Consider the following 113401-nt stretch of genomic DNA (forward strand, 5'->3'; position numbering starts at 1 on the left):
GTGGGCAGACCAGAAACCCATGTCCCTCCGTTTTGGCTAGCTGCTGTCAGCAATTCTCGAGAGCTCGACGAGCTGCAAGTTTATCAACGATTGGCTCAATCCAGTCTTAGAGTTTCGTAACAGCCTCGGAACGTCTTCTGCCGCGCAGCCGGAGAGCGGGCCGGAGTGCAGGGAATGAGGGTGCAGGGGGAAAACGGCACGTGTTCCCCTTGCCGCCGTCTGGGGGCGGAAAGAAGGGCGGCTGGTTCGCCGCGCTCCCAGAGATGGAAGTGCTCAGGCCGCTTTCTTCGCGGTTTTCTTGTTGACTGGCAGCGGTGTTTTCTTCGCCTTCTCCTTTGCGGCGAACTCTTGCTTGACCTTGACAGCGATGGCCTCGGCGTCCACTTTGTAGGTCGTCGCGGCCTCCTTGAGGACAGCGGACGGATTGCCACGGGTCGCGGCTAGCAGGATGCCAGACTCGACAAGAGCGCGGGACAACGTGCCTTCATCCGCCCGGTGCAGATAGGCAGCGAACGCCTTCTTGATACCACCATCGTCGCGCTTCTGGCGGATGCCGTGCTGCCGTGCCAGCGTCTCGATGCGGTTCTCTTCCATGACGGTAACCAGCCTTTCAAGAATGAACAGCAGGTCACGCTTGAGAAGACGCACCGGCACCGCAGAGCCGATGGCAGCGAGAACGTGCAGACCCGTTGTGTTCGCAATGGCCTGTTCCTTGCGCTGCTTCTCCTGGTCGGCCTTCCAACGTTGTTCGTCACGGCCGGGCTTCTGCTGCGGATGATGAACCGGGCAGGTGAGATTGGCGCACACCTTATGAATGGTGCCAACATCGCTGCCCTCAGTGATGATGGCCTCGGTGGTGAACTTGCACACCTTGAACTCGGGCCGTTTGGCCTCATCGGTGGACTTCGGCTTGTCGTCCCGAATCGCGGTGTACTTGTTGCGCGGCAATACCGGACTACCTTCTTTCTGCCCACCATAGGCGGTGCTGATCTGTACCAGTTCCGGCTTGGCAGCGATGGCCGTCGCTACATGCGCGGAGACTTTGGCCTGATAGCAGTTGGGGTCGGTGCAGCGGTCGCCATGCCTGCCGAGGTCATCCCCGAACAGCAGCTTGTTATGGCCCGTCCGCTTGGGGCAGTCGGCACAACTGCCAGCAGCAGGAACCAGCTGCGCGTCCCGCTTGTTGAACGGCGCATCCTTCAGGACTAACAGGATGTTCGAGTCAATCCAGAATTGTAGGTTGCGTACGGGTAGCAGAATGCGGGCTGGTTTCGAGGCTCCGTTGTAGACCTCTTTGAAGCACGCCTTGAGTGCGTCTTCCTGCTGGTCGGCTGGCAGCTTCGCCAGCAGCAGCGCATGGCCAACGCCGATGTCGTCGGCATAGAAGGCATCGACGGAAGACGGGACAAGGTCGGTCAATTTCAATCGAGCGGCGACGAATGCCTGGCTTTTGCCGACACGCGCTCCAATCTGTTCGATGCTGTACTTGGGCTCTTCCAAGTCCAGCAAAGCACGGAATCCCTGCGCTTCCTCCATTGGGTGAATCTCCGATCTGACAAGGTTCTCCACCAGTTGAGCCTCTAACGCCTCGGCGTCGGAGAGGTTGACGATGCGAACGGGCACAGTAGGAGTTTCGGCCATCTGCGCGGCGCGGTAACGCCGTGCCCCGGCGATGATCTCGAAGCCCTTCTCGGTGAGAGGCCGCACCAGCAGCGGCGACAGTACGCCCTGGGTGCGGATGGAGTCGGCCAGTTCCTTCAAAGCGGTTTCCTCGAAGGTGCGGCGCGGGTTGGTCTTGGATTCATTCAGGAGAGCAAGTGAAACGTTGCGATACTCGGTGGCTTGGATGACTTGGGTTTCCATGATGGGTGTGCTCCTTTCGAGCGGTTGAAGGGTGAAGGTTACGGAGCGGCACACGTCGGGCATGGCTCCGCTCCAAGGCGAGCGGACTAGCCGAGGATGCACTTGTCCGTGAAAACTTCAGTGAAGCCCTGCGAACGCAGGTTGCTGTTCCACAACTTGGCGAACGTCTCGTGTTGCTGGTGTAGTTGGGTGTGATAGCAGTAATTGCCGTCCTGAATGAAGCGGCTCCACTGCTCTATGCCTGCGTAATCGTTCCGCCAATAAAACGCGTTTAGGTGTGGGCCACCGGCGAAGCCAAGCTCAAAGCACATCTCCGGGTCACGCATGGGATCACCATTCTGGATGCCGTAGTGAGCCACAGACAGCGACGGCAGACCACACGGCCCGGACTCGTCCACGGCCTCGATGACAAGTTCCATGTACGGCGGGTTTTCGATCTTGAGATAAAGGCTGGCCCTCCAGCCTCCGGCTTTCTGCAAGATGGCGAGGATGGTTTTCATGCCGCCACCTCTGCAAGTCCATCCGTGGCGGCTTCGTCTACGATGGGCGGCTCCAGTGCAGCAAGAATGACGCTGGCGGTTTGCTGGATGACTTCCAAGCTTTCGGCCAACAGCGAGGCATTACCGTGGTACAGGCTGATGTAATCGGCGGATGCGCTGCCCGTAATAAGTCCAACGGCTTTGCCTACAACGAAAGCCACGGCTTCCGCCTCCGTCTCGCGTACGGTTTTCGTGGTTGCGGTGCGGCGTTCGGCCTTGTGTAAGAGTTCGTGTGCCGTCTCATGCACTAGCGTCGAAAACTCTTCTGCCTTCGACTGTCCCGGCAGGATGGCAATGCGTCCGCCATAGCTCATGCCGAGAGCGGGCGCGATGTTGGAGTTATAGACAAGCTGAATGCCCTTGTCCTTGAGAAACGCGGTCAAACGCTCGATGTTCTCGCCGGGGTCTCCGCTCACTTCGTGCATGGTGGGCAGGTCTACGCCATCGGTCTGCGAAACGTCGAACACATAGGCATTGCGGAAGCCAAGCAACACGCGTTCATTCTGTTTGGTGATGTCCTTGTTGGCTTCTTCGTCTTTCTTGCGGCGAACGCCAACAATGGGAGCGAGGATGCGGATGCCCTTCTGTCCGGCCTTCACAGAGCGACCTAAGTTCTTCCACGTCCAGAACCCCGCAACTCTTGTCGCGGAAGGCATCTGTCGCGCGATCTCCAAGACGTTTCCGAAGGAATACGAATGAAAACGGCTCATGGCTGTGAGGTAGTTGGTGAGGGCTTCGGAGTGTCCCGCCTCCAACTGCTCAATCAAGAGCTTGATGTTGGCGGCGATGAGTTCCTGCTTCGTGGAGGGTTTCTTGCTGTCGATGGTGGCGAGGATGTTGTTTGTAGTGGCTGCGCTGCTCATGGTGTCTCTCTCCTTTGCGGTTGCTTTTGCTTTTCATGCCATGCGTGGCATGTACCTACATGCCGAACGCCTCCTGGCGAAGGCGGGGCGGCAAGGCGCAAGGGGAGGGGTATCTCCCATCCGGAGCAAAGCGGAGGACGAGCGAAGCGAAGGTCTGCACAAGCGCAGCGCGGAAGACTGTTGGGAAACCCCTTGCGCCGCGCCAGGGCAGCGCCCTCAGCGAGGTTTGGTTTCCTTATGCGTGCGCGTGAGCGCACATGGACTTCAAGGGTCGCGTTGCGGCAGGAACAGGCCGCTGTGGAGGGTGGCGGAAGACGCGTCAGCGGCTGGAGACAGGGTGAGGAGTGCAACTCCTCCCTCTGATTGCAAGAAGAGAACTTATTCGTGAAATGATGTTAATGAGGATGTCAATGACACCGGACGAATACTTGGCAGGTATTCTTCATCGCGAAACGGTTGTTCCTGGCTTGTTGTCACCGCTCTGGAGCGTGCAGCGCGAGCTATCTCCACTGGTAACTGAGTGGGCAAATGGTCGCCTCCTGAATATGACCCCGAGTGGCTCGTATGCGAAGGGGACGTGCAACTTGAACGGGACGGATATCGACCTCTTCATCTCTCTGGAGCCGCAAACCATCGAGACCTTGGAAGAGATTCACAACAAACTCTTCAACCGGCTTACGGAACGTGTCAATCAACGTACGGGTGCAAGGGCAATCGGTTGATCTGGTGCCCGGAAAACTGCAGAACTATTTGTGCGAGGATCACGCGCTCTATCGGCGACGGGCAAAGACCTGGACAAAGACAAACGTTCAGACACATATTGACCATGTTCGCAATTCCGGTCTGGTCTCCGAGATGCGGATTTTGAAGCTGTGGCGGAACCAAAAGAGACTTGATTTCCCGTCGTTCTACCTTGAGCTGACGGTCATGAGGGCTCTAGCGGGCAAGATCCGGTTGTCCCTCTCCGACAATGTCTGGACGATACTTGAATATCTTGCGGAGTCCTTCTCCGCGGCACGCATCGTCGATCCCGCCAACACGAACAATGTGATTTCCGATGACCTCACAGCAACGGAAAAGCAGTCGATCGCCGCGGCTGCGCGCACCGCGCGGAATGCGCCCACATGGGAGGAGATTGTGCGATGAAGTGGAATCTGGCAGACCTGATGGCGGGCCTCCATGCGGAGGTCGAACACCGGCTTGGCACTTCGCGCCGTACGCTTGGTCACCCAGGCGCACTGGGCGATGCCAGCGAGGGCGTTTGGCGAGAGATGCTTGCGGACTATTTGCCGAAGCGGTACAGCATTGCGAAGGCGACGGTTATTGACAGTCTTGGGGCGGCCAGCGATCAGATTGACATCGTGATCTTTGACAGGCAGTACACACCATTCATATACAACTTCCAAGGCGGGTTCGTCGTGCCCGCCGAAAGTGTCTACGCAGTCTTTGAATCAAAACAAGCGGTGAACGCTCAACATGTCGACTACGCCCAAAAGAAAGTAGAGGGAGTCCGTGCTCTCCACCGCACCAGCCTCCCCGTTCCGCACGTGGGCGGGATGGCCGATCCAAAGCCACTCCACCATATTCTGGGCGGTCTGCTGACGTTCGAGAGTGACTGGAATCCTCCTCTTGGAGATGCACTCTCGCGAGCGCTTGAAGCGGACGCCAAAGACGGCCGGCTCGACATGGGTTGTGTGGCGGCACATGGCTTGTTCGGCTGCGACGCAAGCGGATGTTTTATTACGCAACCTCATGGCAAGCCGGCTACGGCCTTTCTTTTGGAACTCATCTCTCGGCTCCAGAGCTGCGCCACTGTGCCGATGATTGATATCAGCGCCTACGCGAGATGGCTCACATAATTAACGACGTACACGCAGAAATCCTTTTTCACAGGTGGTTTCCGCTCCCCCCACCGGATATGGCCAGTGCGCTTCGTCACACGGCGTCGCGGCACTACAGCTGCAACTCCTCAGCCCTGAGACGAATCGTGTACCGTGGATGAAGGTGCTCCGATGGAACACACTCAACTCCGTCTCGGTTATCATCTCGTCGCGTTCCTTGACGTGCTTGGACAGCGCGAGAGGTTCAAGCAACTGCACCTGCCGAAGACCCCCCAGCAACATGAGGAAGTGGCAGAGGTGCTCCGACAGACCGCTGGGTTTGTCTTAGAGCTGCGAAAGACGTTTGCGAACCAATTTGCCACGTTCGAAATGGGGCTGGTTGGGTTGAAAACCCACGCGCCTGCGCCAGTCTGCCCGAAATTCGTTGGCTTTTCGGATTCCTTTGTCACCTCCGTCCCACTGCACAATGAATCGAGTCACCTCACATCTATGGCTACGGTTTTTTCCGCGCTGACTGCGGCAGCTGTAGTGATGATGACTGCCTTGGCGAGCAAACATGCGCTTCGAGGCGGTATCGATGTGGGTCTCGCGACGGAGATTGTTCCCGGAGAAATCTACGGCACCGCGTTAGAGCGAGCCTACGTGCTTGAATCCAAGGAAGCGGGTTATCCCCGCATTGTGATCGGCGACGAGCTTTGGAATTACCTCAACGTAGCTAAGGCGAATTTTCAGATCCATGTCACTCCGGAATCGAAAGCCATCGTTGCCATGATTGACCGCCTCTTGTTGCTGATCGCGGTGGATGCAGACGGAAGACGAGTCCTCGACTATCTAGGGCCGGTTCTCAGTGAACTGCAGGGGACCGATGACAACTTCAAGGTTGGCATGGTCCAGCCGCTGTATGCATTTGTGCTCGCTGAGCGAGAGCGGGTTATCTCGAACGGAGACGCAAAGCTTATTACCCGTTATGACTCCTTTCGCCAATATGTGGAGTCTCGCCTGCATCTCTGGAATCTGCAGAAGATGTGAAGGCTTTATCGGATTAGGGGATCTGCCTTAGACTCATCGATAGGAATGCCACGAATGAAGAAATCACACAAGCGGCAACGGATGACTGAAATAACACGGCAGGCTATCGTAGATCGATTGTTTTTGGATTCCAGCGAGCCTTTTTACGGAAAGTCAGACCTGATCTCCTTCTTGAAGCGGACATGGCCACTTTCGCAAATGCCTTCCACCGATTACCGATTCAAGGATGCGGAAGGCGATATCTGGCAGCACTCAGTCAACAACGACGATTGGACGGATTCTGAGTTGCTATGGAACCGACTGAAGATTGGTGAGATCCCGGACGAGCAATTTTCGCGATTCCTGGAAGCGCGCGTGCATCCGCTCATCTGCCCTGACCGAGATCGTATGGAGTCTTTGGTGGCCGCCTTCAACGAAGAGCTCAAAAACGATCGATTCGTGATGAGAAAGGCCTCCGAAATATCGGGCCGACCAATTTACAAGGTTTCGTCACTGGATGATGTCGGCGGCTTAGGAAATGCATATGAAGTGGTCCTTTCGTTTGCAGGCGAGGACCGGGCGTATGTGGATCAAGTCGCGCAAATTCTCAGAGACAGCGATATTTCTTTGTTTTACGACAACTACGAGGAAGTCACCCTCTGGGGCAAGAACCTCACCGAGCACTTGCATATGGTGTACAGCAGTTCGGCCAGATACTGCGTGATGTTTATTTCGGAGAACTATGCCGAGAAAGTCTGGCCTACGCACGAACGTCGCAGTGCATTCGAGAAGGCGATCTCTTCGAAAGAGGAGTACATTCTTCCGGCAAGATTCGATGACACCGATATTCCTGGACTCAGCAAGCACATTAGCTATATCGATCTACGAAAGAAAAGCCCCGATCAGTTCGCAGCCCTCATCATTCAGAAGTTAGGGCACACAATTGCGGATGACGTTGAAGAATCTACTGACTCTACACTCAGTGACGACGATATCCCGTTTTAACGGGTTGGATATCGTACGTCGTCGGCGTAGATCGAATCAACGTGCAGCGTCCAACCGCCTGTGAATCAAAGAGGCCAAGGAAAGAAGATCTTCCGCGTCTTCTTTACTCATAGACCACAAGATGCGAGCCTCATGCGCGGTTGGGTTTCTGAACATGCCAAACGTGCCTTTGATGAGATTGGCAAAGCCGGATTGCTCGCTTCGTTGGCTCTCTGTGATGCCATCATTGATGGCCAGTCGAGGGGCAGAGCCGCACAAGGTAGCATCCACGAGCTTCGCCCCGTCGTCGGTGAGGCCGGACTTTCCACGGAGCTTATCCGCAATGCTCTTAGTCGCCTCCAATACTGCGTGATAGTAGTTATCCGCCACGAGCTCAGCATTGCAGAAACGCAGCACATCTGCGTGCACGCCTCGCCGTGTCAAATCAGCCCGCAATTCGTCGGCCCGGCATTGAGCTTCAGTCAGAGTCTCAGCTCGCGCGACAGCGATTACTTTGCCAGTTACATCTACGGCCAGTCCAGAAAACGCGATGGCGCGATTGAGATTCGTCCTTATGCGCTCAAAGCGCTCGGGCGCTTTGACATAACGTTCGGGTTTCATCGACTGCCGGATGAATTCGAGTATGGCGCGCCGATTTTGACTGAAATTCTGACGTTCGACGAACGCATTGTGCAAGCGTTTCCATTTGGTCATGTTTGGGCTAGGGTCCGCCATTTTGAGAGTTGCCAAGATGTGGCCGATCTCTGTGTTCGTCAGCCCCTCGGTGGTGTCGCCCAATGCTGACGCAATGGCCTCAAGTTCGCTTTGTGAGAAGGTATGTTCCATGCTTCGATGCAAGCGTCTCCTTGGCGCACGGTTCTCTCGCTAATTGCAGGACAAAACGGTCCATGCATGCCGCGACTGCTGCGCAGTTTCGAGGTGCAGTAAAACAGCAAGAATAGCAGGCGGCCGAGTGGGATTCTATTGGTCTCGCCAAGCAGCGAACAGGAATCTTGGGTCGCGTTGCGACCGGAAGAGCCGCCCAGCGGTTGAAGACAGGCGAGGAGGAACTCATCCCTACGGGTGGAACTTTGTTATTTGCCTAAGGAGAGCGGTTCGCGTGAAGATAGAAGCGGGACGGGCACGCACCGTCCTGGGGTTTCGAAACCCCATAACACATAGGCACGCTGTTGGCGCGCTGAAGGATTCCCTACGACTTTTGCGGTCGGGGAGCTGTGGACGAATGTCCAGGCCCCTAAAGCTAAAGGTCCATGGAGCCGTGTGTTATCGGCTTTCGAACTCCCCGATCATGGGTTTATAGGGCGGTTTGCGGGGGCGTACCGCAGACGTTTCCGCCCCCCTGGGGGGAGGAGTATGCTGTTCCCGCTTGAAATTTCCCCTAAACGGTACTTGCTAATGTTCGCCGGGTGCGGGTTTCCTTTGCCTTCCGACAAGCGATGGAGGCGCGGACTTATCTGCCTGGAATTCTCCTGCGGGAAAGTGAGGGAGTGTCCACGATGAGCACCATTCGCGAATTGACCTTCCGTCCGCTGGGTGAAGTCTGCCTTCCGCTGCCTGAGCGGTGCAGCCTCGATGTCTCCTGCTTTCAAGAACCCGAGGTACAGGAGGCACTCGCCATAGCGATCGAAGAGATGCTCTATCTCGTCGCATCAGCCGGAATTGAACTGCAGGCGTTGGACGGGGTGACGGTGGCGCCAGACTGCCGGGCAGCCGCATGCGCGTTACAAAACATGCCGGAAGGACAGATTCCGCTGGAGATGAATCCGCAACCCGAGGCGATGGAAATGGCACGAACCGCCGCCGTGCGCCGGGAGGGCGATTTGCGTTTCCATATTGTGTTGCGACCCGGACTCGGCCTGATGACTATCTCGCCGGAGCCGGAGATGCAGCGCGTGGCACGAGCATGCATCGCTCACGAAGCGGCACATGTGCAACACGAGAGTCATCTTTTTCGGATGTTTCCCGACAGCTACGGCAAGCCTCTGGAATGCGGAAATCGGTCGCGACAAACATTTTTGAAGGCGATGGATGTCTGGAGCGAATATGCCGCCAGCCGGTCCTCGGCGATCTTTCGCCCTGAGGCGGTCGAGGAATTTGAAGGCATTCTCTGCCGTGCAATAGAAGATAGCTTCGCCGCAGCGATGGACCAAATCAGCGCGCACCGCGAGGGGCGCGGCGCAGCGGAGGTGTTTCGCGAGGTTCAGCAGATCTTCGGGGATGTCTTTATCTGTGCCGGCTACTTGCTCGGCCATGTCCACGGGCTGGAACTGAACCTAAAGGATCACGCACCACGTCTTCACGAGGCGTTTCAGAAGCGTCCGCCCGTCAAGGGCCTCATGATGCGGCTCGAACGCATCCTGCGTGAAATGTGGTTGCAGGAATTTGTGTGGGCATCGATCGAAGTCTTTGCACCTATCTACGACCTGATCTGCGACATGATGGCCCAGTGTGGCTTGGTCTTTGTCAGGCACGAAGAGGAATGGCGGGTGGTGATGTATGAAGAGCCCGAAGAAGGCCTGGAAGGATGGATCAAGCCGTCTAATTTAGGAGAAAACTGGTATTAATAGCGGCTCGGGCCAGTATTGCTGTGAAAATATCCCACTGCGCGGTTGTCCGCGGTACCGTTACTAGTCTCGCGAAGAACTGGGCAACGCTAAGTCTGTGCCTAAATTGATCTCTGGATCCGTCTTGATGGATCGCAGATAAACCTGAAGCTTCCAAAGATGGCGAGAGTCGGCATTGGGCAGAGCCTCTATGAGGCGATCAGCCATACCTCTACACAGTTCTGCGCATCTTGGCGACGCCTGCACCAGCTCTAGCCAGAGCTCTCCGATCGAACGGAAGGGACTTTCACCAAGATCGGCTCCCCGATAAAGATAGAGAGCGGCAGAGAGCACCATGTCGTCCACTTTCATCGCACGAGCGAGGTCTGCGTCACGTTTCGAGTCCTCGATCACTTGAAGAAGTTCTCGTCTGACCTTTTCAACCACATCTTGCCCTAGCTCTCTGGCATGGGTCGCGGCAAACGCTAAGGCTAACGGAGCCACATTCGGATTGGTTGCGTACAGGGCTGCCAGGTCAACCGTCTGCAGGAGGATGCGGATATCCGTTCGAGCATCATCCGGGATGATGCCAGATTTGACTACTGATTGAAGATGTACCCAGAGGAGCGGGTCTCCACCATTCAATAGGTTCTCCGCGATCTGCCTTGGAGTATCAGGGTGCCGCGCGGCCAGACAAAGAGAACGAGTGTCCTCATCAAGCCCTTCTAGCCATCCCATTGACTCAGAGAGAATCGATCCTATGGCGTCAGGCTCATGGGTGGCGTCGAAAAGCAGATCGATGAAGTTTCCCGATTGCGTTCCGATCGATGTCTTTAGGCTTTCCTGAACTTCTGATCGCAATCTCGCCCCGTTTTGTGTGGCGTAGTACACCAAGGCGGCGAGCAGTCGGGTTGGTTCAAGCCTCGAGGGATGCGATACATCTCTCCAGTATTCAGATTGATCTCCATAGAGTTCGGCGGGCAGTCGATTCCAACCCTTTCCGAAATTTGTCTGGATCCAATTCATATCAACTTTGCGGCCAACGAAGATCCGTTGCAGTTGGGATACATGTGACCAAATCATCAGGAGTCGGATTCGGCTGGATTGACCCGGAAACGATGGGTGTTGCGAAAGTTCGCGTTCAACAATTGTCAGCATCTGAAGCATCGCGCCAAGCTCAGGACTACCGTTGACTGAGAGCAGTTTGCGAACTAGACGATCTGCCCATCGTACGTAGGCTCGATTCTCCAAGCCGAAGTGATATAGCAGGCGAATGAAGTGGGCGAGAGATACAGGATTTCCGTGGGAGCGTTTCGCCAACCGTCTGAAGATCGAACGCCGCTCACTCTGCGGTTGCTCCTCAAGTCTTTCAAGGGCTGCAGCTTCGAGGTTCTTTGGAAGCATGATCAGGCGCTCCAATGCCGACTGCAGAGTAAGACTCGCCAGCATTACCGAACCACCCTCAATACGTTCGGAAGTCGCGCTCGCATCTGCATCCTCGTCGAGACGAAGGTACCGAGTCAGGAGGCGCTCATCCTTTGGGATCAAGTCGTCTCCAGTGACAGAAGCATGGTTTCCTAACTTCCAGTCGAGGGCTTGATAGAAGTGGTTTGCACTCAGATTTCGGAGCGTCGCCACGTATTGCAGGATCTCTTCTCCGTCACCCTTGCGAATTTTTTGCTTCAACGTGTCAAACTCTGAGTCTGATAGATCAAAAGAGCTTCTGATGGCTGCCATCGCACCGCTCTGCTGCGCTTGCACCGAAGACAGGAGTTCTAGAGGAGCTTCGTCCCAGACGATCACCTCGCCTGTTGCAAGATTTTCAACTGCTAGAACGGAAAAGCCATCTCTCACCTGAGTGAAAATCCTTGCTGCGTCTAGCCCAATTGCCTTCTTCGTCCGAACTACGTCACGAACGGCACGCCAGAACTGGTCCGATTTGAAGCGCAATTTCCCGACCGACACCATGCCGATCACTGACACCCCAAATCGATTCATCAGGCCGTTATCCATGATGAATCGCGTGCCGATTTCTTCCGGGAGATCGTCGATCCAGGTATGGACGACAAGCGATAGCGCCGCGAGCACCTTCTTGGCCTTGGGTTCTTTCGGTCGCATCGAGAGAAGCATTTGGGTCATTTGTTCCAAAGTGGCCTCTCTCAATTGTTCGTCTGCCTCAAACCTCGGATGCAGCACGCGGTAGTAGACCCATGACAGATATTCACGTCTCGCCTCTCTCCCTTTATCGGAATAGTCGAATGTCCCGCATGCTGTCACCGTTAGCTCCGCAAGGGTGATCGCTTCAATTGAGAGATCTGCCTCGGGGCTCAGCTGAATTCCGGTGTTGGTACGACCGCGATCCATGAGTAAGAGATTGTCTGTGAGCCACGCGCATTGTTGTTCCCGTATCCGTTTCGATCCATCGGTCTTCCAGATGTCGCGCATTGCGTCAGCGACCGCGGTCGCTGAATTCAAGAGGAATGGCCATTCGAGGCTTTGGTTTTCCATCGAGGGAGATGTTCGCAACGCAGAAGCGTCGTGGAGAGCTCTTGCATGGTTCAATCGCACGACGCGAAGTTCATAGGATTCGGTGAATTCGTCAGTAGCAGATGAGGCTTGGTGTAGCCAGAAGACGAGTTCATCGGATCTGAGGGACAGGAAGCGGAGCCCCGATGCGCGATATTGATTCAGGTATCTGAAGAATGCTTCATCCTTCAATGAGCCGGAGGAATGTAGGCCGGAGAGGATATCGACGGAATCGACAATCCTGACGCCGTCGTGATGGGCGGTCGCGTTCAGTGCTCGGTCATCGATCCATAACAGATGGCTTTTATCCCCGCTGTAGCGAAGGAGATCAATGACGCACCGCCTGACGAGTGACCTCCGGTCGTCAGCCGATCCGTTCTGATCCTGCAAGGAATCATCCAGAACCGGAAGCAGTTGAAAGTCCTTGACCTCCAGGCCCTTGTTGATTCTCTCGATCAACTGCGCAAGAGAGGCTGCATCCTCTGCCGCTCGTTGATACCCCGCCAGTTCATTGCTCAGAAGGATTGCATCCTCCTCAGTAATCTGAACGCGGAATGTCTTACAAACCTCGGTCAAGACATTCGCTTCCGAGAACGACTCTAATAGCGTGAGACCGATGACCAGAGCCGCCCCGACTCCGAGTGTCACAGGTACGCCGCCGTCCTGAGGAGTGGTCCCAAGAGCAGTGATTACCGCCGCCGCTCTCCCTGCGGGAAGCCTGCCGAGCCCGAGGAGGTTGTCGATCACTACCTTGGGCGAGATGACTGGTGTCGGCAACGGTCGTATCGTATCGGACTCAATTCCAAGGTCGGCTGGCGGATAGTCGATAACAATCCCTGATACCGGACCGACAGCGCAGACTGTGATCGTACGGTTGCCAATTGCATCCTGAACACCGCGAAGCGCCGCGACGCGCACAGGCTGGTGACTGCCAACGGCTTCTCGCATCGAGGCAAGGGCCAGAACGCTTCCATGAGGAATGCGAATAGGACGAAACGACTCGACTATAAGGGGCAGGATGCCTAGATGGTGTGCCAGCAGAAGAGACGTCAAGTCGGCACACAGTCTTCCAGGGGACGGGGTGACCGACTCTCGTCTCGAACGCCAACCATGTCTGGCGTATGTAGGGTGCTGACTTGAGAGGTCGGATCGGTTGTCTTCCAGGCGTCGCCCATACCAGGTTGAAAGCTGGTTTCCAAAAGCATCGACTGCGACATAGAGGCAGGCTGACGCTAATCGGTACTGTTGGTAGGTCCTATTCGCAATCTGATTTCGCGATTCAGCGTGAGCGAGGAGCTGCTGAAAGTCGACCCGCCGAAATCCTCGTTCTTCCGGAAGAGTTGTCATGCGTTGCATGAATTCTCCGAGCTCGGAATCTAGGCCGAGGTTAAATCCGATATTGACGACGACTCCTAGAAGGTCGTCGCTCACACCTGACTTCACGGCACGCTTCCAGAGCGAAGTCCCAACCATTGGGCTAACGGTCGCTAGTCTTGCGCTCAGCCTGAGGGTGTCTTCATTCGATAGATCTGGGAATCGTTCATGCCTGGATGCAAGCTGTGTAAGCGCGGTGAAGTCGCCCGACTCCAGATAGAGATTGGCGAGGTTGAGATAGTTGATGCGATTGCCGTCGACAGAGAGGGCATCTTCGGCCGAGCGAATCGCTGAAATTACTTCCCCCGAGCGCTCTTGAGCCCCAATCTTCATCTGGATGAACGACACGGGAAGTCGTGATGACGGAAAGCGTGATCGGTTCTCCTCTATGGCCTTAGCACACTTCGAATATTGACCGTTCTGGAACAAGACGGTGCAACAAATTCGCAGGGCTTCCGTCGTCTCCATGGCCGCTAGCAATGTGTCCGTTAGAGGCAGAGCCTCCGACCATCTTCCTAGCTCAGCGTACGTGGCACACAATTCGAATGTTGCATCCGTCTCGCCTTTCGCATGTTCGGTTTCGAGATGCCTCAGGAGCGGCTCTGCATCCCCGGTTGTGCGCAAGTGGGCCCGGAGTGAAGTTTTTGTGAACAGGTTATCCAGAGTGAAATCCTCTTGGACTTCAACTTCCGCATTCATTGCTGCGACTTGATCGTGCCAGAACCTCCAGAGGCTTTCGTGCCCGATTTGAGTGAATTGATCTCTCTTCTCTTCAAGCAATGCTTTAGCAGCTGGAAGGTCGCGCTCTTCGATGAGGCAAATGAGGAGAACGATCGTTGCTTCTCCTCCGCCATCTTGGGCATGCGCATTCTGCTCCAATATCGATCTGGCCCGTGTGGTATCGACATCTAGCCTTCTTGATTTGGCCCACACGACGCAGGGGGCATTGGCTGGGTCTTGGCTTAGAATCTCCTCGCAGCGCTGATTTGCATCATCGCGTCGGGCGGGATCGGAAGCGATGCAAGCGAGCTCCCATGTCCTGAGGAGGCGAGCGTAGGCGAGACTGGTGTTCGGTTCATCTTGAAGCGTCCGGAAAGTAACTGCGGACTTGGCGAGACGCGCGCGGCTCTCGTCATCTGTCTTGATATGACCCCAGTCGGACGGTTCTGGCCAAGGAGGCAGTTCCGCCAGAGGGCGTTGGGGAGAAAGGCATCTGTAGTAGTCGACGATTGCTGCCGCATGCCGATTGACAGTCCAGGAAGGTGAGATCTCGATCGCCTTCTCAATCTCGTCAGAGGCGGAGCCGCGTTCCCCCTTGAGCAAGTAGGCCAACGCGCGGAGTCTGTGGGTGTCACTTGTTTCAGCGAGCCCGACCAGTTTTGCGAGCGTCTCATCTACTTCGCCCAGTTCTAGTGAAAGTGCTGCGTAGAGCGAGATATTCTCAACGTCCAAAGAGGCTTGAAGTAGAAGCTGAGCTTCTTTGCGGCGGTTTTCGGCACGCAGCACCAATGCCTCAAGGCGAGGTGTGAGATCTGGATTGTGAGATCTAGCTTCGTCCAGAAGCCTTCTTGCCTGTACAACTTCGCCGTCTTCAAGGGCGATCTGGGCCTCTGTGCGGCAGACGGATGCCTTGGCTAAACCAGCCAACAAATCCCACGCTTGCGGCTGCCTGTACCGTTCGACAGCCTCTTGCGCTTCCCGCCGATTTCCAGCCCGCCAACTCTCTCTTGCGACTTCTAGGTCTCGCTCGACCGCGTCAGCGTAATGCGTCGAGATTCTATCGAACTGCGCTACAAACACCTGCGTGAAATGGGATGAAACGGGTGGCTGGAATGGCAGGCTGCCGCCGCAAAGAATGGTCGGCCAGTCGTGGCCAAGATAGTCACTAACAATGCCTCGATGAGACCTGAGTTTCCCCGTAATGGTCGTATCTGACCAAAGCTCAAATGAAATCCCTAAGTTCCGAAGCCTTTTCCTTTGACGTAGAAATTCGGCCTGTACTTTCGTATTTCTGGCATCGCAGGACACGAAGAGGATGAAGGTATCGACCCCTTCTTTCTTCCAATACGTTTTGTGTTTCAGGAATTCCTTGATTGCGCCAGAGACTTGTCCATCCGTTAGCGTCTGGTAGCGTTTGCACTGGCCAACCGTAAGGCCGGATGAAGCCAGACGTTCAGCAAGGATGTCGATACCTTTCTGAGCCTGCCCGGAGACGCCGTACTCTTGTACATTGCGGTACTGAGGGTCCGCTTGCAGAATCTCTTTGCAGAGACTCTGAAATATCAATGGTTGTAACTCCGAATAACGGGGTTGTTCACCAGTCGCGGTTTGCCGTGGCACATCCATACAATCTATTGTGGCAGTTGCTTTAGGTTTTCTTACGCATCGAACGCGATCCGTCGGGCTAGTGGAAAATCTGGTTTCTGATCCATCCAAATGCCACTTTCGATTACCTCAATCCGTCTGACGAGACAGCGTGAGATAACCCTTGAACGTTGCCGACAGCAAACGAGGGATCCTCGTCAGATTTCCTAGCCCGTTTGCGTCCATCCTCGGACCACGGGCAGCTGCTGGCCCAGCCAACCTTTTAATGATGTTGCGTCGTAATGCGGGAACCGATAGGGGCCGATTCGACACATCTGCGGATCCGAACGATCAAATCGTCAAGTCAAAGGAAAATACGGCCCAAGAATCTCTCTCCAAATCTTCAGTGCCTCACCCTGGCGGCCAGTCCGCTCGGCCCTGCAAGCCAAGGCCGCTTTACGCTGCGCCTCCTGCAGCGCGGTCTTTGCAGCCGTAATCATCTTCGGCGTCATCTGGTCCGAAACAAGCGGACCAAGACCAGCCGGGTCCGGCCATTCGCGGCCGATGTTCGCTTCCATCGCCGCGAAGAAGTTCCGCACCTCGTTGGCATAGGTAGAAAACGGCGACTCGACCAGCTCCTCTGCAATGACCTCGATGAGGAACGAAGGCTTGATTGGCTTGCCGTTGGCGCGGTTCCAGCCTTTAATCATCTTAACGAGCGGCACCCAGTAGCCATCGATTTCCTTGTTCTTCGCCGTTGCCTGTGCCTGGTGTTTCTTGGGATTCGTTTTGATCCAGGTACCTGTGACCTTATCGGGGATTTCAAAAACGTCGGTCTCGATCTCGAAGGCTGGCACCGCGTCAATGCTCAGCACTTTCCCGTGGTGGTCGTCGGGATAGTAGTTCTTCTCGAAAACGACCGTGACCGCCCGTCGGCCGATCTCTGTCTGTCCTTCGTCCGTGAACTCTTTCTTTAGGCATTCGTCGAAGGCCGTCAGCATGTCGATGGGAGGCTTGCTACGCCGCCATCTCTCTTTCTGCCCGAGGATGAAGAAGACATCGACGTCCTTGAGGGGCTTGGTTTTTGTATGGCGGCGGTAAGAACCCGAGAGAACGTCGTTGGCGACATCAAAGCCCTTGCGGATGCATTCGCGCACATCCTTGTGCCGCTTCTGCGCGTCTGCGCTTTCCGTTGGGCCGAGTTCCAGATTCTGCCGAAACTTATCGAATGCCTGATCCGTTGTGCGCATGGACTATCTCCAGTAAGTTGCGCCGGCAGTCAAGTGACCGGTCGCAATGACCGTGCCGGAGTGACGGGCAGCGAGCTGTCCGGTTGAAAGGAAATCCGTATCCACAAAACCGTTCACGGTAGCAGCGCCGGGATGGTTCGAAAGAACGATGCGGTAAGTGCAATCCAAAGAGGGCCGCGCTGCCTTGGCGATCAGCTGGCGCAGATAATTCTTGTCTAGCCACATGTCATCGTCGACGCCTGAGCCGGTGTAGACGACCGGAAACTCCCACTTTGCCGACGCGATCGAGTAACCGGGTTTGAAGAACTCAACGGTGACTGTCTTCAGGTGCTGGGAGCTGAGCCAGGTCTTGATGCCGCGCTCAATCGTGTCCCAGTCCTGCATCAACTTGTCAGGGCTGAGGCCGTATTCGCGAATCACCTCGCGGAGCGTGTTGCGCAGGTTATCGCTCAAAAACACGATGCTGTGCGTCTGGCTGAAAACCTGAGAGTAAGTGCTGGTTCCCATTAGAGTGAGCCTCCAATATTCCAATCAATGACAAGTGCGTTGCTGCCTTTTGCAACCTCGACCGAGTCTTCTTCCTCAGCCCGGTCAGCTTCGTCGACATCGAACACCTTGATTCGGGGAGACGTCTTCGCCAGCGATTCCTTGACCCATTTCATGTTGTCGGCGTCGCACGGCACATGCATGGTCCAGTCGCCGGCGGTCGGATTCCAGGTCAGGGCGTCGACTTTCGCGCCTTCTTCGACCGCCTTCATGCCGAAGCGGCAATAGATGCGCAGTTGTGCTCCAACGCCTTCCAGCATGATGGCCCGCTTCGATGGAGATTCATCGGTAATGAGGGAACCCATGACGCCGGTGGCATTCTTCAGCTGAAGGGCATCCTTTGAATCTGGCCCCGTGACCAGGTCAATGATGCGCTGCCAGGTCTCGCTGGCGGACCGGAACGGGATGGAACTTATGTCCCTGCGTATTCTCATGCCGCCATCTCCTTCTGCAGTTTCAGCGAGTGCTTGAAAGCAGCCTCGATCTGCGTCACCGTCAGCCGGTTGGGATCTTTTGCGGTCTCGATGTCCGAGCCGATCGCCGAGAAAATCTCCTTACGAATACGGCGACCATCAAGGCCATCAGCGACTTTCGCGAGGCGATCTGCCTGCGCTTCGAGATCCGATACTTTCGTCCACACCTTGCCAATTGCCTTGAGAGTATCGGCGATGATCTCGCGCCGCGCCAACAAGTTTGGCAGCCCGATCTCCTCGATATGGTCGGCTCGCGAAAGAACCGCGCTGTCGAGCGCCTTCGGGAAATTCGTGGTGGCGATGAGCAGAACATTGCGGTGCTCCCTCGTCAGCCTGTCCAGGCCCGCAAGCGCCGCATCGGTTGCCCGGTGGACATCTATGGGGTTTGCATCGAGGCTGAGCTGATGCCGGGAGACGGCAAGCGTCTCCACCTCATCGAGCAGTACAATTGCTGCGCCGTCCATCGCCATCTCGGGGATCGTATGCTCGAACAGTTTCGCTACCGCCTGTTGGCTGCGCCCGTGCGCCGAACTCATCAGGGCGTGGGGGTCGACCTCGACATACTTGCACTTCGTGCCTTTAAGGTGCTTGGCAACCTGATTGGCAAGGCCCCGCGCCAACGTCGTCTTGCCAGTGCCGGGCGCGCCGGTGAGCAGGATCAGCCCATGCATCGGTGCCGCCTCGAAGGGCAGCTTCTGCCGAACGGTGAAGGAAAGCAACGATTGCGCAAGCAAGCGTTCCCGCGTACCTTTGGCCAGCATGATCGAGTCCCAGGCCGGATCGAATTCGGCGTGAGGGAGGTTGAAATGACGCGCTATGCCTTCGAGGTTGCTCATCGTTGTATCCCTTCGTATCTACTCAGGTTCCGGCCACCAAACTGCTTGACCCTCGACCTAGTTTACAGTACATATGGAATATGTCAATTTGTAAACCAGTGGAGATTTGTTCATGATTGCTGATCGCGTCAGACTTGCCCGAGCAAAGGCGGGCTTATCTTTACGGGATCTCGCCTCGGAAATGAACGATAAGGTAACCGCCCAGGCCATCGGAAAATATGAGCGCGGAGAGGATATTCCCAGCTCCGGCGTGCTCATGGCGCTCTCCAAGGCGCTTGGTGTGTCGCTCAGCTACCTGCTTGATACGCAGGGCATCGAACTCTCCGGCGTTGAATTCAGAACGAAGGCGAACACCACCTCCAAAGACCGCGCGCATGTGGAAACGGCGGTCTTGGAATGGATAGAACGCTATCTGCAGGTTGAGATGATCCTCGACCTAGACAGCGCCGAATGGCACTGCCCCGTGCCTTGTCCCGTGAAGCTGACCGACATCGACGAAGCGGAGAAGCTTGCCAAGGATGCCCGCGACAAGTGGCAGCTCGGCAGTGATCCCATCCCCAACATGACGGAGTTGCTGGAAGAGAAGGGGCTCAAAGTGCTCACGGCAGAGCTACCTGACCGCGTATCCGGCTTCACCTGCATGGTCGGTCGCGGCGAGGGGAAACAGGGCCTGCCGGTCATTGTCGTTAACAATGCGTTCTCACTTGAACGTCGAAGGCTGACTCTTGCGCACGAACTCGCACATCGTCTGATTGACACCAACAGCCTGAACGACAAAGACGAAGAGAAGGCAGCGACGCTTTTTGCGGGAGCCTTCCTCATGCCGCGCGAACATCTCCTCAGGGAAGTAGGCAAGCACCGTAACGCCCTTGGCTATAAGGAGATCATTGACCTCAAACGCATCTACCGGGTCAGCGGAATGGCCCTCCTCATGCGCCTGAAGCAAATCGACGTCATCAGTGAGTCGACGCTTGTCTATGCATTTCAGTCCATCGCCCGAGGCTGGCGCACCCAGGAACCAGAGGAGCTTGAAAAAACTGGTGAGCGTGGTCAGCGGGAACGAGCACGGCGCTTTGAACGCCTTTGCTACCGCGCTCTCGCGGAGAAACTCATTTCGTTGCCGAAAGCTGCCGAACTCCTCCGGTTGCCTGCCTCGGAAGTTGAGGTAGGGCTGAAGGGACCGCAGAACGCCGATGCGCATAGTAATTAGTGACAGTAGCTGCCTGATCGATCTGCGTAAGGCGTCCCTCCTGGACGCCCTACTGTCATTGCCTTACGAATTCCTCATCCCGAACACCTTGTTTGAAGAGGAACTCATCAAGTTCACCGCCGCGCAGAAGAAAGACCTGATTAAGCGCGGCCTCAAAGTGATTGATCTTCCAGGAGAAGCTGTCCTGCGCGCGCAGGCGCATGTGGGCCGCCTGCCTAAGCTCTCAGTGCATGACGGATTCGCATTCGCGCTCGCCGAGAATCACCCCGGCTGCATCCTGCTCACCGGTGACAATGAGCTGCGAACCGCTGCCAGCGAGGCCAAGATGGAAGTGCACGGCATCTTGTGGGTGATCGATGAACTGCACCGCAACAAGATCAAGCCCGCCGCTGCATTGCTGGCCGTGCTGCAGGCCCTCTCAACCGACCCCACTGTCAGGCTGCCAAGGAAGGAACTCGCGGCAAACATCAAGGTTTATGCGGCGCTGAAATAGCCGCAGAGAATGGACATTATGGCACCCAAGAAAAAGACAGAACCGGAGAAGGTCTCTGAGACGAGCAGCAATCCCAGAGAGAAGAAGGCCGCCTATCCGGGTTCCTTTCTTGCGCCTGAGGCCATGGGGGGGATTAACGCCGGCGACGGGTTCGACTTCCAGACACGCTTTGCCGCCTGCAACGTGCCGATCTGGCTCGTCGAAGGGGCGTTTCAGCAGCTCCTGCACGAGGGTGCCGGCGATATCGACCTGCGATACAGCAAGGACGGAAAAACCTCACGCACCTTCATGCAGGTTAAGGACCACGACGTGCAGCCAGCGGAGCTGAAGGACGTCATCGAACAGTTCCTCTCGCGCGATGCTGCATCGCCGGAGGCTTATCAATGCTTCACGGTTGTCTGTCAGTCGCTATCGCCAACGCTTAGGCCCATCGAGAACGGCCTCGCCCGCCTACGCGGCATTGCAGCGTTCTACAACGATATGCCCGAGGTCCTCGACTCGACAAAACAGGAACTAGACGATCGCCTGAAGACCGTCGGCCTAGGCGACTACATCGATTTCATCCATGAGAAAGTTCATATCGATACGGGTCACGCGGACATGCATCACGATGATCGCGCCATCGCCCATTTCATCGATCGTCTGCTTCGTCATCCCGATTACGCAGAGAAAGTTCGGTCGATGGTAGCTCCCGCCTTCGCCGAGACAATGCGCAAGATCGGCGCAAGCAAAGGGAAGGTTCTTGAGCGCACCGATATCGAGAAGATCCTCTTTGAGGCAGTGACGAGCAGCATTGCCTCGGAGGAGAAGATCACGCTTTGGCTTCAGAACTGGACCAGCGAGAACTTCGAGGTTCCAGCTGACTACTCGATTGACTGGTCGGAATATTTTGACCGATCCAAGCGGCAGGTGCCGACGTCCGAGCGCTGGAATGATGAATTGATTCCGCAGCTCGATGCCCTCAAAAAGCAGATTCTAAAAGAGCGAAAGGAGCGGCTTATTCGCTTTCGCGGGAAGTGTGCTTTGTCCTCGGGCGTCGCTCTGGGCGCGATCTTTGCGACGGTCGGAGGCTGGGCATTCGAGATCCCGCAGCCGCCCGCTAAGGAGGCTTGGCGTTCCGACGCGATTGCGGCAGATGCCTATGAAATGACGGTGGAAGAGCTGGAAGGCTCTGCGGATGGAACCGACATTGTTCTTGGCCTCAATATCAGAGGTGACGGCCGGCAGGACATGGTGAAGTATGTCGAGAGCACCGGCTATATTCCACGCAGATATCTCTTCGTCTCGCCGGCGACACAGGGCGCGCAATCCATCCGTGGTGCCAGTGATGCCGTGGCCTTTGCGCGGTCCGTGAGGGAGACGCTGGGACGGAGCCTTAAAACTTATGATGTGCGCAGGACCCGTCTGTTTTTCTATGGCCCATTCGCGCTCTCAGTGTTCCTCGGCCAGCATCTGACATCGGTTGGCGAGATCCAGCTGTTTGAATATCAAGATCCAAGCTACGTCCCCAGCTGCACGCTGCGAACATAAGCCATAACGGAGGAACTGTCATAGAAATGGCCGCAAGCTTCCCTGAAGATCTTGCCACTCATGTACGCGCGCAGCTCGTGGACCGGAAGGAGCGGCCGCCAGCGCTCAAAGTTCTGACCCAGTTGTTTGAGACGATGTATTTCGCGAGTCTCAAACAGGAAGAAGCGCAGCCTATCTCCTGCCGAATCGCTTTTGTTCGACGGAAGAACCCCGATCCGAAGCCTCCCAAGCGTATCGTTGCCGATCGCTGGCAGGTCTCTCCTCTTGCTGAAGACCTTCCGCTGACCGTCAGAAACCTGGTGAAGTTATCAACCGCCGTGGACCCATGGGGATCGACCCTGGCCGTCGATGTCGACGATGACTCGCGCTTACGTATCTGGGGTCTTATCGATCAAAGCGTTCACTACAGCACCTACGTTGCGAAGGAAGCGTCCAGCGCGCCGGAAATGCCGGGGATGTTTCAGGCGGTTATCCAGGCAACAGGAGAGATCGCCGCATATAGATCAACGCTTCTTCTAGGCAGTCTCAAGCAAGACACTTTAGTGAAAAGCCAGCTGCGCGCGCTTCAAGCGGGGCCAGTCCACACGAAGCTAATGAAATCGGTCAGGCTGTTTCAGCGGCGCGTGCAGAAGGAAGTTGGCAACGAGCTTTACCGCGAGAGAGATCATTGGCCGGGCTCATTGGAACAGAACTGGATATCGACCCTTTGCAGAATCCTGATCGGTATTCATAAATACCAGCATGGCGGGGCGATTCTCATCTCCGACAGCGCCACGGGCCTGAATCCTAAATATTCCCTCTCTTACAGCCGACTCGCCGAAGCGTTATTTCGCTCCAGCGTGCTTAGCATCCGGCACACGGCATACTCCGACACCATCCATAGGAAATACCTGGACAAAGGCCTAGAGGAGATTCCGACCGATCTTTACCTCAGTGAATCAGTCGATGGTACAGAGCTGAACGATACAAACGATGAGCTAACAGGCTGTGTACGCTTCCTCGCGTCCCTTTCACGTGTTGACGGCTTGATATGGCTCAATTCCAATCTTCACCTCAAGGCCTTCGGCGTCGAGATCACGATTCGGGACGAGCCGAGCAAGGCTGTTGTTGCACGGAATCCTCAGGGCACGGAGGTCAAGAAGCTAAATATGAATCATTACGGAACACGGCACCGATCAATGCTTCGCTATTGCGCCGCGAATCCTGATAGCGTCGGATTCGTCGTCTCGCAAGATGGCGACGTTCGCGCCATTACGCATGCAAACGGCCGCGTCGTGCTTTGGGACAATATCCGCATTCAATCGCTCGTCAACGCTCGCGCAAGAAGGTCCGAATAATTCGCTGCTCAATGCTGGCCGAACAGTCAGACTAGCTGAGCGCCAGTGAGGGACGCTCTGCGAGCAGTCGCGCACGCTCGTTCATCTGTTCTCTGGTCGGCATGTAGACAGAGAGATCATGCTGCCATCGCCCATGGCCTAGCACCTCGAAGTCAACGCGCACGGGAAGCCTTTGGTCGACAGGCGTTTCCGACAGAAGTTCAAAACCGCGAACACGAGTCACACACCGCAGTGGGGTATCTTCGCTGTCCCTGAAGCTCGATTTGTCGGGAATGGCCGCCTGCCGAATGACATCGAGCTTCATCAGCAACGGCAGCCATGGCGTACCTTTGAATGCTTCCAGATATTCGAAGAAGCGAACGCCTGCCTTTGGGGCGAACACGTTCTCCCCTCGCTGCATCGATAACAGCGACCGGACCTTCTGCGGCAGATAATCGAGACCTGAAACCCGGGCAATGTTGCCTTTGCTGTCGAGATAAATGTCGTTGGTATCCGGTTGCATAGCCATATCGCTGCCCAAATTCTTCACGTCGACGCGGCGCGCGCTTATAGCGAGCGGACAGGACAACAGATAACCATTGCGGTCTTTTGATAAGGTCGGGGCCTGAGATAGCAAACGTCCGTCTCCCAACTCATCGGAGAGTATGTATTTATGCTCCAGCAGAGCCCCCGAGAAAGTGCTAATGAAACCTGCCAGCTCATGAATATCTCCCGTCACGAAATGCTTCAGATGGAGCACCCACTTCGTTTCTCCGATCGTCGGAATGTCGCCGGTACAAATGATGTCTGGGCCGATAGCCAGGAGCCCAGCCCCTATACCTTGTACTTTTCCGAGACGAAGGTCTCGACCAGAAGATTCTTCATGCTGGCGTTTCATCGCCCGCAATTCATCGGCGGAGTAGGTCACCTCGTCCCGATCGATCATGCGAGCATGATCTGCGCAGAGCCAGATCGCGTTATCTATACTCTTGCGCTCTGCCGACGTCATAGACGAGTCATAACGCCGGCTTCCCGGACCAGACGCAGCGCCACAGATATGCGCCGCCTCACCAATCACGGTGAACGAATCAGAAGATTCTTCACTCGGTCCAGCGGTGCTTTTACCGCAGCCTATAAGAGAGCAATGCCAACCCGCGCGCATCGCCACGTTTCTCTTCGTCTTCTGCGGAAAGTCATCGCGGGTTTTCATAACACTATTTTACGTAGTTCTCCTACACCTGAAAGCCCGCTCCCTGGTCGGTTGCGACCTGCTGTCCAACTTGTAGCGCCGAGGACTTCACAACATCGTGCGACAGCTTGCCGATAAGGGACGCTGCGCTATCAGTAAAGATCTGGGCATCATGCGCCCCCCGGGACACGGCCACGTATGCAAATCGTCGGTTTATTAAGTCGGCGTGAATGCTGCTATCGAGGTTCACCATGACACGCTCTGCCGTGAGTCCCTGGGAGCTATGACTCGTGACAGCGTAGCCGTGGTCGTAGTGACGCATCTGATTTGAGTCGAAGCTTACTGATTTGCCGGTATCCATCTTCACGGTGAGCGTTCCGTCTTGACCGATCTGTTGCACGGTGCCTAGGTCACGGTTTGCGACGCCGAGTTCTTTAGACGGAGCCGTGAAGCTGAGCCTGTCGCCCACAGCGAATTCCCGTTCCAACTCTCGGTAAACATTCACACCATAGAGTCGGGCTGGATTGTAAGTGACTTCAGCGCCGTCAGCCTTTTGCACGATCAAGAAGTTATCTTGAGGCTGAGTAGCGATCACCTTTGTATAACTCTGCTTATCGATGCCGATGTCGTGGCTGCCGCGCGGGTAATAGAGTACGTCTCCAACCGTATAGCGAGCGGCCCATGTTCGGTCGGCGCCGGTCATGTCGGAACGAGGTGCAAGCACGCGCATCGCGTGGCTTTCTGAGTCAACGATGCCGCGAGCCTGTAGCTCAGAACGTACCGCCTGATTGATCTGACGGCGGGATGCGTTATCGGGGGACACAACGATGGTATTTTCCGGACTGGCTGAGTAGCTTTTCGCAATCACCGCGATGCGCTGCTGAGCATCGGCAATCTCGGTGACGCGCCCTTGCTGTTCCAAAAGAGCGACACCTTCGGCGATCTCGCCGCGCGAAAGATGCTCGACTGCTTTCAGCAGTTCGGGGGCATTCCGTTGGCGCACGATCTGGTCAACCTGAGCGGTTCTCATTCCTGCGTTGACTAGCTGCTCGAAAGGCTTGCCGGCCTCCACGCCCTGATGCTGTCGCGTGTCTCCGATAAGAAGAACGCGGTCGCCATGCTCCAGCTTGTCGAGGAAGCCACGCACCTGCTTGGTACTGGCGAGGCTGGATTCATCGACCATGTACAGGTGCCGCTCGGGAACGGGCTGGCGGGCTCGCGCAAGGAACCCTTGCAGTGTGTCAGCAGAGATTCCGGCGTCGCGAAGCTGGTTCGCGGCACGGGAGGTTGGGGCAAAACCCTCGACGACATAGCCGCGTTTTTCAGCCGCTTCACGCACCGATTTTAGTAAGGTCGTCTTACCCACACCGGCCTTCCCCTCAAGCCCTTGAACCACGTCGCGAGAGGTCAAAATCTCTTCTGCGGCGGCCTTCTGTCCGGCATTGAGTTGCTGTTGCTTTTGGGTGTGTGCAACGGCTGCCTGGATGGGCATTATCTGTTCGGCGCGCCCATGTCCCTGCTGCATCTGGCGGAGGACGTCCCGCTCGGCGCGGATGGTTTCGGCGGTCGTGAACTGCCGCCCAGAGTCATGCTTCTGTCCCGGTACAAGCCGGAACTCCCCGCTAGCGATGCGTGCCTCGAACCCGGCCCGAACCTCCGCGTAGGTGGTCTCACTCATGCCGCGTCGCAACGCATCGCGGTACAGGTCACGCTCGTCCGTGACGGCCTCGCGCTCGAAGCTACGATCACGCGCATAGGTTACGGCCTGCCGTGCCGCCTGTCGGGAATCGTCCTGACCGCGTTCATGCGACTGTAGCTGGGCGCGTTCGCGCGCTTCCCGCACAACCATGTCGGCTTGGTTTCCGAACTCCGCGGCGATCTGCCGGTGTGCCACCAATACCTCTGCTGGCGAGTGGATCTGTTTGCGATCACGAGTGGAATGCGCCGCGATCTGGGCGGCCTCCGGCCCCTGATAACCGCTCTTTTCGAGATGTTCGCGTATCTGCTGGCTGCGGGGACTTGAGGCATCAAGATATTCCTGTGAATAGCCTTTCACCTCTGGTGCGCCGCTGCGGCCCGCCTCGATCGCATAGCCTAGATTGCGTAGGCGATACGTCAATTCTGACTGATAGACGGCGGTCGCAAACTGCTGGGATGCGAACAGGCCGCGCTCCTGTAAGGCGCGCGTCTGTCCATTTTCGCGCTCGGTGACATTGAAGATGACGGTATGAGTATGGAGTTGGGGAGCAGCGTAGCCGTCCACCGGACGGGCGGTGTCATGCTCGAACTTGGCGGCGATGAATTTGCCAGTGGTCTCGGCGGGACTGTTGCCGCCGATCCGGGCCTGGGTGTATCGCTCCAACTCGTTCAAGGCGATATTTACGGCTTGCCGGTGCGCGTCCCGCACTCGGTCATCGCCACCCACCAGTGCGGTAAGGGATACAGACTTGGGCGCTGAGAAGGTAGCATCCCAACCGGCGCGATGCTCTACGGGTGCGACCGATTTCCCGTCCGTGGTCTCGTATTCCTGAACGACGCGGTGACGCACAAGCTGCTCACCGGTGATCGGATGCTGGCCGTCCGCGAGACGTGCGAAGTGTTCCTCGTCAACGCCTCCGGACAGGCCGAACTTTTCGGCTAGCGCGCCGTGCCACTCGCCCAAAATGCGGTCGTCCTGCTTCCAGTAATTCTGCTCGGCCGACGTAAACTCTTTCGCGTGATACGTGTGAGCCTGCGATGCCGACAGCGGTTTTGAGATAGTCAGCATGGTCAGTCACCCAGGGAGAACCCAGTTTCGATTGGTTCATCTTCGCCTTCGAGGAGTCCGGCATCCATCGTCTTCACAGACTTCGGTGGCTTCTTGTTGAGCGTGACGGGCTCGAATGTGAGGTCGTCATCCTCCAGGGGACGCGGCACGAAAGCTGGCTGAGTGGCAGGAATATTCCAGTAGTCGAAGGCGAACCGGGAGACATGATTGCCGAGTTTCAAGAATGCGTGCCGGTCGGGTAGACCGGAGATTTCCGAGTCCAACACAAGCGGTTCAACCTGGCGCTCGACACTGAAGTTGCTGCCCGCACGCAGGCCGGTGGAGTGAGTCTCGCGAAGCCGCTCGATTTCGATTTTGCCGATGGCATTTGATACCCACTCGGCAGCCTTGGGCTCGGTGGTGCGTAGGAAAATCTTGGTCGTTGGCTGTGACAACATGACCTCGGCCAGATGTCCGTAGATCATTTCAAGTTGAGCCTTGCCCTGGAATCCGAGCACCAGAGGGTTCTTCGATTTCCGGTTTTCAGTGATGGCGGTATGAAGCTGCGGCAACCGCTGCAGGCTTGCAAGTTCGTCCAGCACAAACCACACCGGATGCTGACCGTCCTTGGGCTCGTTTAGGAGCCGCAGCACGAGCAAGTCGATCCATAAGCTATGCAGCGGCCTCAGAGCTTCACGCTCGCTCGGTTTCGAGGTAATGAAGATCCAACCTTGGCGATCTTCCGCCCATTCTGTTGCACTCCACCGGGTATGCGCCGTCTCCTTCCGGGGCAGCATTCGCAGGCTGTCCGCAATCAACCCAAGCGATGCCAGAACGCCATTGCGCTGCTGTTGCGCACCCTTCGCAATCATCATGGCCATCTCTGTGTTCTGAACCCGGCGGTCGATCTCGTCGGGGTTCGCCATCCACTCCACCAACTCCTGTGGACTCGGGCCAAAGGTCAGAAGATGGGCGAAGATTTTCTGCGGTGTCTCGGTGAAGAATTCACCCTTTTTGTCTGTAGTCGGCTGATAAAGCGAAGCAGCAATGGCCTTTGCTTCGGCACGTCGGCGCAGCTCCTCGGACGGTCCCCAATAAGGACAGCGGGCGTCCAAGGGATTCAAGATCGTGTCGTTTTTGGGATCGTAGAATCGCTGAACGAACTCGCAGGCTGGGTCGTACACGATAGCTGAGTGACCGCGTTCCCTGATCTGCAAGAGGAGCTGCATGATGAGCCTCGTTTTACCCGTGCCTGTGTCGCCCATCAGCTCGATATGCTGACCTTCGGCGCGTTGCGGAATCCGCATGAGGTCTTTGGATTCGGTCGTTCGGAAGCCAACGCCATCGCCTTTGACGGCCCGGTTGAATGCCTTCGGCGAGACCAGGACGGGGCCTTTCAGCAATCGTCCATACTTCATTTCCTTGAGCCGTCGAATGTCTTTGAGAACGGCGAACGGTAGCTGGAGAAGGAAGACTGCAAGCCCAGACCAGAGCGGGACGCGGAAGATAGCGACGAAGCTTTCGCCGTCGTAAACAAAGCGGCGCAGGTAGTCATGGAGAGGGCGGTTCATGTAGGAAACCTTGGCTCCCCGATACAGGAAGACGATGCCGGAGGCATGGGCTGCTGGGGAAAGCGCCAAGGGTATCGGCTTGCCGATGACCTGCGGCGTAGAACCTGGTTGCACATCGGCTTCGGTGACAGGCCGGGCTTGACGCTGGCGGTCGGCTACCGTAACAAGCTGATAGTCGCTGCTCTGTCGTATGGTGCCGAGGAAACCCGTTTCCGCATAGCAGGACAGGTAGTAGCGTTGTAGGGGCGTCATGACAAAAGCGAGGTGGAGGTAGACACAGAGGACGGTCATCAGGAGTGCAACGAAGACGGATCCGAAGCTGTAGACGGGATAGTGAGGCGGGCGGACGATGGTTTCTTTGCGTCCCCATTGTGAGTCGGTCATGGCTGTTCTGTTGTCCCTTCTGCATAGCTGGCGAGCATATCTGCGGCCGCTTTGCGCTTATTGGTTTTCACGTACCGGAGCATTTCTTTGAACTGCTCCGGTGTCATCTTTTCTCCGCGCAACAGCGGTTCCAACGTGTTAATGAGGAGCAAGCGAAGCGCCTGTAGCTCGACGAATAGCGGGGCGTCCTGGGAAGACTCACGATACCGGGCTGAACTTACGAGTACATCTCGTGCCCATTCGCTCGGCGCTTTACCTGCTTTTTCTGCGGCTGCAAGGCAGGCGGATTCTTCCTGTTCGGTGAGCTTCGTGCCGATGCTTTGACTTCGGCGTCCGCGTCCCCGTAGGCGTTGGGGCCTGCTTGTTTTAGCTTCGGTCTGAAGTAGCATGATGGCCTTCTCCCCGGTTACTAATGAGGAACCGAGGTCTCGGTAAGTCCACGCTTCTGAGTAAGTTCGCTATGAGGAACGAAAGTTCCTTAGCAGCTCCCTACTAGGGATGGAGTGTCAATCTTCTTCCGGTGCGCAGCACCGTTGTGGCTCTGCCACTGCTTTAGCGGCTGGATCATGCCTTCGATCCCGCCACGATTGCCGGTGCTTGTGCTGGCGAAGATGCTGCGGATGCCGGTTTCTTTACATGCGGCTCCGCAGCATCATTAGCTGGCGCTCTTCGGATGCGAAGCGCCGAAGCAGCCTGCTTCGCCTGTGGGGTCTTCAGGAAGTCTTGGAAGTCGCGATCTTTGGAGAAGACATAAGCGAGCGCCTGTTCCACGACATCGTCTGCGGACGCGTGGATGAAAGCGGCGTACTGATCGACCTGCGTAGCGATTGAGTCAGTCAACTTGATCGAGGCGCTGACCTGGCGGGTTTGGATAACTTCGAGTAGTGGCATTGCTGTTCTCCTTTGGGTAATAAATTCAGGCGACTTTGTTGCGAGCGATCATCCGCTGTGCCGTGGCAGCGATCTCCCGCGCACGAGCGGAGCAAAGTGCGGCGGGAAGCTCAGGCTGTCTGCGGCTCTCAAGCATCGCGATTACGTCCGCGATGGATGTGCCCTCCATCAGCCAGAGACGGGCCGAAGCGATGTCCACGGTGCGCTGGGCGTAGTAGGTGGGATTGGGCTTATCGGAGCGGTGCGAGGCCAGCTCCAGCGTGAGGTTCACGGCGTCTTTACCGTGGGCAAGCTCACGCGAAACCCAGGCCCAATCATGCTCGGAGTTGGTCTGCATATCCCGGCGTATCGGCTGCTGCGGGGTAGGTGGGATCATGCAGGCTTCGCGAAGGACATACAGATGAAAGTCGTCCGGCTGGTAGGTCGCATCGGAGAGGTACTCGACGGTGACGAGCTGTGCGGGATCGTACTTGCAATTCTTGAATCCGGGGATACGAAGAACGCGGTTACAGTCCGTGCAGGAGATGTCACCGTGGAAGGCCATCGCGAGGAGCTTGAGCGTCATCTCCTGGGTGTAGAAGTCGAAGTCCTCCACGCGCCACAACACCTGGTACTTGCCTGCCGATGTGGAGACAATTACATTCGGTTTCGGCACAAGCTCGGAAGCCCGGAGCGCAGCGAGCCGGGCTTCTCCGTTCACGTCAATGTCGATATAGAGATGGCGAATGGAAGCGATGCAATCCTTGGTGCGCTTCCGGCTGCCGGCGAGCAGCGGATTGGCAGACACATAGATATTCGCACCGTAGTGGTTTTCATGAGCGAGCCAGCCACGGTAACGGGGTGCGAGCGCACGTTCCAAAGGAACGATGCGTTGCTGTGTCTTTGCGGTGCTCTCGTTGCGAAGCAAGAGAGCGATAGTGTCTCCCGGAGCGAAGCAACGGGTAAGAAACTCTTGGGCTGTTTCGTTCATGTGGATACCTCTAATCCGTCCGTACTCCGAGCCCGATGCCACGGGGCTTAGCAGCCGAAGAGCCCGGCTCGATGCCGGACTCTCAGCTACTGAGGAAGGGCTTATGCGGCCTCTTCCTCGGTGGACTCATCCTCGTCCTCCGCTGCCGCTTTGGCGGCACGGTCCAGCTTGAGAATCGAGTTCACCCGGATCTCCCAGATGGTCACTTCGGTGTTGGTCTTCGTGCTGTCGTACTTCCGGCTGCGCAGTTCGCCTTCGACCTGGATATGAGCGCCCTTCTTGAGCGTGGCGGCGAACTCACCGAGCTTGCCGAAGATCACGCAACGGTGCCATTCGGTGTGCTCGATGTACTTGCCGTCCTTCTTATAGGAAGACTTGGTTGCCAGCGAGAGAGTGGTAAGGCTGCGGTCGTTGTTGGTGCGAACTTCTGCATCAGCGCCGGTGAATCCGATGAGGGTGACTTTGTTTGAGTACATGGTGGTGATCTCCGTTTCGTTGAATTTCCCGTATCCTGCTCGGGTCACACTTGGCAAAGCCAGCGAGTGGGCCCGGCTCCCAAGTGCCAAGGAGTGCTTTCTTGGCGGGGCCCCAAAGAAGTTTGCGCGGTGTTCTTTGCCGCGGCTCTCAAACTTCTTTTGGGAGGAACCGAGACCCCGTAGGGGCGACTTAGTCGAAGCAGAACGACGCCGAGCCGCAGGGCGCCGGTTTGGCCCCGAAGCGTGACCCCGAGCAGAGGACGGGATACGAGGCGGAAGGGTCCCCGATGCACCGAAGTCAAACTCTCGATCTCGGCGCTGAATGTTCGCCCAAACCGCAGCCCATCTCATCGCCACAAAGACTCCATAGAAGGACGGCTCAGAGCACTCGCCGTTGCGCTCTCGGCGATGCCGGAACGCCACGCTGGGCGCTTTTAGAGACGAGTTGGGCTGTGCAGCCGATTTGGCAGCATGACGGTACATCGGAGTGACCTCGATTCGGATTGGGTTCTCTAGCTGGAAGCCTGATGCTCAGGCGGCGGAAGCACGATAGATGTCCTCCGTCTGGAAGCTCTGGTCTGCGTGGGTGTATCCGTTCACGGTAATCAGCTCGCGCACCCGGCGGCGGCCCGTGGCGTCGCGCTCGCAGTACAGAACGAAGTCGATGGCCTCCGCTGTCTCGGAGCGTATGAATGCGTGATTCAAGTTGGCCCGCGCACTCAGGGCCAAATCAGAAAGCCTATTCAGGGCATCCCATGCGGACTTTGCGTGGATGGTGGAGAGCGTTCCGCCATGCCCGGTGTTCATCGCTTGCAGGAGGTCATAGCCGCACTCATCGCGTATCTCACCCATGATGATCCGGTCAGGACGATGCCGCAGAGCGGCGGCCAAGAGTTGGCTCGGAGTGATGGCAACCTGGCCCGGAATCGCCTCAACAGCCTCCCATCGGACTGCGTTGGCATGATTGACTTTCAACTCGGCGGGCTGCTCGATGACCACCAGACGTTCATGCTGTGGAACATGGTCAAGCAGCGCCTTCATTAAGGTCGTCTTCCCCGAGCTGGTTCCACCGCTGATAATGCCGTTCTTTCGTTCGTTGATGAAGCCAATGACTTTGTCGCGAACCGGCTCGGGCAAGCTGCCAGCAGCGATCAACTCATCGGAGGTGTACCAGCGGTTGAATTTGCGAATGGTAAGTGTCGGTCCATTGATCGAGGATGGAGCGCCGACTACGGCCACACGCGAGCCGTCCGGCAAGCGTGTATTCAGGATCGGATTCTGACTGGTCAGATCCTGTCCTAGCAGGCGAGCGACGCGCTCAATGGCCGCCCGCAAACGGTCGTTTGTGTAGGGCGTGGAGAGCGGGATGTGCTCGACCACGCCGCCACGATCCGCGAACACTCCCGTCGTCCCATTCACCATCAGATCGGAGATGGATGGGTCCAAGAGGAGCGCGCGCAGCTCCTCTGGGAAGAACGGGAGAATGAGGTGAAAGCTCATCGCACCGCTCCCGTGACAGGCTGGGCGACGGCATTGGGGTTTACTCCAACGCCACCGGACGTAATGGGGTCCACAGACACACGGTTCTCGTGGAACTCCGTGATGGTCAAGCCAAGTGGATTGATGAACTCATACTGCGGGTAAATTCTAGACTGATCGCTGACCTGCTTCGGGTTCAGGTAGTAGGTGATAGAAGCCAGCCAGTGCTCCGTGCGGGGATCATGCGAATGCTCTTCGGAGAAGAGCTTATCGAACGTCACCAGCGCCGTTCCCCGCGCGATGCGAACACCCTGCACGGTCTCTTCCGACATCGAGGTGATGGTCACATTGCGAACCTGCACGTCGCTGGATTCGACTTGCCCGCCGACTACCTGAGAGACAAGATGACTCTGGTTATCCGTGCCCATCAACTGCGAGGCAAGCGGCTGCGAAAGGAAGTAGTAGTTCAACGGATACTTCTTCGCAATCGTCTCCCGATTGATGGTGTAACGGTAGTTTGCCCAATCGGTGAGATACGTCCGCACCTCACCTTCGCGTGGACTGTAATTGAGGTCCGTGTATTGGATCGCCTGAGCGCGGCCCATTTCGTCGATGCGGATGTAGCGGTCGGCAATGGGACGGTGCGCCAGCGCGAAGTTTAGCCATATGGAACCGCAGAGTAGAACGGTTCCACAGCCAATGATGAGGCGATAGGCTTTGCGCTCGGCATAGTGTGAAGAATAAACCTCGTTGCCGATCTGATCGGCCATCATCGCTTGCGATGGCGTGAGGGCGTGGTCAATGGGTACTGTGCGCGTGGACATGATGCGGTTCACTCCTTCCCGAGACGGCTTTGAAAACGACGTAGGCGTAGATCAGCCCTGCAATCACTACTCCGATAAGGAAGAGTTTGAGTAGAGGCTTGACGACTCCCCGGCCTAACCCCAATGCTCCCAATGCATCACCGATTGAGCTTCCGTTCCCGTAATTCCACATAGCTACACGCCTCCAGTGATTGCGAGCGTCCTGACGATATTCCCGACCGCCTGTTGGCCTGATGATGCGAGTCCCGCCGCACCGCCAAAGATGGCCTGCGTCATGCTCGGAATGAACAGCATGTTAATGATGAACGCGACGAAAACCATCAAGCAAGGGATTAAATTGGCAATCCACATATCCATTGAATAATTGCCGTTAAAGGTCTGCTGGAGGAATCCGTTCATGAATCCTGCCCAGACATAGATGAACGCTGCAGCAACAGCCCGAATCATGGCGAAGCTGATAAGCACGTCGAGGAAATGAAAGAACTTCGCCTTGAAGGTCTGTGTCATGAGCAACGGCACAAAGACAGGGCCAAAGAGTGCGGTCACACCGTAGAGGATGAAGGCGCTGCAATTGATGACGAACAGAATGGCGGAGGCGAGTCCAAGCATGATCTGGACAAGTACATAGCAGAGGATCTGAACCGGCGCGGTAAAAGACGGCATTGACGTCCCATCGCCAGCGTTCTTGAGCAGTTGGAGTAACTGGTCAAGCGATTGCTGATCGAACGCTGCGACCATCGCTTGTGCGATGTAGCTGAAGAAGTGATTGATACCGAAGCTTGCGCCTGGGAACGGATTCACCCAATAGTTCAGCAGCAGACTGCACACGATAAGTTTGAGCAGGAAGTGGGTGAGGTCGCCGGCACGCACGGGATGGTGGTGCAGGCGGAATGTCATCGTACTGGTGTTCCAGTTGATGACCATGTTCACAAGGGTGAAGAGGGAGATGCAACTCAGCTCAGTCCAACCGAGCTGAGTCAGTGCGCCGCCGTTCTGTGTCGTGAGATTAGTCAGGTTGTTTGTGAACTGGTAGAGCCAGTCCATGCCCGACGATGCGGACGGCAGTGCTTGTGCGAGAACGGCGATGCTCATGATGGTCCTCCCGAGAGATTAGGGAATATAGCTTTTCCAGGTCTTGCCTTCGTTGCCAGCAGCCGAATTGTGCCGTTTCTTGTTTTCTTCAACCTTCTTGCGGAAGGCCTCGTCTTCCTGCCTGCGGCGCTCAGTATCACGCTGTTGTTGTTCGAGGAGTGCCGCAGCCTTGGCGGCCTCATGGTGTTGATAGATCGCGGCGCTGGCGATAGCGGCCAGCACCGCAAGGATGGCAATCAACAACTTCGTGTTGAGGATCTTCAGCATGGCTCTCCGCTAAGGCAAATACGTCTGCCAGGTGTTGCCTTCGCTCGCGGCGCTCATGTCGTGCGCTGCGTGCTGCGTCTGAACGAAGACGGCGGTGTTGAGGTCAGTAGCAGCGGCGTTCCGCTGCTGCATGTTGGCGACAGCCATCTGCGACGCGACGCACGCTTGCAATACGCCCTGTGACTGCATCTCGGAGATCTTCTGGGCTTCCGCCGCGTTGAGCAGATTCAGTTGCTGTACTTCGCTATTGGTCGAGCTACCGCCATCGAGCTGGTTGGCTGTGAGGCTGCTGTTCGCAGTTGCGTTCTGAGTCCGTGCGGCACGATACTGCCCTACGGCGGTAATGCAGTCCGGCGACACCGAATCGGACATCTCGATCATGGCAAGCTGCGAAAGCTGCGGGCTCCCCGGAGCCTGGCTACCGATGTAGGTCGGCAGGTCAGAACTGACCGGGACAGTCGCAGCCGTCCATCCAGCCGTCGAAGCCGACGGCGAGTTGCTGTTAAGCGCCGTCGTCATGCCGTTGGTCTCACCGAACATATTCTTGACGTTGGCATTTTTGAGGGCAGTCAGTGTGGTTTGCCACTGCTGCTTGATGGAGAAATGCTCGATATTGTTTTTGAGCATCGTGTATTGCGTCTGAAGCGTGGTGAGTTGCGATACCAGACTGGCATAGCTGGTCGGGTCGAAGACGATATCGCCGATCCCGAAGATCGCAAAACTCGGCGTGGCGGTCAGCAGTAACAGACCGCCTCCGAGAAGCCACTTGCGACGGTTCTTGAGTGAAAGCTGCATAAAAACCTCCGATTCAGAGAAGGGTTAGAAGCAACGGGGATACGTCGGATCGAGCCGGTCCAGAGAGAAGTCATGGAACCCGCTGATGAGGTGGCCGACGAACTCTAGGACGGCACCGCCACCACGCACAAGCAAGGAAAAACCTCCGTTCGCACCGGCGACTGAGAGTGCGAGGATCAGCAAAGCCGTGAGGAGAAAATGCTTGCGCGGACTGGCGATGGATGGATGCACAATGCCTCCTTTCGTTACAGGGTGGGATCAACGCGATGTTCTGCGTAAGACGGGACGAGGATGTCGCGCCCGATATAGACGCGGGCGCGGGAACCCTCTTTTAGGGTGATGATCGGAAGCCGATTGAGGAAGTGATTGAGCACCTGTTCGCCTTCCGCTGCGGTCTGTTCCGAAATGCCATTGCGAATCTGCGTGGAAGGATTAAGCACCGTGCCGCTGTTACCGATCTGCGCCAGGCCACCGAGTCCGCCGATGGCGGCAGCAGCGCCGAACGCCGTCAGGTATCCGTGGTCCACCTTCGTCGCAAGGCCAGCGGTGCCGATCTGGTCCAGACCAAGATATTTATCGAAGTCGAGCGAGAACCCATCGGGGCAGACGGCCCGATGGAAGGTAACGAACATCTTCCGCTGCTGGGCATTGCCCACGCTCTGCACGGTGCCGATAAGGCGCGTGCCTTGCGGCATTAGGAGTTGTTGATGGTCGTGAGAGTAATAATCCGTTGTGAGCATGACGAGGATAGGGCCGGAGAGTCCGCCGTCGATATGGTTCGTGACGACGCCCTCCAATACCGTGCCCTCAAAGATCCGATAGAGCTGCCCCTGGTACTGGTCGAAGGTGTAGGAGGACATCGCATCAGACTTGGCCGTCGAAGCGGACGCGGCATCCTTAGCCGATTGCCTACCGGATGTATCTTCAGCAGATCCCTTTTCGGGGCCGTCTGCTTTGGTGGACAGAACTGCGGTCGGCCCGGTCGATCCCGCATGTGAGAAATCAATCGCTAGCGTATCGCTGTTGAGTGCATCCTGCTGCTGCTTTTCGATGGCGAGTCTCTTCTGCTTCGCTTCGGCCTGGGCTTCTGAGACATTGGAAGTACGCTGCGGAGCATTGCTGCTTCCTCCGTAGATGGCCTCCCGCTGCGCGGGAGTCATCGATGCAGCAGTTGTGCTTTCAGGGCCGGGCACGCTCTGTTCCTGCTGAAGCTGCTGCATTGCTGCTGCGAGTGCCTGTTGTCTTTGCCGTTCCTCGGCATCATGCCTTGCCTGCATCTGCTGCTGCGTCTGAAAACTCGACACCTGCTGGGCATTGGGCGTCGTCGGGCTCATGGTCAACGAGCTCGCCGGGGCATTCTTCTTGGTTCCACTCAACAGACTGGAGAGATTGGCGATGCCGATCAAGCCGACGATCACCACCAGCGCAATGATGACGGGCATACTCTTCCGGAGCGGCGGCTTTGCCTCCGGCTGTTCGGGGACTGTGGCGGAGATGTTCTCATTTGGCTCTGGCATGGTTACCTCCCCTCTGTGCTGCGATGGAAGTCCACCCGCTGTTTGCCGATGGCGAGATAGCCTGAATCCACTTCCTTCGGCACGGTGTAGAGGCCATTCGAGAAATCGAAATTGATGAGCGACGGTTGTTTGTCTTTCACCTCGTATAGCGCGGGCGTTTCCTGAAACTGGCCGCGCAAATAGGTGAACTTGTCATCGCGCCATATCTGCTGCAGTCCAAGTTCTTTGCCTTTCTTCTCGTCCCATAGGTAATCGAAGTGGAGTGAGCCGGGATACTGGCTCCGGTAGGTCTCTTCCTTCGCCTGCTGCGACTTCAGCGTGGCTGCCTGGGCGGCCTGCGCGGCGGCGGCCTCTTGCTTTGCTTTGTCGAGTTCGGAAGCCGGCACGAACACAGGCAACTGCGCCAGACGGTCTTTTGCAGCCTTATCGCCGGGTTCGATCAGCACCTTGGAGTCGTAGTGCGCATCGGCATCATCCGAGATTTCACGCAACTGGAGCGTGTACTCGTTGCCGTGGTCGGAGACGATGTGGATGTCCGTCGATCCGTTCGCCGTCTTCGGCTTCACGCTGATGAAGCGCGAAGCCACATGACCGCCGTCGAAAACCCAATCGACCGTATCTCCAGCGAAGACGTTAGCGACTTTCTCCTCGGCGGGCAGGACGATCAGCGTGGACTGCAATAGACCCGCACGGATCACAGGCGGAGTCTGCGACTCCGAGACAGTCACCGTGCGCGGCACGCTGGGCTGAAGAGGATGCGCTGGCCCGGTCGCGTGCAAAGATACCGAGGCCAAAGTTAGATTGAGTGCGACGGCGATGGGAACGAGTGGCTTCATGGTTCCTGTCCTTTCTGCGGTTACTCGGTATCACCCTGGGCAAAACGATCTATGCCCTCGGTGAGTCCGTACTTGGCAATGAGCTTGGAGCGACGAACCCGGTCTTTCGGCTTGGTGGAGAAGGCTGCATAGCTACGGTTGTCCAGATTCAGCCGCACAACTTTGGTCAGGCCGTCGCGGCGGATGTACAGCGCTTCCCGGTCCTGCAAGCTCTCGAAGAGAGCGAGCTGCTGCTCGTTCATCTTGAACAGCTCGACGTACCGCTTTCGATTGAACGTGGCATCGCGCAGGAACAGGAACGAGGTGCAGGAATTCACGATGCTGTCAGCGTTCGCCCCGAGATCTTCGGCGGACTGGCCGATCATGGTTACTCCGCCAAGGTTCTTGCGGACGGTCTTGATCGAAGCCAAAGCAGCGTCCAAGAGCTGCTTGTTCTTCATCGAAGAGAAGACCTCCTCGATAAGGATGTGCTTGGGGACACCCAGATTGGCCGGGTTGTAGAGCACATCGTTGATGCGTCGCAGCAGCCACACCATTAGAGGCTCAATCAGGTCGGCATACTGAGCGTTGTTCACACCCTGGAAGTCGAAGCACTGCACACGAGACAACGAGAGGCTGTCCTCCACATTGTCGAAGATCGCGCTATAGACTCCTCGGCCAACCCACTTCGACAGATATCGGTCGAGCTTCTTGGGCAGGTAAAGATTGGAAAGGCGGCGGTTCGCGGGATCGAGCAGGTACATATCCTGAACCGCCTTGTGGATCACGTCATCATCTTCTGGCTCCAGCTCCGCGCCGCCGTTGGTGAGCAGCAGCTTGATGAAGCTATAGAGGAACTGGATGTTGCTCTCCGTTGGTTCGAGCGTGAACGGGTTCGCGCGCGGGCCGTCTTTGCCAATGCGGTCTACGCGGCCACCGTATAGTTCGACGACGCTTTCATAGCTGCCGCCGATGTCGAAGATATAGGTAAATCCGCCGTATTTCTGCTCATGCGCGATGGTGGCATTCCCGGTCATGGACTTACCGCTGGCCGTAGGCCCGAGGATGAGCTGCACCCGCACGCCATCCACATAGGCATCCTGAAAGAAAGGTGTTCCCGTCCGAGTCTCGAAGACGTTCAGATACTCCGCATCAAGGTCATCGGAATAGGGGTGACCGAGGTTCGGGGCGAAGATAGAGGACAGCCGCGCGTGGTGGTCTTCCGCCATCCACATCGGAAAGACATTGAACTTCCCATTGCCGGGGAACATCGCGTAGAACGCGGAGAGGTTTCCCAACGTCTCTTCCATGATCTGTGCGCGTGCTTCTACGAAGACGCGATGCACAGCGGGAGATAGCGAGTGCAACTCAGCGACGTTACGTGCGGCGACAAGCAAGCGGAGGGAGTATTCGCCCTGGGATTTCTTATCGAGCTCGCGAATCACGTCGCCGAGGTCATCGACGGCATTATTGGCGGCTTTCGCGCCAGCTCCGGTATCAAGCGATGCCGTATCCTTGCCCGCCATGACGCGGGAGAGCACACCAACTTTGAAGAACGAGATGAACTTCTCTTGCTGGTCGATCTCATGCCGTGCCGTCGCCGTTGACTTAGGCCGCCACGTCGAGCACAGGATGCTGTCACAGTCGAGCTTGAGCAGGTCCGCGAAGAGACAGGGACGCGATGCCTCCGGCGTCGTCTTCAGCGAATACATCTGCACGTATCGCCTGCCGATGCGCAGATGATCGCTCTCCCACGACACGGGGTTCTGCACGATCTGACGGTCCACGCCGGTGTCGCTGCGGAGTTGTCCCCATTCCGCCCAGTCCTGAAGGTTGAACAGATAGCTGAAGAACTGAAACGCAGCCTGCTTGTCCAACAGGCTAAGCCCTATGGTGCTGCCGAGATTTCCGGCAAGCAAGGTGGCTGTCTTCTCAAGCTCTGCCAGCATCCGCGACGTTGCGACGGCGTTCTCCGGCGGCCTGCGGTCGAAGGCTTCGACCTTGGATGGTTCCAACGTAAGGCACCAACGCAAGTCAATTCGGCGGAAGGCCGCGGTCTGCTGCAGAAACTCAAGTCGGTCACGTACAAACCCGTGCGTAACCGGATTGCTGTAACTCTGCTGACGGGGTAGATCGTACCCAGAGCGAACGCGCGCGTACTGGTAGAGACAGCCGCCTTCCGGCAGCCCACGCAGTGCGCCTTCGATCATGCGAAGTTGCGACTCAAGCTCTTGGTCGGTCAGGCCCTCTTCGTCCACACCGGAGAGCGCAAAGAGGCATCCATAGCCGCCGCCCTTCAGCGCAAAGATGTGGTCGCTGACAAAGCGCGCAATCGGGACGATGCTGCACGCCGCGCCCGCCTTGGCGAACCACGGAACGTATTTTGCTTGCTCAGTGCTTGCGCGGGTCATAGTAGCTCCGCTGGTTGAGGCTCAGGCCCCAGAGCTGAAACATCTTTGGGTGTTTACGGATGATGAGCCACGCGCCAAAGGCCAGCGTTGGGAACGCCATCATCGCCAGAAGTCGGAACCCAACGAGGAAAACCGCAACGCAGACGAATACGATCGCCATCCATGCCGTAAGATCGAGACCAAGCTTGGCTCTCGGTCGATTCAGCGCTTGATTGATTGCCTGCGGTTCTCCTCGCCGAGTCATATCCGATGTACCTCCTACATCGACTGCCCGGTCAGCGAGCCGATCCAACCGGCTCCCCAGCCGAGAACTCCAGCGCCAAACAGCGCACCGAAGAGTCCTGGAATGGCATCTTGAAATCGCCCACTCATCATGCGAATGCCCGCAAAAATGAGCCCGCCCAGACAGATAACGGCACCAGCGTACATGGCAAAAGTTTTGAAGGTTGTCATGAGCGTTGTTGCGCCAGAGAAGTCCATCGTTCCCTGGGCGTGGGCAACTCCGGCACAAGCGAGGGTGAAGAGCGCAGGCAGAAGCGTGCGCCCAACTTGGAGGAAACCCCGCGTAAGCGAGCTACGACGATACGAATTCAGTGACATAGGTAATCTCCTGATGGCGGTTCTGCTTCGCCATGTCACGAAAGGTAAGGTCAGGAGATTCGCGAAGTCCAAGACGTAATTTCTATAGTGCTCAAAGTTCGATTTATAGATCGCTCATCGACGGATGAGTTCTAGTTGATGAGGACTGCGGAGCGCCGCCGGTTGCGGCTGTTTACGCGTGCTCCCGAGATCGTGTTCATCCAGGTATTTCTCGATGAACATCAAAGCCATGTGGCTCGGGTTCTTCGTCGTAACGAACGCAGTGTCAGCCGTCCAGTTTAGGCCCGTTAAGGGCCTCGTAATCAGACCTGCGTCGAGAGGCCAGAGCTGGTCGATCAATGCGAGTCCGTAGCCCTGCTTCACCATCAGTTGAATGTCTGCCGGTGTCGCCGCAAAGCTGGCAAGATGCAGGGGCACGCCCAACTCAGAAAACATCTCCAAAAGCCGAGCATGCGCTGCGGGATGCAATTCTGGATCACGGAACACCTTGAGGCGTGGCGCAGCTTCGCGAATATCTACTAGGGCTTGATTGCTGAGGGGATCGTCTGCGCACATGCAGATGACGAGTGGTGAGCGTGCGACCTGACGGGCACGCCACACATCTTTGTCGATAGGCATTGGAAGGAGCGCACAATCGAGCGCGCCGCTTTCGAGTCGCTCCAAAATATGCTTTGTATTCCCGCTGAATAAATGGATCTCACATTCTGGAAACATCCCCTGATATGCAACACGAAAGTTGTCGAGAAGGAATCCATTCACAAAAGATGAGAAGCCCAGATGAAGCGGTGGAACCGTTCCGTCATGGATGGCTCTGGCCATGCGGAATGTTTCTTTCCTTCCGGCAAGGACGATCCTGGCCCACACAAGTATGAACTCTCCCGCAGGCGTGGGATAGACTCCATCGCGTCCTTTACGAACAAGAAGCGGATATCCAATGTCATCCTCAAGAGCTTTGATTTGGTGGCTGACGGCAGGTTGGGAGCGCAGTACATGCTCGGCTGCTCTGCTGAAGTTCTTGCGCTCGGCAATCGCAACCAGATATTCCAGATGGCGAAACTCGACAATGTCTGACATAGCCCAGGTACTCCGCTGGCAGTGACGTCAAGACTCCACATCTTCCTCGGGGGACGAGAGTCGATGTTGCACCTCTAATCGTTCAACTAGGAACCAGATACGTCAATTAGTTTCGTTTTGGTTACTGGAAACTCATTGAGGTTGCTAGGAACCACTAGGTTCCTACCTCTACGCGCCTGGTATGCATGGAACTTTGATTGGTATTGATGAGAAGTATTGGACTCCAGTGCCGCCTCGCCGCACTCTCGATGTGACGCACATGCGAGGTGTCGATGGAAAACCGTGATCTTCATTTGGCCAACTCTGTCTCAGACTCAACCGCGCCGCCGCGAAAGCCTCCTACCCGATGGATTCCAGTCGAACCACTCCTCACAGCAGAGGATGTGGCACGGCGATTGAACGTCAGCACCGATTGGGTATGGGATCACTCCTCCCGCAAAAAACCTCTTCTTCCCGTCATCCGGATGGGCGATGGAGCGTTGCGATACCGCGCCAGCGGTATTGAGCTATTCATCACCGAACACGAGCAAATCGGCAAACTGCGCAGGCGCACAGGCTGAGCACTCTCGGTAAAATAAGAGTGCCCACTGTCTCCCCGCGGAAACAGAGGAATCATGGGTAAATCGCACCAAACAGGCTGGGTCTCACTGCGCGGAAAGCAGTGGTTTGGTTACTTCCGCCAGATGGTCCTTGATCCTGATACAGGCGAGGAGCGAGTCAAGAAAGTCTGCGTCAAGCTCGCCCTCAAAACCAAAATGACAAAGCTCCAGGCGCGGGAAGCGTTACGAGCCGAAGTCACCAAACGTACTGGTCAGAACCTCGGAGGCCGGGTCCTCAAGGACAGTTCCGTCACCTTCGCATGGTTTGTGCTCAATCGCTACTTTCCGCTTCGAAAGGGAGATTGGCGACCTGAAACGGCGAAAGAGAAGATGTCGCAGATTCAGCTCGACCTCGTAAATCGATTCGGAGCGTATCCGCTCGACTCGTTCGACAAGTTCATGATGCAGACGCACCTGAACAGTCTTGCGGAGCGGTACTCGCAGGATCGTGTGAAGCAAGCGAGGTCGTACCTGAAGTCCATCTTCGATGAAGCCATCGAGCAGGAGTACCTGACAAAAGATCCAAGCCGGAAGCTTCGGATTCCGAAGAACCTCCGGCCCAAGGACAAGCAGGTACTGAACTGGGAGCAGCTTTGGCTGATCCTGGCCAATGCAGGCAGGCGAGATCGTCTGCTCCTCATGCTCGATATGACGGAGGCGCTTCGCCCGAGTGAGTTGTTTGCGCTCAGGTGGAGATCCTTCGATGACCAGAACACGCTAACCCTGACCGAGACTGTCTATCGCAGAACGCTCCGACCGTTCGGGAAGACACCAGGCAGCCTCACCAAAGTTCACCTACCGGATGGTCTGGCAGATGAGCTGTTGCGCTGGAAGATGGAGTGCAAGAAGGCCTCCTGCAAGAACGGGAATTGCACGAAGCCGGAACATCGCAAGGCGTCTCCGGAGGAATTCATCTTCCAGAATGCCGACGGTGGATTCATGGATGCGGACAACTACCGCTTCCGTGTTCTGAAGCCGCTGGCGGAGTCGCTGGGCATTCCGAAACTCAACTTTCAGGTCATGCGCCGGACGATGGCGACGCAGGCGCAGAAGATGGGATCGGTGAAAGACATCCAGGCGCATCTGCGGCATTCGAGGCCCGACACGACGGCTCACGAGTACATGCAGGAGCTTCCGGAGAGTGTGCAGGAGATGGTCGGATCGGTGTACGCAATGCTGATGAAGGGAGGAGAAAATCAGTCTACTGACGAAATGCCACAAAAAGCCGCAAATGCTTCGACCGTCATACCGCCTAAGTTGTTGAAAGGATTGGTGGGCACAGCAGGATTCGAACCTACGACTTCCACCGTGTGAAGGTGGCACTCTACCGCTGAGTTATGCGCCCGGACGATGACCGTCTCCGGCAGGTATTCTCGAAGGGCTACCCTGCTTTCAGCATACCATCGCCTCACTGCATCCGGCGGCGGAGGAAGCCTGTAGGCCATAAACTGCGTCCTACCCGAAGTACAATCGAACGCCAGTGCCTAAGAAACCCCTCCAACCCGGCCAAGAGACCGCGCCGCTTCCCGGCAAGGAAGGGGAAGAGGCCGTTCCGAACGCGGAATTAGCCGAAGAGGGTGAAATTTCGCAACAAAATGAGGACGACGGTGTTCCAGAGGATATGGCATCGCTGGCGCTCAATCCGGGCATTCTGGGACACGAGGAACTGGAAGCGAAAGCCGTCCCTGCGCACAATCCCATCGCGGAAACTGACGACGCGGCCATGATGCTCCGTCTCGCCGCGGGTGAGATGGAATGCTTCGATTTTCTGATCAATAAATACCGCCGCCAGATCGTCCATTTTATGTATCGCATGGTTCACAACCAGGCCGTTGCGGAAGAGATGGCGCAGGAGGTCTTTCTTCGGGTCTATCGGTCACGTGAAACGTATCGCGCTGAGGCTCGTTTCAGTACATGGCTTTACCGTATTGCCACCAATCTGGCCGTCAACCATGCGCGCGACACGAAGAACGAGCGCACGGCCCAGACGATTCACCTGGATGAGCCGGATTCCGAGACAGGCACGACACCCGATGTGGCCGACCAGCATATTTCGGCTGAAACCAATATGCTACGGCAGGAACGTATGAAGGCGATCCGCCAGCACGTTATGGCCCTTCCGGAGCGCCAGCGCATGGCGGTCTTAATGCACAAGTACGAAGAGATGGATTACAAACAAATTGGCGAAGTATTGAAACTAAGCGAATCTGCCACAAAGTCCCTCCTTTTCCGCGCCTACCAGACTCTGCGCGAGACGTTGAAAGACTTTGTCTAGAACTTCGGGTTTAAGTAGTTAGTAGAACGTAATTTTGAAAACTTTTGGATCATTGCTGCCGTCGCACTACGGGGAAACAGGTGCAGGAGCTGAACATGGACTGCAAGAAGTACGAAACCGAAATCCTGGATCTGATCGACGCCCCCTCGGGGCCGAACGGAGCCCCCTTGGCCGATCACGCAGCGGCACGTCATATCGCCGGTTGCCCGGAGTGTCTCACCGAGTTGAACGGAATGCGTGCCACCTTCGCTGCCATGAGCGACTGGACCGCACCTGAAATTTCGCCGTGGTTCGATGGAAAGCTGGCAGCACGTCTGCGCGAAGCCCAACAGGCACAGCCGGAGGGATTCTTCGCCCGGCTGCGCTCCCGTTTTCTCTTCACCTCCAATCTGCAGCTTCGCCCGATCATGGCAGGCGCCATGGCAATAATGCTTGCGGTCGGAGGTGGCGGGTACGCCAGCTTTGTCCATCTGCATCCATCCGTGCAGGCTTCAGCCACGGTTCAGGACCTTCAGCTGCTCGATACCGATGCAACCGCCCTGCAGCAGATCGACCAGCTTGTCGATGACAATTCCACGGATGACGGCAACGACTCCGCCAGCTAACCGAGCCATGCTTCAAAAAGGAAAATCTAACGGAATGAGCAGAGTTTTGCTTATTCTCGGGAAAGAAATCATGACCAGGCTGCAGACAATGCGTACGCCTCCCCCCTACCAGAAGAATTCTGGCAAGAGGCGCGCGCTTGTCTTCTTCCTGGCGATGGGGCTTTCTTCTTCCTTCCTGCTCGCCCAGAATCGGCCGCCGCAACCGCATGTTCAGGGGACTCCGCCCTCGCGACAGGTACCCCGCTCCGCCATAGGTCCGAGGCCGCAGCAACAGCATTTCACCGAATGGATGCAGCAGCGCAGCCAACTCAACCCCCAACAGCAACAGCAGGCCCTGCGGGCAGAACCCGGTTTCCGTCAGCTTCCTCTTGAGACACAACAGCGCTTGATGAACCGGCTGCAAACTCTGAATCAGATGCCTCCAGAGCAGCGGCAGCGCATGATCGACCGCAATGAGCAGATGGAACGCCTTTCGCCGCAGCAACGCCAGCAGGTACGGGGTGCCTTGCAGCAGCTCGGTGGACTTCCTCTCGACCGTCGTCGCGCCGTAGCCAGATCTTTTCGTGAATTGAAGGGGTTGCCGCCCGAGCAGCGCGGCGCAGTGCTGAACTCACCGGCTTACCGCTCGCAGTTCAACGAGGAGGAGCGCAGCACGCTCTCCAACCTGATGCAGGCTGAGCCGTATATTCCCGTGCAACGATAGGTTTTAGGTCAGCCTAATCGCGTACTGAGCTGTGCATATGAACCGGCGGAGTTACCATCTTCGACGTGTCCTTCATCGCGGCGATATCGCGATCGTAGCGACCCGCAACGGAGTTCGACCGGATGATGGCCATCTCCTCCAACATCTTCGCGCCGTCCTTGAGATAACTCATCTTGCTGCGCTCATCATGTCCCCAGGTAACCGGAACTTCCTTAACTCCGTAGCCCAGCTTGCGCGCGATGAACAGGATCTCCGGATCGAAGCCCCAGCGCTCGATCCTCTGCAGTCTGAAGATCACCTGCGCCGCAGACCGACGAAACGCTTTGAAGCCACATTGGGTGTCAGCGAAGGGTAGACCCATCACCATGCGGGTAAGTGCATTGAAGCAGCGGCCAAAAAAGCGACGGTAGAGCGGCTGATGCCGCGTCTGGCGGTCGCGATCTAGCCAGCGCGATCCAATCGCAACGTCCGCTCCCTGATCGATTGCTGCAAACAGGCGCGCAGCCTCTTCGATCGGTGCAGAAAGGTCCGCGTCGGTAAACATGACGATATCGCCCGTAGCTTGCAGAAGGCCATTGCGTACGGAGTACCCTTTGCCCTTGTTTCCCGGGTTCCGTAGAAGGCTCAGACAGTTCGAACGCTCCATCCAACGATGCACGATGGCGACAGTGTCATCGGTTGATCCGTCGTCGACCACGGTCACTTCGGCGTCCCAGCCACTCGTCTCGACGCACTCCAGAACGCGCTCAAGCGTCCGCTCGATGCGAGCGCTTTCGTTGAAGGCCGGAATAATAATGCTGATATGCGGATGTGACATGAGATCGACCTGAACGTCCCCTTTTCCTGAAGCACCACCACGCCAAGCTACTTCTGGAGGGGATAAGTTCAGTCAAAGACCATAATCATACGTCATCCATTGGACGACAGCCAAAAGGAATTAGACGCATTCGATTATTCCCTGAAAATCGGGTGTAAACTCCACCTAACATGCCGGAAGAAACCGTTCCCCCACCGCCTCCCATCCCCTCCACCGCATTCGCCTATGCCCCCGCGCCTCCACCCCGCAGGCGTTCGGCGGGCTTCTGGCTCCTGATCATCGGCGGGTCGCTGCTGATGCTCGCCCTGCTGATCGCGGGCACGGTATGGAGCACGATGCAATCGCTCAAGGCGGACGATTCTGAAGAAAACGGAATTGCGACCTCCTCGAAGAAAATCGGTGTCATCGAGGTTACAGGCGTCATCCTGACCGCGGACACCCTTTCGCAGCAAATGCGTAAGATGGCGGCGGACAGCGATGTAAAGGCGATCATCCTCCACATCAACTCGCCCGGCGGCGGCGCAGCGGCATCACAGGAACTCTTCAACGAAGTCGTACGCATTCGCAAGGAAAGCCACAAGAAAATCATCGCCTCCATTGAAAGCGTAGGCGCCTCCGGCGCGTATTACATCGCCTCGGGATGCGACAGGATCTATGCCAACGACGCCTCCGTCGTCGGTTCTATCGGAGTCATTATGGAGTGGACCAACTATGGCGAGCTTCTTCGCTGGGCCAAGCTGAAGAACGTGACCCTTAAAGCCGGAGAACTCAAGGACGCAGGCGACCCGACCCGTGACCTCACGCCCAAAGAACAGTCAGTATGGAGTGACCGGCGCCGATGCGCCGACCGTGGGTTAAGCTGTGAGCGTCGAAGGGCGCGCAGTTCAGAGCCACAAGCGGAAGGAAGCCGGTCATGAAGGAGAAGGTACGATTTCTAGGTTTGGATGTCCATGCTGAGACGATCGCCGTGGCGGTCGCGGAGCCGGAAGGTGAGGTTCGGAGCCTGGGAACGATTCCCAACCGTGCTGAGTCTATCCGCAGGTTGATCAAGAAGCTTGGTCCGGCCGCCAAGTTGAGAGCCTGTTATGAAGCCGGGCCGACGGGCTACGTCGTGTACTGGCAGCTCGCGGAACTGGGCGTCGAGTGCGAGGTTGTGGCACCTACGCTGGTACCAGTCAAGGCTGGCGATCGAGTGAAGACGGACCGGCGGGATGCTGAGAAGCTGGCACGGTGCTATCGGTCCGGGGATCTGACGGCGGTGTGGGTTCCGGATGAGGGGTCGGAAGCGTTACGCGATTTGGTGCGAGCCCGCGAGGCAGCCAAGCAGGATCAGACCCGAGCGCGGCATCGCTTGAGCAAGTTCCTTCTGCGCTCCGGTCAGCGTCCACCGACCGGAGTCAGGCCGTGGACACGACCCTATCTAATCTGGGTCGCGCAGCTGCGTTTCACCCAGATCGCGCAAGAGTCTACGCGCCAGGATTATCTGCACGAGGTCGAGCACATGCGGGAGCGGGTCGCACGACTGGAGCAAGCCATCATGGAAGCGGTGAAGCTGGCATCTCCGGCGCTGCAACAAGTCATCAACGATCTACAGGCACTGCGCGGTATTGCAGATATCTCGGCGGTCACCATTGCGAGCGAGTTGGGCCAGGTATCTCGCTTTGAGAGCGCTCGCCAGCTGATGGGTTACTGCGGCGTTGTACCGAGCGAGGATTCCAGCGGCAAGCGAACCAGACGCGGAGGCATCACGAAGACCGGCAACGCGCACCTCCGACGCATCGTTGTCGAAGCCGCATGGAGCTATCGTCGTCCACCAGGTATCTGGTACGGTCTGCGCAGACGACAGGAGACCATTTCACAAGAGACCAAGGAGATTGCGTGGAAGGCGCAACACCGGTTGCATAAGCGATATATGAAGCTGGGCGCGGCCGGCAAGGATCAGAGGAAGATCGTCACAGCTGTAGCTCGAGAGCTGCTGGGCTTTATCTGGGCTATTGGAACCAGAGCAGAGACTGTCTCCAGGCAGCAAGTTGCAGCCTGACAATAACGCAAAAGAAAAACCTCCTAAGAAGGAAAAAGACAAGAACACTTTCAATGAACGCTGACATCCATCTCGAACACAGAGCCAGCAGCAGCCAGGGCAAGCACGAAGGAGAACCCTCGCTCGGCCTATGCGACAGGCTCAACCGGACTCGCGATAACAGTCAGAGGCAGCTCCCGACGGATCATGATTATGCGGTTTCGACCCGCGAATATCAGACTGATCAATCGTCGCTCAAAACTGCCCCGACTGCTGCTCGCTCTGTCTTCGGGAAAGGACGAAAGCAACGACAACGACAAAAACAAACCCACAGATTTGGCGGTGTTGACACGGTCACTCCATATCAGGCCTATTTTCAAACCCTTGTCGACAATATGCACGGGCAGTTTATCCATGACGTTGCCACAGGCCGCGGTACTTCGGACGACAAGATCCTTCCGCTGGCGACCGGTCAGGTCTGGACCGGACAGCAGGCCATTGGCCTCCACCTGATCGACAAGCAGGGCGGTTTCCGCGTAGCCCTGATGGACACCGCACGCGATGCTGGCATCTCCGGTGAACCCGGCATTCAACGTCCGGTAAAGATTAAACACGGCCTTCTCTCGAACTTAATCAGTGGAGACGCGGACAATCTTTTCCCTAACCCTTCCAAGCTTCTCGACCAGGCTCCCGGCTTCTACTACATGTGGAAGTAACCAATCATTTTGTATAAGCCGGCCCCGGATTGGAACGTTCTTATGCGACACGAAAAACAGGGCGACCCACTTCAAGGGCCGTCCGTCTAAAATAAGTCTGTACGACGCGGCGCGAAAGGACATATTCCATGACCAAGGCTGATCTGGTAGACAAGGTGACGGATCTCGGCGACCTCACACGGCGTGACGGCGAAATCATCGTGGAAACCCTCTTCGAAGGTGTCGTCAGCGCGCTCAAGGCCGACGATAAGGTAGAGATTCGCGGCTTCGGCAGCTTCCGAACGAGGCAGCGCAACTCCCGCATCGGCCGTAATCCCAAAACCGGCGAGAGGGTCGACGTCCCCGCAAAGCGTGTCCCTTTCTTCAAGCCATCCAAGGAACTCCGCGACCTCGTCAACACGACGAAAGCCGCGACAGACGCGATCGATCCTCATCATCCGCCCGCAATGTAGGCTGGCTGATCCGCCGTAACCTTCAAGGGTTATTTGGTGGCGGTACCATCCATCAGGGCTTTAAATGCCAGTTGGTACTGTTCCGGCAACGTCGCTTTCGTCATCGCCTTATCCACCACAATATGTGTGGTTTCGCCCTCGCAAAGAAGAGTTTCATCTTCGACGCGCACGATGCGATAGGCAAACTTGATCAGCGATCCACGCAAGGCTGAAATCCGGGTCCGCACAGCAATTTCGTCATCGTAGCGGGCGGGCGACTTATACCGCGCGGTCGCTTCCACCACCGCGATCATGAAGCCCTCTGCTTCGAATTGCTTGTAGCTCAGCCCGAGGGAGCGCAGAATCTCCACGCGTCCCAATTCAAACCAGACCAGGTAATTTGCGTGATAAACCACGCCCATCTGATCTGTCTCCGCATAGCGCACACGCACACGGGCTTCCGCGTGCACTTCCACCGACTTTGCAGGGCTTACGGAACGGGTCTCTTCTGTCATCTCTTCAGTCTATGGTGCAGTTCGAGATCCTCGCGGTTCATTCTCCACCAGATGCTACCCTGAACGCCCATGGCAGACTTTACGATCCAATCGACAGACGTCCTTCTCGTCATCGATCTCCAGACAGACTTCACCCCCGGCGGTGCACTCGCCGTCCCCGGCGGAGACGAAATTATCCCCGCGATCAATGCCCTTTCACAAAAGTTCCAACATGTCATCGCCACCCGCGACTGGCATCCTCTCGGCCACATCTCCTTTGCCTCTACGCACGGCAAGCAGCCGTTTACGGATACTGTGGAAGCCGCCTATGGCACCCAATCTCTCTGGCCCGACCACTGCGTCCAGATGACTCTGGGAGCCGAACTGCACCGCGACCTGCATCTTGCCAACCTCGATCTCATCCTGAACAAAGGCACCCGCCCGCAGATCGACTCTTACTCCGCCTTCCTGGAAAACGATCACACCACCCCGACCGGTCTGGCGGGATATCTGCGCGAACGCGGTTTTCATCGTCTTTTTCTCTGCGGCCTGGCATCGGATTACTGCGTTGGCCACTCCGCTCTTGACGGCGTCCACATGGGTTTCGAGTGCATCGTTCTGGAAGACCTCACCCGCGGCATCTCCCAATCCACCATCGCAACCATGGAAGAAAAATGGCTAGCCGCTGGCGTCAGAGCCCTCCCCTCCGGCAGCTTGAAAGACCAATAAGCACTCAGCGCCCACACCCCAATCAAAAAACTCAAGACTAAAACTCGTTACTCTCTAGATTCCCCTCCGGTTATTTTCGGCAGTGTTGCCGATAACTACCCAGATTCCCCTTGACTCATAAGGAATCTGTTGTCATTCTAGGCACGTCGCCTGTTTCTTATCGGACATACGACACAGGAGCCTTGCTCTGGCATCCTGTCCGCACTACACAATATGGCAACCATGATGGCGCCCGTCGAACAGCGGGAAGTACTTCGTTGCGATCATTGCGCTTTGGTCCAGTTTCGTCGGATCGATAGCCTTTGCCGCCGCTGCCACAAATCACTTGACGTTGAAGAGCCGGCACCCGTGCCCGTCACCCTCGCTGTCGTCCCCACAGCCCTACCCCGCGAAGACTCTGGTCTCCAGGTAGCGTCCGCAGTCCGCGATCTGCGGCTCGTGCGCAATCTCTCCCAGCGTCAGCTCGCCGGCCGCATGGGCGTGCCACGCACCTATATCTCCAAGATTGAAAATGGAAAGGCCATGCCGACGATCGGTTCCCTCGAACGTCTCGCACGCGCTCTCCAGGTGGACATCTCCGACCTCCTCCGCGATGCCAAAAGCCGGCATCAGGGTGAGACGGCTGTGCTCACCGCCGATCCGTTTCTAGCTGAAATTGCACAGTTTGTCGGCCAGTTGGACCCGGTTCAGCGCTCCATCTTCCTGAACCAGGTGCGTGAGCTGGCCGCTGGCCGCCGACGCATGGCGTAAGGAAGCGAACCGCACGACCTCCCTCCTCCGCACTTCGTCCCTGCAGTGTGCAATTGCGCCTGCAGGGACGAAGTGATACGGTCGTTTCTGCGAGGTCGTTTTGCCGCTTACACAGCCTCTCCGCGTCCACGAGCTGTCCTCTGAAGAGGCCGCGCTCTACCGCACGTTGGATCCCACACGCATTCCCGAGCACGTCGCCATCATCATGGATGGCAATGGCCGCTGGGCCGGTAAACGCGCCATGAAGCGTTTCCGTGGCCACCAGCAAGGCGCAGAGTCCGTCCACTTCGTGGTCGAGACCGCCTCCCGCATCAATCTTCCATACCTCACGCTCTATGCTTTTTCGCTGGAAAATAACCTGCGTCGCCCAAAGTCCGAAGTCAGCTTCCTCATGAAGCTCCTTCGTTCCTACCTCGTCGGCAACGTCAAGCGCATGCAGGACAACAATGTCCGCATGGCCTATATCGGTCGTATCCATGAGCTTCCGGAAGAAGTCCAGGAAACCATGCAATGGGCCGAAGCCGAAACAGCCAAGAACACCGGTACGACCCTGACTCTGGCCCTCAACTACGGCTCCCGCTGCGAGATCGTGGATGCCGCCCGCCTCACTATGCAGAACACCCTGGCAGAGGCTAAGCGCCGCGGCATCTCCGTCGAAGATCTTCTCGCTGTGGACGAACATGCCGGCATCACGGAAGACTCTCTCTCCGCCGCCATGTATACGCACGCCCTGCCCGATCCGGATCTGCTCATCCGCACCTCGGGTGAGATGCGCATCTCCAACTTCCTTCTCTGGCAGATCGCCTACGCGGAACTTCACGTCACCGACCTTCTGTGGCCGGATTTCCGAGGCCTGCATCTCCTCGAAAGTATCGCTGAATTCCAGCGCCGCGACCGTCGCTACGGTGGCATCGGCCAGGTCGAGACCGACGAAGAACTACCTGACCCGGCTCCGGTTCTTCACGGCTAGAAGTCCTAACAGCCTGGCGCGCAGTCTTGAAGCTGTATCCTTGCCAGAGCATGAAGCGCATTCTTACCGCCATCGTTCTGATCGCCCTCGTCTTCGGTCTCATCTTCTGGAGTAATCCCCAGGCCCTCATCGCCTTCTGCGGGATCGTGGCCTGCCTGGCCGCCTACGAGTTCGCCGCCCTCACCAAGGCCGGTGGCGCACCGATCCCCGCTTGGTGGATGATCCCCGCCGTCATCATCTTCTTCGTAGTAACCGACTACCGACCGATGGAGGCCCCGCTCCCGGTACTAAGCTTTCTCGGTCTCTCTCTGCTCACCGTCTCCGCCTTTCGTGGACAACTGGAGCGCGCCCTTCCCACCGCCGCTTCAGGATTTTTTGCGCTCATTTACATCGCTTACCCGCTTTCGCTCCTCCCCCTCTTCGCGCAAAAAGAGAACGGCGTCGCGCTTCTCATCTTCCTTATGCTCGCTGTCTGGACAGGAGATATCGCCGCCCTCTACATCGGCAAAGCCTTCGGCCGACACAAGCTGGCACCCTCGCTCAGCCCAAACAAAACCTGGGAAGGCGCCTTCGCCTCCATCGCCGGGTCGGTGCTCATTACGGCCATTCTGATCGTGGTCTCGAACACGCTGACCAGCCGCGGCAACACCCTCCTCCACATCAGCGAACCCGTCTGGCAGACCCTCCTGCTCGCCGCCCTGGTCAACATCGCCGCCCAGGTGGGAGATCTTCTCGAATCCGCCATCAAGCGCGGTGTGGGCGTAAAGGACTCCGGCGCAATGCTTCCCGGCCACGGAGGCATCCTCGACCGTATCGATGCCCTCCTTACCGCCGCACCGGTGCTCTGGTATCTCCTGCTGCTGAAAGAGGCCTTCGGCCTCGGTCCCTTTTAGGCGATAATTATTGCAGCCATGAGCACAAAGAATGTCGTAGACGCATTCCGCGAAGCCATTCAGGACATCCTTGTCCCGGAGATTCGCTCGATGAAGGTCTCCATCGATTCTCTTCGGACTGAAATGCAGCTTCGCGACGAAAATCAGGCGCGGGCCGTACAGGGTATCGCTTCAGAGATGAAGCTACGAGATGAGAAGCAGACGACGGCGATTCATTCGTTGTCGGAGAAGCTGGACTTTGCCATCGACATCCGCGAGCGACTCGCTTCTCTCGAAGCACGCATGCCGCGACAGTAGTCTGCCCTTCCTATCAAAACCCTTGACCGACGATCTGCGAAAATAAACTACGTGAAGAACATCGCAATTCTCGGATCCACCGGTTCCATCGGCACCTCCACCCTCGATATCTGCGCCCGCTACCCGGAGCTCTACCGTCCCGTCGCACTCGCCGCCGGACGCAACGTTGAAGTCGCCCTCCAGCAGTGCCGGCAATGGCGTCCGAAATACATCTCGATGGCCGACGAAGAAACGGCCGCGACGCTTAAGGCGCTACTCGTGGACAACACCGACACCGAAGTCCTCCACGGTACCGCAGGCTCCGTGGCAGTTGCCACCCTCAGCGAAGTCGACTTCGTCGTCTCCGCCATCGTGGGCGTTGCGGGCCTCGAAGCCACCTACGAAGCCGTGCTCGCGGGCAAGACCATCGGTCTCGCCAACAAAGAAGCGCTCGTCGCCGCAGGCGAACTCATCATCGCCGCGGCCAAAAAGAACAACGTGGCGCTGCTCCCCATCGACTCCGAACACAACGCCATCCACCAGTGCATGCGTGGCGGCACCTCGGCAGAGGTTAAGCAGATATGGCTTACCGCCAGCGGCGGTCCATTTCGGAACACGCCGCTCGATGAGTTCGCGAAGATCACGCCCGCGCAGGCCCTCAAACATCCGACCTGGGTCATGGGCCAGCGCATCACCGTCGATTCGGCCACCATGCTCAACAAGGGCCTCGAAATCATCGAAGCCTGCCGCCTCTTCAACTTGCCCCCCGGCAAAGTCCGCGTGACCATCCACCCCCAGTCCACGGTTCACTCCCTCGTGGAGTACATCGATGGCAGTATCCTGGCGCAGATCTCGGTCACGGATATGCGCCTGCCGATCCTCTACGCGCTCGCCTACCCCGACCGGATCGCCTCCGACCTCACCTTCGACCTCTCCACGCTCTCGCAGCTCGACTTTCAACAGCCCAACCTCGACCGCTTCCCCTGCCTCCGTCTCTCCTATGAAGCAGCCGAAAAGAGCCAGGCCCACTGCATCGCGCTCAACGCCTCGGATGAGATCGCCGTTGCCGCCTTCCTTGCCGGAAACCTGCCATTTCTCGGTATCCCGCGTACAATCGAAGAGGTTCTGGCTCGGACAACCGCATCTTCGCCAGCCACGATCGCAGACGTTCTCGCTCTCGATCAACAGGCCCGCGCACTTGCTCGCGAAATCATCGCAGCCGAGTCATAAGTAAGAGAAACAATAGAGGAAACACCGATTTTGAGCCTTTTTTCGCATCTTCCTGGCCTGATCAACTTCGTTCTTATCCTTGGCGTAATGGTTCTGGTGCATGAGTTTGGCCATTTCCTCGTTGCGAAACTTTGCGGCGTCCGGGTAGAAGCCTTTGCCTTCGGCTTTGGTAAGCGTCTCTTTGGCTACCGTGGAAAGAGCGGCACAGACTACCGCATCAACCTCTTCCCCTTCGGCGGTTACGTCAAAATGACGGGCGAAATCGAGGTAGATGGCATCGCCCACACGGACGACACCGCACCTCGCGATGACGCGGGAAACTTCAACGTCAAGCCGCGCTGGCAGCGCATTCTCATCGCCCTCGCGGGCCCCGTCTTCAACTTCATCCTCGCCTTCTTCATCCTCTTCGCCGTCAACCTCTTCCACCACGAAGTAGCGGAAGGTCTGCAGGGCGCGGCTGTAATCGACTACGTAGCCAAAGGCTCCGCCGCCGACGCAGCCGGACTTCAGTTGGGTGACACCATCACCCGTTTTGATAAGGTCGAAAATCCCGCCTGGCTCGACATTTTCAACCGCTCCATGCTGCATCTGAACCAACCCGTTGCGATCTCCTATCTGCACAACGGCCAGTCTGTGGACAAGCAGATCATCATCACCTCCAACGGCAAGCTGGACGACTACGACCCCATCGCCACAGGCTGGATTCCCCGTGCGCAGAACACGCCGCTCATCGTCGCCTCCGTTCTTCCGGACAGTGCGATGTCTGAAGCAGGCGCGCAGGCTGGCGACAGAATCGCCACCATCGACGGTCTTCCTTTGCGTTCCACCGAAGCCACCAGCGCATACATGACCGACCAGAAGGGTCAGCCCATCACGCTGGGCATCCTACGCAACAACGCGTCCCTGACGCTGAAGGCGACCCCACGTCTCACCGAAGTCCCAAAACGGGGCAAGGTCTACCGCCTCGGGTTCAGCGTCAACCCACCGCCAGCCCGCGTCGAGCGCATGTCGTTTGCAGGCGCCGTAAAGCAATCCTGGGATGACAACAAGAAGACCTCCCTGCTGATCGTGGATATGCTCCACGGCATGTTCACACGGGAAGTCTCTGTCCGCAACGTCTCCGGCCCCGTCGGCATCTTCCAGCAGATCGACACCGCCTCCAGCATCAGCAAGTGGTACGTCCTCATGCTGGCCGCCGGAATCAGCGTGAACCTCGGCATCTTCAACCTGCTGCCCTTCCCGATCCTCGATGGAGGCATGATCCTCTTCCTCCTCGTCGAAAGCGTGATGCGCCGCGACCTGAACCCGGCATGGAAGGAACGCATCTACCAGGCCGCGTTCTTCGTCATCCTTCTCGTCTTCGGTCTCATCATCTTCAACGACGTCTCGAAGTTCGCGATCTTCCACCACACGAGATAAGAATCTCGCATCGTGAAATCTGCAGCGAAATCGAAAATCCTCTTCTCGGCACCGCAAAGCGAATGTTCAACAAAAAGACCTCGTCCCGCTTGAGCAGGACGAGGTTCTTTTTGTTCGTGTTCCAAACTACGCCTTAGGCGCAGCCTTGAAGATCTCCACCAGGCGATCAGCGATGAACTTGTCCTCGCCGTCTTTGATCTGCCAAACGGCAAACCCAAAAGTGGTGGGATCCGGAGCGGGACGGTTCCGTCGCGGACGTGGTGCTTCGCCCTCAGGATGCTGCGGAGCGTCCGGATTGCGTCCCCGCATGCCTGCCGCGCCTGCACCAAAGCTTCCAATGCCAAGCTTCGGTGTGTCTGCAAGCTGCTGCATGACTTCCTGCGCGGTGATCTTCAGCTTGGTCTGGTCGATCTGCCAGCTGTAATGGGGTGTTACGTTGCCGAGCGCCTGGGGATCGAACTTACGTGGAAGCGCCGTCACACCAAACTTCTTCACGGCGTCCGTAATCACCTGAGCACGCGCGTCGTACATCCGAAGCACGGCGTCGTAATCTTGGTTAACGAAGAGCTCCAACGCCTTCAGCAGGCCGAAGATCGTCTCCTTGCCCACCTTGCAGCAACGGCCGATACGATCTTCCTGCGGACTCATGTTCAGCAGAGACCAGCGGATCAACTCTTCCTTGCCGATCAGAATGCCGGAGGCCTGCGGTCCGCAGATGTCCTTGCCGCCCGAGAACGTCACCATGTCGAAGCCGACTGCGGGATACTCCCACAGACGCTCCTTGGGCGGAACGTCCGCCGACGCATCGTTGAAGGTGTAGATGTTGTGCGCCTTCGCGATCGCAACGGTCTCCGGTCCGCTGACCTTGCCCATGTTGGACTGGATGTTGGTGAAGTGAATGGCCAGCGTCTTCGGATTGATTGCGGCGATCATTTCCTCGCGCGTCTCCACCTCAATCAGCTTTGCGCCGGTCTGGCGGATCTGGTGATCGAAGTTGTAGCGATGGCTCTTCTGGATGATGACCTCTGTGCGCGGGAAGCCGGTCGTGTCCGGAACCTGCTTCATGCGGGGTTCGAGATCTTCGGTCATCATGGCGGCGTAACCCACGACCATGGCCGCAGCCGCTCCACCCGTAACCAGGCCGGTGTAGCCTTCGGGAGACTTACAAAGCTTCGCAATGAACTTGCCCGCTGCAATCTCCAGTTCGTCGATCAGGACAAAGTGCTCGTTGCCTCTGCGGATCAGCTCCATCACTTCGGGCTTCATCACCGATCCACCGATGACAGTCACCGTTCCAACAATATTGACCAGCGGCTTCACCCCAAGCTCGGCGTAGATGTCGCCCGTCGAACCGAGACCGGAGGTAATCGGCACAATGGGGCTGCCGTCTACACCGTGCGCGGATGCCTTGGACTTCGCAGCATGCAACTTGGGATTGGCAAACAGACTGCCCGTAGCAGCACCAAGGGTGGAGAGAAAAGATCGACGATTCCAACCGGACTTCAGATTCATGCGTAACTTCCTTTCAGATCTCTTTTTTAAACTATTCACCAGCAGGGGGTGCGGGTGGATTGACCACTATGGCGCTTCCAACAATCTCAATCAGCGAATCGCCAGGAATCCACTCCAACGCCATGCAGGCGCGTGAAGGAGCCTTGCCCGGGCTGAAGTACGTTCCATAGATCTTGTTCAACGCGTCGTACTGCGCTTTATGCGCTGCAAATCGCGCACTGCCGGTCGGCATGGGAATCGTGTCCGCGTGGGGGAGGCAGAGAAAAACTTCCAGATGAATGATGCTGTCCATCGTGCATCCCGCGCGTTCGACGGACTTCTTCAACGCATCCATCGTCCGCGTGACGTGCTTCTCAAATGGATCCGTGACCAGCACATGATCTTCGCGGGGATAGCCATCATTCGAGCCGGTTCCGGAGAAGTAATAGATGCCGTTGTGGATATGGTTTCCGCCACCACGACGCGGGCGATCTCCACCCGGTCCGCCCGCCGGTGCTGCGCCAGGAGCAGGAACGGGTGCAGCCTGCTGCGCGAAGAGTTTGGTACCGGTTACGACAGCCGCCATCGCAGCGATCTTGCCAAAGAAGCTACGTCGACTATTCATCTCCATAATTCTCCTTCATTACTTTTTCAGGATTTACTTCTTGATCAGCGACGCAGGCCGCACTTAGAAAGTTGCGGCCGGGGAGAGGGGGTTACGCAAAATCGTACAGCCTGGGAGAGGCTTCTGTAGAGCCTGTGAGTTAGAAACTTAACTTTCAAGCCAACGGACCGCGATGTCATGGGCCACTTGACCAAGATCGAAGTAGGTCAAATGTCGCTGCTCATTGAAGGGGAAATTAGCGCCCCTGTAACTCCGCCAGCACCTCTGCCGCCGCCACGCGCGCTTTGGCCAGACCATCCGCGTCTGGCGGAAAGCTGATCGCTCCCACACGGGCGTGTCCGCCGCCGCCATAGCGCTCGCAGATCGCAGCGATGTTGATCAGAGTGTTCTCCGGCACCGTGAACCAGGGGTTTGTTCCCACGGAGATCTTCGTTCGAAAGCTCGCCTTCGTCAGACCGACCGTGTACAGCGCCTCGGGATGGAGGTAGTAGGGGATGAACTTGTTGTAGCCGTCGATGGGTTCGTCAGCCAGGTCGAAGGAGATCACGCCGTCTTCCACGAGCCCTCGGTTGCGAATCATGCCGATCGCCCGCTTGTGCTCCGCCATCAGCGGCTCAAACTCTTGGGCGATAAAGTCCTGCTCCAGCAGCTCCGCAAAACTCATCTCCGTCAGCATGGGAATCAGACGCGGGATGAGCGTCTTGTCTTTCGCCGCTTCGATGATCATGCCCAACCGCATCGCAGGCGCGTCCATCTCCACAGCTGACCGTGCGCTCTCGTACTTGGCTCCGTCGATGAGGTTCGCCCAGTAGATCAGGTCCTTCAGACCGGAGGTGTCGAACCCGAACTTCTTCGAAGCAACGTGCGCGATAAATCCGGCGCAGGAGATGTAGTTGGGATCGAAGAACTGACGCATCGCATGCGGTCCGTCCGTTTGCTGTGCATCGAATTGCGCGCGGTCTTCTGGAGTCAGAAACGCACTTTGATGATGGTCGAACCACCAGGTCAGCTTCGGCGAATTCCAGTATTTGAAATCGACAATCGCATTCTGATTTCCCTTGTCGACCTCAAGGAAGTCCGCAGGGTCGAACTGCGCCCCGGCCTTATGCATCAGGCCCTTGTAGCTGTACTCGTCCACACCTCCAATGCACTCACGGTGGAAGCGTGTGAAGAGGGACGCAGAACATGCGCCATCGAAGCAGTTGTTGTGAAACAGAACGCGCAGATGCAAGACAGACTCCTAACGCTCAAGCATAAGCCTACGGACCGATCTTCAGCCAGCGTTTGTACTCGCGCTGATCGACCCGAGCCTGCTGTCCGCGAGATCGAGTTCCCTCTCCAGCATGCGCAGGGTGTCATCGGAGATGCGATCCTGGTCGCGCAGCTGAATCAGGGCCTGCCGCTCCACTTGCAGGGTCATCCTGGCCGCCTCGCGCATCGGTGGCGGATCGCTCACGACCGAAGGATCGCCGCACTCGGTCAGCCCCTCCAGGCGATGTTCGTACTGATGCAACAGGTCCTCATAGGCATGCCGTATCTGCTCGCTCTTCCCTTCGCGCGGCTGCTCCAGATAGGCAATCGCAGCCTCCAGAACGATGCGACGGGCATCGCCCTCCTCGCAATCCACGCCCTGATCACTCAAACCCAGCGCCTTGATGAGCGGAGGCAGCGTAAGGCCCTGCACCACCAACGTCACCAGGATGACGACAAACGTAAGGAATACGATAAGGTTCCGTGCGGCAAAGGGCTGCCCATTCCCCAGGACATAGGGCAGCGAACTGGCAGCGGCCAGGGCCACCACACCACGCATCCCGGTCCAACCCACCACAAAGACCTGCGCCGCAGGAGCCTTCGTATCCCCGGTGTGCAGAATTCTCGGGATAAGGGTCCTCGCTACCCATGCCCCAGGGAAGACCCAGATCATGCGCGCCGTGATCAGGATCGCAGAGAACGCCACACCGTATCCAATGAGCGCCAGATGGCTGTAGCCGCGAATGCCCGCAAGAACATAGGGAAGCTGCAGGCCGATCAGAAGGAAGACCAGACCATTCAGTAGAAATGTCAGTGCACTCCAAACCGAAACGACCTGCAATCGCGTGTCGGGGGAGAAGTATTCCGTGCTTTTGCGCGCCATGTAGAGACCGCAGGCGACGACGGCGATCACGCCCGAAGCCTTGACCGACTCCCCGGCAAGATACGCGCCGTACGGCACGATCACAGAGATCGCAATCTCCACGGGACCATCATCCACCCAGCGTTCGAACCACGACACCACCACCGCAATCAACAGCCCGACAAGCACGCCGCCGCCCAGCAGCCAGAGCAGCCGCAGAAGCCCTTGGGTCACAGTCGGCGGCTGTCCGCGCAACAGCATGTCGATGCCGAACTCCAGCGCCAGCAGGCCAGTCGCATCGTTGACGAGGCTTTCGCCCTCCAGCACATCCACGATCCGTCGTGGCAGGCCAAGCCGCCGCGCGATGGAGGTCGCCGCCACGGCGTCCGTGGGCGAGACGATCGCCCCCAGAAGAAACCCAGCCTTCCAGTCCAGCTCCGGAATAAAGCGGTCCGCCGTTTCAGCTACCACCCAGACGGTAAACGCAACCAATCCAATGGCCAGCATGGAAATCGAAGCAATGTTCTGGCGAAACTCTCGCAAGGAGGTCTGCCATGCCGCGGCAAACAGGAGCGGTGGGAGAAAGACGAGAAACACGACATCGGGAGCCAGGGGGAAACGCGGCACTCCGGGAATAAAGCTCACCACCAGGCCCGCGATCACCAGGACAATCGGATACGAGACGTTCAACCTGCGCGCAAAGCCGGCGATGATCACCATCATGGCCAGAAGCCCTAGCAGCAGGCCCTGCACCGACTCCACCTGAAACCCCTCCGCCATCGTAATCGCCTCCCCATTACCCCAGGTCTATCTCTTGAAGAATCTGTGTCTATAGGTCTATGTACACTGTTGCACAGTCCAAAGCCAAGCCGTCGCGCTCGTGCAAACCAGCCTGTCCGAAGTACTGGTAAAAAACAATTTTCGCCCTGCCAGTACGCTAGACTTGCTCAGCAATGAGTACCTCAAGACCATCCCCATCCGTTCCCTCCTGGCAGCCGCCTGCGCGTCCGTTCTCGCGCACGGCATCATGGCTGCGTCGCCTCGTTTTTGTCCTCCTGGGTTTTGTTCTTTTGGTCGCTGCCTGCGTCCTGGGCGCGCGCCTGTGGTTCTCCCATGCACTGCGCGCCTCGCTTCCGGTGGTCGAAGGTTCGCTGCCGGTCGGCGGCCTCAGCGCCTCCGTGCGCGTGGAGCGGAATGAGCACGGCATCCCGCACATCACGGCGTCCACGATGGACGACCTCATCTTTGCGCAGGGCTTTACCACCGCGCAGGACCGCCTCTGGCAGATGGACGTTCTGCGCCGCCACGGAGCAGGCGAACTCGCGGCGATCTTCGGCAGCGCCCTCATCCCGCACGACCGTCTGCAGCGCTACCTGCAGATCCGTGCTGCAGCCGATCGCGCCGTCGCCAACCTCGACCCCGCTGAACACCACTGGCTGGACACTTACGCGCGGGGCGTCAACGCGCTCATCGACTCCCAAACAGGGCAGCTTCCCGCAGAGTTCCGTGTCCTCGGCTACAAACCAGCCCCGTGGACAGCGCGAGACTCCCTGCTCATCGCCCTCGTCATGGCGCAGGACCTCAGCACAAAGTTTCCCGACAAGCTGAACCGCGAAGCCGTCATGGCCAGACTTTCGCCGGAGCTACAGGCCGATCTCTACCCCGTGGGCTCGTGGCGAGACCATCCCCCCTCCGAGGGGAAGCCTGACCTTACCGTTCCCAAGGAGTTCATCGAGATCCCCCTCGACGCCTCGCAGGCCTCGCTCCGCAGCCCGGAACACACGCGCGAGTTGGCGGAAGTGGAATCCATCCTCGCGCCCTTCGTCTCGCGCTACCGTTGCGAAGACTGCACCGCCGGTTCCAATAACTGGGTCGTCGCCGGTGCGCACACCGCCTCCGGTCATCCTTTGCTCGCGGATGACATGCACCTCGCCCTCGGCATCCCCGGTATCTGGTACGAGGCCGATCTAGAAGCCCCCAACTTCCATGCCACCGGTGTTTCTCTTCCTGGCGTCCCTTTCATCATCGTCGGCCACAACCAGCACATCGCCTGGGGCTTCACCAACAGCGGCGCGGACGTGCAGGACCTCTACGTCGAAACCGTGGACCACGACCGCTACAAGACGCCGGACGGTACATGGCTTCCACTGGAGCACGCGCACGAACTCATCCAGGTCGCCCACGGCCGGAACGTCGATCTCGACATCACGCTCACACGGCACGGCAATGTCTCGACACCGATCCTCTCCCCGCTTTATCCCAAAGAGACGCGCCAGATCGCTCTGCGTTGGAACGTCTACGATCCCGCTGTAATTCGTTCTCCCTTTGCGCTCGTGAACTCCGCGCAGAACTGGACTGAGTTCCTCGACGCCTTTCGCAACTTCGGCGCGCCGTCTCAGAGCGTCGTCTATGCGGACGACCAGGGCCACATCGGATACCACCTTCTCGGCAAGATCCCTCTGCGCGGCGAAGCCACACACGCCAGCGGTCTCACGCCCGTTCCCGTCACCTCCGGCACCTACGAATGGAGCGGATATATCCCCTTCGACATGCTTCCCCAGGTCTTCGATCCTCCGGGAGGCATCCTCGCCACCGCCAACTCGCGCATCACGGATGAAAACTATCCCTTCGCCATCTCTCTGGACTGGGGCATACCTTACCGCAACGAACGCATCTGGAAGGTTCTCGCCTCGAAACAGGACCTGACCCTCGACGACATGTCCGCGTTGCAGAACGACACCTTCTCTGCACTCGACCAGACCATCGCCCACCGTCTTGCCTACGCGATCGATCACGCAAAGGCACCCTCCAAGCGACTTCGTCAGGCGGCCGATCTTCTGCGCTCCTGGGACGGCAACGTCACCATCGAATCTCCCGCACCCGCCATCGTAGCCGCTACAAAAGATGCTCTCTGGCCCATGCTCCTGGAACCTCATCTCGGGGACGCCGCCAAGCTCTACACCTGGGGAGAGAAGAGCTTCGTTCTGGAAGAACTCATCGCACGAACACCCGCACAGTGGCTCCCCGCAGACAAGTCCGACTGGAACGAGCTTCTTACCTCCGCACTCGACAAGGGCCTGAATCAGGCCAGCGCTCCCTCGAACCTGGAGAAGTGGCATTGGGGCGATCAGAACCGTCTCGCAGAAAATCATCCCATCTTCGGCAAGGCGGTATGGATGCGGCCCATCGTCGGACGCAACACGGGAGCACCGTCACTCCCGCTCGCAGGAGACATCTCCGCAGTGCGTTCCGTCAGCCCCGACCATGGTCCCTCGCAGCGCTTCACGGTCGACCCCTACGATCCGGAACATGCCACGATGGTGATTCCCTACGGCCAGTCCGGCAACCTCGCAAGCCCCTGGTACATGGACCAATTTCCCTCCTGGTACAGCGGCCGGCCGTTGCCGCTACCCTTCAACTTCAATGGCGCGGGTTCCCACCTGCTCACACTCACTCCCAAATGAAGCGCCTCTCCGCCATGATGGGTGAGAACGGGCACCGCCTTCTTCTGCCGCTCGCGGCGTTGCTGGCGGTGCTCCCACTCATCCTCGGCGGGACCTCCTGCGGTCACGACTTTCCTTTCCACGTCGGCAACTGGATGGAGGCGCAGCACCAGTGGAGCCAGGGCGTTCTGCTGCCGCGATGGGACTTCGCCGCCGCATGGAACGCGGGCGAGCCACGCTTCCTCTTCTACCCGCCGCTCACGTGGATGCTCGGCGCGGCGCTCGGCACGATCCTTCCATGGAGCGCCGTTCCCATCGTCTTTACCTGGATTGCTTTGACCCTCAGCGGTCTCACGCTCTATCGCCTCGCCCGCGCGCACACAACCTCCAACGCCGCCCTCATCGCCGCCTGCGTCTATCTGGCGAATCCGTACATGCTTTTCGTCGCATATGAGCGCACGGCATTCGCCGAGCTCCTCGCCGCCGCATGGATGCCGCTACTCCTCTTTGAAGCACTGCGCCCTCGCATCCGAATCGCTCCCCTCGGCATCGCGGTTGCGCTGCTCTGGCTGACCAATGCTCCCGCTGCCGTCGTCGGCTGCTACACGCTGGCGTTGATCGTCTTCCTGCGCCTCTTCTTCGAAAGAAAAGCTGGCATTCGGCCTCTGTGGTCACTCGCACTGAGAAGCAGCGCTGGCACGGCCCTGGGGCTCGCCCTCGCGGCCTTCTACATTCTTCCCGCAGCGTACGAACGCCGTTACGTACAGATCCAGATGGCTGTCCTCGAAGGCATGCAGCCCTGGAACAACTTCCTCTTCGCCCACTCCGGCGAAGACTCGCACATTGCCGTACTTCGGCAAGCTTCTTTCGCCGCCTTGGCTATCTTCGCCGTCGCTCTGCTCTCTGCGGCATGGCTGTTGAGTACCTCTTTCTTTGCAAGCAGGAATGGGCTCAAGCGCAACGCCCGTCCATCGCACCAAAACGTGATGCTCCTCACCATCGTCACCGTAATCGTTCTCTTCCTGCTCACCCCGCCATCCGCTCCGATCTGGCGGCACGCCCCACAACTTCTCTTTCTGCAATTTCCCTGGCGCTTCACCGCCGTGGAAGAAGCCATCGCCGCTTTTCTCTTTGCCCTGGCTCTTTCGCATCTCGGGAAAAATAAACTCGCCTCTGTAGCAGCCCTTGCACTCTCCGTCATCCTCGCCTTCACCGGAGATCATCTCTACCACCAGCCTTTCCATGACGACGACACCGTCGCGGACATTCGCTCCACTCTTCAGAACCACCAAGGCATCGACCCCACGGACGAGTACACCCCCACCGACGCGGACAACGATTCACTGGCGCATGGTAATCCAGCGTTCTGGACGAACGACAACCCCGACGCTCCGCCTTCTCCGGGCCTTCCCCGCGTTACGACGATCTCCTCGGGCGATCCCTATCTCACCTTCTATCAGGTCAAGGCGGGTCCGAAGTTTCTCATCTTGAATCTCCGCCTCTTCCATGGATGGCACCTCCTCCGCGACGGCACGGAGATCTCATTGACTCGGCCAAGGACGGACGGACTAGCCGCCATTCCTCTCTTACCGGGCCATGACAACTCCATTGAGATCGTCTATCGCAGATCCTCCGATCAATCTTTGGGCATCGCGATTTCTATCGCCGCACTCCTGATCACAGTTCCTTTCGTTCGCCGCGAACGGGGAAGGGCATATACTTTTTAGGCAAGGTGGTTATGATCGAAGTCCTCTCCTCAGTTATTGAACTTTTGAAAAGCGGCGCTGCGGCAACTGACGCGGCGCTGGAACGTCTTCTGCCTGGTTCGGAGATTGCCCCCCACTCCATCCATCGCTCCATGCGTTACAGCGTCTTCGCGGGAGGGAAACGACTTCGTCCCATCCTCTGCATGGAAGCCGGGCGCATGGTTGCGGGCAAGCTTCCTGCCGGCATCGCGGACCTCGGCTCCGCGCTCGAGATGCTGCATACCTATTCCTTGATCCACGACGATCTGCCTTCGTTCGATGACGACGATCTCCGCCGCGGCAAGCCCACCTCGCATATCGTCTTCGGAGAAGCCATCGCCATCCTCACAGGCGACGCTCTGCAGACCTTCGCCTACGAGACACTGTCGCGACTCTCCTGCCCTGCGGAAGCGACCGTTCAAATCATCCGCGAGATCGCGATTGCTACCGGAACGGGAGTAGGTCCCACGGACGGGACAGGTCTCCCCTACGGCATGATCGGCGGCCAGGTCCTCGACATCGAAGGGGAAGGCACCAAACCCACCGCCGAACAGGTCGACAGAATCCATCGCGCCAAGACCGGCGCGCTTATTACTACTTCCATCGTCACTGGGGGCATCTTCGCCGGAGCCAGCGCAGAGACGGTCGAACATCTCCGTCTCTTTGGCCAGCGCGCAGGTCTAGCCTTCCAGATCGTGGACGACGTGCTCGACATGACGCAGAGCTCCGAAGATCTCGGCAAGACCGCAGGCAAGGACACCGCCAGCGACAAGGTCACATGGCCCGCCGTCTTCGGCATTGAAGCGTCGCTCGCCCAGGCTGACACGCTTATCGAAGAAGCCTTCGCTGAACTTGAGTCCTATGGCTCCGCCGCGGATTCTTTAAAATCCGTAGCTCGCTACCTCGTAGAACGCAAGAACTAAGCCAGCGTCGTCCTCCAATATGCCCTTCACCCAAGCCGACCTCCTCCGCGCCCTGCACGACTGCTTTGATCCGCAGCTCAAGTGCAACATCGTCGACCTCGGTCTGGTCGACAGTCTCTCTTTACAGGAAGATCTCGAAGCTCCGGGACGCAACATCCCCGGCGTCCCTCAGAAATACCGTGCCACCATTACACTCATCCCCACCAACACGGATGAGCTCTGGCAGTCCCAGATGGCTGCGCAAATAGAAAACCGCCTCGCCGGGCTCGAAAATATCAGCACCAGCAAAGCGGCTTTTATCACAACAAAAATCTGGACTCCAGACCGTATCAGCCCTGCGGGACGCCGCACCCTCGGCCTCGACCGCCCCAAACCCAATCAGCTAGTCGAGATCAAACTCCCGTAGCGGCTTGCCTGTATCGGGAGTCTCTTTCGCCTTTCGCAGCGCCTCGGCAAACTTCTTGTCGAAGATGTCCGCCTGGTTCTTCTGCGCGTCCAGCGACTGTTGAAAGATGGAGTCTCGCCGCGAATCCTGCTCGCGCATCGCACTCGCCGCCGTCTGCAGATCCTCGAACATGCGCTTGCGCGGCGCGGGCGTATGCGCAATCACCGACTGCGTCACAGGGTCGATGCGCAACATGCCCCCACACTCGGGGCAAGACACTTCGAACCCAATCTTGGTCTCTTGTTTCTTATGCTTACTCATCGCCAGAGTATTTTAGCGCGCCAGCCAGGCCGGTGACTTGCTAGAGGTCAATGACCCGGTGACCGGGGCACTCCTGTTCGGCGTTGTCCACCAGCAGCTGCGCCAGCCCCTCGCCGTAGCGGGCGACAAACCACACCCCACCCAGCAGACGCTCCTGCGGATGCTGATGTGGATAGAGCGAATTCACGACCGCGTTGGCATGCTTGCGGAGACTCGCTTCCTTTTGCAACTGGAAGGTTGCCGCCATGCGCCGCAGGCGATTCATCTGGTAACGCATCTTGGAAGCAGACACCTCAGCGGATCGCCCCAGACTCTCGTCCACCTGCTCCATCCAACCCACCAGCGACGTCAGCTCTTCGTTCAGAGCGTTCCCTGCGGCAGCGATCTTCTGCTTGCCTTCAATCGGCATCGCCCGTGCGCCCAGTTTCTGCGCCAGCTCTTCCACGGTCTGCATGGCATCGGGCAGGGCCAGTTCGTGCTGCAGCATCACGGTGCGAATCGCAGGTTCTACCAGCGTGGCGGAGAGCCGCGGAAGTACAGGCGTCATCACGCCCAGAATGTGTTGATACAAGACTTCGCACTGCGCGAAATAAGCGATCTCCGCAGGCCCGCCGATATAGGCCGAGGTCGGCAGAAGCACATCCTGAAACACCGGTCGCAGGAGCGCATTCGGGCTCAGCCGCTCTGGCATTTCTTCCAGAATCTGCAGCAACTGCTCGTTGGAATACGTCTGCAGCCCAGCCTTCCACTGACCATCCACACGACGTAAGGGCAAACGCTGCCCATCTTCGGAGACCAGGAACAACAGGCTCGCACCTGCGACGATCAGTACCTGCGAGTGATACCCTTCGCGTGCCAGATCTTCGCTGCGCTGCAACAACGCACTCTGCAGAACATCTGCATCCACAATCGCCGCGCGCAAAACGTCCGCGCCTAACGCATGAAACTCACGTGCGCTGGCGTCGATCACAATCAAACCCTGCTCACGGAACAAGGCCGCCAGCAGCTTGCCAAACGCACTGCCCAAAGTCTCTCCGGGGGCATAACACTCGCGCAGCAGCTCGCACACAGGAGCGAATCCCAGCAGCTCTTCCACCTGTGCCAGCACCGCTTCAAACTCATCCCCGACTGAGATTCCACCCACAGGCTCCAGCCTGTGTCCGGCGATCTCCGCTCGGAGCGTCTCAACGCTGGTCTTCGATAGCAGCGTGATCTGATTCACTTCATCCAGATCGTGGTCTTCGGTCGCCATCCAGAACACCGGGACATGCGGTACACCCGCTTCGGTTGCGACCTGCGCCTTGCGCACCGCCGTCGCAGCCTTCATCAACGTCAGCAGAGGTCCACCCAGAATCCCCACCTGCTGCCCTGTCACGATGGTCCGAGCGCCTTCACGAAGCCGTTCGATATTCTCCAGCGCGGCCTCACCTGCACCAAAACCGACATTCTGCGCCTTCAGCAGGTTTGCAACGCGCACGCGATCCGCAGACAGCTTGCGGTCTACGCCCAGCTTCCATCGGCCATCAAAGGGCGTACCGGCATAGTACTTTCGCACCGGGGCATCCGCAGGAGCGGAGCGCAACTCGACGTACTCGCGAAAGATACGCGACAGATTGGGTAACACAGTGATCGGGTAGCACTCGGCGGTCATGCGGTTCTCTCTGCTGCGATTGGCTGTTCAGGATACGTCTCGGGCGTCTCCAAGTCTCTCACGGCAACCCGCATGCTGACCTGCCCCGCGTTTTCAGATGAAGGGTGCTCCCGATTGGATGCACTTTTGATACGGTTGATCTCATGGCAAAGTCTTCATCTTCTGGAAAAATCTCTCGCACGAAACCCAAAACAGCCTCCAGCCGTAGCTCGCAAAAGGCGAAGCTGCTCTCCTCAAAGGTCGCTTATAAGGGGAGCTTCTTCTCGGTCTACACCGATCACGTTCTTGAACCCGGCGGCGTCAAAGGCTACCGCGACATCATCCGCCACAACGGCTCGGTCGTTGTCCTTGCGATTGACGACAGCAAAGATCCCAACGATCCACTCGTGGTGATCGAGCGCCAGTATCGCCACGCCGCCGGACAGTTTCTTCTCGAACTCCCCGCAGGCAAGATCGACAAAGGCGAAACGCCCCTTGCCGCCGCAAAGCGGGAGATGATTGAAGAAACCGGCTATCGCGCCAAAAAGTGGAAGAAGCTCGTCCGCTACTATCCAAGCCCCGGCTTTGTCGGCGAATGGATGGAAATTTATCTGGCTACAGGTCTTAGCCTTGGTGTCGCGGAGCCGGAAGAAGACGAGCGCATCGAAATTCGCCTCGTCCCTCTTTCGGAAGTCCTCAAAATGATTCTTGAGGGAAAAATTCACGATGGAAAGACGATCGTCGGCACGCTTCTCTATAGTGCGCGGAAAAGCTCCGTGTCTGCCTGATAGCGGTCAATTTAACTTATTTTTATGCCATCGCATCTCTAACAAACCATACGAGGTTACCTCGCGTCTTAATCAGCTAGATCGGTACGTACGAAAAGTTGCCGACTAGAGGTATGGACGAGGCAAGAGCATGGGGCAATACAAAGGCAGCGTTAAGTGGTTTAACAATGCAAAAGGATTTGGTTTTCTCGGTCGGGAAAATGGACCCGATGTTTTTGTTCACTACAGCTCAATTCAGCTGGACGGATATAAGAGCCTGAAGGAAGGCGACGAAGTGGAATTCGACGTCATCCAGGGCGAAAAGGGCCCACAGGCGGACCAGGTCACACGGATCAAAGAGGCATAGCAAGCGGCGAGAGCATCCGTCGCGCTATCCTGTCCTCCCCATGGACAATGTCACCATTGCACGCCTGCTCGACGAAACCGCGGCCCTTCTTGAGATCGACGCCGCCGATCCTTTTCGCATCCGCTCCTATCGCCGCGCTGCTGAAGCCGTCGAACAGCAGACGCAGCAGCTTGCCGAGATCGCGCAGGATCCGAAAGCTCTCCTCGCTATCCCCGGCATCGGCAAAGGTATGGCGGCCAACGTACGCGACCTCGTCGCTACCGGCTCCATGCCGCTTCGCGACGAGCTCCTCACAAAATATCGCCCCACCATGCTCGACCTCCTCCGCCTCCCTGGCATGGGCCCAAAAACCGTAGCTCTTCTCTGGAGTGCGCTCGAAATCTCCGACATCGACGCCCTGGAAGCAGCGGCCAAAGCAGGCCATCTCGCCAAGCTGCCACGCTTCGGACAGAAGCTCATCGACAAGATCGCCAAGGGCATCGAGGATTATCGCAAGAACTCCGGTCGTTTCCGCATCGATGACGCCGACGAGACCGCCGCGCGGATCGCCGCGTTGATCTTAGAGTTTCCCGGCATTGACACCGTTACCCCGGCAGGCTCGCTCCGTCGCGGTCGCGAAACCGTCGGCGACCTTGATCTGCTGGTCACTGGCCCTGCCTGCGAACCCGATATCGTCTCCGCCGCCGTGGAACACGTCGCTGGTCTTCCGCTTATCTCGCAGGTCATCGCCAAGGGACAGAACAAAGTCAGCTTCCTCATGCGTAACAACCTGCAGGTCGACGTCCGCCTGCTCCCGCGCGCAACCTACGGCGCAGCGCTGCAATACTTCACCGGTTCCAAGATGCACAATGTCTCGCTGCGCCAGCGCGCGATCAAGCAGGGCTTCACCTTGAGCGAATACGGGCTCGCACGCCTCGACGATAACGCCATCGTCGCCGGTGCAACAGAAGCCGATGTCTACGCCGCGCTCGGCCTTGATTACATTGCTCCTGAACTCCGCGAAAACTGCGGCGAAATCGAAGCCGCCGCAACGTATACCCTGCCCGCGCTCATCACCCGCGCAGACATTCGTGGCGACGTTCACATGCACACGACCGCCACCGATGGAGCCGACACCATCCTCGCCATGGCGGAGGCCGCGCTGGCTCGTGGCTATGGCTACATCGCCATCACCGACCACTCCAAGAATCTCGCCATGACCAACGGTCTGGACGATGCGCGTGCCCTCGAACACGTCCGCCAGATTCGCGCCGTCGATCAAGAGATGAACGGCCGCATCCGCGTCTTCCCCGGCATCGAAGTCGATATTCTTCTCGACGGCTCGCTCGACCTCGAAGACAGCACACTCGCGGAGATGGACGTGGTCGTCGCGTCGATCCACTCGCATTTTGGTCTCCCCGCAGAGCAGCAAACGGAACGCATCCTCCGCGCCCTTGGGAACCCGTATCTCCGCATCCTCGGCCATCCTACGGGGCGCATTCTCCTGCGCCGTGAGCCCTATGCCTTCGACCTCGACAAGGTTCTCCGCAAGGCTTCCGCACTGGGCGTGGCGGTAGAGCACAACGCTTCGCCTGCACGCGCCGATCTGAACGACCGCAACCTCCGTCTCGCGAAGGAACTCGGCTGTCGCATCTCCGTCAACACCGACGCACACTCCACCGACGAGCTCGATAAGATGCGCTTCGGCATCACCCAGCTCCGGCGCGCCTGGCTCTCGCCCTCGGACGTTCTTAACACCCTCGAAGCCGACGCCTTCCTCGCCGCCCTCCGTCCTCGGCCATAATCATCACCGACCGAGGACAAAACTCCCACCCCACTACAATCAACACATGGCAGACTTCTTCCAGCCCGAGCCCCGTTCCAGCAGCACCAAAACCATCCTCATCTCTGCCCTCGTTCTCGTCGCCCTCTTCGCCGCAGGTTTCTTCTACTTCTTCCATCACGAAAATCACCCCTTCGCCGAAGCCCGCATCACCAGCGTGCAGACGCTCCCCATCCACACCGTCTTCAAACACCAGATGGGCGAAGAAATTGAAGACCGCTCAGAAGATGTCATCTATCTCATCGCACAAGTAACCGTGGACAATCGTTTCCGCGCGCCACTCTTCCTCAAAGACCTTTACGCCGACCTCACCCCACCGGAAGGCGCGGAGCTACACAGCAGCGCCGCCGAGCCACGCGACATCGCCGTCATTCTCGCTTCCTATCCCAAGCTGAAGATCCTGCTCGACCAGGCAGGCAAGCCCCTGCGTCGCGAAACCACCATCGCCCCCGGCGCCTCAGCCAGCGGCTACATTCTGCTGCAGTATCCCGTCGACGAAAAGGCCTGGCAAACTCGCCAGGCCTCCACACTTCACATCGACTTCTATCACAACAGCACCATCACAACGCTGTTCCCCAAATAGCCGAATTTGTCATTCTGAGCAAAGCGGAGGAATCTGCTGTTTCCTCCGCTCACAAGAAAACGCTACTGGCCCTTCGGCGTAGACAAATATCCGGACACCGTATTCTTGTCCACGTTGTTCACCACGATCTCGTAAAGCACAGGATCCTTGCCCGTATAAAACTGCACCGGTTCCATCATGCTCTTGTCCTTCTTCTCGATCGTGCGGTCGTCGGACATCACATTCATCGTGTACTTGCCGTGTTTCTGGTCAGCCTTCTTCAACTGCAGCTTGACCGTCGCCAGCACCACGGGCTTGTCGCCTTTGTGCAGCGTGAACTCTGCGTAGTTGCGATCGCCGCGATGCTTCAGCACCTCAAGCTCATCGTGATTGCGTGCGATCAAACCGCTCATTACGCCCGCATCGCCCATCGTCCGCTGAAGCTGGGTCTTCGTCGCTTCCAGATCTGTCTTCGTCGTGGCAACGTCCGTCTTCACGCCACCCACGTCGGTCTTCACGGAAGAGACCTCGGTCGACACCTGCCCGATCTTCTCCTGCGTCGCCTGCTGCGTCTGCTCCAGACGCTTCGTGTCGGCCTGCTGCCGCGCCAGGATCGCTTCGCCTCGCAGCTCCAGTTGCTTCTGGGTCACGCCCAGGCTCTGGCCAAAGGTCTCCGTCGTCGCCCGCAACCGCGCATCTGTCGCATTCAGTTTCTGCTGCAGGGCCGTATTCTGCGCCTGTGCGGCGGCAAGCTGCTTGTCCGCTTCACTCAGGTGGTTCTGCAAGGTATACGACCAGACCAGACCGCCAATCGCAAGTACCAGAGCACCGATCGTCAAAGCCAGAAATGCATTCGACGCCGTTCTCTGCCCATTTTCCAAATCGCTCAAACCGCCTCCCGCTGATCTTTCGTTGAACCTACACGCAAATCATAAGCGCAGACGCCGCCCGGATGCCTGCTCCCCCACTCTCTTTACAATAAGCAAATGCACAAAGCCGATATCGCGATCTCAGGAGCAGGCATCATCGGTCTCTCCCTCGCGCTCGAACTTCATCGTCGCGGGGCCCCTGTCACCGTCATTGACGCACACAAGCCCGGCATCGCCAGTACCGCCGCCGCGGGAATGCTCGCAGCCAATGACCCGGAAAATCCAGCCACCCTCCGTGAGCTCTCCCAGTACAGCCTTTCCCTCTATCCGGACTTTCTCGAACGCACGGAAGAAGCGAGCGGCCTGACCGTACCGATCCAGACCCATTACACCCAGCAGTACGCCCACGACGGGTCCGCGAGTTTTCTCAAGGAAGACTCCCTCAATCCACGTCATCTCCATGCGGCCCTGCTCCAGGCGGTGCGAAATAAAAGTATCGCCATTGAAACCGAAGCGAACGATGCGAAGGTCGCAGCCGCGAAGATCACCGTCGACTGCACCGGCGCGTGGTCACGCCCCCTCATCCAGCCAGCCAAGGGCCAAATGCTCCGGGTCCTTCTCCAGCGCGGCGAGCTTCACCGCGAAGATCTCGGCAACTTCGTCCTCCGCACGCCGTTCCTTTATATCGTGCCGCGCCTCGACGGTACGGCCCTCATTGGGGCCACGGTAGAAGACGCGGGTTTCAACACCTCCACGGACGAAGAGGAGCTTTTGCGCCTCCGCAAACGCGCCGCGGAGATCCTTCCCTCCATCGCGTACGCTCCGCAGGTGGAGGCCTGGGCAGGCCTTCGCCCGCGCTCCGCAGACGGGCTTCCAGTCCTTGGCGAACTCTTGCCCGACCGCTTTATCGCCACCGGCCACTTCCGGAACGGCATCCTTCTGGCTCCCGCCACGGCGGAGATAATGGCCGAACTGATCCTCGGCGGAATACCGCCGATAGACCTTCAAGCCTTCTCTCCGGGGCGATTTACGCCGTAGGCCGCACCGATATTCGCGCAGCCGTCGTGACAACCGCACAAACGCTGAGCTATAACCGAATGTACTTCCAGCTTTACCGGATTTGGAGAAAGATCACCGAATGTCTACCGCAGTAGCAACCCGAGGTCTCGAAGGTATCGTCGCAACCACGTCTTCCATCTGCTGGATCGACGGTGATGCCGGCGTTCTTTCCTACCGGGGCATTGATATTCATGAGCTTGCGGCAAAGTCCACCTTCGAAGAGACCACCTACCTTCTCTGGTTCGGAATGCTTCCCACCGCGACCCAGCTCGCGGAGTTCTCCAAACAACTCGCGGAAGCCCGGCATCTCGACCCCAAGGTCATCGACTTCCTTCGCAGCCTGCCCACCACGGCAACGCCTATGGAGGTCCTGCGCACCTCGGTCAGCTTTCTTTCGATCTACGACGCGGATGACGCCGACAGCTCGCATGACGCGAACGTCCGCAAAGCCACACGCCTGACCTCGCAGGTTGCCATGCTGGTCGCGCTCTTCGACCGAATTCGCAAGGGTCTTCCTGTCGTCGAGGCAGACAAGACCCTTACCCACGCGGGCAACTTCCTCTGGATGCTCACCGGCACCAAGCCCATCGAAACCGCCGTCCAGGCCTTCGATACCGCGCTCATTCTCCACGCAGACCACGAACTGAACGCCTCTACCTTCGCAGCGCGCGTCATCGCCGCCACCCTCGCCGACATCCACTCCGCCGTCACCGGCGCCATCGGCGCTCTCAAAGGACCGCTCCATGGCGGTGCGAACGAAGCCGTCATGCGGCTTCTCTTCGCCATCGACAAGGCCGGTGCGGATCCCGTCGAATACGTGGCCGATCTCCTCGCAAAGAAGGTGAAGGTCTCCGGTTTCGGCCATCGCGTCTACAAGACCGAAGATCCCCGCGCCACCCATCTCCGCCGCATGTCGGAATCTCTCGGCAAGGCCGCGGGCAATCCGAAGTGGTTCGAGATGTCGCGCAAGATCGAGCTCTACGTCAAGGAACAGAAGAAGCTCAACGCCAACGTCGACTTCTACTCCGCCAGCACCTACACCACGCTCGGCATCGACATCGATCTCTTCACCCCGATCTTCGCTGTAAGCCGTATCTCAGGCTGGGCCGCGCACGTCATCGAACAACACGACGACAACCGCCTGATCCGCCCCCGCGCCGACTACACCGGCCCCGCCTACCCAGCACCCTACATTCCCGTAGAATCCCGCTAAATCCAACTGTCAGCAAGGCCACATTCTTGGCAGTTCGATCGGGAAAGAATGAGTACTTACATAGCGCGCACAATGGAAGCGTTGCTGGTAAGCGCAGAGCCACATCGAAATAATGCTTCTGCAAGCTCCTCGGCATCGGCTTCCAGCAGCTGTGGCCACGGCTGCCGAAGTTCCCACACTTTGGCGTGCTTTCGTTCAAATACCCGTCTGAAATAAATTGCGATCCTGGGTGTTGTTTCTATAAGCCACTCTTATCGGAGACGTATGAATAAATTAGAAGGTAAGATCGCGGTCATCACGGGTGGAAATAGCGGGATTGGACTCGCAACGGCGAAGCGCTATGTCGAAGAAGGTGCACACGTCTATATCACCGGACGGCGTCAGAAGCAGCTCGACCTCGCGATCGAGTCACTCGGGAAAAACGCTACCGCAGTACAAGGTGACGTCACCATCAACGCGGATCTGGATCGCCTGTATGAACAAATACGTCGCGAACAAGGACGCGTAGACATTGTCTTTGCAAACGCGGGCATCGGGGTTTTCATTCCGTTAGAGGAGGTCTCAGAAAGCTCCTTCGATTTGATGTTCAATGTGAACGTACGCGGTCTCTTCTTTACTGTTCAGAAAGCTATTCCCCTGATGCCTGACGGGAGTTCGATCATCCTCTGCGGGGCTTCCACAGCAACGATGGGTTTTGCAGGATTGAGCGTCTATATCGCCAGCAAGGCGGCACTTCGAGGTTTCGCGAGGTGCTGGTCCGTGGAACTTCAGCATCGAAGAATCCGGACAAATGTCCTGACGCCCGGACCCACCGAGACGCCACTCTACGGCAAAGGTTTGCGTGAAGACCAGGTTGAACCGTTCAAGACGTTAGCTGCTTTGCAGACGCTGACCGGCGTGCTCGCCGACCCGGATGAAATTGCAAAAGCTGCAGTATTTCTCGCTTCCTCAGACGGCGCATTCATCATCGGAGCCGATATTCCTGTGGATGGCGGACATGCCCAGGTCTAGCTGTAGAGGCGGCGAAATCATTCGGCAACCCAAGAGGAATATGCACACCTTAGTATCCCGTGTTCGAAACCATGTGCTCTGGCATTTAGAGATTCCTGGGCAATCGGTCGCACATCGCATCGATCATCTCGATCGAGTGCTTGCCAACGCTCGCAGAATCGCAGCGACACAAAGCGGAATCGATGAGGAGCTCCTTGAATTAGCCACCCTTCTGCACGATGTCAACCAGCCCGTGGGCAAAAAGACGGAACATGTCCGCTTGAGCATGGGTACGGCCATCGAAATTCTAAGAACCGAAGGGTGTCCTGAAGCGCGGATTGACCGCGTCGTGCAGATCATCTCGGAACATTCGACGGAGAACATGCAAAGCTCTCAGTTCACGTCGCAGGAAGCAAGAATCCTGTTCGACGCCGATAAGCTTGACGGACTTGGGGCCGTTGGGATCGCGCGCGTTTTCGCACTCTACGGCCAGATGGGTCTTCCTCTTCAAGAAGCAATCACATGGTATCGAGGGAAGATCGCTGTAGCCTCGGAACACCTGCAGACAGAAGAAGGAATCAGGTTGTGTCGCGCAAGATTCCCTTATGTGCAGGATTTCCTCACTCAGCTTGAAGCACAGCTTCGAGGAGAAGATCCTGCACGTTCATAGTGGTCAGGCAGGATCTACTCCTCCGTGTGTTGTACTTAACCAAACCATGACATCTCAGTGACATTCTGCTGACAAATCTCCCTCCTCCTCATATCAGACTTCACTAGTCGCAATTAATACAGACTACTTTAGTCGTATATCTGCGATATGAGGATAGAAATTCGTGTTTACATCATTCGTAAAAAAGATTGCCTTTCTTTTCCTGTTCGCTCTCTCATGTGGAGCGCATCAGGTTGTTGCCCAGGAGCCAGCCCTTACGGGCCAGATCATCGATCCTTCCGGAGCGGTCGTAGTCAACGCAAATGTCACGCTGAGCAATAGCCAGACCCAGGGGATACTTCGTACCTCTTCCGGCTCAACTGGCGTCTACAGCTTCACTACCGTGCCGCCTGCCACGTACACCGTGACCATTACCGCCACAGGTTTCGGTCTCCGGCAGATCCCGCTCACCGTCACGAACCAGCCGCGCACGCTCGATATCAAGCTGCAGTTGGAGTCCGCATCCCAGTCCGTTACCGTGCAGGGCGAGGGTGTGGCCCTCCAACAGACCGCCGCCGTCGGGAAGACCAACACACGGCTGGAGGAGATGCCCCTCAGCATTCAGATCATCGGCCGCGAACTGGCCAACGCACAGGGCGACCTCTCGCTCAAGGACACCATTCGCAACTCCAGCGGCGTCGTGCAGGGCGGGTCCGACGGCTTTGGCTTCGGTGACCGCTTCCAGATCCGCGGTCTGGAGGCGCGCATCTACAACGACGGATTCTCCGATGGAGACGAGCGCAACGGTATTCCGCATTCGCTCAACGGCGTCGAGCGCATTGAAGTCCTCGAAGGCCCTGGCTCCTCGCTCTTCGGCAGCGGACCTCCGGGCGGCACTATCAACATGGTGCACTTCATGCCGTCCCCTGCTCTTCACTACGGTGGAACGTTTCAGGCTGGTTCGTTCGATCTCTATTCCGGAAGCGCCTTCCTCACCGGAGCCACGCGCATTCACGGCCTCAACTACCGCATCGATGGCCTCGCGCAGCATGAGAACGGATTCCGCGCCCTTGAAAGCGCCGACTACGAGCTTCGTCCTGTCCTCAGTTGGAACGTTGGGCATCACTTCCTCACCTTCGTCGGCGATGGCCGCAGCCTGCAGGCCACGCCCGACCCCGCTGGCCTGATCTACCTCGGCGCAACCCCCATCGCCAGCGTCTCGCGCACTGCGAAATACTCGACACCCTTCAGCCTTGGCGACCAGAGCCTGGCCCGTTCCACGCTCTCCGATGTATGGCCTGTCAGTTCATCGCTCACTGTGACCAATCGTTTCTCGTACATGTATCGCAACCTCTCCATCCTGCGGAACGGAGACGGCGGTACCATCACCGGCACCGTCTTCAGCGGACGCCAGCTCCGCAAGCAGCACGATGTCTTGAATGACTTCGACTACGAGGCAGAGGCCGTCTGGATCTTCCACACCGGAAGAATTCGCCATACGCTGCTCACCGGCTTCGAGGCGCAGCACCAGAGCATCGATGATAACCGCGCGACCGCCGATCTTCCGAACATTACCGATATCTTCCATCCCGTCGTTCCCGAGACCTCAACCGCTGGCCTCGTCTTCCTGCAGGATGCGAAGCACTCCGGCTTCCACGACAATCTCTCTGCCAACTACTTTGGCCTTTACGCTACAGATCAGATCGACGTCACGCAGCGCCTGAAGGTCCGCGTCGGCGGACGTCAGGACTGGTGGGACACGACGTTGACGCCAAAGGTCTTCGTGCCGGGCCGTATCTTCACCGGAACCACACTCATCGAGCCGCCCGCGCAATTCAGCCGCGACGATTCTCCGTTCAGCTGGAACGCGGGCGCAACGTACAGGCTCTTCGGCAACGTCTCGCCCTTCTTTGGAGTTGCGCGCAGCAACCTCGTTAACTTCACCTCCGAGGCCACGCAGAATGGCGTGCAGGCACCGGAGAACGGTCTGCAGTACGAAGCCGGCCTCAAGCTCTCCGCGTTCAACAATCGCGTCGTCGTCACCGGGGCAGCCTTCGACGTCAAGCGCAACAATGTCTTCACCCTTGTCGGCGATGTCCCCGTCTTCAACGATCAGAAGACGAATGGCGGAGAAGCCAACGTGCAGCTCCTCATCACACGCCGCTGGAAGATCTCAGCCAACGGCACCGGCCAGCACACGTGGCTGACGGACAATCCTTCCAACACGGCGGCAACGGGCAAACGCCCCGTCGGTGTGCCGCAACATATCTTCAACCTGTGGACGACTTATGACGTGAAGCTCCCTCGCATTCATGGACTCAATCTTGGTGGTGGATTGACCAATCGAGACCGCATGTTCGGCGACATCCTCAACACGAAATTCGTCCCCGACTACACCACGCTCGACAGCGTGCTCTCGTACACAGCGCATCGGTGGAATGCTTCGCTGGGCTTCAGAAATCTTACGGACACGCGTTACTTCGTCGCCGCAAACGGTGCGGGTGGATTCGTCGGCGTGCCGCGATCGTTCTTCGTCACCGTACGCAAGTCGTTTGGTTCGGATCGATAAACCGCTTCTAAGGGTCACTACACCAAACGTCAAAAATCGTACGCTAAGGATCTGTTGCGCAAACCTGTCGCCAATGGAGCAGCAATAGCAATAGCTTTTTGCAACACGATATGCTGGGATTTAGTTCCAAGCACGTTGGCTTGCATAAACGTTTGTTTCCGCAACACTGCTAATCGCTTCGCTACGTCAGACCCATAGCTCCGTCCGAGACCACAATTTCACCAGTTAGGTAGTCGGAGGCTATCAACATCATGACGATTTGGGCGATATCCGCCGGGCTGGCTGGCCGCCGCATAGGCGAACGGTCTCGCCAAAGCTGCTGGGCAGCCGTCCAATCCTCTGTCAGAGGCGTGTCCACGAGGCCAGGAGCGACGGCATTCACCCTAATGTCCGGGGCGAGCGATAGGGCGAGCAGTCGGGTGACATGGTTTAGCGCTGCTTTGGACGCGGCGTAAGGAATTGATGCGCCCTTGGGCCGGACGCCAGCGTGTGAGCTGATATTGACAACGCACGCCGGTCGACCGCGCCTGACCGCATCTCTCAGAGCTGTTTCGGCCTCCGCCACAAGGCGAAACGGGGCCACCACGTTGACTTCGTAGAGCTCGTGCCACACGGCGGGCAAAGCCGCCATAAGATCGGTATGGGGAATAACGCTGCTAATTCCGGCATTGTTGACAAGGACATCGAGGCGGTTCCAGCGAGACACAGCCTCCCTCACGAGCCTGATTCTATCGGCATCGTCAGCCAAATCAGCTTGAATGTAAATAGCCTTTCCAAGTTCAATGGCTAGCGCGTGCCCCGTTTCAGCTGAACTGCGCGAGTGCAGGACTACGGCATATCCCTCGTTGGACAATCGACGGGCGATCGCAGCACCGATGCCAGAAGTGGAGCCGGTCACAAGGGCAACAGGCGAGGAACTATTCGCAGTTTGGTTCAAAAATATTCTCCATTGCTTAGCATACGATTTTGACGTTTGGTGTAATGACCCTTTTCTACGACAAATCCCGTCTCTGAACCAGAGACGGGACTGCCAACGAGCTCGTTCTGTTCGCGGATGCGTGGGTAGAGGATACCCACGCACTGCCTTCTTCTTATGCAGGCGTCTGCCGACGAACGTACTTCCTGTAGGCGGCAATCCAATCGGTGGCGATCTCCCGCTGCGCTACGGTCAGGTCGACCGTTCGATCGCAGACCATCTGGTGCAGATGTTTCTCCAGTTCGTCCTTGGCGCGTGCATTCCAAACACCCTCATGCTCAGGCTCGGGCCAAAGGTTTTTGATATCGTTGGTGCCACCCAGCTGGGGATTCACGAGGTAGTCGATCTGGTAGTTTTTCCCTGCCCGTCCACGGGGAACACCGTACTCCTCCAGCACAGCATTCTGCGTCGAAGCAGGCACCGTGGGATCCAGATCCTCATCGGTTGAGGAGCAGATCTCGCTAAGAGTGACGGGACGGATCGCCCCCGGCGTCAGAAGGCGGTTCGGTATGCTTTGGGACTTGGCATCCTGCGATCCAGTCGATTTGTCCCTGGCCAATCTCCGCTCTCCATAGACCGCAACTCCAATCACCATCAGGAGCGTCGCAACCGCCATGGAAGCAGGAAGCAGACCCCCGGAAAGAGATCGGCGCCACCAGCGAGCAGGTTTTTCCTGAGCGTTCAGTTGCTGTTGCAACCGGGCACGCGCAACCAGCGACGGAGAGATCTTCTCCAGAAACTTGGAGTTGCAGAGACCGTTCAAATCGCTGAGCGTGCCCTCCATGCTTTCCTGACGCTCATGGCATTCCGAGCAGCTCGCGAGATGTCGGCGCGCCATCTCCGCTTCCGCCTGCGGAAGTTCAAGGTCAAGGAACCGAAGAAGATCCGCGTCAGAGAGATGCTGCAACCGATCGGACATGGCTTATCTCCTCTCTACTCGTTCCAATCGCGCCAGAGAGCGTGTGAGGGATGCGGAGACGGAACCGAGAGAGATGCCAAGTATCTTCGAAATCTCGCGGTACCGCAAACCTTCCGCGCGCAGTCGCAGGCAGGACTGGTCTACCTGAGGCAGAGCATCGAGCGCCGACTGCAGCCTTCTGTGTCTTTCGTTGAAGAGAACCAGTTCTTCCGGATTGAGGCCGAAATCGCTATTCTCGATTTCCGGAAAATCGAAAGGAAGGGCACTGGCGGCATTTTTCTGGCGACGCTTCAAAGCCAGGTTATGAACAACTCGAAAAAGCCAGCCCTGAAGATTCTGGCGCGGTCGCTCTTGCAACAGGTGCCGGAAGAGCGCGAGAAACGTCTCCTGCACGATGTCCTCGCCGTCCTGAAGGGAGATACCGAAACTCAAGGCGTAACCGAGCAGCCGTGTCCGCATGAGATCGAAGAGGTCGAGCACCTCCTCCTGGAGCAGGACGCTCCGGTCCGTCTTTTCCTTTGCCGAAGAGCGGAGGAGCAGGTGAACCGCCGTATTGGCTGGGGACGAGGACATGAAGACGTAATTCAGTATGCAATAGCGATCTTCGAGACATTGTCACGATCTGCTCAAAAAAAATCTGAACAGATCGGGGGCCTCCGGAATATATCTCCAGACGCCCAACTCCAGGGAATCCCGCCATGGGCCATCTGCGCGACATCGTACAAAGGACCACAAAGAATGCACCTGGATCTACGTCTTGCCTTGTTGTCTTTCCTCTTCACCTTGCCAGTGCAGTACACCGCCGAGTCGCAAAATGTAGTTACTCCCGCGACCGCCCGCACCGGCGAAATTCGCATCCGCGTCCAGGGCCCGGACGGTCGCCCGTTGCAGGCAAAGGGCACACTTTCAGGACCTGCTGCTGGTTCCAGCCGCAGTGTTGAGATTGCTCCGGATGGTTCTCTCAACGTGCCCGATCTTCCCTTTGGCCGCTATCAGTTGCAGTTCGTTCAGGCCGGCTTCGATGCGCAGACCATCACCTTCCAGGTGCAGTCGGCGACGCCCATCCGCCGCGAGGTAACACTCGTCCTGAGCGGTCTGTCTACGACAGTCAACGTCATCGCCTCGACTCCCATCGGCACACTCGACATCCCCGTCTCCGATGTACCTGTGCCAGTGCAGACGCTGACCGCGCAGACATTGGAAGACACCAACGCCATCGATCTGACGGACGCGATGAAGCGGCGACTGAACGGCGTCTACGTCAACGAGAACCAGAACAACCCCTTCCAGCCGGATGTGAACTATCGCGGTTACACGGCCTCACCGCTGGTCGGATCGCCCGCAGGCCTCTCCGTCTATCTCGATGGCGTTCGCCAGAACCAGCCCTTTGGCGATGTGGTAGCGTGGGACCTGATTCCGAAGGTCGCCATCAGCACCGTCGAGTTGATCCCCGGATCGAATCCCGTCTACGGTCTCAACACACTGGGCGGCGCAATCGCCGTGCAGACGAAGAGCGGTATCTCAAACAGTGGTTTTTCCATCAGCGGATACGGCGGCAGCTTCGGTCGACGCGCGGTCGACGCCGAGTACGGCGGCAGTAATAACGCCGGGTTGAACTGGTACGCCGCAGGGACACTCTTCCACGAAGATGGCTGGCGCGTGCAATCGCCTTCGAGCGTGCGACAGTCCTTTGCCAAGCTTGGCTATAACCACGGAGGAACGGTCCTCTTACTCTCTGGCGGTTATTCGATCAACGACCTCACCGGCAATGGCACACAGGACTTCCGCGCCATCGCCCGCACCACCGGCCTGAACCACGGCTACGCCAGCGTGTACAGCATTCCAGATAGGACATGGCAGCACTCGCCCTTCCTCACCTTCAATGCCACGCACGCGCTGAGCAAAAACTTCACCTTCAACGGCAACGCCTACGTGCGGCACGTGCGCACCAACACGACCAACGGCGATATTAACGACGACTCCTTCGACCAGTCGCTCTATACGTTGAGCAACGCGGACAAAGCTGCTCTGACCGCAGCAGGAATTGCCTTCCCCGCAAGCATTACACCGGTGAACACACCATTCCCTTTTCTACGCTGCATCGCGCAGGGGTTGGAACTGGATGAACCCGGTGAAAAATGCACCGGCGTCGACACCGACACCGTGGACCGGCAACATGCCTACGGCCTTTCGGGCGTGCTCTCATGGCGCACCAGCCACAATCAATTTTCCTTCGGCTCCGCGTGGGACCACGGCTCGCTGACCTTCGTGCAGAGCGCGCAGTATGGTTATCTGAATCCGGACGGTATCACCGTCACGCGCATTCCGGTCTTCCTCGACGGATCTACCTCGGTAGACGATGCACCGCAGGACAACCGTGTGAACCTGCACGGCAGCACGAATACACCCAGCTTCTTCCTCAGCGATACTCTCTCCGTGGGGAAGTGGGTCTTCAACGCCGCTGGCCGCTACAACCACACCAACATCAACAATCTCGACCGCCTGCCGCCGGTCTCCTATCGAGGCACACTTACCGCCATCAACACCTTCCAGCGTTTCAACCCCTCTGCAGGCGTTGTCTACAAGGCATCGAGCCTTCTGCATGCCTACTTCGACTACAGCGAAAGCAGCCGTGCCCCCACCTCCACTGAACTCGGTTGCGCCGATCCCAACTTCCCCTGCAGCTTGCCCAACGCGCTCGTCAGCGATCCACCTCTGAAGCAGGTCGTCAGCCGCACCTATGAAACAGGCGTGCGCGGCAACCAGGACGGCAACATCCGCTGGAACCTCGGCTTCTTTCATACGAATAACGACGACGACCTGCTCTTCGTCGCATCCCAACAGACCGGCTACGGTTACTTCCAGAACTTCGGCCAGACCCGTCGCCTGGGCGTGGAGGCTGCCGTGTCAACACATCTGCGGCGTCTCGATGCGGGCGCGGAATACACGTTTCTGAATGCCACCTACCAGAGCTCGCAGATCATTGGCAGCGGAAGCAACAGCAGCAACACCAACGCGCTCGACGGTGGTCCGGGCGTGACCGATGGAGGCAACATCACCATCTCTCCCGGCAATCGCATACCCCAGGTCCCGCAGCACATGATGAAGCTCTATACCGACTATCATCCTCTGCGAAAGCTGTCCGTCAATGCAGACTTCAACCTCATCGGTGCCTCGTATGTTCGGGGTAACGAGAACAACCAGCACCAACCCGATGGCGTGTACTACCTCGGCTCCGGGCAGAGCCCGGGCTACGGTGTCGTCAACCTTGGCACGCGCTACAAGTTCAACGCGCACTATGAACTCTTCGCGCAGATCAACAACCTATTGAACCGTCATTACTACACCGCCGGACAGCTTGCCTCTACGCCCTACGACGCCAACGGCAACTTCACGCCTCGGCCATTTGCATCGATCCAATTGGACGGAGATACCGCATTCCCGATCCGCAACACAACCTTCCTCTCACCCGGAGCACCGGTGACCGTCTTCGGCGGTATGAAGGTCTCCTTCGGAAAGCAGTAGCTCGTTCTACTTTCCCTTGGGCGGATGTTCTGGATTCCAGAGCGGCTGCCCTGCCAGAATGTGATCCACCTGCATCCCCGGAAACAGTGTGCGCAACTCCTGCGCACACTGTTCCATCCCCGGTTCTTCTGAAACCTCATGCCCAAGCAGGATGAGCGCCTTCGGACGCCCTTGCGCCACAGCATCGCGCACATACTCTACTGTCTCCCATTCGCTGGCCTCGCCTGCAATCAGCAGTTCCACCTGCGGCTGATTCAGTGCGAGCACCTGCCTCGACAATCCCGAGGAGCCCGGCAGCAAAGCCACATGCGAGATCGCAAGACTCGGGTCGCCTTCGACGCGAAGCGTGCGGATGTGTAATTTGAGCTCGAGCGCGCTGGCGAGCTGGCCCAGCGTCGTCTGCGGAATGGTGACGAAGTACTGGCCGAACGGACCGGCTGGATGCGGATAGTGCTCCCAGCCCAAGGCCTGATAGACACCCGTCAGAATGTGATCTCCCGCACGGTCGGCATGGATCTCGTCATGCAGGCGGTACACCACAAGATGGTGCTGCTCGATAAACGCGAGCTTCTCCTTGTACACAGGATCGTTGACGAATGCCGCCGTATCGTCGCGGTGGTTGTAGAAGGTGGGTTCGTGGCTGATGATCAGGTTATCCCCGCGACGAACCGCTTCCCGCAGGACGTCCATCGTGTCGAGGAAGGTCGTCGCAATTCCCTTCACCGGCGTAGAGGGATCTCCGGCCTTGAGCGTATCGACTGTGTCCGGGGGCGGCGACGGCGCATAGCGATGTTGAATGCGTAACCATGTTTCACTCGCGCTCAGGGCTTGTGCGCTTGCCATCCCATGCAGAAGACCCAGACTGAAAAGAAGCGCGGAAAAATTTCGACAAGAGGTGTTCATCGCAAAGGGAGGTCGCATGCGCCATCGTAAATGGGAAGATACGTACTTGTCCTGGAGCTGCAACAGAACAAATCCCCCGCCTGCGCGAACAAATCGATCAACCGCGTACGTATTTATTGAACCAATCGATGGTACGCTGCCAGGCGAGATCGGCCGCGGCCTTGTTGTAGCGTTCCGGCGTCGCATCGCAGTTGAAGCCATGCACTGCACCCGGATAGATATAGCCTTCATGCGGAATATTTGCCGCCGTCAACGCCTGGTCGTAAGCAGGCCACGTCGCTGCCGTGCCCTTGTCGAGCTCCCCGTGGTGAACAAGGACCGCTGCTTTGATCTTTGGAACATCGGATGCTGGAGGCGCGCCACCATAGAACGGAACCGCAGCCGACAGATCCGCGCCCAGCCGGACTGCCAGCGTATTGGCCATACTGCCGCCATAGCAGAAGCCGATAACACCGATCTTTCCCGTGCAATCGGGACGCGCCTTCAGCCACTCGGCGGAAGCCACCATATCTTCGGTCATCTTCGCACGATCAATCTTGGCGAACATCTGACCGCCCTTGTAGTCGTCGCCTGGAAAGCCTCCTAACGAAGTCAGTCCATCCGGCGCAAATGCCATAAAGTTCGCGAGAGCCAAACGCCGCGCGATGTCTTCGATATGTGGGTTCAGGCCGCGATTCTCATGCACGACAAGAATGCCCGGGAGTTTCGTCGATGTAGCGGACCGCGTGTCGGCACTGACAGGCCGCACCAGATATCCCTTGATACTTCCGTTGCCCTTCGGCGAAGGTACGGTCTCATACGTGGCCTTGATCCGATCGTCGGTGCGGGAGACCTGCTGCCCCAGGGCATAGTTGGGCATCAAGCCTTCGACCATGGCGGACGCGGCTACACCGCCAACGGCTAACCGCTGTATGCCGTTCATAAAAGCACGACGGCTCATACCGCCATGGATGAACTGGTTGTAGAGTTCGATGGCTTCGAGGGGCAGTTTCGGTCTTGCCGGTTCCATTGGCTGACTCCCGACGGGATCATAGCATCTCCTCTGGCAGACAGATGTCATCCAAATCGCGATGCTGCTGAGGCTCATTGATCAGTTCACTTGCTGCTCGTCTGCCGCGCCTTCGGCTTGCTCTTGCTCTCGAGATTGAGCGCAACTGCGGCGCGAATGAGATCCTTCAAGGCCGCCTCATGGAGCTTGTCGCCTTCGTGGATATCGATGGCGCGCCGGACCTTTCCGTCGAGGCTGGAGTTGAATAGACCGGAAGGGTCCTTCAACGAAGCTCCCTTGGCAAAGGTCATCTTGACGACTTTCTTGTACGTCTCTCCCGTGCAAACGATGCCGCCATGGGACCAGACGGGAGTTCCCATCCACTTCCACTCTTCGACGATCTCAGGATCCGCTGCGTGGATGACTTCGCGCACCTTCGCGAGCATCTTCCCTCGCCAGTCTCCGAGCGCCTTGATCTTCTCGTCGATGAGTACTGATGCGGATTCCATCGGGAGTGTCCCCTCCTGCACGGCTCCAACTCTCGCACCCAATTTATCTGCGTTCCGCGTAACCTGCAACCTCTGCAACAAGTTCTTTAGCGCGCCTTGCTTGAGACGCGGGAGACGAATTCGTCGAACCGCGAAAGCAGCACCTGCAGCACCGGCGAGGAGTTGTCTTTCTTATAGCCAAGGCATAAGTCGATCGTCGGCGGCTTGCCCTTGAGTGGACGGCTCGTCACCGAACCGGGAAGCAGATTCTTCGCATACGTGGGCAACAGAGCGACACCGTGCGTTGATGTAATGAGGGACATCACCCCAGCCAGATTGTCCACCTCATGGCTGGGTTTGATCTTGATCCTGCATTGCTTTAGATACGCGTCGATTACCCTGCGCAAGGCTGGAGGTCGGCCCAGTCCGCTCAGAGCTTTGCCCGATACGCTCAGGAATGTTTCGCGCACAATCTCACGCGGGTCGATTGACTTCAATGCCGTAAGTCGATGATCGCTCGGCATAAAGACCTCCAGGGGCTCCTTCGCAAGGACGCGGAAGTTCAGGTCGGATGTTCCGTCTTCTCGTCGAAGAAAAGCCGCGTCGATGCTGCCGTTTGAAAGACCCACCGCGAGTTGGGGAGAGACCTGGCTTGAGACGACAACATGGATCTTCGGCAACTCATCGCGCAGAAGCTGCAGCGCTTCGGGAAGCCACGTGGATTCGTGCCCGGTTAAAAATCCCAACACAAAGTATGGCTTGGCAGGTTCCGCCAACCTGCGCGCTGACTCCACCGCGATCTCCACCTGCGATAACACCACGCGCGCATGGTCAAGAAAAACTCTCCCCGCCGCTGTGAGTTCTACGCCACGTACGCTGCGTGTAAGAAGCTGAGCCCCGACCTCCGCCTCCAGATCGTTGATCTGCCGACTCAGAGAGGGTTGGGTCGTGTGCAGTTTTTGGCCTGCAGCGACCGTGAGACTTCCCGCCTCTGCGACTGCGATGAAATATCTGAGATGCCTAAGTTCCATGCCTGATAAGCATAACTCCCCAGCCTTCAAAGTATTTTTCAAAAGCGGGAAGCGCGAATACTTTCTCTTCTGACGAGTGATTTCGTTTCATCACACCTACTGAATATTCATCTGTCCAGCAAAGGCCATGCGCTGGAAGCAGGAATAGGGCCCGCAGTTGCGGGTTGGAACGATGATCATTCGCGTATTAAAAGGAGATTCTAATGTCGAAGTTAGTCAACAAAGTGGCACTCGTAACCGGCGGTTCCAGGGGTATCGGCGCAGCGATCGCGAAACGTCTGGCTGCAGATGGAGCGAGTGTCGCCATCACGTACGCGAAGGACGCCACTTCGGCTTCCGCCGTAGTCCAGGCGATTGAACTCGCTGGCGGAAAAGCAGTTGCGATCCAGGCCGATGCCGCCAGCATCGAAGCCGTCGAGAGCGCGGTAGAGAAGACTGTTGCGACGTTTGGTCGACTGGACGTGCTGGTGAACAACGCTGGCACGGCCATTCCAAAGACGTTCGAGGAGACGTCTCTGGAAGAGATGGATCACATGATCGACCTCAACCTGCGAGGCGTCTTCATTGCGACGAAGACGGCTCTGAAGCACATGAAGGACGGCGGACGCATCATTATGATCGGTTCGTGTGTGGGCGAGCGCGTCCTGACGCCGGGGCTTGTGGCTTACTCGGCCACAAAAGGGGCCGTCAAGATGTTTGCGCAAGGCTTGTCCAGAGAGGTCGGGAGCCGAGGCATTACGGTCAACAACGTCCAGCCGGGACCGATCGACACGGACCTAAATCCCGCTTCAGGCGATTGGGCTGTACCGCAGAAGGCGGCCACGGCGCTTAATCGCTACGGTCGTGTAGAGGAAGTCGCCGCATTGGTAGCCTTCATCGCCGGTCCGGAGTCCTCCTACATTACCGGAACAAACCTGACCGTGGACGGCGGAACGAACGCATAACCAGCTTCCGCGTCTGGTTTGCCCCGGCCACCTACAATCAAAGCAGCATGTCTCGCATCTACCTCGACGCCAACGCCACCACGCCCGTCCTCCCCGAGGTCGTGGAGGCCATGCGTCCCTTCTGGTTCGAGACCTTTGGCAACGCGTCGTCGATCCACCAGAGCGGCCAGCACGCCCGCTCCGCTATCGACGACGCCCGCCAGCACCTCGCTGCCCTCCTCGGCTGCCGCGCAACTGAAATCATCTTCACCTCCGGCGGCACCGAGAGCGATAACCTCGCCCTCTTCGGCACCCTTCGCGCAGGCGACCACTGCATCACCACCGCTATCGAGCACCACGCCGTCCTCCACGCTGCGGAAGAACTGGCCAAGCGCGGCATCGACCTCACCATCGTACCTCCGACTCCTGATGGCCTCATTACGCCCGAGTCCATCCAAGCAGCGCTCAAGCCCAACACAAAGCTCATCAGCGTCATGCTCGGCAATAACGAAACCGGGATCCTGCAGCCAATCGCCGCCATCGCAGAGATCGCCCACGCCGCCGGTGCCCTTCTCCATACGGACGCGGTTCAGGCTGTCGGCAAGATCCCCATCGACGTCAAAGCCCTCGGCTGCGACCTCCTCTCGCTCAGCGGCCACAAGATGCACGCCCCCCAGGGCATCGGCGCGCTCTACGTCCGCAAAGGCATCCCACTCCAGCCTCTTCACTATGGGGGAGCGCACGAGCGCGAACGTCGCGCGGGCACGGAAAACGTTCCCGGCATTGTCGCCCTCGGCAAAGCCGCGCAACTCGTCCAGCTAAAGAACGATACCGCCACCCTCCGCGACCGCCTCGAAGACGCCCTTCTGAAGATCCCCGGCACCCAGGTCAACGGAACTGCCGAGCGCCTTCCCAACACCACCAACCTTCGTTTCGACGGAATCGACGCCGATGCCCTCGTCATCGCCCTCGATCTGCAGGGGATCGCGACCTCCGCTGGCTCCGCCTGCCAGTCCGGAAGCACGGAGCCGTCGCATGTGCTACTCGCCATGAGACTTACGCACGATGAAGCAAAAGCCAGCCTGCGGCTCTCCCTAAATTGCCTCAATACCGCTGCTGAAATCGATCAGGCAGCGACCATCATCACCTCTACGGTCGCCCGCCTCCGCGCAACGGCGCTCTAAACCTGCGAAAATAGGGGTAATGCAGTTGGAAGCCCCAAACTCGACCATAGCCGAAGCGCCTATCGCGGTAGTCCCCATAGCCGTTGCTATGTCCGGAGGAGTCGACTCCTCCGCCGTCGCCGCGCTTCTGCGCTCGCAGGGGCACACGCTCGTCGGTCTCACCCTGCAGCTCTGGAACCAGCGCCGCCTCGCCGGACACGAAGGCATGCCCGAGCAGGTTCGTGGCCGCTGCTGCTCCATCGACGACGTCTACGACGCCCGCCGTGTGGCCGAGCAGCTTGAGATCCCCTATTACGTTGTAAACCAACAGGAGCGCTTCGAAGCCGACGTCGTCAAGCCCTTCGTCGCCGAGTACCTCGCCGGGCGCACACCGATCCCCTGCACCCTTTGCAACAATCACCTCAAGTTCGACCAGCTTCTCCTCACCGCCCGTCAGATTGGCGCGGAGAAGATCGCCACCGGCCACTACGCCCGCAACGAGTTCGACGTGGCCCGAAACCGCTGGATCCTCAAACGACCCACCGACCGCAGTAAGGACCAGACCTACTTTCTATTCGGTCTCACACAGCCACAGCTCGCTCGCACGCTCTTTCCGCTCGGCCACATGGAAAAGCCAGCTGTCCGCGCCATGGCCGAAGAGCATGACCTCGCCGTCGCCCACAAGCCCGACTCGCAGGAGATCTGCTTCATACCCGGTGGCGACTACAAGGCTTTCCTCGCGGCCTACCTCGACGATCAGGACCAGGCCATGCCCGACACCGCAGGCGAACTCGTCGACACCACGGGAAACACCGTCGGCCACCACACCGGGATCCACAACTTTACCGTCGGCCAGCGCAAGGGCGTGCAGCAGAACCTCAATGCGCACGCGGCTTCGCCCTTCTACGTCCTGGGCATCGATGCCACCACGCACAACGTTACCGTAGGTTCCGACGATGATCTCTTCGTCCGTACGGCAAGGATCGATCGCCTCAACTGGATCTCGATTGCTACTCTCGAAACGCCGCTTCGCGTTGAAGCAAAGATCCGCCACCGCCATGAACCTGCGCCCGCTACCATCGCGCCCAACGAAGACGGCACCATCACCCTCACATTCGACGAGCCACAGCGTGCCGTCACGCCCGGCCAGTCCGCCGTCTTCTACCAGGACGATGAAGTCGTTGGCGGCGGTTGGATCAGCAGCAATTAGCTTTCGATAGACATCAAGACAAAACAACAAAGCAAAAGGCCCATCCGGATCCGGATGGGCCTTTTGGCTGAATTCAAAACTACTTAAGCGTGATAATCCTCGCCCTCACCCATACGTTCTTCGCCTTCGTGAGAGTCGTACCTGCTGCCGTAGCGGGCAACGTACGGATTCGCCTTTGGCGTAACCCGCGTTTTCAGCTTGTCCACAGCGGCCTTTACCGCAGCTACAGCACCGACAAACTGCTTCACGGGAGCCATAATGGCATGCTGGATGGAATGTGTAATCGTCTGCGCTCCATTCAAAGCATCCGTCGTGATCTGATCCACATGCGCGGCCTGCTTCTGCGTCTTTCGGGTCAGATCGCTCAAAAGGGCGTCAATTTCAACTGCCTTGGCACGCGCAATCTCGCTGATTTCGACGGCGTTCGAAGTGATCTTGCGTACCTTTGGGCTCGTTTCATCTACAACAGCCTGCACGCTGGAGAGCAGCGGCATCGCTTTACCGTGCATCTGCGTGATCAAACCCAGAATCTCTTTACGCGCCTTGGCTCCCGCCAGCGCGAAGCTGATCAGAATGCCGCATTGAATGACGACGGCCAGCGTGACTGCGCCGGCAAAAATCATCAACACGGTGACTTGGCTCTGGGTCAACCCACCCACCGTCATACCGTCGGTCTGCAAGAGCAAAGCAGGCATTATTGTCGTCAAGTGCATCACAGCGCCTCAGTTCTAAATAGAAAGTTTTGGTCAAGCAAGACGGGACCCTGCTTGGGTCCCGTCCAGAAGTCTACTTCAACAGATTACGAGTTTTGAATCTGTTGTCCGGCTTCGCTGATCTGATCGCCCGTGTTCTCGGTGGCCTTGCCAAACGCCTGCTTGCCAGCATCCACAGCAGCCGCAACCTTACCCTGCTGCTCCTGGAGGTAGTCCTTACCCTTGTCTACGTACTCGCTCCACTGGGTACGGCCCTTTTCGTAGTACTCGCGGCCTTTTTCGGCATACTGACCAACCTGCTCCTTGCCCTGATCGACATACTGGTTGGCCTTTTCGCGCGCATCACGCGCACTCGCTGCCAAGTCCTCGCGGGTCTCTTTCCCGCTCTTCGGTGCATACAGAACACCGGCCAGGGCGCCGATACCCAGCCCTGCAAGAAACCATCCCAAACCGCTTACGTTGCTCTCGTTATCTGCCATTTTTTTGTCCTTATCTTCCCGTCGGGAGTGCGTTTATGTCCAGCTCGTAGCGGCATGCCCGTGACGGCGCAATTGCTTCCCTAAACTGGATGCCGAACTTCTGGCGAAGGTTTGCTGACGCTCCAATGATGGCATATTCAACCCGCCAATTTAGAACTCTTTGAAAGAGCGGGCAACCATGCTCCATTTCGGGCTACTTTAAGTTTTTTTTCCCCACAAAAGACAAATTGGGGAATGAAATCGAAGTTCGCGTGTTTTAGCTCCAATGAGCATGAAAATTGGCTTCGTAAGTATGCCGCACGCAGGACATCTTAACCCGATGACTGCACTCGCACGCAAGCTTCAATCCCGGGGGTACGAGGTAGTATTTCTCGGCCTTCCGGACGCCGAACCGATGGTGCGCTCCGCGAATCTGGCTTTCGTGCCCTACTGCGAAAAACAGTACCCAGCAGGGTTTATTGCCGCTGCCTATGCTCAGGCGGCGGAACTGCAGGGGCTGGATGCCGTGCGCTATAGCGCTGAGCACGTTCATGCGGCCCTGCTCAGGGACTCCTTGGAGTATTTGCCGGAAAAGCTGAAAGAGGCTGGTATCGAAGGTTTGGTATTGGATACGGTCCACTTTTTCTTTGGTCTGATTCCGATGAGCCTCGGCATGCCCTATGTCCACATCTGGAATATTCTCCCCACGGATTTATCGGGGACGTCTCCGGCGAGCTTCCTAGGTTGGCGGCACGAGATTTCACCCGAGGCCGCTGCCAGGAATCTCGAAGGATTGAGGTCGGTTGGCGCGTTGTTTGCCCCGGTCCTGGCGGTTGCGAAACCCTTTGCTGAAAAGGAGGGATTGCAGGTCGACTGGAGCGCTCCTGGCGCAACCCTATCTCCGTCGGCCATTATTACGCAGATTCCCAGGGAGTTTGACTACCCGAACATTCCATGGCCACCCGCGTTTCACTATGCAGGCCCATTTCACGACGATCAGGGCCGGGAACCCGTCCCATTTCCATGGGAAAAGTTGACCGGCGCTCCCTTGATCTACGCCTCTCTGGGAACTCTGCTGAACGGACAAAAAGAGATCTACAACATCATTTTTGAAGTTGCCGCGCGACTCCCCGAGATGCAGTTTGTAGTTCCGGTAGGCGGAAATGTTTCTCTGGAGGATCTCGTAACGGCTCCTCCCAATATGATCGCCGTACGGAAAGCCCCTCAAATCGATTTGCTGAAGCGTGCCGCGCTTTGTATCACCCATGCGGGTTTGAATACTACGCTTGAGTGCCTCGGAAAAGGCGTTCCGATGGTAGCCATGCCCATCGGGTTCGATCAACCCGGCATTGCGGCCAGGATTGCGTATCACGGTGCGGGCGAGCTTCTTGAAAGGAGCGACCTCACGGTTGACGCACTTTTGAAGTTGGTCCAAAAGGTCCTGACGGTTCCCGATTACCGCGAAAAAGCTCTTTACTTCCAAAAGGTAATTGCAGAAACCCGCGGATTAGACAGGGCTGCCGACATCATGGAACAAGCGTTCCGAAGAACCAACTGATCGCGATGGAAAGAAAGGACGATCTGGTGTGAAAGACAATTTAATTGAAGTTTTTGAACGGTATAAGAGCGAGCGTTTCATTCAAGACGACTCGAAGCTGCTTGACCTCTTCGATCAGCTTGATCCCGTCTCGTGCGACGAAATTTATTCGCGTTGGTCGGGAGGGAGCTTTCAGACGGGACACTGGGTCGGGAACGCCCTCCGCGACATGAAATGGTATGGGAAATGGTTTCGGTCGAAGCTGGATGCCGCTCCACTCATTTGTTTCGACGAGGACGGAAATTTATTTTCGAACCAGGTCGTGGGTGGAGAGGGAATTCTTTGGATGGCAGAGTTTCGAGGTAAAGTCTCCGCCACATTGATCTGCGACATTCAGCCCATGTTCGACCACTTCAGAAAAGTGGACGACGACACGCTGATGGGCATTATGGACGAAAAAAAAATATTGACGGAAATCGAACTCGTTCCGAACGATCGGTACTTCTTTTTCTATTTGCAAAGGGTTGCGAAGTTTCCCGCCAAATTTGTGAACAGGAACGAAACGAATCTTTGGTCTGCATCTGTGCAAGTCCCCCAGAAGGCTTAGCTTCGGGAGAGGACCTCCAAATTTCGTTCACTCTTGAGAATCTCGGGATGACTTCCCTGAATCTGATCATCATGCGGAAGGTTGCTCAAACTTGATTTACCGAGGCACGCCGCAAATCGTATTGCCCATGGGGGTTTAAATACAGCGCTTGAGTGGCTTGGAAGAGAGTGGCCATTCCCGGCCGGATTCGATCAACCCGACACTGTCGCCAGAATTATCACGGCGCAGGTGATTTTCCTGAAAGAGACGACCTCACGTCTGAAACTTTTTAGCGCTGATTCAGAAGATCCTGACGGGTCCCAGCTATCGCGAAAAGCCTTTACTTCAAAAGCTAATTGCAGAACTTACGGTTAGACATCGCTGCGGATGTGAAGAAACAAGCGTTTCGAGAACAACCAGCGAAAGTTAGGAATAAGGGGAGCAGTAAGGTTTTGGAAAATAAGTTAATCGAAGCTTTTGAACAGTATAGGAATCAGAAGTTTATTAAAGACGACTCGAAGTTGCTCGAACTCTTCGACCATCTCGATCCCGTCTCGTGCGACGAAATTTATTCACGCTGGGCGGGAGAATGCTTCCAAACCGGCCACTGGGCCGTCAAGACTCTCACCGACATGAAGTGGTATGGGAAATGGTTTCAAACCAAGATGAATTGCGCTCCGCTCATCTGCTTCAACGAGGAGGGAGATTTATTTTCGAACCAGATTCTGGGCGGGGAGGGCATTCTCTGGACGGCAGAGTTTCGAGGTAAAGTCTCTGCCACATTGAGCTATGACAGCCAGCCCATGTTCAACCACTTTAGAAGGGTGGACGAGAACACGCTCATGGGCATTATGCAGGAAAAAAGATTGCTGACGGGGCTCGAAATCGTTCCGGCTACTCACTACCTCTACTTTTGCCTGCGGAGGGTGGCGGAGTTCCCCGCGAAGCTCGTTCCTCACAGCCAGGCAGATCTTTGGCCCGCACCTCGACGAGCCCACTATGGGGTTTAATGGCTCCGGAAAAACAATCTGCCTTCTAACTTCATTCTTGTTCCAGAGGAGATTGCGAGAATCACGGCAAACACGGACGTGATGGATAGGCGTTTTCAATAAGCAACGAGCAACGGCCAGGGATAGGGAGAGCAGAATGGATTTAAAAAATGAATTAGCCCAGGCTTTTGAAAAATACAAAAATCAGGAGTTTATTGAAGACGATTCAAAGTTGCTCGACCTCTTCGACCAGCTTGATCCCATCTCATGTGACGAAATTTATTCACGCTGGGCGACAGGCCCCTTCAACACGGACCATTGGGCCACGAAGGCCGTCAGCAAGGTGAAGTGGTACGGACAATGGTTTCGCTCAAAGATGGATGCAACCCCACTCGTCTGCTTCGATGAGGAAGGAAATTTATTTCCCTATCAGGTCATAGGCGGTGAAGGAACGCTTTGGATGGCAGAGTTTCGAGGCAAAATCTCCGCCACGATGATGTGTGATCTTCAGCCTGTATTCAACTATTTCAGAAAAGTGGATGACAACACGCTCATGGGCATTATGAGCGAAAAAAAACTATTGCCAGAGACCGATGCCGAGCCAACCGATCGGTACTTCTATTTTCATTCACGGAGAATTGCGGAGTTCCCCGTGGATTTTGTAATCAAGAACGAAATGGATCTCTGGCCCGCATCTCAGCAGGCCCCCAAACCAGCAAGCCCCCAAGTACGGCAAAGAGCTGAAAGGAAGTCGTGCTGACTCTGGTCCATACAATGGACCAGTTTTGCTAACACTCCTGCCCCGAACCCGCGTCTAATCAAGTGCGAACCCATTCGAAAGTCTTGGGTTCTCAGTTGGCGGAGAAACTGTTGTAATCGACTTGACGCTCTTGTGCTGGTCCATGAGCAAAGAGTCTTTGGAGGAGATTGGTATGAACCGTATCAACGCAACCCGGAACATCGGGGCAGTCGCAACCCTGGCACTGGCCCTCATCGCCACCGGTTGCAAGCCTAAACCTGTCACCGTCGACGATCCTACCCTGATGTCGAACATCCAACAGAAGATCGCCAGCGACGGCGCCCTTCACAATGAAGCCATCCAGGTCTACGTACAACAGGGCGCGGCTACCCTCAACGGCCAGGTCTCCAGCGAAGCAGCCCGCTCCCTCGCCGCCAATGACGCCGCAGCCGTCGCTGGCGTAGCGAAGGTCATCAACAACCTCGTGGTAGGTCCTACACCCACCACAACCGCCACGGTAACGGCTCCGCCTCCCGTTGCGCCCGAGCCGGTTGCGCCAAAGGTGAAACACGAGAAAGTTGTTCGCGAGCCTGCACCGGTGCAGCGTTACACCCCGCCGCCGCCACCCCAGCCGCTCCCTGAGCAAGCGCGTGTCGTCGCTGCACCTCCACCACCACCGCCGCCGCCACGTGCTCCTGCGGGTCCGGTTTATCGCACGATTACGCTGGCGTCTGGCAGTACCTTGCCAGTACGCGTCACCACGCCTTTGGATAGCGCCACCACGCAGACAGGCGATGCCTTCTCCGGTGTCATCGCCTCTGACGTCATCCAGGACGGCATGGTCGTTCTCGCCCACGGTACGCCGGTCACCGGTCGCGTCACGGAAGCCAAGGACGCGGGCCACTTCAGCGGTAACTCCGAACTGGCCGTCGAGCTTACTGGCCTGAACCGCCACGGAGAGCGCATCGCCCTCACCACGGAACCCTATGACGTCAAGGGCAAGGGCCGCGGCGCCAACACTGCCACCAAGGCTGGCGTGGGCGCTGCAGCAGGAGCTATCCTCGGAGGCATCTTCGGCGGCGGTAAAGGTGCAGCCATCGGCGCGGCAGCAGGCGGCGGTACCGGTGCCGGTATCAACGCTGTGACCCGCGGACAGCAGGTACAGATTCCCTCGGAATCGATTGTGCGTTTCCACCTCGCGAATTCGATCGCCATCCGTACCGCAACCGCGGCTGACTCCTCTACTCCTGGCGATCCCTCTCTACAAACTCACTAAGCAAAAGCATCCGTTTAAAAGGACGAAGCGTCGTAACGCTTCGTCCTTTTCTTTTTGCGGGCCGTCCTACGAACATGAACCTGCCGCGCCGCTGTCGGCATCTGAAGGCATGAAGATCCAGGTATAGACTGAGGGGGACGTCCACGCCGGCCAGTCCACCCCATCGCACCTCACAGCCCACAAGGAACGTTGAGACGAATGAAGCAAGTGACCAAACCTGCAGGATTTCTTACTTTTACGCTGCACGCGCATCTACCCTACGTCGTGAATCACGGCACTTGGCCCCACGGTATGGAGTGGCTGCACGAAGCCGCGGCAGAGACCTACTTACCTCTACTTCGGGCACTCAAGCGTCTCGAAAAGGATGGCATTGGGCTCTTTGCGAACATCAATCTGTCGCCCATTCTTTTAGAGCAGCTTTCCCACCCGAATTTCATCAAAGAGTTTCCGAAGTACGTTACTCGCAAAATCGTAGCCGCCAACGAGGATGAAGCGTTCTTCACACAGGGCGGCGAGAAGCATTACGCCGAGACAGCCCGCTTCTGGCGCGACTTCTTCCAGCAGGCGCTGGACGACTTCGAAGCTTTGAATAAAGACATTATCGCGGGCTTCCGTTATTTCGCCGAACGCGGCTTGATCGACATCATTACCTGCGGCGCAACCCACGGTTACAACCCGCTTCTCGGTACCGACGAAAGTGTCCGGGCGCAGTTGCGCATGGCCGTCAAAACCCACCGCCGTCACATCGGCAAGCAGCCACGCGGCATCTGGGTGCCTGAGTGCGGTTATCGTCCGGCTGGCTTCTGGAATTACCCCGTGGCGGCAGCAGGCGAAGAGTTCCCCTACCCCGGTTACGACCGTATTGGCACGGAACAGGCGCTCTCTGAAAGCGACATCGAATTCTTTTTTGTAGATACGCACCTCGTCGAAGAGTCGGAGCGTATTCCCTCCCCTTACGAGCTTCTCAATGGCACAGTGCCTCTCGATCCAAATTTGATCGCAATGACGGAAAAGGCCAGCCGCCGTCTTTATCAGCCGTATTACGTCAACGGCCCCTACGACAAGCGCCACGCCACTTCCGTCTTCCCGCGCGACCCGCGGACTGGCGTTCAGGTCTGGAGCGGTGAAGGCGGATACCCCGGCGACCCCGGCTATCTCGACTTCCACAAAAAGCGCTGGCCTGGTGGGCACCGCTACTGGCGGGTCACCGGTTCCAAAGTCGACATGCAGTACAAAGAGCCCTACTGGCCGCAGGAAGCCCTGGCAAAGACCCGCGACCATGCGAAGAACTACGTACACCTCGTGCGCGAAGCTCTCGCAAACGACCGTGCCGACTCCATCCCTCCAATTCTTTGCTCGCCCTTCGACGCCGAGCTCTTCGGTCACTGGTGGTTTGAAGGCATTCATTTCCTGGAAAATGTAGCGCGCGAAGTTCACGCCTCGGCGGACATCAAACTCACGAGCTGCGCCACCTATCTCGACGAATACCCACGCGCGGGCTTCATTAACATGAAGGAAGGCTCCTGGGGAGCAAACGGCGACAACACCGTCTGGATGAATCCCGATACGAGCTGGACCTACACGCATATCTATCCAGCCGAAATCTACACGCGCGAAGTCTGCACGGGTACGAAGTGGCGGGATGGCGGTATGGGCGAACGCATCGTCAACCAGCTCTGCCGCGAACTTCTTCTCCTTGAATCCTCTGACTGGCAGTTCCTCATCACCACCGGAGCGGCCCGCGACTACGCCGAGATGCGCTTCGCCAATCACAACAGCGATTTTCTCCTGGTGAAATCCATCTGGCAGATCTTCGAAAGGGACGGCGCGATTACCGAAGCGGAAGAAGCCCGTCTCGCGGAAATTGAGCTGCGCGACAACATCTTCCCGGACATCGATCCTACCTTCTGGCGCGCAGGCGAAAAGGCTGCGCGCCGGGACGAGCTGGTTCTTTCGACCGAAGCCAAATAATCTATAAGGGACAGGCCTATTTCAAGCCTGCCCCTATAGAAATGCGTCCATTGCATTTTGGAGATGTTTTGGCCGAAAAAAGAGCCACTGCCCTATCGCACTCCCTTCCGGAGATGTGGCACCTCCTCAGTCTCGATGCACCTCTCGTAGCTATCGTCTGGACCTGCCTTCTGAGCTGGAGCGTCGACGCGACTCCAACCTTGCCGGAGGTATGCGCCCTTGGTCTCGCAGTGTGGATGCTCTACGCACTTGATCGCCTGCTGGACAGTCTCCGCGGCAAGCATCCCCTGGAAGACAGGCACCGCTTCCATCGCCTACATTGGCGTGGATTTGTCTTCACGCTGGCACTCGCTATCCCTCTCGAATCCTGGATCGTCCTCACGCTTCCGCATAACATTCGCTTTGCGTGGATGCTCCTCGGTGTCCCGCTCGTGGCGTATCTGCTTCTCATCCACCTGACTTCTCTGCGCCCGCCGAAAGAGTTTATCGTCGCACTCTTCTTCGCCGCCGCATGCATCATGCCCGCAGCCATCCGTGTTGGCGTGGCTCCCTTACTGGGCGGAGGATCGCTCTTTGCGCTACTCTGCTGGACCAACTGCGTAGCCATCGCTCGTTGGGAAAAAGACGTGCAACCCCATCCGATGACCGAGTGGGCCGCATGCAATCTTCGGAGCCTGTGTGGCGCGATCGTTCTAGGGGCTGGCATTCTGTTCCTCGTGAATGGGTCTTCCGCTGTAGCAGGAGCTGCATCTGTATCGGCGCTCGCGCTCTGGGCCGCGGATGTCAGTTGGGGCGTCAAAGGTTCCCGCCTGCGCATGCGCGTCCTCGCAGACGCCGTTCTACTCACGCCGATCGCGTCGATCGCAGGCATGCCCGCGCTGCGGCAGCACACCTTCGCGCATCTCCTCACCATCCTTCCCCATCTTCACGCGGCGACACTACGGTGAAGGGGTTTGACCGCGTTGCGCGTCTCTATCGCTGGGCGGAGTACGCGACGTTCGGCCCCATCCTGTCGCGATGCCGCCTCGAGTTCTTGTCCACTGCAACAGACGCACAGCTCGCCCTTGTGCTCGGAGATGGCGATGGGCGTTTCACCGCAGCATTGATCGGCTCCTCACCCCAGATCGTCGTCGACGCGGTCGATCAGAGCACCGAGATGCTTCGTCTGCTCTCTGCCCGATGCGACTCCGAGCGTGTACACACCCACTGCATCGATGCCATGCGCTTTGACGTACGCGGCCCCTACGATCTCATCGCGACCCACTTCTTTCTCGACTGCCTGTCCACAAGCGACGTCCATACGCTCTCTCTTCGGATAGCCGCCAGCAGTGCGCCAAAAGCCCTCTGGCTCATCTCGGACTTCAATATTCCTACAGGCGTCATGCACTGGCCAGCGCGTATGCTCATCCGCTTCCTCTATCTGGCGTTTCGCATCCTCGCAGGACTGCGCATTCAGCAGCTTCCTGCATGGCGTCGGGCGTTAGGAGAGGCCGGGTTCCAATGCCTGGGAAGCGTGCCTCGTCTTGGTGGAATCCTCATAGCGGAGATGTGGGAGCTACAGCCTCCGGTGCGCATTCGATAGACTGGTAGAGCCATGACTTTGTATATCCTTCGACATGCGAGCGCCGGGACGCGTCGCGCCAATCCCGTACTGGACGTAAGACGGCCCCTGGATAAAGACGGAAAGAGGCACTGCCTTCTGCTGGGTCACGCTCTGACGGCATTGAAGATCAACTTTGACGTCGTCATCTCCAGTCCGTTGAAGCGCGCCGTGCAGACGGCGTCCCTCGTGGGCACAGAGACCGGCTATGAGCAGCGCGTCGTCTTGTCGGAGGGTTTGTCGCCCGCCGCGGACTATGAAGCGTTTGAAAAGCTTCTCGCGACCTGCACGCACGAAGAGAACGTTCTGCTGGTGGGTCACAATCCGAATCTTCCGGCCTTCATAGGTCGGCTGCTGACCGGCGGAGGTCGCATTGGCAAGCCCGCTGCCGTTCGCATGCGGAAGGGCTCCATCGCGAAGATCAGCACCGACCGCGCCGCGGGACAAAATGGGCCCACGCTGCAATGGTTGATGGAGCCACGTATGGTTCGCGCTCTTTATGCCACTTCGACCAAGAGTTCGCGACGGAATACTTCGCGAAAGTAAGCTGACTCCTTCCGCGCCGACCAGGACTCCAGTTCGGCGTTGCCACGCGTGGCGCGTAGCTCAAGCACCACCCGCTTTGGATAAATCTTCGCGGCAATCCGCAAGGTGTCATTTACACGATCCTGGTTTAAAGCCACCGCCAGCCGCAGAAGCACAATCGCGCGCCGCACATGCAGATGCTCCTCCGGTGGAACGAAGCGCATGGGACGGTCTTCGGCATCCGGGCGGCTCTTTCCCAGGTAGCGTGCGATGGCCGAAACAATCGCGCGCTGTACCGGAGAAAATCCAAAGATCTCGGAGTTCGCAATAATGTACTGTGTGTGCCGATGATGACCCTGGTGGTTCATGAACTTGCCCACATCATGCATCACCGCTGCAGAAGCCAGCCAGAAGCGATACTCGTCCGGCAGTTCATGCACGCGGACCAGCAGATCGAAGAGCTTCACTGCATCGGCGCGTACCGGTTCGTACTTCTTCGCATCCACTCCGTAGCGCTTGGCCACGCGCAGAACGCCGGACCAGCGTTCCTCTTCTACCGCGCGGTGCACGGACGCTCGCATATCCGTATCGGCGAGCATCTGCGCAAGAATGCCGTCGCGCAGACCGAGCGTCGAATAACGAATCGAGGATAGGTTGAGGCGCTCCATGAGCGTGGCGAAAACAATGGCCCCACCCACGATGATGTCACCGCGCTTTGGTCCGATCCCAGGAACCGCAACGCGCTCCACATTCGTCATCTTCGCCAGTTTGTTGGCCACAGTGCGCACCTGTAGCACTGTGGCAGAGAGAGGCTGCAACTTCGAGGGCTTCTTCAACGCCTTCTTGAGAGAGGGCTTCTTCACCGCCGTTTTCTTCGGAGCGACCTTTGCACCGGGCACGAACTGCGGCGCGCCCACGGCTTCAGTCAAAGCCGCAGCCGTGCCCGAAGTCGCGATCACCAGCGCGACATTTGGTTCGCCCAGCTTGCGCTGCGCGCGTGAGATCTCACGATCGATGAAGCTCTGCAGGCGATGAAGATCTTCGCGTGTCGGCGGATCGTTCCGCAAGAACTCCTGCTGCAAACGAACCGCGCCAAGAGGAAGTGAGACGATCTCCCGAATACGGCCGTCTTCCGACAGTGTGACCTCGCAGGAACCGCCACCGAGATCGATCATCAGACATCGTCCGCGAGCCCCAGGCTCATGCGTCACCACGCCAAGATGAATCAAGCGCCCCTCTTCGAGGCCCGAGATGACGTCGATATCCCATCCTGTGGAAGACTTCACCCACGCGATAAACGCCGCTGCGTTACGCGCATCGCGCATGGCAGAGGTCGCCACCACGCGCACGCGATCGACCACATGGGCCTGCACAGCCTTCTGGAATCGTTTGAGCGCGCGAATCGTGTTCGCCATCGCGTCGGGCGAGATCATACCCGTCTCGAAGACACTTTCGCCAAGCCGCACCACTTCGCGGTCCTCGTGCAACGTATGTAATGTGTGGTTCTGAACACTGGCGATTGCGAGACGGCAGGAGTTGGAACCGATATCAATCGCTGCAAAGGTGGGCACGGGAGCAAGTCCTCAGAGGCAGAAATTTGCGACCCGAATGGGCCACCTTGCATGGAGTCTACAAGAGTGGAAATAGAGGAGAATGAAGAAGGCGCATTTCTTTCGGAACTTCTGCGAATTTGGGGCGTCTAGTGAATATGAATATGACCACGGTCGCAACAGATCGCGAGCAGTCAAAAGCAGGAAAGAGACCCGTCTCGCGAACAAAAATTCAGAGTGGTCTTCGCGAAGCACACTGGTGGCCTCGACGCTCCCATCTGGTGTGGATTCTCGGCCTGTTCCTCGCTGTGTATGCGGGCTCGCTCTTTTCTCCGCCTCTGCTCGACGACGCCGATGCGACCCACGCCAATGCCTCCCGACACATGGCCGAGACCGGCGATTTTGTTACCCTGCGCGTCAACGGAATTCGCTATCTCGAAAAGGCCCCGCTGCCCTACTGGGTGGTCGCGGCTGGGTTCAAAGTTTTTGGATACGATACATTCGCGGTGCATCTCCCGCTGGCGCTGAGCGTCCTTGCCCTGGCGCTGCTGGCCTATCGATGGGGAATGCTCGCCTGGGGTGACCGCGCAGCCCTCTATGCCGCCTCCGCCGTGTTGACCAGTGTCGGTGTGTTTCTCTTCACGCGCGTCTTCATTCCCGAGGTACTGCTCAGCCTCTTCATGGTGGGTACGCTGTACTGCGTCCTGCGTGGACTGGAGCTGCGGAAAAAGGCCTGGATTTACGCCGCGTGGACGATGCTTGCCTTTGCTGTCCTGACCAAGGGTCTCGTTGCCATCGTCTTTGTGGGGGCCGCTCTTCTGGCGTACGGCTTGTTTACGGGCGATCTGCGACGCTGGCGGGAACTGCGCCTGCTGACGGGCGGCCTTCTTTTTCTAGCATTCGCCGCGCCGTGGCACATTTTGGCGGGGCTACGTAATACCGGTGGAGCGCAAGGCCACGGGTTCTTCTGGTTCTACTTTGTGAACGAGCATTGGCTGCGCTTCCTCGGCAAGCGAATGCCTCACGACTACAACAAGCTGCCCGGTTGGCTGTACTGGTCGCTGCATCTGGTGTGGCTGTTTCCGTGGAGCCTCCTCTGGCCCGCGGTCGCCATCGCAGCCTGGCGCGAACGGTCGACGCGGCGCGACTTCGCCTGGCGCACCTCCGTTCTGCTGGGCAGCTTCACCAGCATCGTCCTGATCTTCTTCGCAATGTCGACCAATCAGGAGTACTACACCTATCCCGTCTACATGCCTCTGGCCCTGCTGACGATGGCGGGTGTGGTGATTGCAGAGCGGCGCTTTGCGTTGGACACCAAAGTGCGGCGATGGTTTATCGCGGGGCACGTTGTACTCACCGTCGTCGGCGCGGGCGTTGCTCTGGCACTGGCAGGCGGCCTATGGCAGAGCCGCAAGCTCCCTTACGTCTCCGATATCGGTGAGATGCTCGCGCACAGGGGCGTGGGCGATTACACGCTCTCCATGTCCCACTTCTTCGACCTCACAGGTCCATCCTTCGCTGCGCTGCGTCTGCCCGCCACGCTGGCCATGATTGCCTTCGCCGCCGGCCCCGGCATCTCCTGGTGGCTGCGCAAAAAAGGAGAGCATAAGGCGAGCACACTCACCATGGCTTTGACCTCAGCCATCTTCCTGATCGCGGCCCATATCGCTCTGGTCCGCTTCGGTCCGATGTTGTCGTCGCAGAAGATCGAAGCGCGCTATGAGGAGCTGATGGACTCCGGCGCCTTCGCGAAGGACAGCGAACTCATGCTCTACGGCGACCAATCCTATGGGTCTTCGATCCCCTTTTACGCAGGGGAGACGGTGCCTCTGGTCGAAGGAAGATCCACCTCAATGTGGTTTGGCTCGACCTTCCCGGATGCACCAAAGATCTTCTGGACGAAGCAGGAGTTGGAAGACGTCTGGGGTATAGGGCGTCGGAAGGTTCTCTTCGTTCCACTAGAAAAACGAGACGAAGTCGATGCGCTCCTGGGCAAGCGTCAGGTCGTACTCATGGAGGTCAGCGGCAAGGCTCTGGTAACCGATCGTCCTCTCGGGGAGCCTGCACGTTGACATCTGGCGCAATGTGACGGACGATGATGAAACCCCTCACAGTCGAAACGAAATAGCCTTGAACGCTCCTCCTGCTCTAACTCATCCCCGTCGTGCGCGCTCACGTTCTGTCGCCGGTCTGGTCATGATCTGGCTCATTCTGCATCTGGGCTGCCTCTTTTCACCGGGCCTGCTGGACGATGTCGACTCGGTCTACATCGAAGTGGCGCGCGAGATGATGCTGCGGCACGACTATGTGACGCCCTACATCGACGGTGTCCGTTTTTTTGATAAACCTCCCCTAATGTACTGGATGGCCGCGGGCAGCATGCAGATCTTCGGCGCGTATGACTGGGCCGCGCGCCTTCCGCTCTCGCTCATGGTGCTGGCGCTGTTCCTCACCGTCTACGCCCTGGGCGTTCGCTTCTTCGGCGAACGCGGCGGCTTCTACTCCGCACTCGCTATGGCGACCAGCCTGGGGCCGTATCTCTTCACACGCTTCTACATCCCGGACATCATGAACGCGCTCTGGATGACGATCGGCGTTCATCTTTTCCTGATGGCACTGGATCGGGTGAAGGAAGGCCGCAGCGCACGCTGGCCTGCCTGGGGATTCGCTGCAGCCATGGCGTTGAACCTTCTCACTAAGGGCCTCATCGGAATCGTTTTCCCCATCGGCTTCGTGGTCTTTTATCTCCTCGTCACGCGACAGGTTGCCGCGCTGAAGAAGATGTGGCCGGGCAGCGGTATGCTCCTGTTCCTGGCGATTGCGCTGCCCTGGCATGTGCTGGCCGCCCTACGCAATCCCGCCATCGCGATGCCTGCGGGTCTCGGCTTACCGGCTCGCGCGGGATGGTTGTGGTTCTACATCGTGAATGAGCACTTCATGCGCTTCCGGGGTCTGCGCATCCCGCACGATTACGGACAAGTCCCGATCCCTCTCTTCTGGCTGATGTTTTTCCTCTGGCTCGCGCCGTGGACCGCGTTTCTCCCCTCGGCCCTGCTGCGGACGTGGCATGTGCTGCGGCGACGCGTCGTAGCGGACGCCATCGAGTACGAAAGCTCGCTGGCCCTTCTGCTCTGGGCAGGCATGGTGCTCGGCTTCTTCACCCTGTCGTCGCGGCAGGAGTACTATTCGCTGCCCGCATTGCCCGCACTGGCTCTCATGGCGGGCGGAGTGTTGAACGCAGCTGATCGCCGTGAAGAACCAGCCCGCAAAGGCGTGCTCCGCGGAGCGACCTGGGCGCTCCTGCCGTTGGCCACGCTGGTTGCCATCGCCTGCGCGCACTTTGCGATGGTCGCGCCAAAGCCACCAGCAGGCGCGGACCTCGCGGACCTCCTGACCATCAATCCAGACCAGTACAACCTCGCCCTGGGACACCTGTACGACCTGACCGGACGCGCGATGGGCTTCTTCCTCGGGCCGTTGTGGGGCGTCGCCGTATCGATGCTCGGCGTGGGCCTGGGATCGTGGTGGCTGCGCCGCTCCGGTCGAACGCACGCGGCGAATCTCGTGCTCGGCATCAGCATGTGCGGCGTTCTGCTGTGCGTGCACTCCGGGCTGGATCGTTTTTACCCGATCCTTGGATCGAAGGGACTCGCCGAAGAGATCGCACGCGTACTGAAGCCCGGCGACCGCATCATGCTCGATGGCGAACTGACCTCAGGCTCCACACTGATCTTCTACACAAGGCAGCCGGTCTCCCTTGTGAACGGACACGTGAACGGGCCGTGGTTCGGGTCTTTCTGGCCTGACGCTCCCAGGATCTTCGAGACGGACGACTCGCTCCGCGCAGCCTGGGCTGGCAAGCAGAGAATCTTCCTCATGACCTACAACGACGTCCGAAGGGCCGATCTCGAACGGTTTGGCCCCGTGCATATCCTGGCGCAGAGGGGCGGTAAGACCGTCCTCAGCAACCAGTAACGAGCGTTATCCCTTTGTGGTAGCGGGTACGACACGCCCGTCCGGCGTCAGTTCAAAGTTGGCGTCGTGATAAGTGAAGCCGCTACCGCAGTAAGAGCCTACCCACAGGATGCCTCCCATGAGATCGCGCAAAGGATAAAGCAGTGACTGTGTAAACCACTCCTGCTCTCCCAGCGTGTGCAGCGCGACCGCCGCCAGAAGGATCCGGTTCGCGCAGGCCGCCAGCAGGAACATCGCACCGTGGAGCGGTTGGCCAGCCAGCACTCCCCACAGAAGCCCAATCAGACCGAAGGGCACCGCGAAGGTCAGGCCCGAACCAAGGTGCCCCAGCGGACGCGAGCGCCGCGTGCTCTTCATCCATCGCACCTGGTTGCGGAACGACTCCGCAAAAGGAGTCTCCAGCACCACCAGGCGGATTACGTGCGAGGAGATGATGACCCGGCGGCCACTCTCAGCAAGACGATTCCCCAGGACGAAATCCTCTGCGAAGTACTGGCCGAGATCTTCATAGCCTCCCGCATCCAGAAACGACTGCCGTGGAAGGATCATCGTGACGCCGAGGGCAAAGCGAGTTCCCCCCTCAACCATATCGGCGACCAGGCATCCCGACACCATCTCGACACTCTTGCCGATGGCATCCAGTCGCGGGCTGAGACCCGCGCCCGGTTCTACCGTCCCGATATACATGCAGGAAGCAAGCGCGGTCTTGCCATCGGCAAGCGACTGAATGCACTCCCGCAGGTAACTCGGGACCACCCGCGCATCCGCATCGCTGGTGACAAGAAGATCGTGCGTCGCGGCCTGTGCCATGAACGCCAGCGACCACATCTTCGCATTGGGATACTGCGGTTCCCCACAGGTGAGGAAGCGCGCATTCACCTCGGGATAACGCTGTGCGATGGTCTGAGCGATTTGCAGCCCCGCATCCGACGCGTGACGCGCGCAGAAGATCAGTTCGTAGTCTGGATAATCCTGCGTAAAGAACCGTTCGAGGTTCTCTGCCAATCCCGGCTCCGCACCATGCAGAGGCTTGAGAACGCTGATCGGAGGCAGGAAATTGGCCCCAAGACGGGCATCGCGTCGCCTGCGTCGGCCAAAGCGCAGCGTGGCCATCACCACCATGCCGCAGTAGATCGTCGAGGTGGCCGTACCCAGAATCGCCAGCCCCAGAAGGATGTGTAGGAAAAGATTCATGATGCAGTCTGTAGCCAGTTTAGAAGATGCTGGCTGCTACGGCTTTTTCGGCTTGGAGGCCGTCTTGCGCGGAGTGGGCATCACAATAGGGACGTCCACCCTCGGCACGACGAGCGGCCGACGCAGAGGCACCAGCCCCGACTGCGAAGCCGAGGCACGCTGGATGTGCGGCAGCATCTCCGACCGGACGTAGTCGACGAATCCCTGCATCTGCCGGTTCATCTCCTCCATCCGCTCCCGCATCTGGAGAACGATGGCGATCCCGGCAATATTCACACCGAGATCCCGCGCGAGATTCAGGATGAACTCCAGGCGTTCAAGATCCTCTTCGGTATACAGTCGTGTATTGCCATCCGAACGCGAGGGACGCAGAAGGCCTTCGCGCTCATACATGCGAAGCGTCTGCGGATGAATCTCATACATCTCGGCCACGGCCGAGATCATGTAAGCACCCTTCGATTTCCGTTTCGTCGCCATAACTACCTGATTTGATTATGGCGCAAGGTGACTGGTTGTGTAAGGTGCGATTTCAGGACCGTCAAAAATTACAACCACCGTCGCGGTCGGCGGCGTCCTAGCCTGCATGGGTCTTCTCAAACGCACGGTACAGGCAACAGGGATGGCGGCAGGAATTGCCGCAGGTTTAGGGATGACCGCAGTGGCGCTTGTTCGATCCGTACGCGCCCGTTCGATGCGCGGCAAAGTCGTCGTCATTACCGGCGGTTCCCGGGGCCTTGGCCTGGAACTGGCACGGCAGTTCGGCCGCGCCGGAGCCCATCTTGTCCTCGCAGCGCGCGATGAAGAAGAACTCCAGCGCGCCCGTGTCATCCTCGCCAGCGAAGGCGCCGCGCACAGCGCCTCCACCATTGAAATCGTCGTAGCCGACGTTACCCTGCGCGAAGACGCGACCCGCATCATCGAAGCCGCGCGGCAGCGCTTCGGACGCGTGGATGTCCTCATCAACAACGCCGGTGTGATCCACGTGGGCCCCTTCGTCAGCCAGCCGGAAGACGCGTTCGAAGAAGCCATGGCGACGAACTTCTTTGGCGCGCTTTACACCGTCCAGGCCGTCGTGGAAGAAATGCGCGAGCGCGGCGAAGGCAAGATCGTGAACATCGCCTCCATCGGCGGCAAGGTAGCCGTTCCGCACCTCCTGCCCTACGTCGCCTCCAAGTTCGCACTCGTCGGATTCAGCGAAGGCCTGCACGCCGAACTCGCCGCCGACGGAATTCAGGTGACTACCGTTTGCCCCGGCCTCATCCGCAGCGGATCGCATGTGCAAGCGAAGTTCTCCGGACGTCGTCAGGAAGAGTATCGCTGGTTCGCCGCTGGGGCGACCACCCCATTGGTTTCCATCGCAGTCCGTCGCGCCGCAGCCCAGATCTTTCGCGCCGTGGTCGCAGGGGCTGCGGAGATCACCCTGACGCCACAGGCGTGGCTCGCAGCACGAACCGTAGGCATCGCTCCCGTAGGAGCACAGCGTCTCGCAGGAGTCGTGAATCGAACCATGCTCCCGAAACCCGGAGCGCAGGCCGTCACACGTGGCAGCAATCTCCGTCAGCCCTCGCTCAAACTCGTAAAGGCCTGGAGCGAGCACCTGCAGACAGCCAATAATCAAACTGCAGAGTAGCTCTTAGACCTCGCGGAAGAGATCTTCGCGCGGGTCCATCGGATTCAGCTTGGCCAGCTCGCGCAGAATCTCCTTCGAGCGCTCGTCCTGAATCTTCGGTACAACGATCTTTACTTCCACGATCTGATCGCCGCGCACGGCATCCGCAGTGGAAGAGACGACGCCCTTTTCCCTCAGGCGAAGCTTCTGCCCCGTCTGTGTTCCCGGCGTAATCTTCAGCTGCGCCCGACCATCGATCGTAGGCACATCGATCTTCGCCCCAAGCGCTGCTTCAAAGGCCATCACCGGAACCACAACGTGGATATCGTCCGCGTTGCGCGTGAAGACAGGGTGCGTCCCGGCCTTGATGATCAGGTAAAGATCCCCTGGAGCACCGCCGTGCAGGCCCGCATTGCCACGCCCAGCCAGACGAATACGCTGACCGTTGCGTGTACCTGGCTTGATGCGCAACTCCAGCGGCTCACGGCGCGTGATGACACCATCGCCGTGGCACGTCGCGCACTCGTTCTGCACCACACCCGCGCCGTCGCAGCGCGGGCACTGGATGTTGAACTTCATGCGGCCACCCATCTGCGTGACCTGGCCAGAGCCATGGCACTCCGGGCACTCAATGCTTCCACCCGAGGTCGACTGTCCCTTGCAAGTCGGGCACGTCTCAGCCCGCTGAATTTCAAGGCGAGTCACGCCTCCCCGGATCGCCGTCCAGAAGTCGATCTGCACCTGGTATTCCAGGTCGGTACCGGGCTGCGGCCCACGGGCCGCCTGCTTGCCGCCGCCGTTGAACATGCTGCCGAAGATATCTTTAAACGACGAACCGCGGCTTCCGCTCTCCTGCTGCGGCCGACGTGGATTTCCCGTACCGCCTCCAAAGCCGGAGAAGTCGAAGCCGCCAAAGTCGAACGGCACCTCATCATTCTGCGCGGAGCCTCTCTGCTGTGCGCCTGCGCCATAACCGCCGCGGGACGCTGCCTCAGCAGCAGCCGGGTCGATGTTGTCCGAGTAGAAGCCAACCTGGTCATAGATCTTCCGCTTCTTCTCATCCGAAAGGACGTCGTTCGCCTCGGAGATCTCCTTGAACTTCTCTTCCGACTTCTTATCGCCCGGATTCACGTCCGGATGATGTTTACGCGCAAGTTTGCGGAAGGCCTTCCGGATCTCGTCCGGGGTCGCTGTTTTCTTGACGCCGAGAGCGGCGTAATAATCTTTGTTTTGCGTGGGTGCCATCGTGTCTTTCTAAGAATTAGATGATGCAGCGACTAAAGCGTTGCGGCGGCGCAAACGTCGCATGCTGGAGCTCGATCCGCTGGCTTCGATCTCATAACGATAATGCTCCGCGATACGATCGCGCGACCATAATTTGTATTGAGAGCTCTTTTGCTTCCGCATACGGTCTTTTTGAATTACATCCATCTCACGCACCAAGGAACGCAGGTCTGTGTAG

106 protein-coding genes and 1 tRNA gene (1 of these 107 only partly in view) are annotated in these 113401 nt (G+C 57.9%); 55 read left to right on the forward strand and 52 right to left on the reverse strand.

Going from position 1 to position 113401, the window contains the following annotated elements; genetic code table 11:
* Positions 1–273: 273 nt before the first annotated feature.
* The 3 genes from ACIPR4_RS14520 to ACIPR4_RS14530 all read right to left on the reverse strand — a co-directional run bounded on the left by ACIPR4_RS14520 (position 274) and on the right by ACIPR4_RS14530 (position 3265).
* Positions 274–1863: a ParB/RepB/Spo0J family partition protein gene (locus tag ACIPR4_RS14520; protein WP_041586834.1), complete on the reverse strand. Its 1590-nt coding sequence runs from the start codon at positions 1861–1863 to the stop codon at positions 274–276.
* A gap of 86 nt (positions 1864–1949) precedes the next feature.
* Positions 1950–2363: a DUF6908 domain-containing protein gene (locus ACIPR4_RS14525; protein ID WP_013569415.1), complete on the reverse strand. Its 414-nt coding sequence runs from the start codon at positions 2361–2363 to the stop codon at positions 1950–1952.
* Positions 2360–3265, reverse strand: a complete 906-nt coding sequence (locus tag ACIPR4_RS14530; RefSeq protein WP_013569416.1) for an ArdC family protein — start codon at positions 3263–3265, stop codon at positions 2360–2362. The genes ACIPR4_RS14525 and ACIPR4_RS14530 overlap by 4 nt, the downstream gene beginning before the upstream one ends.
* Positions 3266–3675: 410 nt before the next feature.
* On the opposite strand from ACIPR4_RS14530, the gene ACIPR4_RS22970 reads away from it, so the two are divergent.
* From ACIPR4_RS22970 to ACIPR4_RS21780, 5 genes are all read left to right on the forward strand, one after another.
* Positions 3676–3987 (forward strand): hypothetical protein, encoded by a 312-nt coding sequence (locus tag ACIPR4_RS22970; protein WP_222829236.1) that lies wholly within the window; start codon positions 3676–3678, stop codon positions 3985–3987.
* A 205-nt stretch (positions 3988–4192) separates the two neighbouring features.
* Positions 4193–4411, forward strand: coding sequence for a hypothetical protein (locus tag ACIPR4_RS22975; RefSeq protein ID WP_222829237.1), 219 nt, complete (start codon positions 4193–4195; stop codon positions 4409–4411).
* Entirely contained in the window at positions 4408–5124 is a 717-nt protein-coding gene (locus tag ACIPR4_RS14540) for a DUF6602 domain-containing protein (RefSeq protein WP_013569417.1), read from the forward strand. The genes ACIPR4_RS22975 and ACIPR4_RS14540 overlap by 4 nt, the downstream gene beginning before the upstream one ends.
* A gap of 153 nt (positions 5125–5277) precedes the next feature.
* Complete coding sequence (locus ACIPR4_RS14545) at positions 5278–6135, forward strand: hypothetical protein (RefSeq protein ID WP_013569418.1); 858 nt, start codon at positions 5278–5280, stop codon at positions 6133–6135.
* A gap of 54 nt (positions 6136–6189) precedes the next feature.
* A complete protein-coding gene (locus ACIPR4_RS21780; RefSeq protein ID WP_013569419.1) occupies positions 6190–7119 on the forward strand; it encodes an AbiJ-related protein in 930 nt (309 codons plus the stop codon).
* A 36-nt stretch (positions 7120–7155) separates the two neighbouring features.
* Here the strand turns inward: ACIPR4_RS21780 and ACIPR4_RS14555 are convergent, their stop codons facing one another.
* The gene (locus tag ACIPR4_RS14555; protein ID WP_013569420.1) at positions 7156–7956 is read right to left on the reverse strand and encodes a TIGR02391 family protein; all 801 of its coding nucleotides are present in this window, start codon (positions 7954–7956) and stop codon (positions 7156–7158) included.
* A 659-nt stretch (positions 7957–8615) separates the two neighbouring features.
* Here ACIPR4_RS14555 and ACIPR4_RS14560 point away from each other — a divergent pair.
* Positions 8616–9683 carry a hypothetical protein gene (locus tag ACIPR4_RS14560; RefSeq protein ID WP_013569421.1) on the forward strand — a complete coding sequence of 356 codons (1068 nt, stop codon included), beginning with the start codon at positions 8616–8618 and terminating at the stop codon, positions 9681–9683.
* Positions 9684–9746: 63 nt separating this feature from the next.
* Here ACIPR4_RS14560 and ACIPR4_RS14565 read toward each other — a convergent pair whose 3' ends face one another.
* The 5 genes from ACIPR4_RS14565 to ACIPR4_RS14585 form a co-directional block, all read right to left on the reverse strand.
* Positions 9747–15908, reverse strand: a complete 6162-nt coding sequence (locus ACIPR4_RS14565) for a tetratricopeptide repeat protein (RefSeq protein WP_144312443.1) — start codon at positions 15906–15908, stop codon at positions 9747–9749.
* A gap of 317 nt (positions 15909–16225) precedes the next feature.
* Complete coding sequence (locus ACIPR4_RS14570) at positions 16226–17116, reverse strand: CBASS oligonucleotide cyclase (protein ID WP_013569423.1); 891 nt, start codon at positions 17114–17116, stop codon at positions 16226–16228.
* 3 nt (positions 17117–17119) lie between these two features.
* The gene (locus ACIPR4_RS21785) at positions 17120–17623 is read right to left on the reverse strand and encodes a hypothetical protein (protein WP_013569424.1); all 504 of its coding nucleotides are present in this window, start codon (positions 17621–17623) and stop codon (positions 17120–17122) included.
* Positions 17623–18096, reverse strand: a complete 474-nt coding sequence (locus ACIPR4_RS14580) for a hypothetical protein (RefSeq protein WP_013569425.1) — start codon at positions 18094–18096, stop codon at positions 17623–17625. Before ACIPR4_RS14580 ends, ACIPR4_RS21785 begins: the two co-directional genes overlap by 1 nt.
* Positions 18093–18971 (reverse strand): AAA family ATPase, encoded by an 879-nt coding sequence (locus tag ACIPR4_RS14585; protein ID WP_013569426.1) that lies wholly within the window; start codon positions 18969–18971, stop codon positions 18093–18095. The genes ACIPR4_RS14580 and ACIPR4_RS14585 overlap by 4 nt, the downstream gene beginning before the upstream one ends.
* A gap of 112 nt (positions 18972–19083) precedes the next feature.
* Between ACIPR4_RS14585 and ACIPR4_RS14590 the strand changes: the two genes are divergently transcribed.
* Genes ACIPR4_RS14590 through ACIPR4_RS14605 form a run of 4 tightly spaced genes read left to right on the forward strand, consistent with a single transcriptional unit; the run spans position 19084 to position 23541 of the window.
* Positions 19084–20181 carry a helix-turn-helix domain-containing protein gene (locus ACIPR4_RS14590; RefSeq protein ID WP_013569427.1) on the forward strand — a complete coding sequence of 366 codons (1098 nt, stop codon included), beginning with the start codon at positions 19084–19086 and terminating at the stop codon, positions 20179–20181.
* Entirely contained in the window at positions 20165–20674 is a 510-nt protein-coding gene (locus tag ACIPR4_RS14595; protein WP_013569428.1) for a PIN domain-containing protein, read from the forward strand. The genes ACIPR4_RS14590 and ACIPR4_RS14595 overlap by 17 nt, the downstream gene beginning before the upstream one ends.
* A gap of 18 nt (positions 20675–20692) precedes the next feature.
* Entirely contained in the window at positions 20693–22204 is a 1512-nt protein-coding gene (locus ACIPR4_RS14600) for a dsDNA nuclease domain-containing protein (RefSeq protein ID WP_013569429.1), read from the forward strand.
* A 26-nt stretch (positions 22205–22230) separates the two neighbouring features.
* Positions 22231–23541 carry a putative sensor domain DACNV-containing protein gene (locus ACIPR4_RS14605; RefSeq protein WP_013569430.1) on the forward strand — a complete coding sequence of 437 codons (1311 nt, stop codon included), beginning with the start codon at positions 22231–22233 and terminating at the stop codon, positions 23539–23541.
* Between the two features lie 31 nt (positions 23542–23572).
* On the opposite strand, the gene ACIPR4_RS14610 is transcribed toward ACIPR4_RS14605, so the two are convergent.
* The 19 genes from ACIPR4_RS14610 to ACIPR4_RS14700 all read right to left on the reverse strand — a co-directional run bounded on the left by ACIPR4_RS14610 (position 23573) and on the right by ACIPR4_RS14700 (position 42621).
* On the reverse strand, positions 23573–24730 hold the full coding sequence (locus ACIPR4_RS14610) for an HNH endonuclease (RefSeq protein WP_013569431.1): 1158 nt from the start codon (positions 24728–24730) through the stop codon (positions 23573–23575).
* Between the two features lie 22 nt (positions 24731–24752).
* A complete protein-coding gene (gene mobF, locus ACIPR4_RS14615) occupies positions 24753–27476 on the reverse strand; it encodes a MobF family relaxase (RefSeq protein ID WP_013569432.1) in 2724 nt (907 codons plus the stop codon).
* A 2-nt stretch (positions 27477–27478) separates the two neighbouring features.
* Positions 27479–29410: a type IV secretion system DNA-binding domain-containing protein gene (locus ACIPR4_RS14620; protein WP_013569433.1), complete on the reverse strand. Its 1932-nt coding sequence runs from the start codon at positions 29408–29410 to the stop codon at positions 27479–27481.
* On the reverse strand, positions 29407–29799 hold the full coding sequence (locus ACIPR4_RS22775; RefSeq protein WP_013569434.1) for a hypothetical protein: 393 nt from the start codon (positions 29797–29799) through the stop codon (positions 29407–29409). The genes ACIPR4_RS14620 and ACIPR4_RS22775 overlap by 4 nt, the downstream gene beginning before the upstream one ends.
* A 175-nt stretch (positions 29800–29974) precedes the next feature.
* Positions 29975–30301, reverse strand: coding sequence for a hypothetical protein (locus ACIPR4_RS14630; protein ID WP_013569435.1), 327 nt, complete (start codon positions 30299–30301; stop codon positions 29975–29977).
* 25 nt (positions 30302–30326) lie between these two features.
* Complete coding sequence (locus ACIPR4_RS14635; RefSeq protein WP_013569436.1) at positions 30327–31271, reverse strand: DNA-primase RepB domain-containing protein; 945 nt, start codon at positions 31269–31271, stop codon at positions 30327–30329.
* A 101-nt stretch (positions 31272–31372) separates the two neighbouring features.
* Positions 31373–31747: a single-stranded DNA-binding protein gene (locus tag ACIPR4_RS14640; protein WP_041586118.1), complete on the reverse strand. Its 375-nt coding sequence runs from the start codon at positions 31745–31747 to the stop codon at positions 31373–31375.
* A 531-nt stretch (positions 31748–32278) separates the two neighbouring features.
* Positions 32279–33247, reverse strand: coding sequence for a TadA family conjugal transfer-associated ATPase (locus ACIPR4_RS14645; RefSeq protein ID WP_013569438.1), 969 nt, complete (start codon positions 33245–33247; stop codon positions 32279–32281).
* Positions 33244–34050: a VirB8 family type IV secretion system protein gene (locus ACIPR4_RS14650; protein ID WP_013569439.1), complete on the reverse strand. Its 807-nt coding sequence runs from the start codon at positions 34048–34050 to the stop codon at positions 33244–33246. The genes ACIPR4_RS14645 and ACIPR4_RS14650 overlap by 4 nt, the downstream gene beginning before the upstream one ends.
* Positions 34051–34224: 174 nt before the next feature.
* Positions 34225–35142, reverse strand: coding sequence for a type IV secretion system protein (locus ACIPR4_RS14655; protein ID WP_013569441.1), 918 nt, complete (start codon positions 35140–35142; stop codon positions 34225–34227).
* 18 nt (positions 35143–35160) lie between these two features.
* On the reverse strand, positions 35161–35409 hold the full coding sequence (locus ACIPR4_RS14660) for a hypothetical protein (protein WP_013569442.1): 249 nt from the start codon (positions 35407–35409) through the stop codon (positions 35161–35163).
* Positions 35410–35418: 9 nt separating this feature from the next.
* Positions 35419–36204 carry a hypothetical protein gene (locus tag ACIPR4_RS14665; RefSeq protein WP_013569443.1) on the reverse strand — a complete coding sequence of 262 codons (786 nt, stop codon included), beginning with the start codon at positions 36202–36204 and terminating at the stop codon, positions 35419–35421.
* 24 nt (positions 36205–36228) lie between these two features.
* Positions 36229–36435, reverse strand: coding sequence for a hypothetical protein (locus ACIPR4_RS14670; protein WP_013569444.1), 207 nt, complete (start codon positions 36433–36435; stop codon positions 36229–36231).
* Positions 36436–36449: 14 nt separating this feature from the next.
* Complete coding sequence (locus tag ACIPR4_RS14675; protein ID WP_013569445.1) at positions 36450–37721, reverse strand: TraB/TrbI/VirB10 family type IV secretion system protein; 1272 nt, start codon at positions 37719–37721, stop codon at positions 36450–36452.
* A gap of 2 nt (positions 37722–37723) precedes the next feature.
* Positions 37724–38557, reverse strand: coding sequence for a TrbG/VirB9 family P-type conjugative transfer protein (locus tag ACIPR4_RS14680; RefSeq protein WP_013569446.1), 834 nt, complete (start codon positions 38555–38557; stop codon positions 37724–37726).
* 20 nt (positions 38558–38577) lie between these two features.
* A complete protein-coding gene (locus tag ACIPR4_RS14685; protein WP_013569447.1) occupies positions 38578–40947 on the reverse strand; it encodes a VirB4 family type IV secretion system protein in 2370 nt (789 codons plus the stop codon).
* Positions 40928–41191, reverse strand: coding sequence for a VirB3 family type IV secretion system protein (locus tag ACIPR4_RS14690; protein ID WP_013569448.1), 264 nt, complete (start codon positions 41189–41191; stop codon positions 40928–40930). Before ACIPR4_RS14690 ends, ACIPR4_RS14685 begins: the two co-directional genes overlap by 20 nt.
* A 14-nt stretch (positions 41192–41205) precedes the next feature.
* Positions 41206–41547 carry a hypothetical protein gene (locus tag ACIPR4_RS14695; RefSeq protein WP_013569449.1) on the reverse strand — a complete coding sequence of 114 codons (342 nt, stop codon included), beginning with the start codon at positions 41545–41547 and terminating at the stop codon, positions 41206–41208.
* Positions 41548–41661: 114 nt separating this feature from the next.
* Positions 41662–42621, reverse strand: a complete 960-nt coding sequence (locus ACIPR4_RS14700) for a LysR family transcriptional regulator (protein ID WP_013569450.1) — start codon at positions 42619–42621, stop codon at positions 41662–41664.
* Positions 42622–43004: 383 nt separating this feature from the next.
* On the opposite strand from ACIPR4_RS14700, the gene ACIPR4_RS22780 reads away from it, so the two are divergent.
* On the forward strand, positions 43005–43181 hold the full coding sequence (locus tag ACIPR4_RS22780) for a hypothetical protein (protein WP_187290191.1): 177 nt from the start codon (positions 43005–43007) through the stop codon (positions 43179–43181).
* A 195-nt stretch (positions 43182–43376) separates the two neighbouring features.
* Positions 43377–44534 (forward strand): tyrosine-type recombinase/integrase, encoded by a 1158-nt coding sequence (locus tag ACIPR4_RS23550; RefSeq protein ID WP_425358322.1) that lies wholly within the window; start codon positions 43377–43379, stop codon positions 44532–44534.
* On the opposite strand, the gene ACIPR4_RS14720 is transcribed toward ACIPR4_RS23550, so the two are convergent.
* Positions 44491–44565, reverse strand: a tRNA-Val gene (locus ACIPR4_RS14720). The two genes, ACIPR4_RS23550 and ACIPR4_RS14720, sit on opposite strands and share 44 nt — an antisense overlap.
* Before the next feature lie 135 nt (positions 44566–44700).
* On the opposite strand from ACIPR4_RS14720, the gene ACIPR4_RS14725 reads away from it, so the two are divergent.
* The 3 genes from ACIPR4_RS14725 (at position 44701) to ACIPR4_RS21790 (ending at position 46803) form a co-directional block, all read left to right on the forward strand.
* On the forward strand, positions 44701–45495 hold the full coding sequence (locus ACIPR4_RS14725) for an RNA polymerase sigma factor (protein ID WP_013569453.1): 795 nt from the start codon (positions 44701–44703) through the stop codon (positions 45493–45495).
* A gap of 95 nt (positions 45496–45590) precedes the next feature.
* Positions 45591–46100, forward strand: a complete 510-nt coding sequence (locus ACIPR4_RS14730; RefSeq protein WP_013569454.1) for an anti-sigma factor — start codon at positions 45591–45593, stop codon at positions 46098–46100.
* A gap of 70 nt (positions 46101–46170) precedes the next feature.
* Entirely contained in the window at positions 46171–46803 is a 633-nt protein-coding gene (locus ACIPR4_RS21790; RefSeq protein ID WP_187290192.1) for a DUF3106 domain-containing protein, read from the forward strand.
* 13 nt (positions 46804–46816) lie between these two features.
* Here the strand turns inward: ACIPR4_RS21790 and ACIPR4_RS14740 are convergent, their stop codons facing one another.
* Positions 46817–47620, reverse strand: a complete 804-nt coding sequence (locus ACIPR4_RS14740; RefSeq protein WP_013569456.1) for a dolichyl-phosphate beta-glucosyltransferase — start codon at positions 47618–47620, stop codon at positions 46817–46819.
* Between the two features lie 170 nt (positions 47621–47790).
* On the opposite strand from ACIPR4_RS14740, the gene ACIPR4_RS14745 reads away from it, so the two are divergent.
* From ACIPR4_RS14745 to ACIPR4_RS14760, 4 genes are all read left to right on the forward strand, one after another.
* On the forward strand, positions 47791–48537 hold the full coding sequence (locus ACIPR4_RS14745) for a S49 family peptidase (RefSeq protein WP_013569457.1): 747 nt from the start codon (positions 47791–47793) through the stop codon (positions 48535–48537).
* Entirely contained in the window at positions 48534–49661 is a 1128-nt protein-coding gene (locus ACIPR4_RS14750) for an IS110 family RNA-guided transposase (RefSeq protein WP_013567006.1), read from the forward strand. The genes ACIPR4_RS14745 and ACIPR4_RS14750 overlap by 4 nt, the downstream gene beginning before the upstream one ends.
* A gap of 53 nt (positions 49662–49714) precedes the next feature.
* Positions 49715–50356 carry a S49 family peptidase gene (locus ACIPR4_RS21795; protein ID WP_013569458.1) on the forward strand — a complete coding sequence of 214 codons (642 nt, stop codon included), beginning with the start codon at positions 49715–49717 and terminating at the stop codon, positions 50354–50356.
* Between the two features lie 128 nt (positions 50357–50484).
* Positions 50485–50808: an HU family DNA-binding protein gene (locus ACIPR4_RS14760; protein ID WP_013569459.1), complete on the forward strand. Its 324-nt coding sequence runs from the start codon at positions 50485–50487 to the stop codon at positions 50806–50808.
* Positions 50809–50837: 29 nt separating this feature from the next.
* Here ACIPR4_RS14760 and ACIPR4_RS14765 read toward each other — a convergent pair whose 3' ends face one another.
* Positions 50838–51302 carry an acyl-CoA thioesterase gene (locus ACIPR4_RS14765; RefSeq protein ID WP_013569460.1) on the reverse strand — a complete coding sequence of 155 codons (465 nt, stop codon included), beginning with the start codon at positions 51300–51302 and terminating at the stop codon, positions 50838–50840.
* Positions 51303–51371: 69 nt separating this feature from the next.
* Between ACIPR4_RS14765 and pncA the strand changes: the two genes are divergently transcribed.
* The 7 genes from pncA (at position 51372) to rseP (ending at position 57548) form a co-directional block, all read left to right on the forward strand.
* Positions 51372–52010: a bifunctional nicotinamidase/pyrazinamidase gene (gene pncA / locus ACIPR4_RS14770; RefSeq protein WP_013569461.1), complete on the forward strand. Its 639-nt coding sequence runs from the start codon at positions 51372–51374 to the stop codon at positions 52008–52010.
* Between the two features lie 348 nt (positions 52011–52358).
* Positions 52359–52760 (forward strand): helix-turn-helix domain-containing protein, encoded by a 402-nt coding sequence (locus tag ACIPR4_RS14775; RefSeq protein WP_245536357.1) that lies wholly within the window; start codon positions 52359–52361, stop codon positions 52758–52760.
* A gap of 100 nt (positions 52761–52860) precedes the next feature.
* Positions 52861–53730 carry a polyprenyl diphosphate synthase gene (uppS, locus tag ACIPR4_RS14780; RefSeq protein ID WP_013569463.1) on the forward strand — a complete coding sequence of 290 codons (870 nt, stop codon included), beginning with the start codon at positions 52861–52863 and terminating at the stop codon, positions 53728–53730.
* A 50-nt stretch (positions 53731–53780) separates the two neighbouring features.
* On the forward strand, positions 53781–54623 hold the full coding sequence (locus ACIPR4_RS14785; RefSeq protein WP_013569464.1) for a phosphatidate cytidylyltransferase: 843 nt from the start codon (positions 53781–53783) through the stop codon (positions 54621–54623).
* Positions 54624–54641: 18 nt separating this feature from the next.
* Entirely contained in the window at positions 54642–54920 is a 279-nt protein-coding gene (locus ACIPR4_RS14790) for a hypothetical protein (protein WP_013569465.1), read from the forward strand.
* A gap of 51 nt (positions 54921–54971) precedes the next feature.
* Positions 54972–56129 (forward strand): 1-deoxy-D-xylulose-5-phosphate reductoisomerase, encoded by a 1158-nt coding sequence (dxr, locus tag ACIPR4_RS14795; RefSeq protein ID WP_013569466.1) that lies wholly within the window; start codon positions 54972–54974, stop codon positions 56127–56129.
* A gap of 30 nt (positions 56130–56159) precedes the next feature.
* On the forward strand, positions 56160–57548 hold the full coding sequence (rseP, locus tag ACIPR4_RS14800; RefSeq protein WP_013569467.1) for an RIP metalloprotease RseP: 1389 nt from the start codon (positions 56160–56162) through the stop codon (positions 57546–57548).
* 126 nt (positions 57549–57674) lie between these two features.
* Here the strand turns inward: rseP and ACIPR4_RS14805 are convergent, their stop codons facing one another.
* From ACIPR4_RS14805 to ACIPR4_RS14820, 4 genes are all read right to left on the reverse strand, one after another.
* Entirely contained in the window at positions 57675–59060 is a 1386-nt protein-coding gene (locus tag ACIPR4_RS14805; protein WP_013569468.1) for an L-seryl-tRNA selenium transferase, read from the reverse strand.
* A 31-nt stretch (positions 59061–59091) separates the two neighbouring features.
* Entirely contained in the window at positions 59092–59664 is a 573-nt protein-coding gene (locus ACIPR4_RS14810; RefSeq protein ID WP_013569469.1) for a RidA family protein, read from the reverse strand.
* A gap of 235 nt (positions 59665–59899) precedes the next feature.
* Positions 59900–60895, reverse strand: a complete 996-nt coding sequence (locus ACIPR4_RS14815; protein WP_013569470.1) for a hypothetical protein — start codon at positions 60893–60895, stop codon at positions 59900–59902.
* Positions 60896–60937: 42 nt separating this feature from the next.
* Positions 60938–62557 carry a Na+/H+ antiporter gene (locus ACIPR4_RS14820; RefSeq protein WP_013569471.1) on the reverse strand — a complete coding sequence of 540 codons (1620 nt, stop codon included), beginning with the start codon at positions 62555–62557 and terminating at the stop codon, positions 60938–60940.
* 173 nt (positions 62558–62730) lie between these two features.
* Between ACIPR4_RS14820 and ACIPR4_RS14825 the strand changes: the two genes are divergently transcribed.
* From ACIPR4_RS14825 to ACIPR4_RS14840, 4 genes are read left to right on the forward strand one after another with little or no spacing between them, the layout of a single operon-like run.
* Entirely contained in the window at positions 62731–65241 is a 2511-nt protein-coding gene (locus ACIPR4_RS14825) for a penicillin acylase family protein (protein ID WP_013569472.1), read from the forward strand.
* Complete coding sequence (locus ACIPR4_RS14830) at positions 65238–66947, forward strand: 6-pyruvoyl-tetrahydropterin synthase-related protein (RefSeq protein ID WP_013569473.1); 1710 nt, start codon at positions 65238–65240, stop codon at positions 66945–66947. Before ACIPR4_RS14825 ends, ACIPR4_RS14830 begins: the two co-directional genes overlap by 4 nt.
* An 11-nt stretch (positions 66948–66958) precedes the next feature.
* On the forward strand, positions 66959–67888 hold the full coding sequence (locus ACIPR4_RS14835; RefSeq protein ID WP_013569474.1) for a polyprenyl synthetase family protein: 930 nt from the start codon (positions 66959–66961) through the stop codon (positions 67886–67888).
* Between the two features lie 19 nt (positions 67889–67907).
* On the forward strand, positions 67908–68294 hold the full coding sequence (locus tag ACIPR4_RS14840) for a metal-sulfur cluster assembly factor (protein WP_013569475.1): 387 nt from the start codon (positions 67908–67910) through the stop codon (positions 68292–68294).
* Here ACIPR4_RS14840 and ACIPR4_RS14845 read toward each other — a convergent pair.
* Positions 68271–68528 carry a hypothetical protein gene (locus ACIPR4_RS14845; protein ID WP_144312695.1) on the reverse strand — a complete coding sequence of 86 codons (258 nt, stop codon included), beginning with the start codon at positions 68526–68528 and terminating at the stop codon, positions 68271–68273. The two genes, ACIPR4_RS14840 and ACIPR4_RS14845, sit on opposite strands and share 24 nt — an antisense overlap.
* 106 nt (positions 68529–68634) lie before the next feature.
* Positions 68635–70245, reverse strand: a complete 1611-nt coding sequence (bshC, locus tag ACIPR4_RS14850) for a bacillithiol biosynthesis cysteine-adding enzyme BshC (RefSeq protein WP_013569477.1) — start codon at positions 70243–70245, stop codon at positions 68635–68637.
* A 143-nt stretch (positions 70246–70388) separates the two neighbouring features.
* On the opposite strand from bshC, the gene ACIPR4_RS14855 reads away from it, so the two are divergent.
* From ACIPR4_RS14855 to ACIPR4_RS14870, 4 genes are all read left to right on the forward strand, one after another.
* On the forward strand, positions 70389–71012 hold the full coding sequence (locus tag ACIPR4_RS14855) for an NUDIX hydrolase (protein WP_013569478.1): 624 nt from the start codon (positions 70389–70391) through the stop codon (positions 71010–71012).
* A gap of 130 nt (positions 71013–71142) precedes the next feature.
* Positions 71143–71358, forward strand: coding sequence for a cold shock domain-containing protein (locus tag ACIPR4_RS14860; protein ID WP_013569479.1), 216 nt, complete (start codon positions 71143–71145; stop codon positions 71356–71358).
* A 40-nt stretch (positions 71359–71398) separates the two neighbouring features.
* Positions 71399–73141, forward strand: a complete 1743-nt coding sequence (polX, locus tag ACIPR4_RS14865) for a DNA polymerase/3'-5' exonuclease PolX (RefSeq protein WP_013569480.1) — start codon at positions 71399–71401, stop codon at positions 73139–73141.
* A gap of 46 nt (positions 73142–73187) precedes the next feature.
* Complete coding sequence (locus ACIPR4_RS14870; protein ID WP_013569481.1) at positions 73188–73763, forward strand: hypothetical protein; 576 nt, start codon at positions 73188–73190, stop codon at positions 73761–73763.
* A 62-nt stretch (positions 73764–73825) separates the two neighbouring features.
* Here ACIPR4_RS14870 and ACIPR4_RS14875 read toward each other — a convergent pair whose 3' ends face one another.
* Positions 73826–74632 carry a hypothetical protein gene (locus ACIPR4_RS14875; protein WP_013569482.1) on the reverse strand — a complete coding sequence of 269 codons (807 nt, stop codon included), beginning with the start codon at positions 74630–74632 and terminating at the stop codon, positions 73826–73828.
* 96 nt (positions 74633–74728) lie between these two features.
* Between ACIPR4_RS14875 and ACIPR4_RS14880 the strand changes: the two genes are divergently transcribed.
* From ACIPR4_RS14880 to ACIPR4_RS14900, 5 genes are all read left to right on the forward strand, one after another.
* The gene (locus ACIPR4_RS14880; protein ID WP_013569483.1) at positions 74729–75649 is read left to right on the forward strand and encodes an NAD(P)/FAD-dependent oxidoreductase; all 921 of its coding nucleotides are present in this window, start codon (positions 74729–74731) and stop codon (positions 75647–75649) included.
* 100 nt (positions 75650–75749) lie between these two features.
* Positions 75750–76883, forward strand: coding sequence for a citrate synthase (locus ACIPR4_RS14885; protein ID WP_013569484.1), 1134 nt, complete (start codon positions 75750–75752; stop codon positions 76881–76883).
* Between the two features lie 264 nt (positions 76884–77147).
* Positions 77148–77894: an SDR family oxidoreductase gene (locus tag ACIPR4_RS14890; RefSeq protein WP_013569485.1), complete on the forward strand. Its 747-nt coding sequence runs from the start codon at positions 77148–77150 to the stop codon at positions 77892–77894.
* Positions 77895–77934: 40 nt separating this feature from the next.
* Positions 77935–78543, forward strand: coding sequence for an HD domain-containing protein (locus ACIPR4_RS14895; RefSeq protein ID WP_041586121.1), 609 nt, complete (start codon positions 77935–77937; stop codon positions 78541–78543).
* 163 nt (positions 78544–78706) lie between these two features.
* Positions 78707–81091 carry a TonB-dependent receptor gene (locus tag ACIPR4_RS14900; protein WP_013569487.1) on the forward strand — a complete coding sequence of 795 codons (2385 nt, stop codon included), beginning with the start codon at positions 78707–78709 and terminating at the stop codon, positions 81089–81091.
* Positions 81092–81272: 181 nt separating this feature from the next.
* Here ACIPR4_RS14900 and ACIPR4_RS14905 read toward each other — a convergent pair whose 3' ends face one another.
* From ACIPR4_RS14905 to ACIPR4_RS14915, 3 genes are all read right to left on the reverse strand, one after another.
* A complete protein-coding gene (locus tag ACIPR4_RS14905) occupies positions 81273–82028 on the reverse strand; it encodes an SDR family NAD(P)-dependent oxidoreductase (RefSeq protein ID WP_013569488.1) in 756 nt (251 codons plus the stop codon).
* Positions 82029–82182: 154 nt separating this feature from the next.
* Positions 82183–82986 carry an anti-sigma factor family protein gene (locus ACIPR4_RS21800; RefSeq protein ID WP_049780955.1) on the reverse strand — a complete coding sequence of 268 codons (804 nt, stop codon included), beginning with the start codon at positions 82984–82986 and terminating at the stop codon, positions 82183–82185.
* A gap of 3 nt (positions 82987–82989) precedes the next feature.
* On the reverse strand, positions 82990–83559 hold the full coding sequence (locus tag ACIPR4_RS14915; RefSeq protein WP_013569490.1) for an RNA polymerase sigma factor: 570 nt from the start codon (positions 83557–83559) through the stop codon (positions 82990–82992).
* Positions 83560–83724: 165 nt separating this feature from the next.
* On the opposite strand from ACIPR4_RS14915, the gene ACIPR4_RS14920 reads away from it, so the two are divergent.
* Complete coding sequence (locus tag ACIPR4_RS14920; RefSeq protein ID WP_013569491.1) at positions 83725–86511, forward strand: TonB-dependent receptor; 2787 nt, start codon at positions 83725–83727, stop codon at positions 86509–86511.
* 6 nt (positions 86512–86517) lie between these two features.
* Here ACIPR4_RS14920 and ACIPR4_RS14925 read toward each other — a convergent pair whose 3' ends face one another.
* The 4 genes from ACIPR4_RS14925 to ACIPR4_RS14940 all read right to left on the reverse strand — a co-directional run bounded on the left by ACIPR4_RS14925 (position 86518) and on the right by ACIPR4_RS14940 (position 89921).
* Entirely contained in the window at positions 86518–87354 is an 837-nt protein-coding gene (locus tag ACIPR4_RS14925; protein ID WP_187290193.1) for a Nif3-like dinuclear metal center hexameric protein, read from the reverse strand.
* A gap of 157 nt (positions 87355–87511) precedes the next feature.
* Complete coding sequence (locus ACIPR4_RS14930; RefSeq protein ID WP_013569493.1) at positions 87512–88423, reverse strand: dienelactone hydrolase family protein; 912 nt, start codon at positions 88421–88423, stop codon at positions 87512–87514.
* A gap of 86 nt (positions 88424–88509) precedes the next feature.
* The gene (locus ACIPR4_RS14935) at positions 88510–88911 is read right to left on the reverse strand and encodes a DUF1801 domain-containing protein (protein WP_049780956.1); all 402 of its coding nucleotides are present in this window, start codon (positions 88909–88911) and stop codon (positions 88510–88512) included.
* Positions 88912–88997: 86 nt separating this feature from the next.
* Positions 88998–89921 (reverse strand): LysR family transcriptional regulator, encoded by a 924-nt coding sequence (locus ACIPR4_RS14940; protein WP_013569495.1) that lies wholly within the window; start codon positions 89919–89921, stop codon positions 88998–89000.
* A gap of 203 nt (positions 89922–90124) precedes the next feature.
* Here ACIPR4_RS14940 and ACIPR4_RS14945 point away from each other — a divergent pair, with 203 nt between their 5' ends.
* From ACIPR4_RS14945 to mnmA, 3 genes are read left to right on the forward strand one after another with little or no spacing between them, the layout of a single operon-like run.
* Positions 90125–90865, forward strand: coding sequence for an SDR family NAD(P)-dependent oxidoreductase (locus tag ACIPR4_RS14945; protein ID WP_013569496.1), 741 nt, complete (start codon positions 90125–90127; stop codon positions 90863–90865).
* Between the two features lie 47 nt (positions 90866–90912).
* Positions 90913–92028, forward strand: a complete 1116-nt coding sequence (locus tag ACIPR4_RS14950; RefSeq protein ID WP_013569497.1) for a cysteine desulfurase family protein — start codon at positions 90913–90915, stop codon at positions 92026–92028.
* A gap of 19 nt (positions 92029–92047) precedes the next feature.
* Positions 92048–93217: a tRNA 2-thiouridine(34) synthase MnmA gene (mnmA, locus tag ACIPR4_RS14955; RefSeq protein WP_013569498.1), complete on the forward strand. Its 1170-nt coding sequence runs from the start codon at positions 92048–92050 to the stop codon at positions 93215–93217.
* A gap of 83 nt (positions 93218–93300) precedes the next feature.
* Here the strand turns inward: mnmA and ACIPR4_RS14960 are convergent, their stop codons facing one another.
* On the reverse strand, positions 93301–93912 hold the full coding sequence (locus tag ACIPR4_RS14960) for a methyl-accepting chemotaxis domain-containing protein (RefSeq protein WP_041586123.1): 612 nt from the start codon (positions 93910–93912) through the stop codon (positions 93301–93303).
* 104 nt (positions 93913–94016) lie between these two features.
* Positions 94017–94409, reverse strand: a complete 393-nt coding sequence (locus ACIPR4_RS14965) for a YtxH domain-containing protein (RefSeq protein WP_013569500.1) — start codon at positions 94407–94409, stop codon at positions 94017–94019.
* A 271-nt stretch (positions 94410–94680) separates the two neighbouring features.
* On the opposite strand from ACIPR4_RS14965, the gene ACIPR4_RS14970 reads away from it, so the two are divergent.
* From ACIPR4_RS14970 to sixA, 9 genes are all read left to right on the forward strand, one after another.
* Positions 94681–95946 (forward strand): glycosyltransferase, encoded by a 1266-nt coding sequence (locus tag ACIPR4_RS14970; RefSeq protein ID WP_013569501.1) that lies wholly within the window; start codon positions 94681–94683, stop codon positions 95944–95946.
* Positions 95947–95974: 28 nt separating this feature from the next.
* Complete coding sequence (locus tag ACIPR4_RS14975; protein WP_013569502.1) at positions 95975–96532, forward strand: DUF4334 domain-containing protein; 558 nt, start codon at positions 95975–95977, stop codon at positions 96530–96532.
* A gap of 431 nt (positions 96533–96963) precedes the next feature.
* Positions 96964–97521 carry a DUF4334 domain-containing protein gene (locus ACIPR4_RS14980; RefSeq protein WP_013569503.1) on the forward strand — a complete coding sequence of 186 codons (558 nt, stop codon included), beginning with the start codon at positions 96964–96966 and terminating at the stop codon, positions 97519–97521.
* Between the two features lie 136 nt (positions 97522–97657).
* Positions 97658–98260, forward strand: coding sequence for a DUF4334 domain-containing protein (locus ACIPR4_RS14985; protein WP_013569504.1), 603 nt, complete (start codon positions 97658–97660; stop codon positions 98258–98260).
* Positions 98261–98432: 172 nt separating this feature from the next.
* Positions 98433–99515: a BON domain-containing protein gene (locus ACIPR4_RS14990; protein ID WP_013569505.1), complete on the forward strand. Its 1083-nt coding sequence runs from the start codon at positions 98433–98435 to the stop codon at positions 99513–99515.
* 198 nt (positions 99516–99713) lie between these two features.
* Entirely contained in the window at positions 99714–101486 is a 1773-nt protein-coding gene (locus ACIPR4_RS14995; protein WP_013569506.1) for a glycoside hydrolase family 57 protein, read from the forward strand.
* A gap of 68 nt (positions 101487–101554) precedes the next feature.
* Entirely contained in the window at positions 101555–102433 is an 879-nt protein-coding gene (locus ACIPR4_RS21805; protein WP_049780957.1) for a hypothetical protein, read from the forward strand.
* On the forward strand, positions 102430–103068 hold the full coding sequence (locus ACIPR4_RS15005) for a class I SAM-dependent methyltransferase (RefSeq protein WP_013569508.1): 639 nt from the start codon (positions 102430–102432) through the stop codon (positions 103066–103068). The genes ACIPR4_RS21805 and ACIPR4_RS15005 overlap by 4 nt, the downstream gene beginning before the upstream one ends.
* Positions 103069–103080: 12 nt before the next feature.
* Entirely contained in the window at positions 103081–103632 is a 552-nt protein-coding gene (sixA, locus tag ACIPR4_RS15010; protein ID WP_013569509.1) for a phosphohistidine phosphatase SixA, read from the forward strand.
* Here the strand turns inward: sixA and ACIPR4_RS15015 are convergent.
* A complete protein-coding gene (locus ACIPR4_RS15015) occupies positions 103584–105182 on the reverse strand; it encodes a Ppx/GppA phosphatase family protein (RefSeq protein WP_013569510.1) in 1599 nt (532 codons plus the stop codon). The two genes, sixA and ACIPR4_RS15015, sit on opposite strands and share 49 nt — an antisense overlap.
* 143 nt (positions 105183–105325) lie before the next feature.
* Between ACIPR4_RS15015 and ACIPR4_RS15020 the strand changes: the two genes are divergently transcribed.
* Positions 105326–107233: an ArnT family glycosyltransferase gene (locus ACIPR4_RS15020; RefSeq protein ID WP_144312445.1), complete on the forward strand. Its 1908-nt coding sequence runs from the start codon at positions 105326–105328 to the stop codon at positions 107231–107233.
* Positions 107234–107291: 58 nt separating this feature from the next.
* Complete coding sequence (locus ACIPR4_RS15025) at positions 107292–109136, forward strand: ArnT family glycosyltransferase (protein ID WP_245536358.1); 1845 nt, start codon at positions 107292–107294, stop codon at positions 109134–109136.
* 6 nt (positions 109137–109142) lie between these two features.
* On the opposite strand, the gene ACIPR4_RS15030 is transcribed toward ACIPR4_RS15025, so the two are convergent.
* Together ACIPR4_RS15030 and ACIPR4_RS15035 are read right to left on the reverse strand one after the other, a co-directional pair.
* Entirely contained in the window at positions 109143–110330 is a 1188-nt protein-coding gene (locus ACIPR4_RS15030; RefSeq protein WP_013569513.1) for a glycosyltransferase, read from the reverse strand.
* Positions 110331–110366: 36 nt separating this feature from the next.
* Positions 110367–110807: a MerR family transcriptional regulator gene (locus ACIPR4_RS15035; RefSeq protein WP_013569514.1), complete on the reverse strand. Its 441-nt coding sequence runs from the start codon at positions 110805–110807 to the stop codon at positions 110367–110369.
* A gap of 106 nt (positions 110808–110913) precedes the next feature.
* Between ACIPR4_RS15035 and ACIPR4_RS15040 the strand changes: the two genes are divergently transcribed.
* Entirely contained in the window at positions 110914–111960 is a 1047-nt protein-coding gene (locus ACIPR4_RS15040; protein ID WP_013569515.1) for an SDR family NAD(P)-dependent oxidoreductase, read from the forward strand.
* A 3-nt stretch (positions 111961–111963) separates the two neighbouring features.
* Here ACIPR4_RS15040 and ACIPR4_RS15045 read toward each other — a convergent pair whose 3' ends face one another.
* Both ACIPR4_RS15045 and ACIPR4_RS15050 read right to left on the reverse strand, forming a co-directional pair.
* Positions 111964–113184, reverse strand: coding sequence for a DnaJ C-terminal domain-containing protein (locus tag ACIPR4_RS15045; RefSeq protein ID WP_013569516.1), 1221 nt, complete (start codon positions 113182–113184; stop codon positions 111964–111966).
* 9 nt (positions 113185–113193) lie between these two features.
* Positions 113194–113401, reverse strand: the 3' end of a protein-coding gene (locus ACIPR4_RS15050) for a hypothetical protein (RefSeq protein ID WP_013569517.1). 413 nt of this gene lie beyond the right edge of the window; 208 of the gene's 621 nt are visible here — the last part of the coding sequence; its start codon lies off the right edge, out of view; it ends in the stop codon at positions 113194–113196.

It is taken from the genome of Terriglobus saanensis SP1PR4 (assembly GCF_000179915.2).
Classification (GTDB): Bacteria; Acidobacteriota; Terriglobia; order Terriglobales; family Acidobacteriaceae; genus Terriglobus; species Terriglobus saanensis.

What these genes read in the sequence shown, in the direction of transcription:
- ACIPR4_RS14520 (WP_041586834.1), bottom strand. Translation starts at nt 1,863, where the DNA reads ATGGAAACCCAAGTCATCCAAGCCACCGAGTATCGCAACGTTTCACTT.
- ACIPR4_RS14525 (WP_013569415.1), bottom strand. Translation starts at nt 2,363, where the DNA reads ATGAAAACCATCCTCGCCATCTTGCAGAAAGCCGGAGGCTGGAGGGCC.
- ACIPR4_RS14530 (WP_013569416.1), bottom strand. Translation starts at nt 3,265, where the DNA reads ATGAGCAGCGCAGCCACTACAAACAACATCCTCGCCACCATCGACAGC.
- ACIPR4_RS22970 (WP_222829236.1), top strand. Translation starts at nt 3,676, where the DNA reads ATGACACCGGACGAATACTTGGCAGGTATTCTTCATCGCGAAACGGTT.
- ACIPR4_RS22975 (WP_222829237.1), top strand. Translation starts at nt 4,193, where the DNA reads ATGAGGGCTCTAGCGGGCAAGATCCGGTTGTCCCTCTCCGACAATGTC.
- ACIPR4_RS14540 (WP_013569417.1), top strand. Translation starts at nt 4,408, where the DNA reads ATGAAGTGGAATCTGGCAGACCTGATGGCGGGCCTCCATGCGGAGGTC.
- ACIPR4_RS14545 (WP_013569418.1), top strand. Translation starts at nt 5,278, where the DNA reads ATGGAACACACTCAACTCCGTCTCGGTTATCATCTCGTCGCGTTCCTT.
- ACIPR4_RS21780 (WP_013569419.1), top strand. Translation starts at nt 6,190, where the DNA reads ATGAAGAAATCACACAAGCGGCAACGGATGACTGAAATAACACGGCAG.
- ACIPR4_RS14560 (WP_013569421.1), top strand. Translation starts at nt 8,616, where the DNA reads ATGAGCACCATTCGCGAATTGACCTTCCGTCCGCTGGGTGAAGTCTGC.
- ACIPR4_RS14565 (WP_144312443.1), bottom strand. Translation starts at nt 15,908, where the DNA reads ATGGATGTGCCACGGCAAACCGCGACTGGTGAACAACCCCGTTATTCG.
- ACIPR4_RS14570 (WP_013569423.1), bottom strand. Translation starts at nt 17,116, where the DNA reads ATGCGCACAACGGATCAGGCATTCGATAAGTTTCGGCAGAATCTGGAA.
- ACIPR4_RS21785 (WP_013569424.1), bottom strand. Translation starts at nt 17,623, where the DNA reads ATGGGAACCAGCACTTACTCTCAGGTTTTCAGCCAGACGCACAGCATC.
- ACIPR4_RS14580 (WP_013569425.1), bottom strand. Translation starts at nt 18,096, where the DNA reads ATGAGAATACGCAGGGACATAAGTTCCATCCCGTTCCGGTCCGCCAGC.
- ACIPR4_RS14585 (WP_013569426.1), bottom strand. Translation starts at nt 18,971, where the DNA reads ATGAGCAACCTCGAAGGCATAGCGCGTCATTTCAACCTCCCTCACGCC.
- ACIPR4_RS14590 (WP_013569427.1), top strand. Translation starts at nt 19,084, where the DNA reads ATGATTGCTGATCGCGTCAGACTTGCCCGAGCAAAGGCGGGCTTATCT.
- ACIPR4_RS14595 (WP_013569428.1), top strand. Translation starts at nt 20,165, where the DNA reads ATGCGCATAGTAATTAGTGACAGTAGCTGCCTGATCGATCTGCGTAAG.
- ACIPR4_RS14600 (WP_013569429.1), top strand. Translation starts at nt 20,693, where the DNA reads ATGGCACCCAAGAAAAAGACAGAACCGGAGAAGGTCTCTGAGACGAGC.
- ACIPR4_RS14605 (WP_013569430.1), top strand. Translation starts at nt 22,231, where the DNA reads ATGGCCGCAAGCTTCCCTGAAGATCTTGCCACTCATGTACGCGCGCAG.
- ACIPR4_RS14610 (WP_013569431.1), bottom strand. Translation starts at nt 24,730, where the DNA reads ATGAAAACCCGCGATGACTTTCCGCAGAAGACGAAGAGAAACGTGGCG.
- mobF (WP_013569432.1), bottom strand. Translation starts at nt 27,476, where the DNA reads ATGCTGACTATCTCAAAACCGCTGTCGGCATCGCAGGCTCACACGTAT.
- ACIPR4_RS14620 (WP_013569433.1), bottom strand. Translation starts at nt 29,410, where the DNA reads ATGACCGACTCACAATGGGGACGCAAAGAAACCATCGTCCGCCCGCCT.
- ACIPR4_RS22775 (WP_013569434.1), bottom strand. Translation starts at nt 29,799, where the DNA reads ATGCTACTTCAGACCGAAGCTAAAACAAGCAGGCCCCAACGCCTACGG.
- ACIPR4_RS14630 (WP_013569435.1), bottom strand. Translation starts at nt 30,301, where the DNA reads ATGCCACTACTCGAAGTTATCCAAACCCGCCAGGTCAGCGCCTCGATC.
- ACIPR4_RS14635 (WP_013569436.1), bottom strand. Translation starts at nt 31,271, where the DNA reads ATGAACGAAACAGCCCAAGAGTTTCTTACCCGTTGCTTCGCTCCGGGA.
- ACIPR4_RS14640 (WP_041586118.1), bottom strand. Translation starts at nt 31,747, where the DNA reads ATGTACTCAAACAAAGTCACCCTCATCGGATTCACCGGCGCTGATGCA.
- ACIPR4_RS14645 (WP_013569438.1), bottom strand. Translation starts at nt 33,247, where the DNA reads ATGAGCTTTCACCTCATTCTCCCGTTCTTCCCAGAGGAGCTGCGCGCG.
- ACIPR4_RS14650 (WP_013569439.1), bottom strand. Translation starts at nt 34,050, where the DNA reads ATGTCCACGCGCACAGTACCCATTGACCACGCCCTCACGCCATCGCAA.
- ACIPR4_RS14655 (WP_013569441.1), bottom strand. Translation starts at nt 35,142, where the DNA reads ATGAGCATCGCCGTTCTCGCACAAGCACTGCCGTCCGCATCGTCGGGC.
- ACIPR4_RS14660 (WP_013569442.1), bottom strand. Translation starts at nt 35,409, where the DNA reads ATGCTGAAGATCCTCAACACGAAGTTGTTGATTGCCATCCTTGCGGTG.
- ACIPR4_RS14665 (WP_013569443.1), bottom strand. Translation starts at nt 36,204, where the DNA reads ATGCAGCTTTCACTCAAGAACCGTCGCAAGTGGCTTCTCGGAGGCGGT.
- ACIPR4_RS14675 (WP_013569445.1), bottom strand. Translation starts at nt 37,721, where the DNA reads ATGCCAGAGCCAAATGAGAACATCTCCGCCACAGTCCCCGAACAGCCG.
- ACIPR4_RS14680 (WP_013569446.1), bottom strand. Translation starts at nt 38,557, where the DNA reads ATGAAGCCACTCGTTCCCATCGCCGTCGCACTCAATCTAACTTTGGCC.
- ACIPR4_RS14685 (WP_013569447.1), bottom strand. Translation starts at nt 40,947, where the DNA reads ATGACCCGCGCAAGCACTGAGCAAGCAAAATACGTTCCGTGGTTCGCC.
- ACIPR4_RS14690 (WP_013569448.1), bottom strand. Translation starts at nt 41,191, where the DNA reads ATGACTCGGCGAGGAGAACCGCAGGCAATCAATCAAGCGCTGAATCGA.
- ACIPR4_RS14695 (WP_013569449.1), bottom strand. Translation starts at nt 41,547, where the DNA reads ATGTCACTGAATTCGTATCGTCGTAGCTCGCTTACGCGGGGTTTCCTC.
- ACIPR4_RS14700 (WP_013569450.1), bottom strand. Translation starts at nt 42,621, where the DNA reads ATGTCAGACATTGTCGAGTTTCGCCATCTGGAATATCTGGTTGCGATT.
- ACIPR4_RS23550 (WP_425358322.1), top strand. Translation starts at nt 43,377, where the DNA reads ATGACAAAGCTCCAGGCGCGGGAAGCGTTACGAGCCGAAGTCACCAAA.
- ACIPR4_RS14730 (WP_013569454.1), top strand. Translation starts at nt 45,591, where the DNA reads ATGGACTGCAAGAAGTACGAAACCGAAATCCTGGATCTGATCGACGCC.
- ACIPR4_RS21790 (WP_187290192.1), top strand. Translation starts at nt 46,171, where the DNA reads ATGACCAGGCTGCAGACAATGCGTACGCCTCCCCCCTACCAGAAGAAT.
- ACIPR4_RS14740 (WP_013569456.1), bottom strand. Translation starts at nt 47,620, where the DNA reads ATGTCACATCCGCATATCAGCATTATTATTCCGGCCTTCAACGAAAGC.
- ACIPR4_RS14745 (WP_013569457.1), top strand. Translation starts at nt 47,791, where the DNA reads ATGCCGGAAGAAACCGTTCCCCCACCGCCTCCCATCCCCTCCACCGCA.
- ACIPR4_RS14750 (WP_013567006.1), top strand. Translation starts at nt 48,534, where the DNA reads ATGAAGGAGAAGGTACGATTTCTAGGTTTGGATGTCCATGCTGAGACG.
- ACIPR4_RS21795 (WP_013569458.1), top strand. Translation starts at nt 49,715, where the DNA reads ATGAACGCTGACATCCATCTCGAACACAGAGCCAGCAGCAGCCAGGGC.
- ACIPR4_RS14760 (WP_013569459.1), top strand. Translation starts at nt 50,485, where the DNA reads ATGACCAAGGCTGATCTGGTAGACAAGGTGACGGATCTCGGCGACCTC.
- ACIPR4_RS14765 (WP_013569460.1), bottom strand. Translation starts at nt 51,302, where the DNA reads ATGACAGAAGAGACCCGTTCCGTAAGCCCTGCAAAGTCGGTGGAAGTG.
- pncA (WP_013569461.1), top strand. Translation starts at nt 51,372, where the DNA reads ATGGCAGACTTTACGATCCAATCGACAGACGTCCTTCTCGTCATCGAT.
- ACIPR4_RS14785 (WP_013569464.1), top strand. Translation starts at nt 53,781, where the DNA reads ATGAAGCGCATTCTTACCGCCATCGTTCTGATCGCCCTCGTCTTCGGT.
- ACIPR4_RS14790 (WP_013569465.1), top strand. Translation starts at nt 54,642, where the DNA reads ATGAGCACAAAGAATGTCGTAGACGCATTCCGCGAAGCCATTCAGGAC.
- ACIPR4_RS14805 (WP_013569468.1), bottom strand. Translation starts at nt 59,060, where the DNA reads ATGAATCTGAAGTCCGGTTGGAATCGTCGATCTTTTCTCTCCACCCTT.
- ACIPR4_RS14810 (WP_013569469.1), bottom strand. Translation starts at nt 59,664, where the DNA reads ATGAATAGTCGACGTAGCTTCTTTGGCAAGATCGCTGCGATGGCGGCT.
- ACIPR4_RS14820 (WP_013569471.1), bottom strand. Translation starts at nt 62,557, where the DNA reads ATGGCGGAGGGGTTTCAGGTGGAGTCGGTGCAGGGCCTGCTGCTAGGG.
- ACIPR4_RS14825 (WP_013569472.1), top strand. Translation starts at nt 62,731, where the DNA reads ATGAGTACCTCAAGACCATCCCCATCCGTTCCCTCCTGGCAGCCGCCT.
- ACIPR4_RS14830 (WP_013569473.1), top strand. Translation starts at nt 65,238, where the DNA reads ATGAAGCGCCTCTCCGCCATGATGGGTGAGAACGGGCACCGCCTTCTT.
- ACIPR4_RS14835 (WP_013569474.1), top strand. Translation starts at nt 66,959, where the DNA reads ATGATCGAAGTCCTCTCCTCAGTTATTGAACTTTTGAAAAGCGGCGCT.
- ACIPR4_RS14840 (WP_013569475.1), top strand. Translation starts at nt 67,908, where the DNA reads ATGCCCTTCACCCAAGCCGACCTCCTCCGCGCCCTGCACGACTGCTTT.
- ACIPR4_RS14845 (WP_144312695.1), bottom strand. Translation starts at nt 68,528, where the DNA reads ATGTTGCGCATCGACCCTGTGACGCAGTCGGTGATTGCGCATACGCCC.
- bshC (WP_013569477.1), bottom strand. Translation starts at nt 70,245, where the DNA reads ATGACCGCCGAGTGCTACCCGATCACTGTGTTACCCAATCTGTCGCGT.
- ACIPR4_RS14855 (WP_013569478.1), top strand. Translation starts at nt 70,389, where the DNA reads ATGGCAAAGTCTTCATCTTCTGGAAAAATCTCTCGCACGAAACCCAAA.
- ACIPR4_RS14860 (WP_013569479.1), top strand. Translation starts at nt 71,143, where the DNA reads ATGGGGCAATACAAAGGCAGCGTTAAGTGGTTTAACAATGCAAAAGGA.
- polX (WP_013569480.1), top strand. Translation starts at nt 71,399, where the DNA reads ATGGACAATGTCACCATTGCACGCCTGCTCGACGAAACCGCGGCCCTT.
- ACIPR4_RS14870 (WP_013569481.1), top strand. Translation starts at nt 73,188, where the DNA reads ATGGCAGACTTCTTCCAGCCCGAGCCCCGTTCCAGCAGCACCAAAACC.
- ACIPR4_RS14880 (WP_013569483.1), top strand. Translation starts at nt 74,729, where the DNA reads ATGCACAAAGCCGATATCGCGATCTCAGGAGCAGGCATCATCGGTCTC.
- ACIPR4_RS14885 (WP_013569484.1), top strand. Translation starts at nt 75,750, where the DNA reads ATGTCTACCGCAGTAGCAACCCGAGGTCTCGAAGGTATCGTCGCAACC.
- ACIPR4_RS14890 (WP_013569485.1), top strand. Translation starts at nt 77,148, where the DNA reads ATGAATAAATTAGAAGGTAAGATCGCGGTCATCACGGGTGGAAATAGC.
- ACIPR4_RS14895 (WP_041586121.1), top strand. Translation starts at nt 77,935, where the DNA reads ATGCACACCTTAGTATCCCGTGTTCGAAACCATGTGCTCTGGCATTTA.
- ACIPR4_RS21800 (WP_049780955.1), bottom strand. Translation starts at nt 82,986, where the DNA reads ATGTCCGATCGGTTGCAGCATCTCTCTGACGCGGATCTTCTTCGGTTC.
- ACIPR4_RS14915 (WP_013569490.1), bottom strand. Translation starts at nt 83,559, where the DNA reads ATGTCCTCGTCCCCAGCCAATACGGCGGTTCACCTGCTCCTCCGCTCT.
- ACIPR4_RS14920 (WP_013569491.1), top strand. Translation starts at nt 83,725, where the DNA reads ATGCACCTGGATCTACGTCTTGCCTTGTTGTCTTTCCTCTTCACCTTG.
- ACIPR4_RS14925 (WP_187290193.1), bottom strand. Translation starts at nt 87,354, where the DNA reads ATGGCAAGCGCACAAGCCCTGAGCGCGAGTGAAACATGGTTACGCATT.
- ACIPR4_RS14930 (WP_013569493.1), bottom strand. Translation starts at nt 88,423, where the DNA reads ATGGAACCGGCAAGACCGAAACTGCCCCTCGAAGCCATCGAACTCTAC.
- ACIPR4_RS14935 (WP_049780956.1), bottom strand. Translation starts at nt 88,911, where the DNA reads ATGGAATCCGCATCAGTACTCATCGACGAGAAGATCAAGGCGCTCGGA.
- ACIPR4_RS14940 (WP_013569495.1), bottom strand. Translation starts at nt 89,921, where the DNA reads ATGGAACTTAGGCATCTCAGATATTTCATCGCAGTCGCAGAGGCGGGA.
- ACIPR4_RS14945 (WP_013569496.1), top strand. Translation starts at nt 90,125, where the DNA reads ATGTCGAAGTTAGTCAACAAAGTGGCACTCGTAACCGGCGGTTCCAGG.
- ACIPR4_RS14950 (WP_013569497.1), top strand. Translation starts at nt 90,913, where the DNA reads ATGTCTCGCATCTACCTCGACGCCAACGCCACCACGCCCGTCCTCCCC.
- mnmA (WP_013569498.1), top strand. Translation starts at nt 92,048, where the DNA reads ATGCAGTTGGAAGCCCCAAACTCGACCATAGCCGAAGCGCCTATCGCG.
- ACIPR4_RS14960 (WP_041586123.1), bottom strand. Translation starts at nt 93,912, where the DNA reads ATGCCTGCTTTGCTCTTGCAGACCGACGGTATGACGGTGGGTGGGTTG.
- ACIPR4_RS14965 (WP_013569500.1), bottom strand. Translation starts at nt 94,409, where the DNA reads ATGGCAGATAACGAGAGCAACGTAAGCGGTTTGGGATGGTTTCTTGCA.
- ACIPR4_RS14970 (WP_013569501.1), top strand. Translation starts at nt 94,681, where the DNA reads ATGAAAATTGGCTTCGTAAGTATGCCGCACGCAGGACATCTTAACCCG.
- ACIPR4_RS14985 (WP_013569504.1), top strand. Translation starts at nt 97,658, where the DNA reads ATGGATTTAAAAAATGAATTAGCCCAGGCTTTTGAAAAATACAAAAAT.
- ACIPR4_RS14990 (WP_013569505.1), top strand. Translation starts at nt 98,433, where the DNA reads ATGAACCGTATCAACGCAACCCGGAACATCGGGGCAGTCGCAACCCTG.
- ACIPR4_RS14995 (WP_013569506.1), top strand. Translation starts at nt 99,714, where the DNA reads ATGAAGCAAGTGACCAAACCTGCAGGATTTCTTACTTTTACGCTGCAC.
- sixA (WP_013569509.1), top strand. Translation starts at nt 103,081, where the DNA reads ATGACTTTGTATATCCTTCGACATGCGAGCGCCGGGACGCGTCGCGCC.
- ACIPR4_RS15020 (WP_144312445.1), top strand. Translation starts at nt 105,326, where the DNA reads ATGACCACGGTCGCAACAGATCGCGAGCAGTCAAAAGCAGGAAAGAGA.
- ACIPR4_RS15030 (WP_013569513.1), bottom strand. Translation starts at nt 110,330, where the DNA reads ATGAATCTTTTCCTACACATCCTTCTGGGGCTGGCGATTCTGGGTACG.
- ACIPR4_RS15035 (WP_013569514.1), bottom strand. Translation starts at nt 110,807, where the DNA reads ATGGCGACGAAACGGAAATCGAAGGGTGCTTACATGATCTCGGCCGTG.
- ACIPR4_RS15040 (WP_013569515.1), top strand. Translation starts at nt 110,914, where the DNA reads ATGGGTCTTCTCAAACGCACGGTACAGGCAACAGGGATGGCGGCAGGA.
- ACIPR4_RS15045 (WP_013569516.1), bottom strand. Translation starts at nt 113,184, where the DNA reads ATGGCACCCACGCAAAACAAAGATTATTACGCCGCTCTCGGCGTCAAG.